The 100913-nt window shown below is 71.6% G+C and carries 82 protein-coding genes, 2 tRNA genes, 1 other RNA gene, 2 pseudogenes and 1 riboswitch (1 of these 88 only partly in view); of the genes and pseudogenes, 44 read left to right on the forward strand and 43 right to left on the reverse strand.

Translation table 11 applies throughout. From position 1 onward, the window contains the following. Together CC117_RS02815 and CC117_RS02820 are read right to left on the reverse strand one after the other, a co-directional pair. On the reverse strand, positions 1–902 hold the start of the coding sequence (locus tag CC117_RS02815; protein WP_071082164.1) for a pyruvate carboxylase. The gene continues 2488 nt to the left of window position 1, outside the view; 902 of the gene's 3390 nt are visible here — the first part of the coding sequence; the start codon lies at positions 900–902; its stop codon lies off the left edge, out of view. A 225-nt stretch (positions 903–1127) separates the two neighbouring features. Then, positions 1128–2582 carry a type I glutamate--ammonia ligase gene (locus tag CC117_RS02820; RefSeq protein ID WP_084131367.1) on the reverse strand — a complete coding sequence of 485 codons (1455 nt, stop codon included), beginning with the start codon at positions 2580–2582 and terminating at the stop codon, positions 1128–1130. Between the two features lie 299 nt (positions 2583–2881). On the opposite strand from CC117_RS02820, the gene CC117_RS02825 reads away from it, so the two are divergent. Further along, positions 2882–4144: an amidohydrolase family protein gene (locus CC117_RS02825; RefSeq protein ID WP_198541704.1), complete on the forward strand. Its 1263-nt coding sequence runs from the start codon at positions 2882–2884 to the stop codon at positions 4142–4144. 4 nt (positions 4145–4148) lie between these two features. On the opposite strand, the gene CC117_RS02830 is transcribed toward CC117_RS02825, so the two are convergent. Next, the gene (locus CC117_RS02830; protein ID WP_071082166.1) at positions 4149–6347 is read right to left on the reverse strand and encodes an NACHT domain-containing protein; all 2199 of its coding nucleotides are present in this window, start codon (positions 6345–6347) and stop codon (positions 4149–4151) included. Positions 6348–6916: 569 nt separating this feature from the next. On the opposite strand from CC117_RS02830, the gene CC117_RS02835 reads away from it, so the two are divergent. The 11 genes from CC117_RS02835 (at position 6917) to CC117_RS02885 (ending at position 18384) form a co-directional block, all read left to right on the forward strand. Then, positions 6917–7774, forward strand: a complete 858-nt coding sequence (locus CC117_RS02835) for a dTMP kinase (RefSeq protein WP_116287680.1) — start codon at positions 6917–6919, stop codon at positions 7772–7774. Positions 7775–7932: 158 nt separating this feature from the next. Beyond that, positions 7933–8895, forward strand: a complete 963-nt coding sequence (locus CC117_RS02840; RefSeq protein ID WP_071082168.1) for an acyl-ACP desaturase — start codon at positions 7933–7935, stop codon at positions 8893–8895. 220 nt (positions 8896–9115) lie between these two features. Further along, positions 9116–9610 (forward strand): hypothetical protein, encoded by a 495-nt coding sequence (locus tag CC117_RS02845; protein ID WP_131802998.1) that lies wholly within the window; start codon positions 9116–9118, stop codon positions 9608–9610. 272 nt (positions 9611–9882) lie between these two features. Beyond that, the gene (locus CC117_RS02850) at positions 9883–10752 is read left to right on the forward strand and encodes a hypothetical protein (protein ID WP_071082172.1); all 870 of its coding nucleotides are present in this window, start codon (positions 9883–9885) and stop codon (positions 10750–10752) included. 134 nt (positions 10753–10886) lie between these two features. After that, a complete protein-coding gene (locus CC117_RS02855; protein WP_071082173.1) occupies positions 10887–12497 on the forward strand; it encodes a sensor histidine kinase in 1611 nt (536 codons plus the stop codon). Next, the gene (locus CC117_RS02860; protein WP_071082175.1) at positions 12494–13144 is read left to right on the forward strand and encodes a response regulator; all 651 of its coding nucleotides are present in this window, start codon (positions 12494–12496) and stop codon (positions 13142–13144) included. Before CC117_RS02855 ends, CC117_RS02860 begins: the two co-directional genes overlap by 4 nt. A gap of 128 nt (positions 13145–13272) precedes the next feature. After that, complete coding sequence (locus tag CC117_RS02865) at positions 13273–14388, forward strand: ABC transporter ATP-binding protein (RefSeq protein ID WP_084131401.1); 1116 nt, start codon at positions 13273–13275, stop codon at positions 14386–14388. Next, positions 14385–15200: an ABC transporter gene (locus CC117_RS02870; RefSeq protein WP_071082177.1), complete on the forward strand. Its 816-nt coding sequence runs from the start codon at positions 14385–14387 to the stop codon at positions 15198–15200. The genes CC117_RS02865 and CC117_RS02870 overlap by 4 nt, the downstream gene beginning before the upstream one ends. Positions 15201–15340: 140 nt before the next feature. Beyond that, positions 15341–16000, forward strand: a complete 660-nt coding sequence (locus tag CC117_RS02875; RefSeq protein ID WP_071082281.1) for a molybdopterin-dependent oxidoreductase — start codon at positions 15341–15343, stop codon at positions 15998–16000. Beyond that, on the forward strand, positions 15987–16634 hold the full coding sequence (locus CC117_RS02880; RefSeq protein ID WP_071082179.1) for a cytochrome b/b6 domain-containing protein: 648 nt from the start codon (positions 15987–15989) through the stop codon (positions 16632–16634). Before CC117_RS02875 ends, CC117_RS02880 begins: the two co-directional genes overlap by 14 nt. Before the next feature lie 568 nt (positions 16635–17202). After that, a complete protein-coding gene (locus CC117_RS02885) occupies positions 17203–18384 on the forward strand; it encodes a glycoside hydrolase family 26 protein (protein WP_071082181.1) in 1182 nt (393 codons plus the stop codon). Positions 18385–18498: 114 nt separating this feature from the next. On the opposite strand, the gene CC117_RS02890 is transcribed toward CC117_RS02885, so the two are convergent. The 7 genes from CC117_RS02890 to CC117_RS02920 all read right to left on the reverse strand — a co-directional run bounded on the left by CC117_RS02890 (position 18499) and on the right by CC117_RS02920 (position 26444). After that, complete coding sequence (locus tag CC117_RS02890; protein ID WP_071082182.1) at positions 18499–18981, reverse strand: NUDIX hydrolase; 483 nt, start codon at positions 18979–18981, stop codon at positions 18499–18501. Between the two features lie 63 nt (positions 18982–19044). Continuing rightward, positions 19045–19854: a maleylpyruvate isomerase family mycothiol-dependent enzyme gene (locus CC117_RS02895; protein ID WP_241829777.1), complete on the reverse strand. Its 810-nt coding sequence runs from the start codon at positions 19852–19854 to the stop codon at positions 19045–19047. Positions 19855–20046: 192 nt separating this feature from the next. Then, entirely contained in the window at positions 20047–20487 is a 441-nt protein-coding gene (locus CC117_RS02900) for a response regulator (protein WP_071082186.1), read from the reverse strand. After that, positions 20484–22112: a sensor histidine kinase gene (locus tag CC117_RS02905; protein ID WP_071082282.1), complete on the reverse strand. Its 1629-nt coding sequence runs from the start codon at positions 22110–22112 to the stop codon at positions 20484–20486. The genes CC117_RS02900 and CC117_RS02905 overlap by 4 nt, the downstream gene beginning before the upstream one ends. A gap of 44 nt (positions 22113–22156) precedes the next feature. Next, a complete protein-coding gene (locus tag CC117_RS02910) occupies positions 22157–23356 on the reverse strand; it encodes a PP2C family protein-serine/threonine phosphatase (protein WP_071082283.1) in 1200 nt (399 codons plus the stop codon). 262 nt (positions 23357–23618) lie between these two features. Beyond that, positions 23619–24401, reverse strand: a complete 783-nt coding sequence (locus CC117_RS02915; RefSeq protein ID WP_241829778.1) for a hemerythrin domain-containing protein — start codon at positions 24399–24401, stop codon at positions 23619–23621. 108 nt (positions 24402–24509) lie between these two features. Beyond that, positions 24510–26444, reverse strand: a complete 1935-nt coding sequence (locus tag CC117_RS02920; RefSeq protein WP_071082188.1) for a DUF4139 domain-containing protein — start codon at positions 26442–26444, stop codon at positions 24510–24512. Between the two features lie 1036 nt (positions 26445–27480). Between CC117_RS02920 and CC117_RS02925 the strand changes: the two genes are divergently transcribed. Both CC117_RS02925 and CC117_RS02930 read left to right on the forward strand, forming a co-directional pair. After that, positions 27481–27873: a hypothetical protein gene (locus tag CC117_RS02925; protein WP_071082189.1), complete on the forward strand. Its 393-nt coding sequence runs from the start codon at positions 27481–27483 to the stop codon at positions 27871–27873. A 749-nt stretch (positions 27874–28622) separates the two neighbouring features. Continuing rightward, positions 28623–28799, forward strand: a riboswitch (cyclic di-AMP (ydaO/yuaA leader). 235 nt (positions 28800–29034) lie between these two features. Then, positions 29035–29910 carry a C40 family peptidase gene (locus tag CC117_RS02930; RefSeq protein WP_241829779.1) on the forward strand — a complete coding sequence of 292 codons (876 nt, stop codon included), beginning with the start codon at positions 29035–29037 and terminating at the stop codon, positions 29908–29910. Between the two features lie 1011 nt (positions 29911–30921). Here CC117_RS02930 and CC117_RS02935 read toward each other — a convergent pair. The 3 genes from CC117_RS02935 to CC117_RS02945 form a co-directional block, all read right to left on the reverse strand. Then, complete coding sequence (locus CC117_RS02935) at positions 30922–31593, reverse strand: plasmid partitioning protein (RefSeq protein ID WP_071082190.1); 672 nt, start codon at positions 31591–31593, stop codon at positions 30922–30924. 94 nt (positions 31594–31687) lie between these two features. Further along, positions 31688–32440 (reverse strand): type 1 glutamine amidotransferase, encoded by a 753-nt coding sequence (locus tag CC117_RS02940; protein WP_071082191.1) that lies wholly within the window; start codon positions 32438–32440, stop codon positions 31688–31690. Continuing rightward, positions 32437–33687: a MurT ligase domain-containing protein gene (locus CC117_RS02945; protein ID WP_071082193.1), complete on the reverse strand. Its 1251-nt coding sequence runs from the start codon at positions 33685–33687 to the stop codon at positions 32437–32439. Before CC117_RS02945 ends, CC117_RS02940 begins: the two co-directional genes overlap by 4 nt. Before the next feature lie 445 nt (positions 33688–34132). On the opposite strand from CC117_RS02945, the gene CC117_RS02950 reads away from it, so the two are divergent. From CC117_RS02950 to CC117_RS02965, 6 genes are all read left to right on the forward strand, one after another. Continuing rightward, positions 34133–34618: a tRNA adenosine deaminase-associated protein gene (locus CC117_RS02950; protein ID WP_071082194.1), complete on the forward strand. Its 486-nt coding sequence runs from the start codon at positions 34133–34135 to the stop codon at positions 34616–34618. Between the two features lie 169 nt (positions 34619–34787). Further along, entirely contained in the window at positions 34788–35282 is a 495-nt protein-coding gene (gene tadA, locus CC117_RS02955) for a tRNA adenosine(34) deaminase TadA (RefSeq protein ID WP_071082285.1), read from the forward strand. Positions 35283–35352: 70 nt separating this feature from the next. Then, positions 35353–35439, forward strand: a tRNA-Ser gene (locus CC117_RS02960). 468 nt (positions 35440–35907) lie between these two features. Further along, positions 35908–36303: a pyridoxamine 5'-phosphate oxidase family protein gene (locus CC117_RS40230; RefSeq protein WP_084131375.1), complete on the forward strand. Its 396-nt coding sequence runs from the start codon at positions 35908–35910 to the stop codon at positions 36301–36303. Beyond that, positions 36291–37175: a dCTP deaminase domain-containing protein gene (locus tag CC117_RS36970; protein ID WP_131802999.1), complete on the forward strand. Its 885-nt coding sequence runs from the start codon at positions 36291–36293 to the stop codon at positions 37173–37175. The genes CC117_RS40230 and CC117_RS36970 overlap by 13 nt, the downstream gene beginning before the upstream one ends. 458 nt (positions 37176–37633) lie before the next feature. Further along, the gene (locus CC117_RS02965) at positions 37634–38278 is read left to right on the forward strand and encodes an NAD(P)-dependent oxidoreductase (protein WP_071082196.1); all 645 of its coding nucleotides are present in this window, start codon (positions 37634–37636) and stop codon (positions 38276–38278) included. 284 nt (positions 38279–38562) lie between these two features. Here the strand turns inward: CC117_RS02965 and CC117_RS02970 are convergent, their stop codons facing one another. From CC117_RS02970 to CC117_RS02990, 6 genes are all read right to left on the reverse strand, one after another. Next, a complete protein-coding gene (locus CC117_RS02970; protein WP_241829780.1) occupies positions 38563–39921 on the reverse strand; it encodes a pyridoxal phosphate-dependent decarboxylase family protein in 1359 nt (452 codons plus the stop codon). Positions 39922–40088: 167 nt separating this feature from the next. Further along, positions 40089–40472, reverse strand: coding sequence for a hypothetical protein (locus tag CC117_RS36975; RefSeq protein ID WP_131803000.1), 384 nt, complete (start codon positions 40470–40472; stop codon positions 40089–40091). A 148-nt stretch (positions 40473–40620) separates the two neighbouring features. Then, on the reverse strand, positions 40621–41808 hold the full coding sequence (locus CC117_RS02975; RefSeq protein WP_071082200.1) for a cytochrome P450: 1188 nt from the start codon (positions 41806–41808) through the stop codon (positions 40621–40623). A gap of 346 nt (positions 41809–42154) precedes the next feature. Then, positions 42155–42769 (reverse strand): excalibur calcium-binding domain-containing protein, encoded by a 615-nt coding sequence (locus tag CC117_RS37825; RefSeq protein WP_241829781.1) that lies wholly within the window; start codon positions 42767–42769, stop codon positions 42155–42157. A gap of 300 nt (positions 42770–43069) precedes the next feature. Continuing rightward, positions 43070–43258 carry a ferredoxin gene (locus CC117_RS02985; protein WP_018639066.1) on the reverse strand — a complete coding sequence of 63 codons (189 nt, stop codon included), beginning with the start codon at positions 43256–43258 and terminating at the stop codon, positions 43070–43072. 25 nt (positions 43259–43283) lie between these two features. Then, positions 43284–43943, reverse strand: coding sequence for an enoyl-CoA hydratase-related protein (locus tag CC117_RS02990; protein ID WP_071082204.1), 660 nt, complete (start codon positions 43941–43943; stop codon positions 43284–43286). A gap of 354 nt (positions 43944–44297) precedes the next feature. Between CC117_RS02990 and CC117_RS02995 the strand changes: the two genes are divergently transcribed. Next, complete coding sequence (locus tag CC117_RS02995; protein WP_071082206.1) at positions 44298–45044, forward strand: CBS domain-containing protein; 747 nt, start codon at positions 44298–44300, stop codon at positions 45042–45044. Between the two features lie 441 nt (positions 45045–45485). Beyond that, positions 45486–46124, forward strand: coding sequence for a response regulator (locus CC117_RS03000; protein ID WP_407671460.1), 639 nt, complete (start codon positions 45486–45488; stop codon positions 46122–46124). A 101-nt stretch (positions 46125–46225) separates the two neighbouring features. Here the strand turns inward: CC117_RS03000 and CC117_RS03005 are convergent, their stop codons facing one another. The 4 genes from CC117_RS03005 to CC117_RS03020 all read right to left on the reverse strand — a co-directional run bounded on the left by CC117_RS03005 (position 46226) and on the right by CC117_RS03020 (position 50929). Continuing rightward, positions 46226–46873 (reverse strand): phosphatase PAP2 family protein, encoded by a 648-nt coding sequence (locus tag CC117_RS03005; protein WP_071082207.1) that lies wholly within the window; start codon positions 46871–46873, stop codon positions 46226–46228. Positions 46874–47114: 241 nt separating this feature from the next. Then, the gene (locus CC117_RS03010) at positions 47115–48359 is read right to left on the reverse strand and encodes a baeRF2 domain-containing protein (RefSeq protein ID WP_071082286.1); all 1245 of its coding nucleotides are present in this window, start codon (positions 48357–48359) and stop codon (positions 47115–47117) included. A 366-nt stretch (positions 48360–48725) separates the two neighbouring features. After that, the gene (locus tag CC117_RS03015) at positions 48726–49841 is read right to left on the reverse strand and encodes a fatty acid desaturase family protein (protein ID WP_071082209.1); all 1116 of its coding nucleotides are present in this window, start codon (positions 49839–49841) and stop codon (positions 48726–48728) included. 11 nt (positions 49842–49852) lie between these two features. Then, a complete protein-coding gene (locus CC117_RS03020) occupies positions 49853–50929 on the reverse strand; it encodes a ferredoxin reductase (protein ID WP_071082211.1) in 1077 nt (358 codons plus the stop codon). Between the two features lie 600 nt (positions 50930–51529). On the opposite strand from CC117_RS03020, the gene CC117_RS03025 reads away from it, so the two are divergent. Then, positions 51530–53140 (forward strand): Na+/H+ antiporter, encoded by a 1611-nt coding sequence (locus tag CC117_RS03025; RefSeq protein WP_071082212.1) that lies wholly within the window; start codon positions 51530–51532, stop codon positions 53138–53140. A gap of 102 nt (positions 53141–53242) precedes the next feature. Here the strand turns inward: CC117_RS03025 and CC117_RS03030 are convergent, their stop codons facing one another. Next, positions 53243–54529, reverse strand: a complete 1287-nt coding sequence (locus CC117_RS03030) for a PP2C family protein-serine/threonine phosphatase (RefSeq protein ID WP_071082213.1) — start codon at positions 54527–54529, stop codon at positions 53243–53245. 292 nt (positions 54530–54821) lie between these two features. Here CC117_RS03030 and CC117_RS03035 point away from each other — a divergent pair, with 292 nt between their 5' ends. Further along, positions 54822–55025 (forward strand): hypothetical protein, encoded by a 204-nt coding sequence (locus CC117_RS03035; RefSeq protein WP_071082215.1) that lies wholly within the window; start codon positions 54822–54824, stop codon positions 55023–55025. A 42-nt stretch (positions 55026–55067) separates the two neighbouring features. On the opposite strand, the gene CC117_RS03040 is transcribed toward CC117_RS03035, so the two are convergent. Both CC117_RS03040 and CC117_RS03045 read right to left on the reverse strand, forming a co-directional pair. Further along, positions 55068–55859 carry a sensor histidine kinase gene (locus CC117_RS03040; protein WP_198541705.1) on the reverse strand — a complete coding sequence of 264 codons (792 nt, stop codon included), beginning with the start codon at positions 55857–55859 and terminating at the stop codon, positions 55068–55070. Next, entirely contained in the window at positions 55778–56095 is a 318-nt protein-coding gene (locus CC117_RS03045; RefSeq protein ID WP_071082217.1) for a response regulator, read from the reverse strand. Before CC117_RS03045 ends, CC117_RS03040 begins: the two co-directional genes overlap by 82 nt. 125 nt (positions 56096–56220) lie before the next feature. Between CC117_RS03045 and CC117_RS03050 the strand changes: the two genes are divergently transcribed. Continuing rightward, positions 56221–57495, forward strand: coding sequence for an SMP-30/gluconolactonase/LRE family protein (locus CC117_RS03050; protein ID WP_071082219.1), 1275 nt, complete (start codon positions 56221–56223; stop codon positions 57493–57495). A gap of 22 nt (positions 57496–57517) precedes the next feature. Here the strand turns inward: CC117_RS03050 and CC117_RS03055 are convergent, their stop codons facing one another. The 3 genes from CC117_RS03055 to CC117_RS03065 all read right to left on the reverse strand — a co-directional run bounded on the left by CC117_RS03055 (position 57518) and on the right by CC117_RS03065 (position 59654). Continuing rightward, positions 57518–58495: a M56 family metallopeptidase gene (locus CC117_RS03055; RefSeq protein WP_071082221.1), complete on the reverse strand. Its 978-nt coding sequence runs from the start codon at positions 58493–58495 to the stop codon at positions 57518–57520. Beyond that, positions 58492–58896: a BlaI/MecI/CopY family transcriptional regulator gene (locus tag CC117_RS03060; RefSeq protein ID WP_071082222.1), complete on the reverse strand. Its 405-nt coding sequence runs from the start codon at positions 58894–58896 to the stop codon at positions 58492–58494. Before CC117_RS03060 ends, CC117_RS03055 begins: the two co-directional genes overlap by 4 nt. 146 nt (positions 58897–59042) lie before the next feature. After that, positions 59043–59654 (reverse strand): DUF305 domain-containing protein, encoded by a 612-nt coding sequence (locus CC117_RS03065; protein WP_071082224.1) that lies wholly within the window; start codon positions 59652–59654, stop codon positions 59043–59045. A gap of 1459 nt (positions 59655–61113) precedes the next feature. On the opposite strand from CC117_RS03065, the gene CC117_RS03075 reads away from it, so the two are divergent. The 7 genes from CC117_RS03075 to CC117_RS03105 all read left to right on the forward strand — a co-directional run bounded on the left by CC117_RS03075 (position 61114) and on the right by CC117_RS03105 (position 67852). After that, positions 61114–62244: an urease accessory protein UreH domain-containing protein gene (locus CC117_RS03075; protein WP_071082228.1), complete on the forward strand. Its 1131-nt coding sequence runs from the start codon at positions 61114–61116 to the stop codon at positions 62242–62244. A 67-nt stretch (positions 62245–62311) separates the two neighbouring features. Next, positions 62312–62533, forward strand: a complete 222-nt coding sequence (locus CC117_RS03080) for a heavy-metal-associated domain-containing protein (RefSeq protein WP_071082229.1) — start codon at positions 62312–62314, stop codon at positions 62531–62533. A gap of 284 nt (positions 62534–62817) precedes the next feature. Further along, positions 62818–63504, forward strand: a complete 687-nt coding sequence (locus CC117_RS03085) for a hypothetical protein (protein WP_071082231.1) — start codon at positions 62818–62820, stop codon at positions 63502–63504. A 136-nt stretch (positions 63505–63640) separates the two neighbouring features. After that, a complete protein-coding gene (locus tag CC117_RS03090; protein WP_071082233.1) occupies positions 63641–63847 on the forward strand; it encodes a heavy-metal-associated domain-containing protein in 207 nt (68 codons plus the stop codon). 56 nt (positions 63848–63903) lie between these two features. Continuing rightward, positions 63904–64872: a hypothetical protein gene (locus CC117_RS03095; protein WP_071082235.1), complete on the forward strand. Its 969-nt coding sequence runs from the start codon at positions 63904–63906 to the stop codon at positions 64870–64872. Between the two features lie 24 nt (positions 64873–64896). Continuing rightward, the gene (locus tag CC117_RS03100; protein ID WP_198541706.1) at positions 64897–67302 is read left to right on the forward strand and encodes a heavy metal translocating P-type ATPase; all 2406 of its coding nucleotides are present in this window, start codon (positions 64897–64899) and stop codon (positions 67300–67302) included. 238 nt (positions 67303–67540) lie between these two features. Next, positions 67541–67852, forward strand: coding sequence for an SHOCT domain-containing protein (locus CC117_RS03105; protein ID WP_084131386.1), 312 nt, complete (start codon positions 67541–67543; stop codon positions 67850–67852). A gap of 170 nt (positions 67853–68022) precedes the next feature. Here the strand turns inward: CC117_RS03105 and CC117_RS38535 are convergent. After that, positions 68023–68202 (reverse strand): annotated as a pseudogene (locus CC117_RS38535) (hypothetical protein); the annotation flags it as partial. Positions 68203–68311: 109 nt separating this feature from the next. On the opposite strand from CC117_RS38535, the gene CC117_RS38540 reads away from it, so the two are divergent. Then, positions 68312–68647, forward strand: coding sequence for a PIN domain-containing protein (locus CC117_RS38540; RefSeq protein WP_241829783.1), 336 nt, complete (start codon positions 68312–68314; stop codon positions 68645–68647). Between the two features lie 395 nt (positions 68648–69042). On the opposite strand, the gene CC117_RS03120 is transcribed toward CC117_RS38540, so the two are convergent. Both CC117_RS03120 and CC117_RS03125 read right to left on the reverse strand, forming a co-directional pair. After that, a complete protein-coding gene (locus tag CC117_RS03120) occupies positions 69043–70719 on the reverse strand; it encodes a GGDEF domain-containing protein (RefSeq protein ID WP_071082240.1) in 1677 nt (558 codons plus the stop codon). A gap of 367 nt (positions 70720–71086) precedes the next feature. Then, positions 71087–71171: transfer RNA gene (locus tag CC117_RS03125), tRNA-Ser, on the reverse strand. 116 nt (positions 71172–71287) lie between these two features. On the opposite strand from CC117_RS03125, the gene ffs reads away from it, so the two are divergent. The 4 genes from ffs to recR all read left to right on the forward strand — a co-directional run bounded on the left by ffs (position 71288) and on the right by recR (position 75382). Further along, an RNA gene (gene ffs / locus CC117_RS03130) (signal recognition particle sRNA small type) lies at positions 71288–71384 on the forward strand. Positions 71385–71420: 36 nt separating this feature from the next. Next, the gene (locus CC117_RS03135) at positions 71421–74267 is read left to right on the forward strand and encodes a DNA polymerase III subunit gamma and tau (RefSeq protein WP_071082241.1); all 2847 of its coding nucleotides are present in this window, start codon (positions 71421–71423) and stop codon (positions 74265–74267) included. Positions 74268–74328: 61 nt separating this feature from the next. Further along, the gene (locus CC117_RS03140; protein WP_071082242.1) at positions 74329–74769 is read left to right on the forward strand and encodes a YbaB/EbfC family nucleoid-associated protein; all 441 of its coding nucleotides are present in this window, start codon (positions 74329–74331) and stop codon (positions 74767–74769) included. A gap of 13 nt (positions 74770–74782) precedes the next feature. Continuing rightward, entirely contained in the window at positions 74783–75382 is a 600-nt protein-coding gene (recR, locus tag CC117_RS03145) for a recombination mediator RecR (RefSeq protein WP_071082243.1), read from the forward strand. A 74-nt stretch (positions 75383–75456) separates the two neighbouring features. On the opposite strand, the gene CC117_RS03150 is transcribed toward recR, so the two are convergent. After that, positions 75457–76044 (reverse strand): hypothetical protein, encoded by a 588-nt coding sequence (locus tag CC117_RS03150; protein ID WP_071082289.1) that lies wholly within the window; start codon positions 76042–76044, stop codon positions 75457–75459. A gap of 539 nt (positions 76045–76583) precedes the next feature. Here CC117_RS03150 and CC117_RS03155 point away from each other — a divergent pair. After that, positions 76584–77036, forward strand: coding sequence for a hypothetical protein (locus CC117_RS03155; protein ID WP_071082244.1), 453 nt, complete (start codon positions 76584–76586; stop codon positions 77034–77036). Here CC117_RS03155 and CC117_RS03160 read toward each other — a convergent pair. Continuing rightward, positions 77028–80126, reverse strand: a complete 3099-nt coding sequence (locus CC117_RS03160; RefSeq protein ID WP_407673459.1) for an AfsR/SARP family transcriptional regulator — start codon at positions 80124–80126, stop codon at positions 77028–77030. The genes CC117_RS03155 and CC117_RS03160 overlap by 9 nt on opposite strands. A gap of 289 nt (positions 80127–80415) precedes the next feature. Here CC117_RS03160 and CC117_RS03165 point away from each other — a divergent pair, with 289 nt between their 5' ends. Beyond that, the gene (locus CC117_RS03165; RefSeq protein WP_116287686.1) at positions 80416–81615 is read left to right on the forward strand and encodes a class I SAM-dependent methyltransferase; all 1200 of its coding nucleotides are present in this window, start codon (positions 80416–80418) and stop codon (positions 81613–81615) included. Positions 81616–81637: 22 nt separating this feature from the next. On the opposite strand, the gene CC117_RS03170 is transcribed toward CC117_RS03165, so the two are convergent. Both CC117_RS03170 and CC117_RS03175 read right to left on the reverse strand, forming a co-directional pair. Next, complete coding sequence (locus CC117_RS03170) at positions 81638–82723, reverse strand: zinc-dependent alcohol dehydrogenase family protein (RefSeq protein WP_071082245.1); 1086 nt, start codon at positions 82721–82723, stop codon at positions 81638–81640. Positions 82724–82923: 200 nt separating this feature from the next. After that, positions 82924–83508 carry a TerD family protein gene (locus tag CC117_RS03175; protein ID WP_071082247.1) on the reverse strand — a complete coding sequence of 195 codons (585 nt, stop codon included), beginning with the start codon at positions 83506–83508 and terminating at the stop codon, positions 82924–82926. Between the two features lie 268 nt (positions 83509–83776). On the opposite strand from CC117_RS03175, the gene CC117_RS03180 reads away from it, so the two are divergent. Both CC117_RS03180 and CC117_RS03185 read left to right on the forward strand, forming a co-directional pair. After that, complete coding sequence (locus CC117_RS03180; protein ID WP_071082248.1) at positions 83777–85045, forward strand: aspartate kinase; 1269 nt, start codon at positions 83777–83779, stop codon at positions 85043–85045. Between the two features lie 139 nt (positions 85046–85184). Continuing rightward, the gene (locus tag CC117_RS03185; RefSeq protein ID WP_071082249.1) at positions 85185–86246 is read left to right on the forward strand and encodes an aspartate-semialdehyde dehydrogenase; all 1062 of its coding nucleotides are present in this window, start codon (positions 85185–85187) and stop codon (positions 86244–86246) included. Positions 86247–86982: 736 nt separating this feature from the next. Here the strand turns inward: CC117_RS03185 and CC117_RS03190 are convergent. The 6 genes from CC117_RS03190 to CC117_RS03215 all read right to left on the reverse strand — a co-directional run bounded on the left by CC117_RS03190 (position 86983) and on the right by CC117_RS03215 (position 94109). Beyond that, on the reverse strand, positions 86983–87186 hold the full coding sequence (locus CC117_RS03190) for a cold-shock protein (protein ID WP_006540798.1): 204 nt from the start codon (positions 87184–87186) through the stop codon (positions 86983–86985). A 312-nt stretch (positions 87187–87498) separates the two neighbouring features. Then, positions 87499–88548, reverse strand: coding sequence for an aldo/keto reductase (locus CC117_RS03195; protein WP_071082250.1), 1050 nt, complete (start codon positions 88546–88548; stop codon positions 87499–87501). 275 nt (positions 88549–88823) lie between these two features. Continuing rightward, positions 88824–90356 (reverse strand): CYTH and CHAD domain-containing protein, encoded by a 1533-nt coding sequence (locus CC117_RS03200; protein WP_071082251.1) that lies wholly within the window; start codon positions 90354–90356, stop codon positions 88824–88826. Positions 90357–90500: 144 nt separating this feature from the next. After that, entirely contained in the window at positions 90501–91307 is an 807-nt protein-coding gene (locus tag CC117_RS03205; RefSeq protein ID WP_071082291.1) for a CPBP family intramembrane glutamic endopeptidase, read from the reverse strand. A 247-nt stretch (positions 91308–91554) separates the two neighbouring features. Next, complete coding sequence (locus CC117_RS03210) at positions 91555–92565, reverse strand: cytochrome d ubiquinol oxidase subunit II (protein WP_071082252.1); 1011 nt, start codon at positions 92563–92565, stop codon at positions 91555–91557. After that, positions 92562–94109, reverse strand: a complete 1548-nt coding sequence (locus CC117_RS03215; protein ID WP_241829785.1) for a cytochrome ubiquinol oxidase subunit I — start codon at positions 94107–94109, stop codon at positions 92562–92564. The genes CC117_RS03210 and CC117_RS03215 overlap by 4 nt, the downstream gene beginning before the upstream one ends. Positions 94110–94284: 175 nt before the next feature. Between CC117_RS03215 and CC117_RS03220 the strand changes: the two genes are divergently transcribed. The 3 genes from CC117_RS03220 (at position 94285) to ppc (ending at position 99058) form a co-directional block, all read left to right on the forward strand. Next, on the forward strand, positions 94285–94794 hold the full coding sequence (locus CC117_RS03220) for a BlaI/MecI/CopY family transcriptional regulator (RefSeq protein ID WP_071082256.1): 510 nt from the start codon (positions 94285–94287) through the stop codon (positions 94792–94794). A 168-nt stretch (positions 94795–94962) separates the two neighbouring features. Next, entirely contained in the window at positions 94963–96228 is a 1266-nt protein-coding gene (locus CC117_RS03225; protein ID WP_071082258.1) for a M56 family metallopeptidase, read from the forward strand. Positions 96229–96238: 10 nt separating this feature from the next. Beyond that, positions 96239–99058 carry a phosphoenolpyruvate carboxylase gene (gene ppc, locus CC117_RS03230; protein WP_241829786.1) on the forward strand — a complete coding sequence of 940 codons (2820 nt, stop codon included), beginning with the start codon at positions 96239–96241 and terminating at the stop codon, positions 99056–99058. A gap of 48 nt (positions 99059–99106) precedes the next feature. On the opposite strand, the pseudogene CC117_RS03235 reads toward ppc, so the two are convergent. Then, positions 99107–100495, reverse strand: a pseudogene (locus tag CC117_RS03235) (MFS transporter); the annotation flags it as partial. Positions 100496–100913: the final 418 nt, after the last annotated feature.

Here is a 100913-nt window from a genome sequence, read left to right on the forward strand (position 1 = left end):
TCCTCGGTCACCGTGTGCTCCACCTGGATGCGCGGGTTCATCTCCATGAAGGTGAACGCCCCGTCCGGGCCGACGAGGAACTCGACGGTGCCGGCGTTGACATACCCGACATGGCGGGCGAACCGCACCGCCGCGTCACACAGCGCGTCGCGGACGCTCTCCTCCAGGGCGGGGGCGGGCGCGATCTCGACGACCTTCTGGTGGCGGCGCTGCACCGAGCAGTCCCGCTCGAACAGGTGGATCACGTTGCCGTAGGAATCGGCCAGGACCTGCACCTCGACGTGCCGCGGCCGGTCCACCGCCTGCTCCAGGAACACCGTGCCGTCGCCGAACGCCGCCGCCGCCTCGCGCGACGCGCTCGCGACGGCGTCCGCCAGGTCCTCCGCGCGTAGCACGCGACGCAGCCCGCGACCGCCGCCGCCGCCGGACGCCTTGACGAACAGCGGGAACCCGACCTCCGCGGCCGCCTCGGTGAACCCCTCGCCGTCCGGCAGCGGGTCGGACGCCCGCAGCACCGGCAGCCCCGCCGCGATCGCCGCGTTGCGTGCCGCGACCTTGTCCCCGGTGAGACGGAGAACAGCAGGCGGTGGGCCGACGAACGTCACGCCAGCCGCCGCACATGCCTCCGCCAGCACCGCCGACTCCGACAGGAAGCCGTACCCGGGGTGCAGCGTGTCCGCGTCCGCGGTCTTCGCGACCCGCAGCAGCGCCTCGATGTCGAGGTAGCCGCGCACCGGATGCCCCGGCTCGCACAGCTCGTAGGCCTCGGACGCCTTCGTCCGGTGCAGCGCGGACACGTCCTCGGGGGTGTAGACGGCGACCGTGCGCAGTCCCAGCTCCTGGGCGGCCCGGAAAACCCGGACCGCGATCTCACTGCGGTTTGCCACAAGCACCTTGCGCACGCGCAGCTCCTCACGCCAGTGGCCCCGGAACGTCCCGCACGGACCAGGGAGTCCGCCAAGTTTCGACGGTTTCGTCGCCGTGCGCCAAGATTGGTGACACATATTGCGTTGCAGTGCCCGGAATGCCGCCACCCCCGGTCCCGGTGTGTTACCCCGAGCGAGCACGAAGACGCCACAACCCAACAACAACGACGGTGCCGCGTCCGCACGGCGCTCCGGGCCCGGTCAGTAACGCCACCTGACCCGATCGACGACCACACCCGGGTCCAGGCCGGCGAACAGCTCGATCTCGCCCCGGCGTACCGCGCCGATCGTGTCGTGCAGTTCGACACCGAGGGCGGCGCGCAGGACCTCGTCGGCCCCGAAGGCGGCCACGGCCTCCCCGAGGTCGGCCGGAAGACGGCGGACGCCCAGGCGGGCCAGCTCCGCACTGGTGCAGGAGGCCGGATCAGCGTCGAACGGCTCCGGCAGGGCCGCCGCCGCGCTGAGGCCGTCGATACCGGCGGCGAGCACCCCGCCGACCAGCAGGTACGGATTGGCAGCGAGATCGAAGCACTTCACCTCGACGTTCGCCGCGCCCGGCTCGCCCGCCGCGCCTGTGATCATCCGGATCGCCGCCTCCCGGTTCTCCAGCCCCCAACAGGCGTACGCCCCCGCCCAGTTCGAGGGCACGAGCCGCAGGTAGGAGGTGACACTCGGCGCGCCGAGCGCCATCAGCGCCGGGAGATGCCGCAGCACCCCGGCGACGAAGGCCTCCCCACCGGCCGTCAGGCCGAACGGCCCCGACCCGCCCGCCATCAGCGGCCCGCCGCCGGGCACGCTGCCGTGCAGGCTGAGGTGCAGGTGGCCGCCGTTGCCCACGCTGCCGGCGAGGACCTGGGGGGCGAACGAGACCCGCAGCCCGTGCCGCGCCGCGACACCGCGCACCGTCTGCCGGACCAGGACGGACGTGTCCGCCGCACCGACCGGGTCCTCCGGCGCGACCGACACCTCGAACTGCCCGGCCGCGTACTCGGGATGGATCTGCAGCAGCTCGACTTCCTGGGCGGTCAGCGCCTCCACCAGGTCACGCAGGTAGTCGGACAGTTCGACGACCCTGGTCATCCCGTACGCGGGCCCCGAGCAGGCGGCGGTGAAGTCGTCGCTCCCGGCCGGCGACACCGTCCACTCGATCTCGAACCCGGCGAGGGCGTGCAGGCCGCGGCGCCCCAGCCGCTCGGCCTGGGCACGGGCGAAGGCACGGGCGTCCTGGGGATGCGGACGGCCGGTGAGCGCGTAGCGGTCGACCGGGGCCCAGGCCCAGCCCGGCTGGGCGCACAGCCGGGTGAGACGGCGCAGGTCGGGCCGTAGGCGCAGGTCCCCGACCGGTCCGCCCGCGTACCGGGCGACGACCGAGCTGTCGTCGATCAGGAACGTGTCGAACGAGGGCGAGGCGCCGACCCCGTGGATCACCGCGCGAGGCAGACGTCCCAGTGGCACGCCTTTCACCCGGGTCAGCCCGGCGTTGTCGACCCAGGTGAGGGCGACCGCGACGACTCCGCGTGCCGCCAGCCCGGCAACGGCGTCAGCTGCCCCGACCGCCCCTTCCGTCCCGACGTCCTCGCTCTCGGCGTCCTCGCGGACATCCTCGGCCCCGGCGTCCCCAGCCCCGGCGCCCTCGGTCAGCATGCCCTCGATCATGACAGCACCTTCCGTCACCTGTCTGCTACAGAAAGCCGAGGCTGGCGGGATTCCCCGCTGCCGGCGCCGGAACTCGGAACGCCGCCCTTCCTCGCGAGCCGTCTGGAGCACGGCGTGTTCGTCCACAGGGGGATGCGCCACAAAGCCGCGATGAGCAGGGCCATACCGGGACCACGGCGACCGTTGTCCCCAGGAATGCCCTCGCCATCCACAAGTTATCCACAGGCTGGGAGTGCGGCGCGACGCACGGCAGACGTCCAACCCTGGTCACGGAAAGTGATGGAGGTACGACGACAGGCATGYCGACGTCGTGGAGCGGGCACGATCATGTGGTGCTGCCCTGTGTGGAGAGCCTCCGCCTCGTGGACCATCACTGCCATGGGCTGCTCACCCGCGACCTCGACCGGGCGGGCTTCGAGCGGATGCTCACCGAGTCCGACGCACCGACACCGGCGGGGACGACCCTGTTCGACAGCAACATCGGGTTCGCGGTGCGGCGCTGGTGCGCTCCCGTCCTCGACCTGCCACCGTTCAGCGGACCCGAGGAGTACCTGGCCCGACGCCGGGAGATCGGCGTCGACGAGGTCAACCGACGGTTCCTGCGCGCGGCCGGCATCAGCGCGTTCTGCGTCGACGCCGGCTACCTGCCCGAACCGCTCATGTCCGCGAGCGAACTCGGCACCACCTGCGGCGGGACGGGCCACGACATCCTGCGCCTCGAAAGGCTCGCCGAGTCCCTCGCCGTCGACATCGTGACCGGCCAGCTCGGGGTCACCCACTTCGCGGACACCATCCGCGAACGGCTGGCCGGGGCGGGCCCGACGACCGTGGGCCTCAAGTCCGTCGCCGCCTATCGCGTCGGCCTCGCGCTACCCGCCACCCGACCGACCGACCGCGAGGTCACCGCCGCGGCCCGCGAATGGCTCGCCATGATCCGCCGCGGCGCGCCCATCCGGCTGGCCAGCCCGCTGCTGCACGCCTTCCTCATCTGGACCGGCGCGGACGCCGGCCTGCCCATCCAGATCCACGTCGGCTACGGCGACGCGGACCTCGACCTCCAGCGGTGCAATCCACTGCTGCTCACCGGCCTGCTGCGTGCCCTCGCGCCGACGGGCGTGCCCGTACTGCTCCTGCACTGCTACCCCTACCACCGCGAGGCCGGCTACCTCGCGCAGCTCCTCCCCACCGTGCACATGGACGTCGGGCTGGCTGTACAGAATGTCGGCCGCCGGGCGTCGGCGGTGCTAGGCGAGGCACTGGAACTGGTCCCTTTCAGCAGGTTCCTCTTCTCGTCCGACGCCTTCGGGCTCGGTGAGCTGTACCTGCTCGGTGCACTGTTGTTCCGGCGCGCGCTGTCCGCCGTGCTCAGCGAGGGCATCGCGGACGGCGACTGGACGGAGTCCGACGCCGCCCGGGTCGCGGATCTCATCGGTGCCGGCAACGCCCGGCGGATCTACCGCCTGGGTGAACCCGGGCGCGAAACAACGGCCGTCACGAGCTCACGCGCCCGGGATTCCCTCTACTGCGCGGCCGAGGACAGCCGGACCGGGCCGAGCAGCTGACCAGTCACCTGTCCGGATTGGTGGGAAGAGCCGACAGGCACTCCTCGAGCTCAGAGATCTCAGCCTGGTAGTCCGTCTTCGTCGGGTCGGCCCGGATGGCCTGAAGTGCACGGCTGAGCCTGTCGCGCTGCAGCCCGATCTCAGCGGCGAAGGATGCCACCGAGATTTCTCGATGACGCGCCAGGTAGGTGAGGTTGAACACGATCACCCGCCAGCTGGCAACGTCATTTCCGAGTTCACCGACTGATCTGCTCACCAGACGACGACAGCTGTCGCCGCCCCGGTCGGCCGAGGGGTCCAGCGGGTCGAACTCCTGGTCGCCGTAGAAACCGAGATCCACCGCGATGTACTTTCTCGCCATCGTCAGATTTCCCGACCTTATCCCGGCACGTGTCTCGTCGATTATCTCGTTGAGGCAGTCAGGCGCGCCACCGAAGGCCAGCCCGATGGCTCCCGACCTCCGCACCCAGAGGTCGCCTTCCCGTCGCACCACGTCCGCCAGCCAGGTGGACACGTTTCCGTCCCCCAGCGCGCCGAGATAATAGGAGATCCGCCCCGCGGCGAAGTTGCTCACCCGGGCGGATCGCTCGTCGGATGATCGTTCCCGGTTTTCGAGTGCCTTCAGCAGCAGGGCCCTGAGTCGCTGCGCGGCCAGAGTTCGCGACTGGGGGTCGCGCGACAGACGGTGGACCGACTCCCTGACGAAGAGGGCGACCCCGGGCCCGTCTATTCGTTCAAAGAAGTCGCTTCCCCGGTCGCTGACACCACGAATCCAGTCCTCGACCCGCCGGGCGACAAAATACTCCTCGAATGACTTGTGATAGAAGAACACATCGTATTCGTCACCAGGCATCTCGGGCTCGAACCGCGGGGTCAGCAGAGGACAGCTTTTAAGGGCGTCGACCGCCTTGCCACGTAGACCCTCGGGTATGTCGGCCAGGCGAACAGCCGCGTTGAGTGCGCTCCTGCCCGCCACCACTCTCGCCGACCGGAAGCGAAGCCAGGCAAGCTCACAGAGCGCGGAGGTCAGCATCTCCGCCGGTATCGAGATTCTTTCCGCCCGACTTTCCCGGTCCAGGGTGTGYCGGACGAACTGACGGAAAACGCTGGAAACGTCGATAGGACCGTAGACTCCGTGGTAGCCACGAGTGGAAACCAACATGATGAGAAGCAGCGGATTCCTCGCCAGCGCGCGGATCGCCGGCTCCCGAACCCAGAGGTCCTTTACGTAGTTGGCGTGCGAGGCCGCACTGGCCGGATCGAAGAGCCGGCGCGACAGCGTTTCGATGTAGCTCAGTATCCATGGCTCGTCGGGGGGCCGGGAGAACATGGCGTGGAAGGACCTGACGATGCCAGGCCTCCCTAGCAGAACCGACTCATGATATGTGTTGCGTACCGTGACGAGCACAGCCCGCCCGAAGCACCATGATTCAAGAAACCGTTCGGCCGCGGYGTCGCCCAGCAGAGAGGCTATCTCGTCGAGTCCGTCGATCACCAGCGCGAGCGAGACACTGACACAAYCGTRCAGTATGYGGCGTTCAAAACCGGATGATCCGAGGTCCTGGATCTTCCGCATGAGAAGATCCAGTAGCCACTCCCGACTTCCCGCGTAGGACGACGACGCAGCCTGGTCGCCGACGAAGTCGGTCGCGTCGACCGTGAGCCACAAGGTCGACGGAGCCTCATCCATCAGCCAGAGGTACTCCAGCCCACGACAGAGTGCCGATTTTCCCGTGCCAGCTGGCCCGATGACGAGAAAGCGACCCAGGGGCGCCGCAGGGATCGGCCCCTGCGCCGGAATCTTAATTCTTTCATCGATATCGACGAATGCCGTCTCCAGCAGCAGGTCCGGTGACGAGAAGAGGTCGTTGTACGTCAGACCGACCGTGCCGGATGCCGGCCGGCCGAGCCGTTCCCGGACAAGTACCCCCAGACCCGCACGCAGTGTCTCAAGGAGGTCCTCCCGAACACGCCCGATGCGCCGCGTGAGACTGCCGGTCTGGTCCGCCGGCYCGAAGTTCTCGGCCAGCCGTGACCAGACCGCGAACTCCCGCTCCCCCAGGCTGCGTCGATCAGCACGTCGCGCGGCCTGGTTTCTGATCCAGGCCGTCGCCCGGTAGACACCCACCATAAGCGTTGGGACACTCACGGCCAGCGCCAGGACGTCGGCGTTCCCCGCGATCCACTGCCCGACGTCCGTCATCGTTGACTCCGCCAGCGACATGGCGGCCCTGCATCGCGTCGGACGAAGCGGTGAACACGCTCGATGCGCCATGCGCGGCGTGATTCCGAGTTCTGACCACGGCCCCGGGGCGACGGCCACACAGCTACGTGCTCGCTCACGACCCTCCCCTGACGTGAAGAAAATTCGCCGGGGCTACCGCGACGCTGTCAGCACGCCCGGCGCGCTGACCCGCGGAACGCCTGCCTCGGAGCAGCTGCGGCGACCGTGCCGGGTACCCGGCCTTCGCTCACCTGGCTCATTCCAGGTATTCACGGGGCCATTATGGGGGCCATCCGCTGCACCCGCGGCCCGGTTTCAATATCAGCTCGAAAACCCCGACAGGCGGCGGAGTCCCGCACCAGCGGTTTCTGTCCTGGCAGCAACGGAACCGCCTTTCTCAGCGGTCGCGGGGCGACTCTGCCCGCTGACGTGGCCGGTGAGCCTTCCCTTTCAGGCCGCAGGCCGGCGTGACGACTGGACTTCGTCGCCCGCTCACTGATCGCCCACGACCGCTGAACATCCCGGACGGGCTCGTCTAGGCTGCTGCCGTGTCAGCCGTCGCCCGCAGCAACCACCATCAGCAGCACCGCGCGATCCTCGTTGCCGTCGAGGGTGTCGACGGTGCTGGGAAGCACACCCTGACGTCGCGTCTCGTCCAGGATCTCACCGCCCAGGGACGATCGGTGGGCACGTTCTCGTTCCCCCGCTACGCCTCCGGGCCGCTGGGCACCGCCATCCGAGCGATGCTCGACGGGGACGAGCGGCTCGCCGGGCTGGCCGGCTCGGCCCGCGCCACCGCGCTGCTGTTCGCGCTCGACCGGACGAACGCGCTGCCCGAGCTGGCCGCGCGCACCGCCGGGCACGACATCCTCATCGTCGACCGGTACCTGGCCTCGAACGCCGCCTACGGAGCAGCCCGGCTCCCGCCCGACGAGCGGGCCGGGTTCCTGTCCTGGATCGCCGAGGTGGAACTCGCCGAGCTGGGGCTACCCAGACCTGACCTACAGGTTCTCCTGGATGTCCCGGTGGAGACGGCGCGGGCCGGCGCGCGCACCCGGGCCGCGGCCGACATGTCCCGCGCGCTGGACACCTTCGAGAGTGACGACGGCCTGCAGGCGCGCTGCGCCGAGGTGTACCGGACACTCGCAGGGTCCGRCTGGGTCGCCCCGTGGCTGGTCGTCGACCGCACGGCCGGCCCGGCGACGGTCCTCGGAGCGCTGCGTGACCTGCGCGTCGGGCTCCTGGCGGAGCCACCCGGCCCGGCGGAGCCACCCGGCCTCGTAGAGACGCCCGACCTCGTAGAGACGCCCGGCCTCGTAGAGACGCCCGGCCTCGTAGAGACGCCCGGCCTCGTGGAGACACCGCGGGCCCCTCGCGGCGTCGCACGGCCCGCGGTGGCCGGCTGAAGCGCAGCCGGGCCGCGGGAGTTGTCCCGTAGCGTTGAGATGGTCCCTGACCGAGCAGAAGGTTGGGCACAGAACTGTTCCCTCGGAACAGTATTGCGCTCGGATTCCACACCGCACGGCCATGGCCACCAATCAGGGTGCGATGCAAGAGTTCACCCATGGGATCACCTACGGACATCGACCTGTTGCGCGAGCTTGAACCCGTCGCCGAGGCGAACGTGAACCGACACCTCAGCCTTGCCGCGGAGTGGATGCCGCACGAGTACGTCCCCTGGAGCCAGGGGCGCGACTTCGACGCGACTCCCTGGGAACCGGAGCAGTCCGCGCTGTCCGAAGTGGCCCAGATGGCTTTCGAGGTCAACCTGCTCACCGAGGACAACCTGCCCAGCTACCACCGAGAGATCGCCGTCGCCTTCGGCCGTGACGGCGCGTGGGGCACCTGGGTCGGCCGGTGGACCGCCGAGGAGGGCCGCCACGCGATGGCGATGCGCGACTACCTCCTGGTCACCCGCTCGGTCGACCCGGTGACACTCGAGCGTGACCGGATGCTCCAGATGCAGCGCGGCTACGACTCCGGGGCGAAGACACCGCTCGAGGCGATGGCCTACGTGTCGTTCCAGGAGCTGGCGACCCGGATCAGCCACCGCAACACCGGCCGCTTCACCGGCGAGCCGTTCGCGGAGAAGCTGCTCACCCGGGTGGCTGCCGACGAGAACCTGCACATGATCTTCTACCGGAACCTGGTCGCGGCGGCGCTGGAACTGGCTCCGGACCGCATGGTCCCGGTCATCCGGGACGAGCTGGTCAAGTTCGAGATGCCCGGCACCGGCATCCGCGACTTCGGCCGCAAGGCCCGTTACATCGCGCAGGCCGGCATCTACAACCTGCGGACCCACCATGACGACGTCGTCGCCCCCATCCTCCGGCACTGGAAGATCGCCGAGATGGAAGGGCTGACCGACGAGGCCGCCAGGGCCCAGGGGGAGATCATCTCGTTCGTGGCGGGGCTCGACGCRCTCGCCACCCGTCAGGAGGAGAAGCAGCAGGCTACCGAGGCCCGCCGGGCGGCCCGCAGGGAGGCGAGCCGGCCGGAGCAGGCCGCCACCGTGCCCGTCGGCTGACCACACCTGGGCTGGAACCGCTCCCGGCCCCCCGCACCCCGCCCGGAGTTTCGCCGGAGATGCACGGCGGCCGGCGCGACGGAGACCGAGGGTCGCCGGGGCTGGTGTCGTAACTGTTGCACGATGTCCGTAGTGTCCGTGGTACGTCGGTCGGGTTCCCGGTGTGAGCACCGGGAACAGCCGGCGCTCAGGCCCCCACGCACGGAACGGACGGAGCGGATTGAGTACACATCGCGGCTCCGCGCGACCAGTCCCCAGAGTTCAGCTCGCACTCGGCGCTCTGGCCGTGATCGCGCTGCTGGTAGCGGTTCTGCTCGGGCAGAAGGGCTCCGGCGGGGCATCACCGGTCGCCGAGGTCTGCGGGCCCGGCGGCAGCGGAGCCGAGGCGGACTGCCGCCCGTCCGCGACATCGTCCACCCCGGCGGCCGGCGGGGGCGTCCCCCCGACCGTCAGCGCCGAGCCCGGCAGCAAGCGCACCACCCCGCGGCCGTCCACTGCCGGCGAGACCGGCGGCACCGCCGCCCTCGGCGTCACCGGGGCGACCGGCAGCGGCTCGGGTGGCAGCGAACCCGGCACGACCGGATCGAGGGACGGGCGGCCGGGCGGGACGCACCCGCAGACTCGACCCACCCGCCCGCGCGGCGGCCAGGAGCCCGCTCTGGACCTGCGGCTGCCGCACGTACCGGTGCCCACCTGCATCGTCGGCTGCCGCTGACCTCCGGGCGCCGGAGCGCCCCACCACGCCGCCGGTGTCCCGTTCGGGGAATGCCAGGCGGAGGATGCCCGGGGGAGCACCTGTCGGCGTGAGGTTTCGCACGGTTCCGCGACGTACCAGGGGTGCACAGGTAGCTCACCGTCGTCTCGTATCCAGCTCACAGGCGGATGGCATGCGGTCAGCAGTGGTGGCCGCCGCCGGTACCGCCGGGGTGGGCGCGATCAGACGGACGCGAGCGCCTGGCTGCCGCCACGGAACCTCGAGGAGCTGCCATGCCGCCGCCAGCCAGCAGGCCACCGCGCCCGTCCGCTGTCCTTCCCGCACCAGAGGTCGGCCGTGACCCGGACACCCCCCGCGGACCGGTCGGCCGGCTCAGGGCGGCCACCCGTCGGTGGACGACGGAACGGCCGGCTGCCCGCAGGTCACCGGCGGCGGCGCTCGCCGTGATCGGCGGCGCACTCGCCGGCACCGCGGTGGACCGGCTTGCCGCCAGCCTTACCGCCAACCTCACCGCCGCCCGCACGAGCCGCCCGGTGAGCGGACCGCTCGGAACGCTGCGCACAACCCTGCGGGTCCGTCCGCCGGGCTTCCCCTCGCTACTGCACGCGGCGACCGGGCGGCAGGCGCCGCCGGATGTCAGCGCCACCGCGTCCTACGGCGAGCTGTGCCGGCTCCGGCGCGGCTGCGACGCACTCGGCAACACCTGGGACGACCCCGCCTACGCGCTGATGTCGTTGTTCGGGGGCTATGCCGGGGTGTTCGGAGACTCCTGCGGCCCGGTCTTCGAAACCGGTTCGGACACCGCGCCCTCGCTCCGGACCCGGTGGACGGAGATCACCTACGGCGGGGGTGAGCGGCTGTCCGTCGGCACCGAGATCGGTCTGGGGAACCGGTCGTTGCCGATCCGGATCATCGGCATCCCCCTGGTGCGGGACGGCCGGCTCGCGCTGCTGCCCGACGAGATCGTCCTGGGGAACCAGCGCCTGCCCGGGGAGCTGATGACACCTGCGGACACCGCGGTCTTCGCCGAGCCGGTGGTCATCCTGCCGGCCTTCCCCCGCGGGACCCGCCTCGCCGACGCGGTCGCAACCCCCGAGGGGCTACGACTGCGGTTCGAACGGTGCGCCCCGGCAGGCCGTTAGCCGCCCGTCGCGCCGGCCGCGTGCCAACGGGACTACCTCAGAGCGATACGTCAGAGCGATACGTCGGGGCGAGTAGTAACGGATACGCGCCTCGACGGATGGTTTCGCCGGTCCCGGCGTCTACCGTGAGGGCGGTGAAGGGGACCTGGCCGGCCAGCTTCGGCGCCAGGATCAGTGGTCTGCTGGGCCGGCTCGTCGGTGCGCACGGCCGGTGGAGCGGCGTCGACGGGGTCGCGGCGGTCGCTGTGCCCCGGCGGTCCGCGGTGACCATGCTGATCGACCGCATCCCGTCAGCGCGGGCGCGCCGGGTGGCAATGGTGGTCGTGGCCGACATCGTGCCGACGGCGGCGGTCGGCGCGATCATGCTCGGCGCGTCGGGCCACGCGGCGCGGGAGCAGGTCCCACCCAGCCGGCCGCTGGACGGCGCGGCCTACATGCTGCTCGGCCTCGCCACGTTCCTGTTTCCGCTGCGCAGGCGCTTCTCTCTCCTGCTGTTCGCCGCCGAGGCGCTGCTCCTCGGCACCTACATCGCGACCGGCTACCCCCACGGCCCGCCGGGGGCTGCGCTGATCGTGGTGGCCTTCACGGTCGGCCTGCGCGCCCCGGAGTGCAGGGCGGCGGGTGCCGCCAAAGCGGGCGCGGTCCTGCTGGTGCTGGCCACCGTGGTCGCGTACGCCCGCGGCTATGTCGCCGGCGGCTGGGGCCTGGCGTCCGCGGTTGTCAGCGTCCTGTGCGTGGTGGTCGTCCCGACGGTCCTCGGCACCCTGCTACGCGTGCGCCGGCTGGCGTCGGCCCGCGCGAAGGAGGACGAGACCCGGCGCCGCATCGACCAGGAACGCCTGCGGATGGCCCGCGAGGTGCATGACGTCGTCGGCCACGGCCTGTCGATCATTTCTCTGCAGGCGGCGGTCGCCCTGCACGTCCTGGACCGCCGGCCGGAACAGGCCCAGGTGGCCCTGGAGGCGATCCGCCGGACCAGCGTGGATGCACTGGACGAGCTGCGGGCCACCCTCGCGCTCACCCGCGCCGGCAGCGGGCGGCGTATCTCCAACACCGCCGGAGCTGACACCGCCAGGGCTGACGCCGCCGAGGCCGGGCGGGGCACGCGGTCCGCGGCCGCTCCCGGCGCCGGGAGCGGCACACGGCCCCCCGACGCGCCTGCCGGCGGCCCTGCGGGCACCAGTGCAGGAGAGGCACCGCGCACCCCGCTGACCGGCCTGCGCCGGCTGCCCGGGCTGATCGCCGAGGTGCGGCTGTGCGGCACCACGGTCGAACTGGTCACCACAGGCGACCTGGGCGCCGTGCCGGCCGAGGTCGACCTCGCCGCGTACCGGGTCGTGCAGGAATCCCTCACCAACGTGCTGCGCCACGCGGGCCCGGCCGAGGTCCGGGTCGCGCTGCACTCGGCCGGCGGCCAGCTGCGGATCGAGGTCCGTGACCGGCCCACGCAGGCGCCGGCCGGCTCGCACGGCGCCACGCTCGTCACCCCGGTCGGCCATGGCCTGCGCGGCCTGCGCGAACGCGTCGAGGAACTGGGCGGGTCCCTCACCGCGGGCCCGTCGGCAGCGGGAGGATGGCGCGTGCACACCGAGCTGCCACTCGGACCGGGCCCCACCGCCCGCCGGACCACCGGTGGCGCTGCCGCCGGGTCCGCAGGTGCGCCGGTCGTTGCGGGCGCCGCGGTCAGCACTGCCGGCGGCGCGTCGGGCGCGGCACGAACCGCCGGGGTCGAGTCGCCCTCATGATCCGGGTGGTCATCGCGGACGACCAGCCGCTCGTCCGGCTGGGTCTGAAGGTCCTGATCGAGACCGAGGACGACCTCGATCTCGCCGGTGAGGCCGACAACGGCCGAGCCGCCATCGACCTGGTGCGCCGCACCCGCCCGGACGTTCTCCTGCTCGACATCAGGATGCCCGGTCTGGACGGGCTCGCCGCCCTGCGCGAGATCACCGCCGACCCGGTCCTCGTGGCCACGCGGGTGGTCATGGTCACCACCTTCGAGCTGGACGAGTACGTCTTCGAAGCGTTGCGCAACGGGGCGTCCGGATTCGTTCTCAAGGACGCCGAGCCCGCGGACCTGCTACGGGCGATCCGGGTCGTCGCGGCTGGCGAGTCGCTCCTCTCTCCCACCATCACACGGCGGGTCATCGAGGAGTTCGCCCGCCGGCCGGCCAACCCTGCGCTGAACGTGGATCTGGGCAGCCTGACCGTCCGGGAACGGGAGGTCATGGGCCTGGTGGGGCTGGGCCTGTCCAACGAGGAGATCGCCGCTCGGCTCGTCATCAGTCCGGCGACGGCCCGTACCCACGTCAGTCGCGTGATGGTGAAGCTCGCTGCCCGTGACCGGGCCCAGCTCGCCGTCCTCGCCAACCAGGCCGGGCTGGTCGGGTGACCGCCCGCCCTACGCAGCGCGGGGCGGGTGTGCGCTCGGGTGCGTAGGCCGGCACACGCGTCAGGACGCAGCCGAATGACGATCCACGGCCGACGACGCGACGTCCCGCGACGATCATCGTGGAGGTCATGACCAGGACAGCGAAGGCGCCGGCCCACTCCACGCCCCGCCCACCCGACGGCGATCCGCCAGCCCGACCTGTGCCCGCCCACCGCCTTCCCGCAGCAGGCGCCGCGGCGGGAGAGCTCGCCTTCGAGAAGGCCCTCGCGATCGACGTACGCGGGCTGACGAAGAGGTACGGCCGCCGCATGGTGGTCCAGAGCCTCGACCTCGCCGTCCCGGCCGGGGTCGTCGCGGGGTTCGTCGGCCCGAACGGCGCCGGCAAGACAACCACCCTGCGGATGCTGCTCGGCCTCGTCCGCCCGAGCGCCGGCACCGGCACCGTGCTCGACGAACCGCTGGGTGCACCCGCACGTTACCTCCCACGGGTCGGCGCGCTGATCGAAGGCCCGGCGCTGTACCCGACACTGTCCGGGCGCCGCAACCTCGCCTCGCTGGCGGTGCTCGCCGGACAGGACCCGGCCGGCACCGACGAGATCCTGGATCAGGTCGGGCTCACCGGGCGGGGCGACGACGACGTCCGCACCTACTCGCTCGGAATGCGGCAGCGGCTGGCCATCGGCGCGGCGCTGCTGTCCGACCCCGACCTGCTCATCCTGGACGAGCCCACGAACGGCCTCGACCCGGCGGGCATCCGGCAGATGCGCGACCTGATCCGCTCCCTGGCCCAGGCGTCTCCCGGCGGCCAGGAACGCTCGCGCACGGTGCTGGTGTCCTCCCACCTGCTCGCCGAGGTCGAACAGATCTGCGACTGGATCATCGTGCTCGACCGGGGCCGGCTCGCCTACCAGGGCCCGACCCACGGGTTCATGGCCGCGGCGACCAGCCAGGTCGAGCTCCGCCCGGAGCATCCCGCCGCCCTGGGCATGCTGGCTGATCTGGTCGCCGGCCTGGGGCTGCCCGTCGACCGGCTGGACGACCGGCTCCTCGTCGAGGTCGGCCGGCCCGACCAGAGCGACCAGGCAGTCAGCAACCTCGCCGTCCTGAGCCGTGCGGCACACGCCCGCGACATCACGCTGATCGAGATCACCTGGCGGCGCGCCAGCCTGGAAGAGCGGTACCAGGGCCTGGTCGACAGCTTCCGTGCGGGCGCCGCGCCGAGCACCGTCGGAGGGGCCCGATGAACGCGCTGCACTGTGTCGTCCGCGCGTACCGCGCCGAGCTGATCAAGCTGCGGCGGCCGGCCACAGCACTGGCCATGGCCGCGCTCGGCCTGCTGACCGTCCTGTCGACGGTGCTGGCGATCACGCTGGCTGATCCGACATCCTCGCCCCCCGGTCCGGGAACGGTCGGCTTCGACATCTCGCTCGACCAGCTTGCGACCTCGCAGGGGCTGATCCTGGGGTTCCGCGGCGGCACGACCTTCATCGGCCTGCTCGTCTTCGTGCTCTTCGCGGTCAGCATCACCGCCGAGTACGGCCAGGGCACGCTCCGCACCCTGTTCCTGAAGGAGCCCCGGCGGCTCGGCTGGCTGGCCGGCCGACTCGGGGTCCTGCTCAGCGCCGTCGCGGTGGCACTGCTCGCGGCTCTCGGCCTGAGCGTGGCCGCCGCCGCCGTGTTGGCCGCGGCCAGAGGCGTGGAGACCGAAGCCTGGTGGACGTCCAGCGCGCTCGGCGACGCCGCCGGCGCCTATCTGAACGCGCTGCTTGCCGCCGTCTTCTTCGCTGTCATCGGCACCGCGCTGGGTATCGCGCTGCGCTCGACGACGGCCGCCCTCCTGGTCGGAATCGCGTGGATGTTCCCGATCGAACACATCGTCCAGGAATCCTGGGGGACCGCGACCTCCGTCCTACCTGGCCTTGTCTTCGACGCCGTGGGCCGCGGCGGACTGCCCGACGCGTCCTACACGCCGGCGCTGCTCACCGCGCTGGGCTACACGCTGGTCGCCGGCGCGTTCGGGGCGGTGAGCCTGAGCCGCCGCGACGTCACCGCCTGACGCACGCACCTGGTTCGCAGCGGGCCCTGCACCGACCGGGCACAGAGGCGGGCAGACACGGATGGAGCAGCCACAGCTGGGAGGTGTTCACTAGCTGTGTGACCGAGGGGGCTCCGGTAGGGCGACGGGTGGTCTTCGCCATGCTCGGGCTCGGGGCGCTCGGCGTCGTCGTCGGCGCGGACCTGCAGCGCAGCACCGAACGGTTCGTCGCACCGCTGCGGGAGAACGACCCGACCGGGCTGACCGACCTGCTCCCCTCCGGCGGGTTCCGCTACTACTCGGTGGTCGGCCACGTCCCGACCCGGACACCCGCGGACTACGTGCTCCGCGTTCACGGGCTGGTCGACCGCCCCCTCGACCTGACCATGGGCGATCTCGCCCGGATGCCGCAGACCGAACTCGTCCGCGACTTCCAGTGCGTCACCGGGTGGCGGGTGGCCGACGTCCGCTGGACGGGCGTGCGCCTTGCGGCGGTGCTGGACGCGGCCGGCCTCCGCGCGGGTGCGGCAGCGCTGACCTTCCGTTCCTTCGACGGCGTCTACGACGAGAGCCTGACGGTCGAGCAGGCCCGCCGGCCGGACGTTCTCGTCGCRCTCACCATGCTTGATGGCCCGATCACCCACGACCACGGCGGCCCTGTCCGGCTCTACGTGGCACCGATGTACGGCTACAAGTCGATCAAGTGGCTCGCCGAGATCGAGGCGGTTGCCGCAGTCGCCCCCGGTTTCTGGGAGCGGGAGGGCTACGACGTCGACGGCTGGATCGGCCGGTCGAACGGCCGGGACGATGAACCTGTCTGATCGTCCCGCCGCCGGCCCGCTCCAGCCGGCGCCGCGGGTCGTCGAGCGGTTCGGGCTGGCGGCCCGGTGGGCGCACTGGTGCACGGCCGCGTTGACGGCCGTCTGCCTGGCCACGGCCGCCGTGCTCTACCTCGGGCCGCTGGCGACCCTGGTGGGCCGGCGGCCGCTGGTGGCGGCGGTGCACCTGTACGCGGGGCTCGCCCTGCCGGTACCGATGCTGGCGGCGGCGGCCTCCGCGGCCTACCGGCGTGACCTCGCCGAGCTCGACCGGTTCACCACCGCCGACTGGGCCTGGCTACGGACCCGGCCGCGCCGTCGGGACACCACGGCGGTCGGGAAGTTCAACGCCGGCCAGAAGCTGTATGCGGCGTTCGTCGCGGGCTCCGTCCTGGTCATGCTCGGGACCGGGGCACTCATGGAGTTCGGTGGTCCGTTTCCGGTCAGCTACCGCACCGGCGCCACGTTCGTCCACGACCTGCTGGCCCTTGGCCTGTTCCTCGGAGTCTGCGGCCATCTGTGGATGGCCGCACGCGACCCGGTCGCCCGGCTTGGCATGCGCACCGGCCTGGTTCCGCTGCCCTGGGCGCGGCGCGAACACCCCGCCTGGCACCCGGGCCCGGACTCCACCGACTAGAGCCGGTCACGGCACTGGTCGCGGCCCGCCGCATCGCCCACATCCTTCGCGGGGAGTGACCAGGACGTCCCCGGGTGAGGGCGCACGACCCCGAAGAGCGAATGACCCTGAGTGACCATTCGCATGGACCGAGTAACGCCGGGTGACTGCTCCTCGTCAAGAGGAGCGGTATGACGTCAATGTCACCGCACCTTGTCGTCCAGACGACAAGGTGCGGCCCGAAACAACCATCGGACACGCAGCACCACAGTCCGTAAGGGATCCCTCCCCCCGCCGACCTGGCCATCCACCTCCGTGTAGGCTCCCGTCACAACTGTCTAGTCACGTCAGGGTGGCCAGAACGAGTTTCTCCAGCCAAGGCTGTGGAGGGTCGTCCGCTCAGGAGTCAGCGGGTGGGACCGGGGGGTCCACAACGACACCGTCCGGCACGTCAGATGCCGGGCACGGAGGGATGTCCGCGGTGAGACATCGTGCGGAGGGCCAGCCCAGCTCTCCGAATTCGCGCAACGGCGCGCGCAGGCGGCGCCGTTCCGCCCATAGCCCCGCCTGGATCGCGTCACTCAGTGTTATGGCTTTTGTCGCAGTCGCCGTCGGTTGGACGCTGGCGCCGGAAGGCGGCGACGGCGACTCGTCGGCCGTGGTCGAGGCCTCGGCCATCGATCCCAGTGACCTGCGCAGGGCCTCGCCGGGAACCACGTCGACCGGCGGTCCGGACGCGTCGCCCTCACCAGTTGTGAGCCTGAGCCCCTCCCCCGTTCCGGCGACGGCCACGACGCAGGCGCCTCCCCCGCCGACCACCGCCGCGCCGCCACCACCCGCGCCGCGCACGGCGCTCGGCGCGGCCGGCAGCGACCGGCCCGCCGGCGGCGGCGGCGGGCGCGTCCCGGGCGGCATGAGCGGCGTCTACGCGAACTCGATGGCGACGGTGCGCAGCTGGGAAGCGCTGCGCGGCTCGCCGGTGAACGTCGTCCTGACCTTCGCCGACCGTGGCAGCTGGGAGACCATCACCCATCCGTGGGTGGGCGGCAGCCCGGAGAAGTTCTCCACCTTCCCGGGCACCTGGGTCATCTCCCAGCCGTTCTACCCGACCGGTCAGGGAAGCCTGGCGGCGTGCGCGTCCGGTGCCTACAACAGCCACTGGGCCGAGTTCGGTCGCTGGCTGGTCAGCAAGGGCCGACCGGCGACGATCGTCCGCCTGGCCTGGGAGTTCAACGGGAACTGGTTCGAGTGGTCGGTGCGCGGCAATCCCAGCGCGTACGCGAGCTGCTTCCGCCAGGTGGTGTCCGCAGTGCGGTCCACGGACCCGCAGGCTCGGTTCGACTGGGCGATGAACGCGCACAGCACCAGCCCGTGGGAGGCCTACCCGGGCGACGAGTACGTGGACATCATCGGCATTGACACCTACGACCAGTGGCCCGCCAGCACCAACCCGGCCGAGTTCGACAAGCAGTGCGGCAAGCCGGTCGGCCTGTGCTCGGCGATCAGGTTCGCGCGCGACCACGGCAAGCAGTTCTCCGTGCCCGAGTGGGGCCTGGTCGGGCGGTCGGACACCGAGGCGGGCCGGGCCGGGCAGGCCGGTGGGGACAACCCGGTCTACATCCAGAAGATGTACGAGACCCTCCGTGCGAACGCCGACGTCCTGGCCTACGAGACGTACTTCAACGACTCCCGGGCCGGGAACGTCCACTCGTCCCTGGTCAGCCCGAACGAGAACCCGAACTCCGCGGGGGTCTACGCCTCCCTCTGGTAATACGGCAGGTCCAGCAGCACGGCAGGTCCAGCAGTCGAGCGGGTCCCGGCACCGGAACACGGCGCCGGGACCCGTTCGCCGTGTCAGGGGTCCTCGTGTCAGGGGCTACGGGCGTCAGGGCTCCAGGCGGTGGGGCTGGTCGGGCGTCCCGGCCTCCAGCCAGGAGCTGATCAGGGCCGGCAGGGTCCCGGGGTAGACGATCTCGTCCGTCATCCGCAGGGCCGGCAGCGACCACCAGCGCCAGCCGAGGGTCGAACGGCGCTCGACATCGCTCCAGCCCGCGTCGCTGACCTCGACCCGGCCCGGCAGGCGGGCGACGTAGTACCACTCCTCCTGCTCGTAATCCGTGCCGAGGAAGGTGAAGTGGGTCGTCCGGGTGGCGATGCAGAGGCCCACATCGGCGATGCGCAGGCCGATCTCCTCCGCGACCTCGCGGGCCGCGGCGTCCGCGGGTGCCTCGCCGGGGTCGAGACCACCACCCGGCACATGCCACCAGGCCGGGCCGTCGGCACGGTCCGGGTCATGGGATCGGATCAGCAGGACGGCGTCGTGCGGATCAAGCAGGATGACGCGCGCGGCGCGGCGGTGGACAGGCACCCGTCAAGCTTCGCAAGCCGCGGGCGACGGCCGTGACCAGGCGCCGGAACCAGACCCCCGGACTCACACCCCGTGCGGAGCCCCGACCAGCGTCCCGACGGCCTCCGGATCGCCGCGTAGCTCGACCCGGGCGGCGGCCCGCCGCCCGAAGGCGTAGAGCAGGAGTTCCTCGGGCGGCCCCACGATCTCCACCGCCGGCTCGCGGCGACGCAGAGTGAGCCGGCCCGGGGCATCGGTGCGCTCGGCGACCACCCCGATCGCGCTCTGGCGGAAGCCCGCGAGGCCGATCAGGCGCAGCGAGGCCCACATGGCGTTCCGGTCGGGGGCGGCGTCGCTCTCCGCCGCGTTCCAGCCAGTCCTGGCGCCACCACCGGCGAGGCCCCCGCTACCGCTGCCGCCCCCGCTACCGACTCCAACAGCCTGGGCGGCGCGTGACGCGCCCTCGCCCGGCCCGCCTGACGTGAGCGGCCCGCCGGAGCCGAACTCGCGACCGGCCACGGACGGGTCGTCGGCCCCGGAAGGGCCGGCTACGTCATAACCGGGCGCGGCTCTGCGCAGGTCCTCGGTGTGGACGTAGAACTCGATCAGGTTGGCTGCGTCGTCGACGGCGGCGAACCGGGTCGGATGCCACCGCGGCGGGCCCGTCCGGAACATCTCCACCAGCTCGGGATAGGTGTGGGCACGCATCGTGGCACGCTCGGCGCGTTCAGTGATCCCGTGCAGGGCTCCCACGACCAGACCAGGCCCGGCCCACAGCACCCGCTCGCGGGTGACGAGGTGAGCAGCGAGGTCGTGCGCCGTCCACCCCGTACACAGGGTGGGGCTCGCCGGCCCGAGTTCGCGGAGAAGATCCGCGAGTATCTCCCGCCTCACTCTTGCGCGCCCAGCAGCCATGGAGTGACTGTAGGCCATGCCTCCGGGAGTGGCGGCTTTTTCGGATCTCCGCCGGGCGCGGTGCGCCGCCTGACCGGGTCACCCCGCTACCACAGCGTTCCAGGTCCGCTACGGGGCGTCCGGTCCGCACGCGGGGGCCGAATCGTGACCGCGCGGGCAGCAGCCTGCGGACTACTGGGCGGGGAGCCGGGCGACCGTGATGAAGAAGTCGTCGATCTGGCGGACGACCGCCACGAACCGCTCGAAGTCCACGGGCTTGGTGATGTAGGCGTTGGCGTGCAGGTCGTAGCTGCGCAGCACGTCCTCCTCCGCCTCGGAGGTGGTGAGGACGACGATCGGGATCCGCCGCAGCTGCTCGTCCGCCTTGACCTCCGCGAGCACCTCCCGGCCGTCACGGCGCGGGAGGTTGAGGTCGAGCAGAATGAGATCGGGCCGGGCCGCGCCGACGTAGGGATCCTCGCCCCGCAGGTAGGCGAGCGCCTCCACGCCGTCGCTGACCACGTTCAGGTTGTTCTTGAGCTTGTGGTCCTCGAACGCCTCACGCGTCATCAGGACGTCACCGGGATCGTCCTCGACCAGCAGGACCTCGACCGGGACTACGGGGCGGGTCACGTCGGACCTCCTGATTTCGACGGTGCGGTGGGCGAGCCGCTGCGCGCACCGGGCTGGGCCGGCGCCGGGATCGCCGGCGGGCCGTGGTGCAGGCCCAGGTCGGACGGCAGTGCCACGGCACGCTGCTTGGGCAACGTCCAGCGGAAGGTGGTTCCGGACTGCACCGTACCGTCGAGCCAGATGCGGCCCCCGTGGAACTCGACGATTTTGCGGCACAGTGCGAGGCCGATGCCGGTTCCCTCGTAGACGTCCCGGCCGTGCAGGCGCTGGAAGATGACGAAGATCTTGTCGGCGTACTCCGGCTCGATGCCGATGCCGTTGTCCGCGCAGGACAGCTCCCACTCGGTGTCGCGCTCCACCGCCTCGATCCGGACCCGCGGGGGCTGCTCGCCGTGGAACTTCACCGCGTTCCCGATCAGGTTCTGGAACAGCTGGGTGAGCAGCACCGGGTCGCCGGGGACCGTAGGCAGCTCCGCGGCGACCACCTCACCGCCACTGTTCTCCAGCGCGATCGACAGCGTCGTCTCGGCCCGCTGGACGACCTCCGCGAGGTCGACGTCCACGAACGTCTCGGTGGTGCGGCCGACGCGGGAGAACGTGAGCAGGTCGTTGATGAGCTTCTGCATGCGCTTCGCGCCGTCGACCGCGAAGTGGATGTACTGGGTGCCGCGCTCGTCCAGCTGGTTGCCGTAGCGCCGCTCCAGCAGCTGACAGAAGCTCGCGACCTTGCGCAGCGGTTCCTGCAGGTCGTGCGACGCGACGTAGGCGAACTGCTCCAGGTCGCGGTTGGAGCGGCGCAGGATCTCCGCCTGCGACTCGATCGACGCCCGCGCACTGCGGGCCACGCCGAGCTCACCGAGCAGCTGCAGCCGCATCAGCTCGACGTCCGACACCAGTGCCTCGATATCCGGCGGGCCGGTGTTGGCGATCACGTGTTCCAGGTCGCCGCCAGCCACCCGGCGCACGTCGCTCCCGACCGCGCCGAGCGGGCGGGTCACCCACACCCGCAGCGCCCGGAAGATCAGGACCAGCAGCACGATGAGCGCCACCGCCGCCACCACGAGCGAGATGACCAGGGCGCGCACCGCGCCGGCCACGTTGTCCCGGGCCCGCAGGGCGGCGACGCGGACGGCGCCGTCGAGGTCGGTGCCGGCGAGGCGCACCGCGTCGAAGCGTTCCTTGCCCAGGACGGGGTCGCGCAGGGCCGACGCGTCGGTGCCGCCGGCACGGACCGCGGCGATGGCCGGGTCGGCGTAGTCGCGGTGCCACTCGTCGATGTGCTGCTGCAGGACGTCAAGCCGGCGCTGCAGGTCCGGCCGCCCGGCGACCCGGGTGGCGAGGCTGGCGCGCAGCTCCGTCTCCGCCGCGCGCCCCACCTCGTACGGCTCGAGGAACGAGTCGTCCCCCCGCAGGAGGTAGCCGCGCATCCCCGTCTCCTGGTCGACGAGGCTGGCGACAAGACGGACCGTGCTGACCTGGATGGGCGCCAGGACGTCGCTGCGGACGTGGATGGCGTCGTCCAGCCGCACCATGGACCAGGCGATCACTCCCGAGGCCAGCAGCAGGACCACCGACAGCACGGAGTAGACCGCCGCGAGGCGCCGTCGCAGCCGCCAGCCGCGCATCGCCGCGAGCACGGAGCGGTCGTCCCGGCGCTCGGCGGCGTCGCTCACATCTGCCGCCCACGCAGCACCAGCAGCAGGGCCACGTCGTCGGTGAGCGGGCCGCCGTTGCGCTCCTCGACCCGGTCGATGAGCGCGTCGAGCAGCCCGTCCGGGCCGCAGGCAGGCCACAGATCAGCCACCTCGGGCAGCACCCCCTCCCAGCCCAGGGGCTCGCCGCCCGGACCGTCCCGGCCCTCGAGCAGGCCGTCCGTCGCCAGCAGCAGGGCCCAGTTCTCACCGAGCTCCACCGTCACCTCGTCACTCACCACATCGTCGAGGATGCCCAGCGCGGGACCGACCACATCACCACGCAGGGCCATGGTGCTCGGCGAGAGCAGCGCGGGCGGCGGGTGGCCGGCCAGAATCATGCGCAGGCTACGGCGGTCCGGCGCGATCGCCAGCTCGCAGACGGTGGCGAAGATCTCGTCGTGCTCCCGCTCGCTCACCAGCACCTGCTGCAGGAAGCCGAGCCGGGCGGGGTCCGGCACCCCGGCCAGGACCAGTGTCCGCCACGCGATGCGCAGACTGACCCCGAGCGCGGCCTCGTCCGGCCCGTGCCCGCAGACGTCCCCGAGCAGCACGCGGACCGTCCCGTCCGCAGTGGACACCATGTCGTAGAAGTCGCCGCCGAGCAGGGCCTGGCGGTGCCCGGGCCGGTAACGGGTCCGGTGGTCCATCGTCGGGTCGTCCATCAGCGGGCGGGGAAGCAGACCCCGCTCCAGCCGAGCCTTCTCCTCCGCCCGCAGCTCGGACTCGCGCAGCGCCCGGGCCGCGGTGTCGGCCCGCTCGCGCTCGATCGCGTACCGCACGGCACGGACCAGATCGCGGCCGTCGACCTGACCTTTGACCAGATAGTCCTGGGCACCCGCGGCGACGGCTTCGGCGCCGCGGTACTCGTCCACCAGACCGGTCAGGACGACGACGGGTGCACCGCCGTCGATGGACAGCAGCCGGCGCAACGCCGACAGACCCGCGCTGTCGGGCAGGCCGAGGTCCAGCAGGATGCAGGAAGCGTGCCGCGCCTGCAGAACGGCCTCCGCGACCGTCCGCACGCGCGTCAGATCAACGGGGGCGGACACCTCGTCGAGCAGCTCCGACACCAGATAGGCGTCGGCGTCGTCATCCTCGACCAGCAGGAGGGGCCACCGAACACCCTCCGCACCATCCACACCTGCCACCGCACCCGCACTGTCCGTAGCTGCCATCGACAGCCGCATGGCGGGAATCTCGCTTCCGGTCACATCTCCTCGGCAGGGGGTTACAGCGACGGGGCACAGAGCGCCGGATCACGCGCAAGCCGGCGCCACCGCTCACGGGCGGGCCACCAGTCCGTCCAGAGACTTCGCAGCATGGCACGAAAGAGGCGGCCCGCGAACGCCGGAGCATCGAAATGCCCCGTCAGAGGCCATGCGGACCGCAGGATCTTAGGTCAACTTTGTCACAGTATGATGGTAATCACCTCGGTAATCACCTCGCCGGATGGTCCTGACCGGGCGCAATCTCGTCGCTGGTCGGCCGGCCCAGCAGATACCAGCCCCACAGACCGGCCGGTGCCGGTGCGGGGACCGGGCGGCCCGCCACCACACGGGCGTCCACGATGTCCARCACATGATCCCATCGCCCGGCCAGCCGGGCGGCGAGCCGGCTGCGCCGGCCGGCGCCGTGGCCGAGGTGCGGGTGCGGCCGGGTCGGCGCCCGCCGCATCCCCCGCTCGACGTTCTCGCGGAGCCGGCGCAGCCGCGCCGCATCCAGCCGTGCCTCCAGGTCGCGCAGCAGTCGATCCTCCACCAGGGAATGCGCCCGGGCCAGCTCGGCAAGCTCGTCCCGCAGCCCGGACGGGCCGCGCCGCGGGTGGTACCGATCGCCCTGCACGTACTGCTGGAGGCCGCGCATCACCGCCGCCGCCTCTCGGGCCGTGCCGCGCAGTGCCGCGGTGCGGGCGCGTCCGTCCGGGACGACCACGGCCGCGGCCGGATAGACCACGTCCTCCATGACACTGAGGTGCGCGCTGAACGCGGCGACCGCGGCATCACTCGCGTGCAGGGTCAGCCGCGGGTCCGCCGCCCGGGCCTCCCATCGGCGACCACGCCCATCGCGCCGGCCGACGCCATCGAGGCCAGCGACGCCGGCAAGGTCATCGACGCCAGCGAAGTCACCGCCGGCGAGATCGAACAGACCACCGATGTCGCGGTGCGCGGCGTGCACCAGACTGGCGAGAGAAGAGCTGGTCGTTGTCTCCACACCGGTCATGACCGCCTCCCGCAACCCAAGTTACGCCGGCCCGTACCCGCCCGCATCCACACCGTGCGGACACCCCGCACACCCGGGCAGACCTCGGAACCACGCCCCACGGGCGGATCAGTCGCCCCAGCCGGTGAGTTCGGCGCCACGCGGGTGCTCGAGCCGGTAGGACAGCCCGATCTCACGGCTGGCGCCCGGTTCAAGTTCCACCTGCCAGGTCAGCAGCCCCAGGTCGGTGTGCTCGTCCGCTGCCGGCTCGGTAACCACGTCGCGGACCACGATGCTCTCGTGCCGGGACACCGGCACCTGGTCGCGCACCGTCACCCGGGCCCGCAGCGGCGCCCGGTTCGTGACCGCGATGCGGTAGCCGACATCCGTCCGCCGGGTGTTGCCGACCATGCGCCGGCCGGTCACCCGGCGGACCAGCTCGCGCTCGACCTGAACCCGGTCGTCGACGCCGAGCCGCAGCTCCATCTCCCCGCCGGGCGGGACGATGTCGAGCCGGGCGGTGCCGACGAACTCCTGGCCGTGGAACACCGACACCTTCCCCGCCGGCAGCGTGTGCGGGGACGTGTTCACGACCGCGGCCCGCAGATGCGCTTCGGCGGCGAGCTTCGGGGCCGTGACATGGTCAAGGACCGCGTCGAGCTCCAGCACGGCGACCGTCGCGCGGTGCGGGTCGCCATCTGCGGGCACCGCCACCGGGCGGGGCGGGCGGTACGTCGACGCAGCCCCCGCGGACTCCAGCGTCGCCTGTACTGCGGAGATGGGCGCGGCCAGCGCCAACGGGCGGGCCGCCATCGGCGCGGCGGGCATGCCCGCCGCTGCCTCGGCGGCGTCCCAGCCGGCGGGCTCCGGCGCGCCGCCCGGTGCCGCGCCCCTCGCCCGCGGGTAGTGATCCGGCTTCGGGCGGCGGAGATCGACGAACTGCGGGACCAGCTCGGGCAGATCGGCCCCGCCGGCGGGGCGCGCGGTGGACAGCCGCAGGTCGGCGGCCGGCCAGTCCTCCCCCGTCCGCTGACTGATCATCGCGAACCAGGTGAGGGTCACCCGCTCGCCCTCCAGACGGGCGTCATAGCCCGACGTCCAGGAGGCCGACCTGACCAGGTAGGAGACCTCCAGCTCCCCCGCCTCCGCCGCCGTGACCGCCATCGCGTCGCCCACGGCCGCAGGCTCTCCTCCGGACGACGGATGCGCCCGCCCCGCGGTTGTCGTGACGCCGGGCAGTTCCAGGTCGACGACGATCGTGCGGGTGTCGGGAGCCGGCTGCGCCCGGCGGGCCTCGATCATCCTGCCGATCGCCGAGAGCTCCTTCTCCGCGCGGTCGCGCTGCTCGGAGAGAGCCCGGCGGCGCGTGTACACCGCGGCGATCTGCGCGGCGAGGGCATCGCCCACCAGAAGGAGCTGTGCCGCCGCATCGGCGCCCCCCGCCCCGGCACCGGCCCGGGCGTCACCGGCCGCCCCGGCGCTACCGGCGGCCCAGCCGCGGGCGAGTGCGCCGGCGCCCACCCTCGCCGCCACATCCAGAAAGGAGCGGCGGGCGCGCTCGGTCTCGTCGCCGTCGGCGATCTCCACCAGGAGAGCGCGCAGCTCGTCCTGTCGGGCCCGCAGATCAGCCAGCGCACCGGCATCAGGCACCGCCCGCGCCTGCGACACCACCCGGACCCCCAGCACCCGGGCCGGACCCGTACCGCCGACCCGCACCGAGTCCTCGTCGAGACCGAGAGGCAGTCCGTGGACGGCCACTTCCACCCGGGCCACCGCCGGGCCCGCGTCTGGCGAGCGAGCTACCGAGGCTGCTGCTGGACGCGCGGCGTGCGCAGCGGCGTCGAGCCGGCCGCGCCGCGTCACCCGGGCGGCGGTGGGGTACACGACCACGGCAGTGATCGGCGCGTCGAGCTCCACCACGGCCGGCGGGCCCGCGGTCTCCCGACCGCCGGCGCCGGACCCGGGTCCTGGCGATCCGTTGTCCGTACGGCCACCATCCGGCGCACCCGCGCCCGCGCCCGCCGAGCCTGGGACGTCCGGCGCGTCGTCCGCGGTGGCCACCATGCGATCACCATACGGCGCAGAACGATCGACGATCCCTCGCCCCGCGAGCCGCGGGACGGGTCGCCGCTCCGAGCCGCCCGGCGCCGGTGGCCCATCGACCTGGACGGACCGAGGGAGCACTCATGGTCACCGTTGGTCACCGTGCGAGACCGGCGCCCCGGGCAGGAGGCTCGGCGCGGACGACCCGGCAGGGCGAGATCGCCGCCCACTCCGGACTGTTCCGTGCCGGCGCGGTCGGACAGGTGCCGCCGCAGTGCGATCAAAGGCGGCGCGGGCCCACCGGGCCATTGCGGCCAGCCGGTCGGCCCGGCCCGGCCCGTCTTCCGGAAACGAAGCGGGCGTAGCACGGAGATTCCTCCTGGCGGTCCTCGATCAGCGCCGTACACGCGGGTGGAGCCGACCGTGGCCCGACTGCGGATATACCGGCAGATGCTCTGCGGCGGTCATCCGGACCGAATTACGGAATACGATTCACGCGATCTCCGCGATCCCACTCCCCTTTTTCGGCGCCCCGCCCGATCCACACTCCGACCGGCACGGCGCCATCACCGCTGGTGGCCGATCGAGCACATCGCAGCTCGCGGAAAACATGACACCGCGCCCGGCCGGGACAAGATTCGGACCATCGGCGATCGTCACCCAGCGTAGTTCTCAGGCCGAAGTGAATCCGCGCGCATCAGCGATGACCGTCACCGACCCGGTACCCGTCATCAGGTAATCCAAGATCGGTTGTTGTGGACCGAGAGTTCGGCAGTCGTCCGTACCCATGCCGATCCGGGCCGATCCGACTCGCACGGGGGCATCCGTTGGTCGACACCCGCCAGGCGGTACCCGTTCCGGTCGCCTTCCGTTGACCGTCGGCCGGATCCGGCCGAGAACATGCCGAAAGGCCTGTGCGTCGACTAACGTAACCAACCGTGTCGGAACTTCGGCGACGGTCGCGAGCGGCGCGGTGGTGCTCCTCCCAGCTCCCCTACGCCGGCAGCGCGGCGCCTGCCGGCCGGTCCGGCACGGTCACCAGCATCCGGAGCCGAGCATGACGCAGCAGCCGTACCCCAGGCACCACGAGATCTCCATCCTTCCCGGCCGCGGCGACCTGATGGCCGAGCTCGCCAGTCGGCTGGAGGCGCTGGACGCGCTGCTGAACCGCCTGGAGGACGCCGAGCGCCAGGCCGCTGACGCCGGAGAGCACATCCTCCGCACGCGGCAGTGGCAGGAGGACACCGTCCGGACACTGCAGGAGGAGCGCGCCCGCATGCGCCAGCGCCAGCAGGCGTTGGATGACCTGGCCGAACATGCCCGGGCGGCCGTCGAGGCCCTGCACGGCAGCCACCGGACGCTGCTACCCGAGGTGCGCCAGCTCGAGGTCGAGCTGCAGGTCCTCGACAACTCCGGTTTCCTGAGCCGCCGTCAGAGCCGGCCGCACTGACCGGCCCGCGCTGACAGGCGGCGCCAACAAGTTGCGCCAACAACATTGCGCTGACCGGTTACGCTGACGAGATTGCGATGGCCGACGCCGTGGACCGGATGTGTCCGGCGTCGGCGTCCGGGACCGGTCTGAAGCCGTGTCACTCTCCGCAGCCTTTTGACAGATGACATTCGTCGGCCCTTCGCGTGCAGCGACTCCGGGGCTGTCCGTGACCTCCGTGTGGCCCGCGTGAAGCAGCCATCCGTGTCTCGGGCTCCGGCCCAGCCAGGGCGATGAACAGGCCCAGCCGGCATCAGGCGGAACTGGCATGACCATGACACAGGCACCGACGTGCCAGTGAGCGCCGGGCGACGGCGGGCCGCGGATTCACGATCCGGCCGGGACGGATCAGTGGCTCCGGYGGATCTCCCGATGACCTCCGACAGTCTGGCGAGCCGGCCGGAGCAGCTTCGTGCAGCCCCTCGCGGAGGCCTGAAGGGCGCTTGCCGAGTGCCTCACCGCGGTCCGCGAGCCGGGAAAACCTCGTCACCTAACGTGTTCGTCCGTGATCCTCGTGTGGCCGCCCGAAAACGTGACGGGAAGCTCAGCACCCCCTCTGACCTGGGCTTATGCGGCTCCGCAAGGGGAACTTCCTTGCACACTCGACGTAGTTGGGGGGGACTAGTGTTTACCCACACCATCCGTGTGGACTAGTCTCGCTTGCGACGTCACGACAACACCGGGCCGAACGCCGAATCCTGCCCGCGGCCCCGGTGTCCCCTCCGAGTCGTCACCTCGGGCAGGAGCGGGGGACCCACCTCCACCGACCGGCACCAAGAAGTGGTGCGGGTCTAGGGGTGAAGTCCATCGCGTGAAGGTCGCGCGACGGACCGGGCAGCCCAGCCCGAACCCGACAGCTCACCTCGCAGGCGTACGGGAAGGAACGCAACGTTGTCTGCGCAAAGCGTGCAGCTTGATACCGAGAGACGCCGGCAGCAGGAAGGCCGCRGTCGCCACCGTGCGCCGTCCGCCCCCTCGGCGTCGAGTCGAGCCAGGGCCAGAGCCCGAACGGTTGCAGCCGTCACCACGGGAACCGTCGCGGTCTCCGGCGTAGCGCTCGCCGGGTGCGCTACGGACATCAACGCGGATGCCGCGTTCGACGAGGGCACGAACACCGCCCCGATGACCCTCGCGACCCAGATCGGCTCGCGGCTGGCAGTCGACGGGGCCATCCAGGCAGCGACCACGACCGGCGGCAGCACGGGTACCGTCCTCGACGCGACCACCGACATCTCCGCTCCGACGCTCTCCTCGAAGATCGATGTCGGCCTGCGGGTGACCACCCCCGAGGTCACGGTCAACGCGAACGAGCCGGTCAACATCGGTTTCTCGCTGTACAACGAGCAGAACGACGCTCCGCTGGCCGACCAGCTCATCAAGGTTCAGGTCAAGCTCCCCACCGGGTGGGCGACCTTCCTGCACCTGACCACGGACGACCGCGGCTTCGCCTCGTACACCGCCCGGGTGCTGACCACCACGAACGTCACCGCGGTCTTCGACGGTTCGGACGCTCTGCAGTCCGCCCACTCCGAGAACGACGCGACGCTGACCGTCCGGCCGACGCCGCCGCCGCAGGCCTCCCGCCGCGCGGACCGCCCGGCCGTGAGCGTGGACACTCCCACGGTCAACGTCAACCTGCCGGCCAGCTCCATCGGTGAGAAGGCCGTCTACCTGGCCTCGCTGCACGCCGGCAAGCCCTACGTCTACGGCGCCGAGGGCCCCAGTTCCTTCGACTGTTCCGGGCTCGTGCAGTACGTCTACCGGCAGCTCGGCAAGAACCTGCCGCGCACGACAGACCAGCAGTACGCGGCCACCACGCGCATCTCCCAGTACAACAAGGCGCCCGGCGACCTGATCTTCTTCGGCAGCCCGGGTAACATCTACCACGTCGGCATCTACGCCGGCGATGGCAAGATGTGGGTCGCGCCCCGCAGCGGTGATGTTGTCAAGCTGCAGACGATCTACACGACCTCGTACCTGGTCGGTCGCATCCCCTGACGGGGACGTGAGCCGCGGTCCACGGCGCAGCCTTGGGGCCCCGTCGCTCTTCCTCTGAGAGCCCGTACRAACCGTTGGCGGGGTGGCCAGCAGCACTGGCAACCCTGTCCCCGGAACGAGCCGCCGCGCGATCTCCCCCTCCGGTCGCGCACGGCTCCGCCGCCGGGTCGGGGTTGTCGGGATCGACTCCGACCCGGCGGGCACCAGACCACCACGCGCGGCGCCAACCAGACCCCGTCGACAGGTCCCCTGTACCGGACCGGCGCAGCCCCGCGATCGCTCCGCCATGCCCTGAGCTCGTCACAACGCCTGTGACCTTGGGAAACGCCCGCCTCAGGCGAGCTGCGGATCCCAGGCCGGTAGGCCGTTGCGACATCATTCTACTTCGGCATAAGCGGTGTAGATGGGGCGGAAACCGTCCAGAATGCGACCATCGGGCATCAACGAACGCCCTACAGCTCGAAGACGGAAACAGCAGCACCGCACCGGAGCACCACCGAGATCCTTCCGGCCGGACGGACGTCAGATCCCCCCCCCATCTGACGTCCGTCCGGCCGGAAGGCCCCGGACTCCGCTGGTCGCTCGTCCCGATCCCCCCCCCATCGGACCGGGCGGCCAGCGGACTCTCCGGCCAGCCATCCGGCCACCTCCGGGTCTGTCGGGGCCGTTAACCCCCTCCCGGCGACGCCGACAGACCGCACCGGCCCCGGCCGCAGCCTGTGCAAGAGGCTGCGGCCGGGGCACGGAACCCCACCGCCCTGCTGACAGGAGCTCGGATCTCCTGCGAACGGGGCGGCGGATCTGCCGGCAGCAGTGGGCGCAAGAGCCGAACGGACTACTGGAGGCCCGCGCCGACACGCGTTCGGCGGCCCGAGGACGAAGATGACTAGTTCTTTGCAACTAACGCAAATCGTCTAGTTCCTGCCGCCGCGCCAGCTCCGCCCGCCTGGGGCGGCACCGGGCCTGGTCACACCGGAAGCTGGCGCCGCGCACGCCGCCACGCCCGGGCCGTCACGCCGAACGCCGCCGCTTGTCATGGGAGAACTCCCAGAGAGCATCCGTCACGTCATCGTCCCACGCGGTCTCCGCGACCCGGCCATGCGGGGTCACCGCATCACAGGTCGGACCGGGTTCCGTCTCGAACTGCCCCACGACCCCGACCCCGGCGTACACCGGATCACCCGGTCCGCAGGCAGCGAGCAACGCGAGCCGGGCGCCCTCGCCGATGCCCCAGATGTACACCCGGTCCAGGTCGACATCCGTGCGTTCCTCGTCCATGAAACGTACGACGTCACGCAGGTACTGCAGATCCGGGCCATTCGGGTCGTCCAGTCGCCAGGTTCCCGCGACCGCCTCCGGGAAGGCGAGCGCGAAATCCCGGCGACTGGCCAGCGAGGACGCGTCGCTCGCCCCTTCCAGCGACTTCGCATCCGCATTGTCGTCGTGCAGGATGATGACCAGGGGCAGCGGCTCATCGGGGTCGGACGGCGCCTGAACGCGTAGTTCCCGGCCGGCCGACGGATAGTCGTCCGGGATGTCGACCTGCTCGACCTCGGGTCGACCTCGGCCCGCCACCAGCCACCACACGGCAACCAGTGCGACTCCGACAATGATCACATTCTTCTTGTTCTTGCCCCACCAACCGGCAAGGGGATTCGACGCCACGATCCAACCGAACCACACCGCGCCTCCGGAAATCGCCGGATTCCGCTCAGCGCGTCCCGGCAGACCCGGTCAGGACGACGCCGAGCGGCGCGGCATCAGGTCCCGTCGCCGGTCACGTGGCCGCGAGCGCGCGGGCCCTGGCCGCACGGAGAACTCCGACCTCACGCGGGCCGTCCAGCGGCGCCAGCGGGCCGTGTACCCAGCTCAGCAGCAGGTCGGCCAGGGCCGGATTCTGGGCCAGCACCGGCCCGTGCAGGTAGGTACCGATGACCTTGCGGTCGACCACACCATCGGTGCGGGCAGGGGTGCCGTCCCCGACGCCGAGGCGCACCGTCCCGAGCGGGATCCCGCGGAAGCCGGGCAGCGGGCGGGTCCGCCCGCCGTGGTTCTCGTACCCGTACAGCGTCGGCAGCCCGAGCTCCGGACCCGGCTCCACCACGATGTCGCCGACCGCCCGGGGCGGCAGCGGGGCGTCCGGCGGCTCGAAGGACCGGCGGGTCTCGACGTCGATCAGGTGAACACCCTCGTGGATCCGCCCGTCACCGGCCGGGAAGGTGRCACCGATCACCTGGTACCCGGCACACACCGCCAGCACGGCCGCACCGCCCGAGACAGCCCGTGYCAGAGACCGGTTGCGGCGCATGCCGTCCGCGGCGAGCACCTGCGGCTCGTCCTCACCGCCGCCCAGCAGGTAGATGTCGCATTCGGCCGGCACCACCTCGCCGGCCGGCACCTCCACGATCTCGGCGTGCAGGCCACGCCAGCGCAGCCGCTGGGCCAGGACGGTCGCGTTCCCGCCGTCGCCGTAGGTGCCGAGCAGCTCCGGGTAGATCAGGGCGATCCGGGTCGCCGACTGGCGGATCACCGGGTGGTCCGGACGAGCAGGTCACGGAACGCGGTGTAGTTCGCCACGACGTCCACACCCTTGTCGTTCGCCGCGGCGGCGGCGGCCTCGGCGTCGGCGTGGACGGTGTGGGGTACCTCGGCATAGGCCAGGCGCACGCTCATGTCCTCCTTACGACCCCCGGTGACCAGCACCTGGCGGCCGGCGAGCCGCTCGAAGGGCACGTCCCAGATCCAGGACGGGTCACGGCCGTCCGCCGTCTGCGAGTTGAAGTCGATCACGACCGGCCGCGGGGGGCTGGAGTTCAGCAGCTCCATCATCTCCACCCAGCCGGCCGGGTTCTTCGCCAGCAGCAGGCGGGCCCGCTTCCCGTCCGGGCCGAGCGGCACCTCCTGGTAACGCCCCTGGACGTCGCCGATGCCCCGCATGGCGGCGAGCGCGTCCTCCACCTCGACCCCGAACTCGCGGGCGGCCGCGGCGGCCATCGCCGCGTTGGCCAGGTTGACCCGCCCGGGAAGGTCGATGCGCGCCGGGATGCGACGGCCGAACCACAGCAGCTCGTCGAGCCCGGCCACCGACACGATCGGCTCCGGCCGGGCCAGGCCGCACTCGCACCACCAGCCCGAGGCGTTGCGGTGCAGCAGCCGGGCGCACTGCGGGCAGACCATCGCGTCGGCGGTCCAGTTCTGGCCGGCGGCGACCCAGACCTGGCGCGACCAGGTCATGGCCGCCCAGGCCACGAGCGGATCGTCCACGTTCGCCACGACGACCGTGTCGTGGAGGTCCTCGCCCAGCTCGCGCCAGAGCGCAGCGATGCGGCGGGTCTCATTCGACCGGTCGAGCTGGTCGCGCGAGATGTTGAGCAGGAGCACCACCCGCGGCACGATCGCCCTGGCCACCCGGGGCAGCCAGATCTCGTCGACCTCCAGGGCGGCGGGGCTGTCATACGGCGGCCTGGACATGGCCGCCAGAACGCCCGGCGCCATGTTCGCGCCGCCGCTGTTCGACTTCACCGGGCCCAGGGTGCCGAGCGCGCGGGCCAGCAGCCGGGTCGTCGTCGTCTTGCYGTTGGTGGCCGAGACGCAGGCGGTGGGGCGGTTCGTACCGACCTCGGCCAGTGCGTCCGGAGAGATCCGCAGGGCGATCTTTCCGCCGATCATCTCACCCGAGCCGCGGCCCAGGCGGCGGGATGTCTCCGAGGCCAGCCGCTCGGCGGCGAGCGCGAACCGCGTGCGGGCGGAGATCCGGCGTGGCAGGCGTGTCATCATCGCGTCTCAGAGTGCCATGAGCCCGCACGGGTGTGATGCGTGCCCCGCGCTGTGTGCCGGTTCACGCCGATCGCTCCCGCCGCCGCCGACCGCCGCAGCCTGCCGCCGCGCCCCGCCGCGCCCTTCTCGTGCCCCACTGTGCTCTTCTCGTGCCCCACTGTGTCTTTCTCGTGTTCTGTCAGGCCGCCCCCTGCCCCACGGTGTCCCGGCCGCGCCGACACGGGAGCGCTGCCGCAGGCGGGACGGTGCCGAAGGGTGCGCCCCCCCGGGCGCCCGCCGGTGGGGCGGAGCACTCTCGAGTAGGCATGCCCGGCCCCTGATGGATGAGTAGGACGCTCGAAGGTGAGAATCACAGAAGGGACACGGCAGCACCCCGGGTCGGCAGGAGCGCAGATCGCCTGAGGAACCGACGCAGACCCGGCGGGAAGGGACGTGAGGACGAACTGTGACCACCAAGGGGATAGCGATCGCCCAGAACGCCGGGCGATGGACGGCCCACGACCTCGACATCGCCGACATGGAGGATCTCGACTCGCTCGTCGACGCGATGCACGACCTCTCCTCGGGGACGGTCATCGCGTTCGTCGAGGAGGACGACGAGTACCTCGCCATCGTGCGGATCACGGCGCGTGATCCCGACCCGAAGGTCTTCCTTTCGGATCGGCGCGTGCTGCTCACCTCCGACCATGCCGAGCGGCTGTTCGCCGACGCCCTGCCGTCGATGGCCGGGCTCGATGACGACTCGGACGACGATGCACCGGTCGGGCAGGCCTCACCGGTCGGCGATCTGGACCTCCTCGCAGATCTGGGGACGCCCACGGAGGCGCTGCTCGAGCTGATCGCCGAGGAGGGCATGCTGCCCGCCGACGTGATCAGCGCGGTCAGTGAACGGGCCGGCGCCGGGGAGATCTTCGACGACGTCCGTGGCTGACGTTCCGGTCGAGAGCTTCGCGGTACGGCGCGGCGCGGCGCGGGACAGCGCGGCGCGGGACAGCACAGCGCGGGACGGCGCGGTCGAGGGCGTTTCCGCCGGGCCCGTCGCGGTCGCGATCGGCCGGGACGGGCCGGTGCCGCTGGCGGCGGACGGGTACCGCGAGGCCATGGGTCTCGCGCTGGCCGAGGCCGCGCTGGCCGAGGCCGCCGGCGACGTGCCGGTCGGCGCCGTCGTCGTGACCGCTGACGGCCGGGTACTGGGCCGCGGGCACAACGCCCGGGAGGCCGGTGGCGATCCGACCGCACACGCGGAGGTGATCGCGCTGCGGGCTGCGGCGGGCATGCTGGGCTCCTGGCGCCTGGACGGGACGACGCTCGTCGTCACCCTGGAACCGTGCACGATGTGCGCGGGGGCGCTGGTGCTCGCCCGGATCGACCGGCTCGTGTACGGCGCCGTCGACGAGAAGGCCGGCGCCGTGGGCTCGTTGTGGGACGTCGTCCGCGACCGGCGGCTGAACCACCGTCCCGAGGTGATCTCCGGTGTCCGCGGGCAGGAGTGCTCGGAGCAGCTGGCCGGCTTCTTCGGCGCCCGGCGTTCCCGTCCCGCCCGCGGCGACAGCGGGCGCGGCCGGCCCGCCGTCGCGGGGTCGACGGACGGCTGACCGGCCCCGCGAACCGGACACCGACCCCCCGGTCGACCGGACCGGGACGGCGTCGCGTAAGCTAGCCCGCGGTGGAGTCGCCTAGTGGCCGAGGGCRCACGCCTCGAAAGCGTGTGAGGGGGCAACCCCTCCGTGGGTTCAAATCCCACCTCCACCGCGCTGTGATGTCTCGGGACATCACACATAGCCCTGAACCTACGATCTTGGGTTCGGGGCTATGTGCTTTTCGGGGCTGGTCCGTGGGGTCTTCCGGTGGGCCGGGAGCCGCGGGGTGGACGACCTGCCTGCGAAGACGCCCACCGCAGAGCGGTGAAAAGGACCGAACTGGCGACCCGTTGTGCGGTCAGGTGCTGGGCCCGGTTCGGCGACAGAGATCCGTGATGCCGAATGAGACAAAGCCGCCAATAACGCCGCCCGCGACACAAGTGAGATCGCCTTTGGCGGGCGGGTTCCGAAAATTACAGACAGTAGACCATGCGGTCACCGGACCACACTGTCGACCGCCTTGTCGAGGGTCATCCACGAGCTCTCGTCCGACTGGGCAAGTGCGTGTTCTATCATGAACTCACTTGCAGTCACGCAACGTATGAAGCGGCGGCTACAAGTAGCGCCCGTAGGAGCCTGAATGTCGACAGATGTCGTACCCGAACATGTAGTCGCACTGTTGCGCTCTGCCACGATCGGTCATCTCGCAACGTCGCGAGGATCTCGACCCCATGTAACACCGGTATGGCTTGACTTTGATGAGCACGCAGGCTGCGTGGTAGTCAACCTGGGGGCCGAAACCAGGAAGATACGGGATCTGCGACTGAATCCTCATGTCGCCATCAGCCTTGTCTCAGCATCTAACTCGGCGATGTGGACAGTAATTGAGGGCACGGCCGTCGAGATGACGGCCGATGGTGGCGGCAGGCACCTCCAGCGTCTGGCCCGCCGATACCTGGGCCGCGATAAGAGAAAATTTGCCGAGCGCATAGTGGTGCGGATCAAGCCAGAGCGGGTGATGTCGTGGCAGGAGTAATCGGTCGGGACAATCCGAGTGACGACGCCGAACCGCAGCCGGGACCCGGGCAGCGAAGGCGGGTTGGCGGCGGCAGTTTCATGCTCACCGATGAGCAGATTCGGCACGCAGCCGAGGACTTCGGGCTGATTACCGGCGCCTACGATTCGGATTCGGCAAAGTACGCTTCGTACGAAGTCCACGCCTCAGCAGTCGTGGAGAAACTGATCTACGACGGGGAGTACACCGGGCACGTCGAATACGGCGTTTCGGACAATGAAATCGTCATCGAACCAGGCGCCACACTGAAGATCTACACGGCAGAGCACCTTAACCTACCGCCGTATCTCTATGCCGAAGTAATCGTGCTCGGCCAGCTGTTTTCTTCCGGAATCGCAGCCGGAAACACCTACGTCGATCCAGGCTCCACCGGGCCAATCTATCTGAGCATGACAAATGTGAGCCCTCGTGCGCTCAGAATTCCGATTGGCGAACCAATCGGTCGCGCCCAGTTCTATACGCTGCAGAGACCCGTCCTGCGGGCCCATCCAGGCCCGCAGGCACGGCGCGAGTTACGTCTGCGTGTAAATCGACGTCGCACCAGGCGACCGGACGAAAACGAGAACGAAGCGCTCGAACGACTTGCAAGCAGTTTACTCCTGCACAAAATCGCAATGTACCTGGCCTCGGCGACATTTCTCGGCCTCTGGTGGGCAAGTCAAAGCAGAGACACCAGTAACGCCATTCTCGACGCACTTATCGGCGACAGCCTCCCTCGACTGGCGCGCCTGATAATTCCACTTATCGTCGGATCCGCAATCGCATTTGCGTTTCACGATTTTAGAACCGCGCTGTGGACACTCGTCATGCGTGGACGTCGCCGCGACGAATAGAGCGACACAAGCGGCTAACTGGCCGAAGTTTCCGCCCACTCGTCACCAGGCAGTCTGGCCGGGCGGACGAAAACGGCCGACGAGAGGAAGACCTCCCGGCACCGGGTCCTGGTGGCCAGTTTCCGTTGGGCGACACCTCCACTATCGGAAGCCACCACACCCGCATCTACGGACCGTTCCGACATTCCGGTCCTGCCCGCTGGAGCTGGCCGGTCGACGTAGGTCACCCAGGCGAGCTTCCTCTGACCGAGGACCTGCGGCGACGACACCGCACCGTGTGCGATCTCGCATTCCGGATCTCATTCTTCGATCGATCGTAGACAGACTCGGGTTGCAGTGACTCCGGAGCGTGTCATAGTCGATGCGCAAGGTAAACGACCGTGACCATGCCGCTGTTACGCCACATCCAGCGGATCGATTTCCACGGTGGCTCAGTCAACGCAATCCGGAGGTCAGTAATGGCAAGGATCGTTGTTCTCGGTGCCGGTGGTCAGGTAGGTCGGTCCATCGTCGCCGAGGCCGTCAAGCGCGGTCACGAGGTCACGGCGGTCGACCAGGACCAGAACCAGATGAAGTCGCTTCCTCGGAAGGCCAACGCGATGACCGGGGATGTCACGTCCCGCGACGTCGTCGCCCAGCAGGCGCAGGGCGCCGACGTGGTCGTGATCGCGCTGGCCGGGTGTGCCCGCCCCGAGCACGCGAACGTCGCCCGCGTGATGGTCGACGTCGCGAGCAAGCTCGGGAACAAGGCTCCCTCGGTCATTCACGTCGGAAACGGTGGGCTGCTGGAGAACACCGACGGCGAGCGGATCGTCGACACGCAGGAGTTCCCCGCAGGCGAGCGCAAGGAGGCCCTCGACCAGGCTGACGCGCTTGATGTGCTCCGCGCCGCCAAGGGCAGCGTGAAGTGGTCGTTCATCACCCCGCCGCCGCGCAACTTCGGCCCGGGGCGTCGCCGGGAGGCCTACCGCACCGCCGGCGACCGCCCGGTGATGGACTCCCAGGGCAACATGGGAATCTCGCACGAGGATTTCGCCATCGCCGTCCTGGACGAGGCGGAGAAGCCGAAGTTCCGCAACAAGCGCTACACGGTGGGGTACTGACCCTCGTTCCTCGGCGCGACGCGGCCAGCAGCGGCCACAGCCGCCACAGCCGCCTGTCAGTCATTTCCTGATTCCCTGCGGTCCGACTGTTCGCCGATCCTGTGATGTGACCGGTCTGATCCCGGTCAGCTTCGATCGTGTTCAGAGGCAGGGAAAGGCCGGGCCCGGACGCACCCAGTCCGGGCCCGGCCGTCCGCCTTTCCGGCCCAGCCGCATCCCCGGTTACATCCCTCGGGTCTGCCCTGCGGAGAGACTGGCCCGCGGCACGTCGGGCGGTGGCGCCGTCAGTGGGTGAGAAGGGCGCCGTCCGCCATGGTGGCGAGAATGCGCTGGACGTCGTCGGGGGTCGTCCGCGGGTTCACGATGGCGAAGCGGGTCACCGTCTCGCCGTTGTGCACGGTCGGGGTGACGAAGGCCAGCCCGCTGCGCAGCAGGCACTCGGACCACCGGTGGTAGTCCGACGGCGACCACCCGAGCCGGCGCAGGACGACGATCGACAGCTCCGGCTCGCGGACCAGCTCCGCGTAGGGCAGCTCCCGCACGAGGTCCGCCGCGGCGCGGGCCGTCGCGAGGCAGCGCTCCACCGCCCGTCCGTAGGCCTGCGTCCCGTAGGTGGCGAGGGAGAACCAGAACGGCAGGCCGCGCACCCGCCGGGACAGCCCGATCTGGTAGTCGGACGGGTTCCAGGCGCTGTCCCGATCGAGGACCTCCAGGTAGCCCGCCTGCTGGGCGTGCGCCAGCCGGGCCGTCGCGGGATCGCGGTAGACCAGCGCGCAGGCGTCGAACGGCGCGAACAGCCACTTGTGGGGATCGACGATGAAGGAGTCGGCAGCACCGACCCCGGCGAAGAGGTGGCGGACGGACGGCGCGGCGATGCCGGCAAGACCGTAGGCGCCGTCGACATGCACCCAGACGTCCCGGGCGTGCGCGGCATCGACGATCCCGCGGATGTCGTCGACGATCCCGAACTGGGTGCTCCCCGCCGTCGCGACGACCGCGAACACTTCGGTACCCGGCGCGTTCCGGCCGGTGGCATCGCCCTCGACCGGGTCCAGGCTGTGGGCGTCCAGCGCGGCAGCCACCGCGGCCCCGGTCAGCCGGCCGCCGCCGTCGGCGGGGACGAAGACGAGATCGACATCCATCACCTCGGCGGCCTGCCGCAGCGACGAATGGGCCTCGGCCCCACACAGGAAGCACCAGCGGGCTGGCAGCGGCAGCCCAAGGGCCACTCGGCGGGCACGCGCAGCGTGCCGCGCCGCGACCAGCGCTGAGRGGTTCCCGACCGTGCCGCCCTGCACGAACGCGCCACCGGCTCTGGGCGGGAAGCCGACCAGATCGGACAGCCAACGCAGCGCCTCGTTCTCGGCGTGGACGGCACCGCTGCCCTCGAGCCAGCTCCCGCCGTAGATCGACGAGGCACCGACGACGAGGTCGAACAGGATCGACGCCCGTGTCGGCGCAGCCGGGATGAAAGCCAGATTGCGCGGGTGGTCGGCCGATATGCACGCCCGTGAAAGAACCTCGTCGAAGACCCGCAGGGCCGCGAGCCCGCCGACACCATCCGGGGTGATCGTGCGCCCCGCCTGTCGCGCGAGTTCGGCCGGCGCGGCCGTTCCGTCCAGCGGGGCGGGATCGAGATTCATCCTCGACCGTGCGTAGTCGACGACCGCCTCTTCAAGGCCGGGGCCGAGTACATCGAAGATCGCAGCGTCGGGTCGGTGCACCCGCCGAAGTCTAGGTTGACCCCGACCGCGCCGCCGAGGCGATCAACGGGCGATTTCGCGGGCGGCGACCGCCGCCCGCAAGGCCCCTACTGGCCGCGCTGACGCCGTACGAGGAAACCACCGCCGACGAGAGCGAGGAACATGACGACAAGCCCGGCACGCTTCATGCGAAACCTCCACGATGAGGACTGGTGGTGACTGACTTCGCCGGCCACCACCACGTTCGTTGGAACACGATACCGGCCGGGGAAGCCCTGATCGGCCTGCCGCGCGGAAGTGAAGAAGCGTTGTCCGGGAGCAGATTTCTGTTGGGTCCTGGCGCGCCGGACCACCACGGGAACTCTTCCCGGACGATCCAGGTCACTCACAGCCGTACCCGAGGCCGGGAACACCTCGACCAGCACCCCGCAGAACGCCCGAATTACCATGCGGCCCGGTATGAAGAAGGTTGCCGGTTTTTGCGCATTCACGCTTCGCCACCGGCCGCCCGCGCTGGTCCCGCCTGCGCCGCTCCCGCCCGGGCAGTGGTGCCTGGCAGGGGCGGCCGGGCTCGCGGCGGAAGCTGTGCCGCCGCGAGCCACCGGCGACGAGGCCCGAGCACGTGCCCTCGGGGTGAGGTCAGACGATGACCGGCAGCTTCTCGTAGCCGCGCACGGTACTGGTGTGCAGGCGCACGGCGCGGTCCCGGTCGACCTCCCAGTTCGGGAAGCGGCGCAGTGCCTCCTCCAGGGCGATGCGGCCCTCCATCCGGGCCAGCGCCGCGCCCAGGCAGAAGTGCGGGCCGCGCCCGAACGAGACGTGGCTGTCGAACCTGCGCCTGATGTCGTACGTGTCGGCGTCGGGGTACGCCCGCTCGTCACGGCCGGCCGAGGCGGTCAGCAGCAGCACCCGCGACCCCGCCGGGATCGTCGTGCCGTGCAGCTCGACGTCCCGCGTGGTGGTGCGGCCCTGCACCGGCGACGGTGCCTCGTAGCGCAGCGTCTCCTCGATGGTGTTCGGCAGCAGCGACGAGTCGGCGGCCAGGTCGGCACGCTGGTCGGGGTGCGAGTCGAGCAGGTCGCAGGCCCAGCCGAGCAGCCGGGCGACGGTCTCCGTCCCGGCGGCGACGAGGAGGTTGGTGAAGTCGGCCGCCTCGGAGGTGGTCAGGCTGCGCGACCCCTCGTCGGTGGTGATCTCGGCCTGGGCGAGGCCGGTCATCATGTCGTCGCGCGGTTCGCGGCGCCGGATGTCGATCTGCTCGGAGAAGTAGGTGTGCATCTTGATCTGGGCGGCGAAGGAGACGTCGTTGATCATCCCCTTGCCTTCCTCGATGTGGAAGGTCTGGTCGATCGTCTGGCGGATCTCCTCGCGGTCCTCCGGGTTGACCCCGATCAGCTGCGAGATCACCAGCGAGGGCAGCTGGGCCGCGAAGTCCTGGACGAAGTCGAAGCCGCCGGCGCCGATCTGCGGGTCGAGCAGGTCGGCGCAGATCTGCCGGATGTGCGCCTCGAGCGCGCTGACCCGGCGCGGAGTGAACGCGCGGGAGACGAGCACCCGCAGCAGGGTGTGCGTCGGCGGGTCCATGAAGATGATCTGCCCGGTGTGCAGCGGCTCCGGGCCCATGAGTTCCAGGACCGTGCCGTGTGCGGAGCTGAAGGTCGCCGGGTCGATGTGCGCGTCGTCGACGTCCTTGTGCCGGGAGAGCGCGTAGAAGTCGAGCTTGTCGTTCCGGTAGACCGGCACCTCGTCCCGCATCCGGCGCCACACGGGGTACGGGTTGACATCGACGATCTTGTCGAAGGGGTCCCAGTACAGGTCGTCCGTCACAGTTCGAGCCCTTTCCCATGCCATTTGCCCGCGCCGATCGGCACCACGGACAGTCCGTCTCCGCGACGTCAGCCGCGTCCCACACCCCGGGCAGGTGCACGGCACCGGGCGGGCGCCGCTCGGATCGTCAACGCCTATGAGCAGATTGACGTGCTTCGCACCCCACGAGCAAGGAACTCCCCGCGCCGGCGCGGGGCGTGGCCGCCCCCTGCGACGCCGGGGGCATGCCCCCGGACCCGCCTCGGATGGCCCAACCGACCCGAACCGCCACCCCAGGAAACCGGACGAATACATTCCGCTTGCCTCGTGACTCGACGGCAGCCACCAGAACACGGAGAGTTACCCGTCAGGACGATCCCAGCCCCGAGATCCAGCAACCAAAACGGGTCAAAAAGGGGACCTCTCGCGAGCCCTCGGTCGAGCACCACGCCGCTGGTCCGACACGCCCACAGGCCACCCCGTCCCCGTCCGGGTCGAGGCCGGCCCGGTAGCCCGGCTGCCCGGCAGCCAGCGGGGCGGCGCCCGCCGCGCGCGCCTCACCRCACGACCGGTAGTAGGCGGACGCAGGCCCCCCCGCGGCCGTCGAGGGCATCGACGGGCCCGGCTTCGTCCGGTGGCGCGACGTGGACGGCGACCCGGGAGCACCGGAGCGCGGGGCGGTGGACGCCAGCCCGGCCGCGGCCTCGCCGGCGCCCGGAGCGCCAGGCTCAGCGACGACGACCGGGGAGGCCGGACCTGCCGCAGCGCGGACGGGCGGCACCGAGGAATCCGTCCGCGCGGTCGAGGCAGGCGGCAACGGGACGGGTGTCGGTGCCCGATCCGCGGTGCCGGCGATCACCCCACCCGGATAGCCGGCGGACTCGGCCGCGGAGCCGCTCCGCTCCGCGGCCGACCGCGGAGCCGGCAGCAGGGCAACGCCGACGAGCAGTAGCAGGAAGATCCCACCAGCTCCGGCGCTCACCCGCGGATGCCGGCTGGTCCAGCCGCCGATCCGGTGCCTCAGTTTCGCTGACCCGTGCCACATCTCATGCCTCCCTCTGTCGACGGATAGTTTCGACAGAAATGGGACATTTATGGCGCTACACGGACAGATTTACACTTTTTGGCGACAATCGATCTCCCACGGCGCCCGACGCGAGGCGGCGGGTACCGGGTTGCCGTGCCCCTCACGGGGGACGAACGTCGCAGCCGCGGCAGGATCGACCGAGGCACTGAGGCCCTTGCACCCCGATGCCTGATGCCCCGCCGCGGCGGACGCGCCTCAGTCGATCGTGATTGCTCGTTCCGGGCAGTTCTCCGCCGCCTCACGCGCCCTGGCCTCGTGGATGGGCGGGACTTCCGGAAGGGCCACTAATCCGTAACCCTGTTCGTCGACCTCGAATACCTCGGGGCAGATGTCCCAGCACCGGGCGTGCCCCTGGCAGAGGTCGGAATCGATCGAGACCTTCATCGCTGCTCTCCTTCGTGGCTCTCCGTCAACCCTGGCCGCGGAGCACGGTCAGCACGGCAGCGTACATGCGCTCCTTGATCGCACCGAGGGTTTCGCCTGCCCTCCYGGTGTGCGCGACAGCCGTCTCGACGGCGCTCGGGCGAACGGCGTCCTCGGCGACCGCCCGGTCGACGATGCCGGCAGCCGCGGCGTCCGTCCCGCCGTAGCGGCGGCCGGTGAGCATCGCCTCGTGCGCGGTCTGCGGGGCGAGCCGGGCCTGGATGAGCGCAGCCATCCCCGCGGTGAACGGGATCCGGATGTCGATCTCGGGAAGACACCAGTAGCCACGGTCGGCACGCATGACCCGGAAGTCGTGGGCCAGGGCGAACATCGCGCCGGCGGCGAACGCGTGTCCCTGCACCGCGGCGACTGTGACCACCGGCAGCGCGAGCATCCGGGCGAGGAGCTCGTGTACCGAGTCGACGTACTCCCGGTGCCRCTCGGGGTTGGCGGACAGCCAGGTCAGGTCGAGCCCGTTCGAGTAGATCCGGCCCGTCGCGGCAGTCACCAGTGCGCGGGCACCGTCGGCCTTCTCGACCTCGTCGAGGGCCGCGTTGACGGCGGCGATCCAGTCGGGATGGAACCGGTTCTCCCCGTCCCCGAGATCGAGGACGAAGACGTCGCTGTGGCGGTCAAGGGCGGGCATACACGGTCCTCGGGCTTCCATCCGGCGGACAGGTCGACGTCGGCATACGGGTCAGGCAGATTGCGTCAGGCAGATCGGCCGCCAGGCCACCACCGGCCGCCTGGCCCAGGCCCGCGCCGCTGTCACAGGATCCGCCGCACCGATCGGCTGCGGCAAGGGACACGACAAGGGACACGACAAGGGCCGAGCGGCGGGGCTCGCAGGACGAGCCCACGACCGCCACCGCCGTCGCGGCCGTCGCGCGGTTCACAGATCCGGACCTGGGTAGCTACCTGTACACAGAGGAACACGAAATGCTGCCGTGGTATCCGCTCGGGCCCGGGAAGCAGGCGCGACCAGAGACGGGAAGCAGGCATGACGGAGATTCGTAACTTGATCACCAAGGAGCCGGCCACGGTCGACCGGACCGCCAGCGTCCAGCACGCGGCTCAGGAGATGGAACGTCGCGGTGTGGGCGCGCTTCTCGTCATGGACGACGGCCGTCTCGTCGGGATCGTCACCGATCGGGACATCGTGCTACGGGGCGTCGCCCGCGCCGTCCCCACCAACGGCCGGATCGACACTCTGATGACCACCGAGGTGATCACAGTGCCCGCCGGGATGGACGTCGAGCACGCCCACGAGCTGTTCCGCGACCATGCCTTCCGCCGCCTCCCCGTCGTCGAGGGCCGCCAGGTCGTCGGGCTCCTCTCCGTCGACGACCTGCTGATCCGCAGCGAACGCGCGATCGCGGACCTCGTTCACCCGCTTGCCGACGAGGCGTGCGCGCCGCACCACGAGGCCAGCCCACCCGCGATCGTGGCCGACAGCGCGCCCGCGGGGGCGCGCCACGGCGCCGGGTCCGGCGGCGCCGGGCTCGAACCGCCCGTGCGGCGGTGGGCGGTGCGGGCTCGGCCCGGTGACACGCTCGTCGTCCATCACCACAACACCGGGCAGCCGGACCGGACCGGAGAGATCTTCGAGGTCCGTTCCACCGCCGGCTACCCGCCCTTCGCCGTGCGCTGGTCCGACAACGGCCACGTGAGCTTCATCTACCCGGGTCCCGACGCGGAGATCCGCCGCGGGCGGCAGTCGGCTCGCCCCGGCGCCGCCGCCCGCTGAGGGCACACGGGCATCCGGGGGTCCATCCCGTCGCCCGGCCGGCGGGGCCCAGGACTGCGGGGTGCCGGGGAGCACCCCGGTGCGCCGGCGACCGTGCACCAGCAGAGTCTCCAGGACGTCCAGCCCCGCGGCGGTCGGGATGGTGGTGTAGCCGCGGCTGGCGAAGGCATGGCGTGTCGCTGGTGGACGGTCCAGGCGCAGGTCGCCCCGGGCGCAGGTCGCCCCGGGCGGAGAAGGGTGACTCCGGGCCCCACTGGGCAGCCCCAGCCGCCCGCCTGGCGACTGCACTGCCCGTCCGAGCGGGGGCGGGAAGCCGGGGTGGRCACTCCCCGTCGTGTTCCCGCTCGCTCGCGCGTTATCTGGGTTACAAAGCTTTCCGACGGGCGCCAGGCAGTGCCGGTGGAATTGGCGATACGTTCCGGAGTCCGTATCGTCACTGTCGTGGAGAAGATCCGGGTGTTCGTTCTCGATGACCATGAGATCGTGCGGAATGGTCTGCGTCAGACGCTCGCCCGGCATGACGATATCGAGGTCGTCGGAGAGGCCGGGCTGGCGGCGGAGGCGCTGCGGCGCATTCCCGCACTGCAACCGCATGTGGCGGTGCTGGACGGGCGGCTGCCCGACGGCAGCGGCATCGACGTCTGCCGGGAGATCCGGTCGAACCTGCCGGGCGTGGTCTGCCTGATCCTGACGTCCTACGACGACGACGAGGCGCTGTTCTCGGCGATCATGGCTGGTGCGGCGGGGTATGTGCTGAAGGAGATCCGCGGCAACGACCTGGTGGGGGCGATCCGGACCGTGGCGTCCGGTCAGTCGCTGCTCGCCCCGTCGGTGACGCGCCGCGTGCTGGAGCGGCTGCGGGACGGGCCGAACGAGGACCCGGCCATGGCCACGCTGAACCAGCGGGAGCGCGAAATTCTCCAACTGATCGCGGACGGACTCACCAACCGGCAGATCGGCACCCGGCTGGGGTTGTCGGAGAAGACGGTGAAGAACTACGTGTCCAGCATTCTGGAGAAGCTCGGGCTGGCCAGCCGCACCCAGGCCGCCGTTTATCTCATGAAGCAGTCCAGCGACTGAATCGGCGCCAGTTCCTGAGGCCCTGGTGCCGAAGCAACAGGCGTGCCGGGGAGGGCCTTCGGCATCGGGCCCGGGGCCGATACCCGGGTCCGATGCTGTGATCATGGCGGGTCGGGGCTGCGCGGCAGGAGCCTCCCGAGGAGCGGCAGCGCCGCGCAGATGATCACGATGCTCAGCAACCAGCCGGCGACGACGTCGCTGGGCCAGTGCATCCCGAGGTAGATCCGGCTGGTGCCGACCGCGCAGGCCCAGAGCACCGGCGTCACCACGGCCAGGATCCGGGCCGAACGCCGCCGGACATGCCGCAGCAGCGCGGCGGCAAGGCCTGCCGCCACCAGCGCGGACGTGGTGGTGTGACCGGACGGGAGAGCCGGCCCGGCTGCCTGCCAGGCCCAGTCCGGCACAGGCGGGCGCGCCCGGTCCACCGCATGGGCCAGTCCCAGGCGCACCAGCTGCCCTGCGGCGAGTGCGGCGACCGCGAGCGCGGCGGCCCACCACCGGGCCCGAGGTGCCGCCATCATCCCCGCCAGCACGCCCAGGAGGTAGGCAGGCGGCCCGCTGGCGGTCACCGTCACCGCGACCGCCGCGTCCGTGACGACGGCGGCGCGCTGGGCGAGCGCCCACCGGTGCACAGTGTCATCCACAGCGAACGGGACGCCCTGCCGGCCGAGGACGGCGATCACCAGCACCGTGAGCAGGGTCGCCGCGACCGTGCCGGCGAGGACCCCCCCTCGCCGCCCGTGGCCCATGAATCCTCCGCGGTCGTGACACGCCCCGCGGCGGAAAGTGGGAGGAGCTGCGACACCTCTTCGGCGACTCCCGGCGACTCCCGACGACTCCCGGCGCAGCGGCCTACCCGAACGCTGAGAGTACCCACCCGAACGAGCTGTGAACGTCCGCAGTCGCCGGGTCGGTGGTCACCCGAGACAGACAGCCGGGCCGGCCGGCCACCGTCAGTCCGGAGCCACCGTCAGTCCGCCGGAGCCACCGTCAGTCCGGGATCGACGGACGCGCGGCCGAGTACCGGAGGAGGGCGCCGACCCCGTCGGTCGGCGACCCGGGTGCGCCGCTCGCGACGGTGTGGACGGCGGCGCCCGTTCCCAGCGCCGCACGGACCAGTGCATCCACCCGCGACGCACGCACCGGGTGCCGCAGACCGTCAGCCCCGGACGGGTCGACGGCGATCTCGGTGACGTCGTCGCCGACCCAGGCGGGACCGTCCCCCGCCCCGTCCTCGGCCAGCAGGAGGTGGCTCACCTGGCTCAGGCTCAGGGCGTAGGCCGTCGCCGCGGGACCGTCGGCGGCAGCCAGCATCGGCCGGCCCCCTGCGGGGGCATCCGTGGCAGAGCGTTCTCCACCAGCACCAGCACCGGCCGCAGGACCACGGCCGGCGCCGGTGCCTCTTCCCGCGCCGACGAGGGACCTGGCCCGGGAGCGATACTGCTGGAACTCGTCCAGGAGTCCGGCCCGGCGCCGTTCCACCTCCGCCGCGAGAACGCCCATGACCCGGTCCGCCAGGTGGTCGACCGAGCCGTCCCGGGCGCGGCTGCCCTGGACGACCACGACTCTCGCGGCCACATCACGGGGCAGCTCGTCGCGGACCAGGCTGAGCGCCTTCGTATCGCCCGCGACAATCACGACCTCGGCGGCCGTCTCGTGGGCGGCTCCCGCGATCAGCTCCGCGTCGCCCTTCGCACCGTGCTTCCAGTGTTCCTCGACGTGGCTTTCGAAGCGGCGCTGCGCCCAGCCGCCCTGGCGCGCCTTGTGCCACGGCGGCCGGGTCGTGTTCTGGGAGACCGCCGCGACCGGGAGCGCACCGTCCACATAGCCGAGGACGTCGACGCCGAGCCGGTCCACGATGGCGACCACATGGGGCAGCCGCGAGTCCATCCAGTTCAGCACGGGGCGCAGATGCGGCAGGGTGCCGACGTCGACGAGGTCGACGTCGGACCGTCCCGGTAGCCAGTGCGCGAACGGCACGTGCGCCTGCTTCCCCTCGCCGGACACGACCACCACCCGGGTGCCCCCCTCGCGCTGGTGCGGGTCTCCTCGCTGGGCGAGAAGCAGCTCGCGGGCCTCGCGCCCGGCGCCTCGCCGTTCCAGCTCCGCGGCGAGGTCGCGCCACCGCAGGTCGTACTGGTGCGCCGCGTTCTCCAGCACCGGGTCGATACTCGCGTAGGCGGTCACGAACCGGCCAGGCGAGGTGTAGAGAGAACGCAGTGCGCTGATATCCATGTGAACCCCTCCGTGAGCTCCTCCGTCGGCTCCCTGCAGTCGGCTCCCGGCTTCGGGTTGCCCCCGTGCGCCGGTGCCAACCTCCCAGGTCACGGCAGGGGTGACGGGACGGCGCTGAAGCGGTGCCGATGCGGTGCCGAGACGAAACCGGTGGTTACTCGGGCGAGGGACCCGTTTCGGCCCGACGCCGAGGCTGCCGACGAGCTCGAGGCGCCCGCCGAGCAGCTCGCAGACGCGGCGCGCGTAGGGCAGGCCCAGCCCGGTGCCGCGGACCTTGGCGTACAGATGGGTTCGCACCTGGTAAAACTCGTCGAACACCCGAGTGAGCCGCGGCCGTCGACACGGTCATCTCAGTCGACCGGCGGCTCATGCGGCGCGGGCGGTGAGCACCCGCTCGGGCGAGGTCTCGGCTGTCATCCGCCGGCTGGACCCGGGAAGAGCCAGCCGGCAGATGCGCTTCCAGACCCGGGCGGTCTRCCGAGGCAGCGAGCCCGTCGTGTACGGGAGCTCGAACCGCTCGCAGAGGGCGCGGACCCGCGGGGCGATCTGCGCGTAACGGTTGCTGGGCAGGTCGGGAAAGAGGTGGTGCTCGATCTGGTGGCTGAGGTTGCCGCTGAGGAGGTGGAGCACCCCCGGGCCGCTGATGTTCGCCGAGCCAAGCAGCTGCCRCAGATACCATTCACCCCGGCTCTCGCCCTCGATCTCCTCCTCGGTGAACGTGGAGGTCCCGTCGGGGAAATGGCCACAGAAAATAATGGCATGTGCCCATATGTTTCTGGTGATGTTCGCGGCGAGGTTTCCCAGCAGAACAGGGAGAAACGCCGGTCCAGCAAGCAGCGGAAACACGACGTAGTCCTTCAGGCCCTGCCGGCCGGCCTTCCTGACCGCTTCACCGAGTTGGCTCAGGGTGTCGCTCCACGCCTTCTCACCGCGAAAAGCCCTATCGATCTCCACATCAAAGAGCGCGATTCCCCACTCGAAGGTGACCGCGAGCCCCATATTATAGAGCGGCTGTGCCAGGTAGACCGGATTCCACGGCTGCTCGGGAGTCACCCGAAGGATGCTGTACCCGAGGTCACGGTCTCGGCCGAGCACGTTCGTGTAGGTGTGGTGCACGAAGTTGTGCGAGTACTTCCACTGACTCGCGGGAGCCGCGGAATCCCATTCCCAGGTGGTCGAGTGGATGTCGGGGTCGCGCATCCAGTCCCACTGCCCGTGCAGGACGTTGTGACCGATCTCCATGTTCTCGAGAATCTTGGCGAGCGAGAGCATCGCCGTGCCGGCCAGCCACGCCGGCGGCAACGCGGCGGCGAACATCACCGCACGCCCGCCGACCTCGAGTCCCCGTTGGAGCGCGATCACCCGCCGGATGTACCGGGCGTCGCTCTCTCCTCGACTCGCGAGGACATCCGCCCGGATGCGGTCAAGCTCCCGGCCGAGCTCCTCGATGTCACCGGCGCTGAGATGGGTCGGTGCTGGCATCAGCCTGTTCCTCACAGATCGATATCGACGTCGCCGCCGGCAGCGGACACGCAGGTCTGGATGAGATCGCCCGGAGCTCCGTGTTCCTCGCCGGTACGCAGGTCGCGGACCCGACCGTCGGCAAGGGGTACGAGGCAGCTGTGGCAGACGCCCACCCGGCAGCCGCTCGGCATGAGGACGCCTGCATCCTCGCCTGCGACCAGCAGCGGGGTTTCCCCTGTCACGGTGATCTCCCGCCCGCTCCTCACGAAGCGCACCCGTCCGCCCCGCCCGTCGCTGGCGCGCACGACCGGTTGGAATCGTTCCGTCAGCAGGCGGTCGACGATACCGCCCTCCCGCCAGTACGACTCGGCGTCGTCGAGCAGCCCGGGAGGCCCACAGACCCAGGCCATCCGCTCCGGCAGGTCGGTACAGACCGCGGAAAGGGCGGCCATCGTCAGCCGTGGCGCGCGTCGGCCGCCGGGGCGGGTGTGGTGCTCGTACAGGCGCAGAGTGGGGAACCGGACAGCCATGCGGCGCAGTTCTTCACCGAAGATGACATCCGACGCGTTCCGCGCGGAGTGYGCGAGGAAGACATCCGGCATCCGCCGGCTCTCGGCCAGGTGTCGCAGCATCGACATCACCGGAGTGATCCCGCTGCCGGCGGTCACGAAAAGAAGCCGGGCCGGCAGCTCTTCCGGCAGCACGAAGCCTYCCGAAGGATGACCGAGCCGGATGGTCCGGCCCGGCCGCAGTGCGTGCACGATGTTCCTGGACACCAGCCCGTCCGGCCCGGCTTTCACCGTGATGGCGATGAGGCCGTCCGGGCGATGGGGAGGAGACGACAGCGAGAACGTCCGCCGATGCCACACCCCTTCGATTTCCACGCCGACTTCGATGTGCTGACCCGCCAGGCCTCCTCGCCAGCCAAGGCCGGGGCGGACAACGACTGTCGAGGTGTCGGACGTCTCCGGAGAAACCATCTTGACGCGCCCGGACAATCGGCGCCGCGACCACAGCGGATCAACCATCGCCCAGTATTCATCCGGTTTTCGTGGGCTTGCCATGGAGGCCGCGACAGCGCCGAGGAGCGCTCTGGTACCCAGCATGAATCTCCTTCATCAAAGGCGGGCCCGCAGAGTAGGCCGTCCAGACGTTTCCTCGGGCGATCCGGGCCTTCATAGACCGCATACTCGACCCTGTCATACCTCAGAGTACACCGCCGCCCCCACTCCTTACCTGCACCCACCGGCAGCGCATCAGTCCAGGACTTTCCGGACTGTCTCCGGAAAAGAGAAACACACGGACCCTCGGCGGCGATCACGACTCCGGACAAAATCCGGGAGATGTCCATCCGATGGATCACACAGCACACCAGGTATCAACAGTCGCGGTGCGGGGCGGTTTCCCGGAAACACTCTGACCTGGACCGCTCACCCGATGGCGCCRCCGGACGGCCGGGTCCCGCACTCGGCGGCAGTTGCGCCATGCCCCCACTACGGGCACCGCCCTTCGGTTGGYTGTTTCGCCGGAACGAGCCAGGCAGCTCTGTTTCCGTACCGRCATTCCCGGGACCATCCAACCTGCACCTTCGATCTGTGGCGAGCATGCGACGCCGAAGCCCGGCTGCTCGACGGTCGCCGGACCGTTGACCGCGCGGCTTCCGCCGCCGGTCGGCGACCGGATCCGCGTCCCGTCAGACTCAACACGTGCTGGGTGGAGTGGCGTTCGGCCTGCTCGCGGTGGCTCTCGTCGCCGGAGCGGCCCTGACCGCGCGCCGCTTCGGTCTTCCCGCACCGGTACTTCTCGTCGGCGCGAGCGCCGTCTACACCCTGCTACCCGGCCCGGACATGACGCTCGAGCCCGACATCGTCCTTGTCCTGGTCGTCCCGCCGTTGCTGTTCTCCGCCGCCCTGGGCTCGAGCCTGCTCGAGATCCGGGCGAATCTGCGGGCGGTGGTTTCCCTCTCCGTGCTGCTCGTCGTCGCCACCGCACTGCTCGTCGGCAGTCTGCTGGTCACGGCTGTGCCAGGCCTGCCCTTCGCCGCCGCCTGCGCCCTCGGCGCCGCGCTGGCCCCACCGGACGCCGTGTCGRCTCTGTCCATCGGACGGCGCGTCGGGCTGCCGAATCGGCTACGCACCGTCATCGAGGGCGAAAGCCTGCTCAACGACGCGACGGCGCTGACCCTCTACACGGTCGCGGTCGCCGCGGTCGTCGGCGGACGTTTCGACGTCCCCTTCGTCGTCGGACGGTTCCTGTTCGCGGCCATCGGTGGGATCGCCACCGGGCTCGCCGTCGCCTGGTTCATCGGGCTGCTGCGGCGCCGGATCGAGGAGCCGGTGACCGAGACGGCCGTCTCCCTGGCGACCCCTTTCGCCGCCTACGTGCCGGCCGAGGCACTGCATGCTTCCGGTGTGCTCGCGGTCGTCACCGCCGGACTCGTCCTGGGTCACCAGTCGCGGCAACTGCTCTCCGGAGCCGCCCGGCTGCACGCCCTCGCGGTGTGGCGCCTGGTGGACCTCCTGCTCGAAGGATTCGTCTTCCTCCTCATCGGCCAGCAGTTCGCCGCCGTCCTTCCCGCCATCGCGGACTATCCGCCGGGTACGGTGCTGGCCGCGACCGCGGTAACGATCGGTGGCGTCGTCCTCACCCGAGTGGTGTGGCTGCTGGTGCCCGCGCTGCTGCCCAGGCGGCTGCGCTTCCTGTCCCCACATCCCTATCTGTCCAGGCGGGAGCTCGTGGCGCTGTCGTGGTCCGGGATGCGTGGGGTGATCTCACTGGCGGCCGTGTTCGCGCTGCCGCTGTCCACCGACGCGGTCGGGTTCCCGCACCGCGACCTGCTGCTGTTCTGCGCCTACAGCACCGTTCTGGTCACACTCGTCGGACAGGGCCTGACCTTCGGGCCCCTGCTGCGCCGGCTGGGGGTGACGGCCGACGCCGACGAGGCCCGGCGCCAGCGCGACCGGGCCCGTGTCGCCGCTGCCGAGGCCGGCCTGCGCATGCTGCAGTCCCTCCGCGAGCGGGAACCGATCCCCGTACCCCTCGCCGAACGGCTCAGCAGAGTCGCCGAGGACCGGAAGCGGCGCAGCGAGGACAGCCTGAAGATGCTCAGCACCCCTGCCGACGAGCGCCTTCCCCCGGAGAGCCCGACAGACGCCTTCGGCCGGGTACGACGCGTCATGATCGAAGCCGAACGCGACGAGTTGCAGCTCTGGCGAGACGTCGGCGAGCTCTCCGCTGCCTCGCTCCGCCTTCTCGAGAGCGAGCTCGATCACGAGGAAGGAGCCCTGGCGCTTCCCGACCTGCCGATCGAGGAGTGAGCGGAACTCGGGCCGGAGCGGACCGGAACGGCGAGGGACGGCCGTGGCACCAGTCCGGACGCGGACCGACAGCACAGCTGACGTCTCGGAAACGTGCGGCGATCAGCGGATGCCGGGCTCGTGGGGCAGGCCGAGCGCGAGGATGGCGATGTCGTCCTGAGGAGGGCCGGCCGTGAAGGTGAGCACGTCGGCTTCGACGGCCGCCGTGAGGTCGGCGGCGCTGGCCGGGCCGAGCGCCGCGACAAGCCCGCGGAGACGCTCGTCTCCGTACTGCTCGTCACCGCGTCGCGCCTCGGTGACACCGTCGGTGTAGAGCAGGAGCATCTCGCCGCGGCGCAGCCGCACCTCCGTGTTGACGAGCTGAGCGTCGCCGAAGACACCCAGGACGAGTCCGTGCACGCCGACGGGACGCACGGCGTAGTCGGCGCCGCGGAGCAGAACCGGGGTGTGACCCGCCGAGCAGATCGTCACCCGCAGCAGACCTCGCCGGAAACGCCGGAAACGCCGGACGCTGAGGTACACGGCGGTGAGGAAACGCTCGCTGTCCGGACGCTGGGTCAGCAGCGCGGTGTTCAGCTCACCCAGCACACCGGCGGGATCGGTCCGGTGGCTCGCGGCCGCCCTGATCGTGTAGTGCGCGAGCGCCGTCACGCGCGCCGCCTCGACGCCCTTTCCGGCGACATCGCCGAGGACGACGCCCAACGCGCCGGGCCCGGTGCGAAAAGCGTCGAAGAAGTCCCCGATCACCTCGGCGCCGTCCCCGGCGGGGCGGTAGCGGGCCGAGATGTCCAGACCGGGCAGGTCGGGAAGTGTGGGCGGGAGCAGGCTCTGCTGAAGGGTCCGGGCGAGATCCGTCGCCCGGCCCAGGGCCCCCCGCAACGTGATCGTTCCGGTCGCGATCTCGGACAGTGCTTCGAGAACAGTGAGATCGCGTGAGCTCCAGGCCCGCGGGAGGACATCCGCGACGCTGAGCACACCCACGATCTGCCGATCCGGGCCGTGGACGGGATAACCGACCCACGACGCGATGCCGAGTGCCAGCGCCAGCGGATCTCCGCGCGTGCGGCTGTCCAGCGCGACGTCCGGCACCACCACCGGCGCGCCGGATTCGACAACCAGCGCGCCGAGAGTTTCGGTGACCGGCTGCTGTTGACCGATCCCCTCGGCCTCGTCCGCCCCCACCTGCGACTTCCAGAACGAACGCCGGTCGTCGATCACAGTGATGAACGCGAGCGGCACCCCCAACGTGGTCGAGGCCATCCGGGTCAGCCGGTCGAACGACTCCTCCGGCCCGGTGTCCAGCAGGTCGCAGGCACGCACCGCCGCCAGCCGCACCGAGTCTGCGATCCGCCCAGCGTCGCCGCCCCGCCGCGGTTCCCTTTCTCCCACCGGTGCGCGCTCCAYCCCGCCCTGCCTTTTCCCGCCAGGCTCGGCGCGCTGTGATCCGCCGCCCCACAATGCGACAGGTTCTGGTCCGTGTCCGATCCTTCCCGGCCTACGAATGATCCACCTCGCAGCCCGCATCTGTCGGGGCGGAATTCGCCCCGTTGCCAGGCGAGCGACAGGCCAGGTCTCGCAGGTGTGGAAGGCGCAGGTGTGGGAGGCAGCTGACCGGGTAGGTAGGCAAAAGGCTGCGGATCCTGTTTTCGTGGCACGAAGACAGGACAATGAGGAGCATCGCATGACTCTGCTTGCCAGCCTGCTACGAGATTTCGGCGATGTCGACCGTGGCCGCCTGCTCGCGCTGATCAACAAGAGCATTGTGGACGAGCGGGCTGCCGTGGCCGCCGGCGCCACCCCTCGCCGCGGGTACGACGTYGGCCCCCGCCTACGTCGTACCCGCCTGCGCCCCGCAGCGCCCAGGGCCGACATCCGCCTCGTCTGAGCCCTCCCAACCGCGCCTGACCGCCTGCCCCGCTGGGGCCGATCACGGCCGTCTGGGTGGGGCGCCGGGCGCGGGAAGCACGATCCGGACGGTGAGCCCGCCGTCGGGGGCACGGGCTGCTTCGGCAGCGCCGCCATGCGCCGAGACGACGGCGGCGACGATGGAAAGGCCAAGCCCGCTGCCACCCGAGGCGCGCGATCGGGACGGGTCGTGGCGCCAGAACCGGTCGAAGACCCGTTCGAGGTCGCCGGCGGGAAGCCCGGGCCCGTCGTCGGACACCTCGATGACGATGGATCCATCCCCCGGGCTCGCCCGCGCGGTGGTGACGGTGGCGGGTGGCGTGTGGACACGCACGTTGACCAGCAGGTTGGTCACGACCTGGCGGAGCTGGTGGGCGTCGCCGGCCACGACGAGCGGTTGCGCCGACAGGTCCAGGGTCCAGGTCCGCGTCGGATCCAGCGCGCGCATGTCGTGCACGGCGTCGCGCAGCAGCGGGTTGATGTCCACCTCGACGGCCGTGGGTAGGGGGTTCTCGTCGAGCTCGGTGAGCAGCTGGAGGTCGGTGACGATGCGTCGCATCCGGCTGGCCTCGTCCAGAGCGCGTCGCATCGAGCGCTGGTGATGCTCGCCGTCGGCGAAGGCACCATCGAGGTCGAGCTGCAGGTAGCCGCTCACGCCCGTGAGCGGAGTGCGCAGCTCGTGGGACGCGTTGGCGATGAACTCCCGAAGCCGGCCCTCCGACCGCGTCTGTGCTACCAGTGACTGGTCGATGCTGGTGACCATGGCGTCGAGGGCGTGGCTGAGCTGGCGAAGCTCGGTGGTCGTGGCGGCCACGGCGTGATCGGCGTCGTCTCACCCCGCCCGCGCAGACGCCGGCACACCTCAAGACCGTCCAGTCCCGGCATCAGCACGTCGAGGACGATCAGGTCCGGTGTCATCTCCGCGAGCCTGGCCAGCGCATCGCGGCCGTCCACCGCCACGGTCGTCTCGAAGCCCGCGGACCGCAGCGCCGTCCCGACCATGTCGCGGATGGCATCGTCGTCGTCGACCAGGAGCAGTCGGGGCGGCATACCGGACAGTCAAACATCCCGACCTCAGGACGGGCTCAGGACGAAGGCGCCTCGTCCACGCATCCTGAGGGGGTCCTGAGGTTGCGCGGAGCGTCGGCTGAGGCCGAACTGTTCTGCTCTCGCCCATGAGGAACCTCCGCCGCTCCCTCGCGGCCTCCCTTCTCGTCACGGGCCTGCTCGCCGCTGCCGCCTGCTCCAGCGGTGACTCCGGCTCCGCTTCCGCCGCGAGCGACGCAGCTTCCGGCGCTTCCGGCGCATCCACCGCTTCGGGCGCCGTCGGGCCCGATGGGCGGCCCGAGCTTCCCCGCCGGGAACCGTCGGGCCCGGCGGTGGACCGTCACGTCGAGGTGCTGCCACCCGACTTCGAGCCCGTGGTGTGGACGGACCTCCCACCCCGACCCGCGTTGGACGGACCACTGGCGGCGAACCAGCTGATCGAGAACGCGCAGATCGTCGGCGAGGAGGAACTCGAGGGTGCCGAGGACGTCGCCGTCGGCCTCGACGGCCACCTCTACCCCGCCACCGCCGACGGTGGCATCTGGCGCATCACCCAGGACGCCGGCGGCGGCATCGGGACCATCGACCGCGTCGCCACCCTGGACGGCCGGGCGCTCGGCCTCGCCGCCTACTCGCGAGACGTCCTGATCGCCGCCGTCGTCGAACAGGGCATCATGGCGGTGAACGTCACCACCGGGGRCTCCTGGGTCCTCACCGACCGGATCGACGGCAACCTGATCTTCTTCGCCGACGAGGTCACGGTCGCCGCCGACGGCACGATCTACTTCACCGAGGCCAGCACCGTCTACCTCCCCGGGTTCCCGAACGACTTCCTCGACGGTCGACCCAGCGGCCGGCTGCTGCGCTACGAGCCGGCGACCGGCGTCACCGACGTCGTGGCCGACGGCCTGTACTTCGCGAACGGCGTGGACGTCGCCACCGACGAGAGCCACGTTCTCGTCGCCGAGTCGTTCCGCTTCCGTCTCACCCGGGTGTGGCTCGACGACAGCCGAGAAGGCACGACGGAGCAGTTCGGGCCGTCGCTCGTCAACGGCCCCGACAACATCGTCATCGACGACCGGGGCCGGGTGTGGGTCGGCGGCAGCGACCTTCGCTCGGACGCCGTCGACGCGCTCGCCACCAGCGCCGACCTGCGCCGGCAGATCGCCGACCTGCGCCGGCAGATCGCCGCGCTGCCCCCGGGGGAGGGAGAGGGCCTGCGCGCTCCGTACGGCTTCGCCCAGGTACTCAGCCCCGAAGGCGAACCGGTCTTCAGCTTCCACGACACCACCGGCCGCTTCTCCGCGGTCAGCTCCGCCCTGCCCCACGACGGCCACGTCACCTTCGGCTMCCTCGCGGACCGCGGCCTCGCCCGCCTCCCCCTGCCCGCCGAACTCAGCTGACGCACTGCAACCTCGACGTCGTCTACCGGCGGTCGACCTCGGCAGGAGGACGTGAAGTGGTGATCTCAGTGCAGTGGGAGGCGAGGTCGGTAACGGCCGGCAGGGCGACGGCCGCCAGCGGTGTGGCCGCGAACGAGACGGCGACCAACAGCCTGGAGAGCATGGCGAGCCGTGCGCGGCGGGGCCGTGGAGTGACGAGGCGGAGGACTCGTTCGGTGGTTGCGGTGCCGGTCGCGTGGAACATGCCCGTAGCCGGGTGCTGGGCCGAGGCGGGTGCGGCGAGGCGGAGAACGGCTTGCACAAGGGTTGCCGGAGTGGCGCGGCGCAGCGCCTTGTCGTCGGCTGCGAGCTCCACGAGCCGACGGACCTCGCTCAGCGCGAGGGTGAAGAGCGGCATGCGCGGGAATGCGGTGGCGAGGATGGCGGGGAGAAGGACGATGACGTGGTGACGGCCGCTCAGGTGAGCTCGTTCGTGAGCGAGGACGGCTACCAGTTCCGCGGGTGAGAGGACATCCAGGGCGCCGCGCGTCAGCACGATGTGTCCGCCGTCGCCGGGAACACAGAACACGCTCGGCTGCGGATGGTCGAGGACGACCACGCCGGTCCCGGCCGGCTCGCCCAGCAGGTGGAGGTCGCAGCGATGTCGACGGCGTTCGCGCCGCGCTGCCCGGCAGACCACGTAGCCCGAGGAGACAGTGCTGCCCACCATCCAGCTGATGATGGCGAGGCCGGCGTACTCGCTCGGTCCGGACGGCGCACGCAGTTGCGGTGGCCACCCGCAGCCCTGCAGGAGGAGGACGAAGGCGTCACCGAGGGTGTGCAGCGGAGTCACGAGGACTGCCGCGGCCAGCAACGCGACGCTCAGGACGGAGACAGCCGTGACGAGCCAGGTGCCTGCGGCCAGTCGGGGTGCGTGCGAGGTCCATGCGGCCCGGGCGAGCCGGCGAGGGAACAGGACTCCGACGGCGGTGACATAGGCGGCCAGCAGGGCGAGACTCACGAGGTCTCGCCCTCGACGCACGGTGGTTCGGCCGCCCGAGGGGGACGGCTTCGGTGCCAGCGCAGGGCTTCCTGGAGTGCCTCGTACTCGGCGGGGGCCATGGTGTCGACGAAGTGCAGCAGAGCCAGCCCTCTGTCGTCGGTCGTGGACAGCACGTCGCGCATCATTCTGGCGGTGTACTCGCCCCTGCTGAGCGCAGGGCGGTACTGGTAGGAGCGGCCGACACGATCTCGGACGAGCCACCCCTTGTGGAACAGCCGGTCCATGACGGTCATGACGGTGGTGTAGGCGAGCGGCCTCGTGGACTGCAGGGCGTCTCGTACGCCGCGCACGGAGACCGGGCCGCGGGCCGCCCACAACTGGTCCATGACCTCGGCTTCGAGGTCTCCCAGCCGTTCCACCGTTCCGCCCTTCCGGTTGTCAGCTGTCTCGTCGTCAGGTCCTTCGCCGCGACCGACATTCGCGTTCGTCGTGCCGAGTGTCGCACCTGGACCCGAGGTGCCCTGGGGCGCCGGCCGTGCGCCGGCGCCCCAGGGCCCTGCATCGGCTATCCGGTACCGAGCAGACCCTTCATGGTTTCGACTTCTGCGGCCTGCGTGGACTCGATCGTCCTTGCCAGGGCGACGGCGTCGGGGAACCGCCCGTCCCGCTGTTCGGTGCGTGCCATCGCAATCGCACCCCCGTGGTGCCGGATCATCATCTCCAGGAACATGCGGTCGAAGTCCTGACCGGACGCTCTCTGGAGAGCGGTCATGTCGTCCTCCGACATCATTCCCATGTCGTCGGTGCCGTGGCCGCCGCCGTGACCCCCGGCACCGGGCATGGCGGTGGGTTGACCCCACGTCGCAAGCCAGCCGGTCATCGTCTCGATCTCCGGTGTCTGCGCGGTCCCGATCTGCTGGGCCAGCGTGAGCACCGCCGGGTCGGCAGCACGTCCGGGTGCCAGCTCCGCCATCCTCACGGCCTGCTGGTGGTGCGGGATCATCATCTGGGCGAACATCACGTCCGCGTTGTTGTGGTCGTCGGCGTTGACGTCGCTGCTGCTTCCTGCCGTCGCGGACGAAGGCGCCGTCGGGGTGCCGTCGCCCCCGCACGCCGTGAGCGTGGCTGTCAGAGCCAGTGTCACGGCGGCGAGTCCAAGGTGGTGTCTTCTTCGCACGAGTCGTCCTCGGTGTCGGGTTGCCAACGGAGCTGAGGCCGGAGCCGTCGAGCGCGCCGACAGGCGTGCGCGACGTCCGACGCCGGTCCGCTCACAGCCGCCACACGCAATGGACAGACAGGTCGGTCACGTGCCGAGGCGGCGGCGTCTGCGGTGGGTCGCCACGCGCCCTGGTGAAGGCGGAAGCACCGAAGGAGGTGGACGTGGCCGCCAGGCCACGCTGTTCGCCGTCGTGAGGATCCGGTTCGGGGTCGTCACGGAACACCGCCGAACAGAGCGCGCCCTGGTGGCCATGGTGTTCGGCCCCAGGCTCGTGCGAGTGGGACCAGTGTGGGTGAACGTCGCGATCGGTTCCCTCGACGCAGGGCGGCGAAGCGAGCGCGTGCGCCGGCGCGGCCAGGCCGGCGTGCATCGCCAGCAGCCCGAGCAGGACGGCTGACACGAGCATGAGTCGAGCCCAGAGCCCGTCGTGTCGTGCCGGTGCTTCGCAGCGCGTCACGTCACCTCTCCCGCGGYCGTCGCCCGGAGACTACTACTGCGGCTAGTTGTCGACGCCGCGACCGTTCACCCGTGGGTGCGTGCGAGGTGCCCTCGAGGAGGAGCCATCAACCCTTCTTCCCTGGTGAGAATGCCCAAGGCTCTTTGGTCGCGGGGGCACGACAAGGCCACCGCGCAGCSACATTCCGGAGGACGACTACTACGCCGCGTAGTGGATGTTCCGTTCGAGGGCTCGTCGGCCGCCCGCCCTCGGATCAGGCGAGATCGGCCGCTGCAACACCTTGMCGCCCGCCCAACGTCCTCGGCGACGACCACCCCTGGGTACCGRCCCAGCACGACCTCCACGCGCGCCTTCTCCGTCGCCCACCGCAGCCCGGAGAGCTCCAGAACCACGGTCGACATCCGACCGTCGTCCACCCGTGAAGACATGACCGGCTCCCCCCGCGAACGACCGCACCTGGCCCGCGGCCTGGCCCGGAACATATATCTATACCCCTGGGGGGTACAGGTATATATGCGCGTAGAGCGCAGGTCGACGCAGTACGCGCCAGGCCGGCACCGAGATCGACAACCGGCGGGGAACGCCTCGCGGCGCAGGACCGGATACGGACCGAGAGCGAYGAACCGCCGACCTTCATCACCTACTAGCTTCCGTAGTAGATGGTCCGAGCCACTCACCCTCCTCGGGTCGTTGGACCGTACCTGCCCGCGCAACAAAGGTCCGCCGGATAGTGGCCGTGAACCAAACGGAACAAGTGTTCCGGTCGCCGCCCCCACCTCCCCGCCGACAGCGGCACAGGGCACCGTCTCCGGTCACCGTCGGCCCGTTTGTCTACTACGTGCAGTAGTGGTTTAGCGTGACCTTTGGCCACTCACGCCGGACCGCGTGCCGATCCTGCCCCCGGTCCCGGCGCTCCCTTCAACATGCAGTCGGGCCCACGTCCGCCGTCGCGGAGGTTCGGTGAATCTCGCAACTGTTCTCGTGACCGGCCTGTTCGCGGGCGGGGTGTCCTGTGCCGCGGTACAGGGCGGACTGCTGACCGGCCTGATCACCCGACAACGTGCCGCGGCGGCGGGATCAGCGCGGCCACCCGGTCGCGTGCCCGTCCGGGGGCGCCACTCGGCCCGTGTCCAACGCGCGCGGTCCCGTCCGGGGACGCGCTCGCCACAGGCGGGGAGGGAACCGGACTGGCGCACGCGGCTCGGCGACGACCTCGCGCCGGTCGGCGGGTTCCTGGCCGGCAAGCTGGTCTCGCACGTGCTGCTCGGGGCGCTGCTGGGAGCGGCTGGCAGCGCGGTGGAGCTCTCGGTCGACGCGCGCACCTGGCTGCAGATCGGCGCCGGCCTGCTGATCGTGCTGTTCGGTCTCGCCCAGCTGGGCGTACCCGGATTCCGCCGCGTCGTCGTCGAACCGCCCGCGTCGTGGACGAGGATCGTCCGCAGGCGCGYCCGTTCGCAGACCGCTCTGGCACCGGCGTTGCTCGGCCTGGCCACCGTGCTCATCCCGTGCGGCGTGACGCTGTCGGTGGAGGCGCTGGCACTCGCGTCCGGGTCCGCGCCGGCGGGCGCGGCCACGATGGGCGTGTTCGTCCTCGGCACCGGCCCGCTGTTCGCCGTCCTCGGCTACGCCGCCCGCAGGGCCGCGACCGCGTGGCGCAGCCGACTGGCCACGGTCACCGGGCTGGTCGTGCTGGCGATGGGGCTCTACACCCTCAACGGCGGCCTGCAACTCGCCGGCTCGCCCCTGGCCGCCGGCCGACTCGCCGAATCCCTCGGTCTCGCCCGGCCGCCGGCGGCCGACACGGCAGCAGCCTCGACCACCGAGGGCCGCCAGACCGTGGAGATCACCGCGAGCGCCGACTCCTACAGCCCGGGCAACGTCCAGGTGCAGGCCGGCGTGCCCACCACGCTGATCGTGCACTCGGACGACGTGCAGGGCTGCATCAAGTCCTTCGTCATCCCCGACCGCGACGTCGAGGAGATCCTGCCGGCCCAGGGTGACACGACGATCGACCTGGGCGTCCTGGAGCCCGGCCGGCTGCGCTACGCGTGCGGCATGGGCATGTACACCGGCCTCATCACCGTCGTCTGACCACGTCCGCGTCGCCGTCGTCCGACCACGTCCGCTTCGATCGAACAAGGAGAACGGAGTACCTACAGTGCCCGTCACCACGCACACGTTCCGCGTCGAGGGAATGCACTGCGGCAGCTGCTCGCTGCTCATCGACGACGCGCTGGAGGACCTGCCAGGCGTGCGCAGCACCCAGACCGCCCTCAGGCAGGGGCGCACCACCGTCGAGCTCGACCTCAGCCAGAGCAGGCCGCAGGACGTGGTCAAGGTGATCGAGGATCTCGGCTACCGGGCCGCGCCGCTGCCGTGACGGACCTGACGGACCCGGGCAGCGGACACACGAGCCGGCGGCGCGCCACGGCGGACGAAGCTCCGGGTGGACGACACCGCGGGCATTCAGCCAGGGAGTGGCCCATCGATACGGCACCTCCCACCGGCCCGTACGACTACCGCGCCGGCCCGCCTGACCACGTGAGGCGAACCGTGGACGGTCCACCTACCGCACCACTTGTGATCCGCCGGACGGGGCGCCACGCCGCCCGCGACGCGACCCCGGCCAGGATGTCGCCCCGGCGGCGGGCCGAGCCTCGGATCATGACCGACATCGGGGCAGGCAGGATCATGGCGGCGTTCGCCTCGCTCGGCGCCGCCGCCACCCATCTCGCTGTCGCGCCGAGCCACTTCGGTGACTGGCCGTTGTCAGGGGTGTTCTTCTTCGCGACCGCGATCTTCCAGGTGGGCTGGGCCCTCGCCGTGATGCGGACGGCAGGCCTGCCGACGATGGCGGCGGGCCTGCTGGTCAACACCGGGTCGATCCTCCTGTGGGCGGTCAGCCGGACCTCCGGGCTACCCGTCGGCCCCCACTCCGGCATGCCCGAGCAGGTCGACAGAGTCGACCTCACCACGGTCGCGTTCGAGGCAGCGGTCTGCGTCCTCGTGCTGTGGGGCCTGTGGTCCCGGCACACGCGCGGGTTCCGCTCCTCGTTCAGCGCGGCCGTCGTGATCGGTGCCGCCGGCGCCGGGGCTGCCGGCCTCGCGCTGCCCGCTGTGGAACTCGCCGGTTCGCACAGCCACGGCCACGGCCACGAGGTGGCCGAGGAATCCGTCCCGCACCCCCACGGTCAGGGCGAGGAGCATCCGACGACGCCCCACGGCGGCGAGGGCGGGACGACCCCCACGCCGCCGCCGCCGGTGGCGGGCGAGAGCGGCGAACCGGAGCAGCCGCCTCAGCCCACCTCGGGCCACGCCCATTCCCCCGGCACCGCACCTCACGACGACTGAGTCCGGGTTTCCCGCGCTTCTGCCGGCCTCTCACGCCCTTCCCATGGGTACCCCCCGGGGGTATGGTTCGAGTGCGTCGGGTTCCGGCGCGTCGCCCCAGCCCCTGAGACGCCCAGCCCCTGGGAGAGGACCTCTGATGAACGAGATCACTTACACGGTCACGGGCATGACCTGCGCCCACTGCGTCGCCTCGGTCACCGAGGAACTCGGCGAGATCGCCGGCGTCACCAACGTGGCCGTGGACCTGGGCTCCGGCGCGGTCACCGTGACCAGCGACCAGGAGCTCGATCCGACCAAGGTGCGCACCGCGGTCGAGGAGGCCGGCTACCARCTCGTCGGCTGAGGCCGGCGCCCCTGCGGGACGCGGCCACGGCCAGGCCCCGCGAGAAGGGAGTGCGAATGAACACGATCGCGAAACTGTCCGCCTTCGGCGCAGCGCTCGCCCTGGTCATCGGCGGTGCCTACGGCGTCGGCGCGGCGGTCGGTCCGCTGGACGCGGCCACCGCCAGCCCGGAGCACAGCGCCGACGCCGACGCCGACGGCACCGGCCACGGGGACGGCCACCGCGGCTCCGCCCCGGATGACCTTTCGGACAACGCCTCGGACCTGCCGGGCGGGTTGGCGTCGAGCCTGAGCGGCTACACCTTCACACCCACCGTGTCGACCTTGGCCCTGGATGACACGGACGACTTCACGTTCCGGATCACCGGGCCCGGCGGGGAAGCCGTCACCGCCTTCGACATCGAGCACGACAGGCGGATGCACCTGATCGTGGTGCGCCGCGACGGCAGCGCGTTCCAGCACCTCCATCCGACGATGGCACCCGACGGGACCTGGTCGGTTCCCCTGCCGGTGCGCACGGCCGGTTCCTACCGGGCGTTCGCGGACTTCACCCCAACCGGCGCCGCGGCCACCACCCTGGGCGTCGACCTCACCGCCCCGGGCCTGTTCGAGCCGATCACCCATCTGCCGACACGCACCGCTTCGGTGGACGGCTACGAGGTGACTCTCGCCGGCGACCTGGTCGGCGGGCAGGCATCGCCGCTCACCCTGACGGTTCACAGGGACGGGCAGCCGGTGACGGACCTGGAGCCCTACCTCGGCGCCTACGGGCACCTGGTGGCGCTGCGTGAGGGCGACCTGGCCTACCTGCACGTACATCCCGACGGCGAGGACACCTCAGCCGGCCCGGACATCCCGTTCGTGGCCGACGTGCCGACCGAAGGCCGTTATCGGCTGTTCCTCGACTTCCGGCACGACGGAGTCGTCCGCACAGCGGAGTTCACGGTTCCCACCGGACCGGCCGTGCCGGACGCCGCCACGACATCGCCCACGGCGGGGCACGCCGACGACAGCCATGGGCACTGATCGCGAGAGGAGACATCTGCCGGCATGAGCACCACCACCCCCACCACAACCACGACCGCCGCCACCGCCACGACCACGGCCACGGCCACGGCCACGGCGCACGCCACCGACGCCCCGGTCACCGAGATCGAGCTCGCGATCGGCGGGATGACCTGCGCGTCCTGCGCCAACCGGATCGAACGCAGGCTGAACAAACTCGACGGCGTCACCGCCACCGTCAACTACGCCACCGAGAAAGCCCGGGTGAGCGCCCCCGAGGGCGTCGACCCGGCCGTGCTGGTCGCCCAGGTGGAGGCAGCCGGCTACACCGCCGAACTGCCCCGGCCTCCGGCCGCGGGCCTGGAACCGGCCGCAGGTGTGGCCGGCACCGAACCCGATCCGATCCGACCACTGCGCCACCGCCTGATCACCAGCATCGTGCTCGCGGTTCCCGTCATCGTGATGGCGATGGCCCCAGCGCTGCAGTTCACGAACTGGCAGTGGTTCTCGCTCGTCCTGGCGAGCCCCGTCGTGACCTGGGCCGCCTGGCCCTTCCACCGCGCCGCCTGGACGAACCTGCGACACGGCGCCGCGACAATGGACACGCTGATCTCGATCGGCGTCGGTGCGGCGTTCGGCTGGTCGTTGTACGCGTTGCAGTTCGGCACAGCCGGGACGCCGGGGATGACGCACCCGTTCGAGCTGACGATCGCCCGCGGCGACGGCACCGGCAACATCTACCTGGAAGTCGCGGCCGGAGTCACCACCTTCATCCTCGCCGGCCGGTACTTCGAGGCGCGTGCCAGGCGACAGGCCGGCGCCGCGCTGCGCGCGCTGCTCGAACTCGGCGCCAAGGACGTGGCGGTCCTGCGGGACGGCACGGAGGTCCGGGTCCCGATCGGGCAGCTGACCGTCGGCGAGCGGTTCGTCGTCCGGCCCGGCGAGCGGATCGCCACCGACGGCGAGGTCGACGAAGGCTCCTCGGCCGTCGACGCCTCGATGCTGACCGGCGAGTCCGTCCCCGTGGAGGTCGCTCCGGGCGACTCCGTCACCGGAGCGACGGTGAACGCCGGCGGGCGACTGGTCGTGCGCGCCACCCGGGTCGGCGCCGACACCCAGCTGGCCCAGATGGCCAGGCTCGTCGAGGACGCCCAGAACGGCAAGGCCGCCGCGCAGCGGCTCGCCGACCGCATCTCCGGCGTGTTCGTGCCGGTCGTCATCACCCTGGCCGCGGCCACCCTGGCCTTCTGGCTCGGCGCGGGCGCCGGCCCGGCCGCCGCGTTCACCGCCGCGGTCGCCGTGCTGATCATCGCCTGCCCGTGTGCCCTCGGGCTGGCCACCCCGACGGCACTGCTGGTCGGAACGGGCCGGGGAGCGCAGCTCGGCATCCTCATCAAGGGCCCCGAAGTACTCGAATCCACCCGACGTGTCGACACGATCGTGCTCGACAAGACCGGCACCGTCACCACGGGACGCATGAACCTGGTCGAGATCCACGTCGCCGCCGGCGTGGATGAGACCGAGATGCTCCGGCTCGCCGGAGCGTTGGAGAACGCGTCCGAACACCCGATCGCCGCCGCGGTCGCACGCGGCGCCCGCGAGCGGGTCGGCGACCTGCCCGACGTCGAGCAGTTCAGCAACCTCGAAGGACTCGGCGTCCAGGGGGTCGTCGACGGGCACGCCGTCCTCATCGGGCGGGCGGCCCTCCTGGAGAAGTGGAGCCAACCGCTGCCGCCCGACCTCGCCACGGCCAGGACCACCGCCGAGGCAGCTGGCCGCACCGCCGTCGGCGTCGCCTGGGACGGGAAGGCCCGCGCCGTCCTCGTCGTCGCGGACGTCGTGAAACCCACCTCGGCACAGGCCGTTGCCCAGCTCCGCCGGCTGGGACTCACCCCCGTGCTGCTCACCGGCGACAACGCGGCCGTCGCACGCACGGTCGCGACAGAGGTCGGCATCGAGACCAGCCCGGCCACCCTCATCGCGGAGGTGYTGCCAGCCGACAAGGTCGACGTGATCAGGCGCCTGCAGGCCGAGGGCAAGGTCGTCGCGATGGTCGGTGACGGCGTCAACGACGCCCCCGCCCTCGCCCAGGCCGACCTCGGCCTCGCCATGGGCACCGGCACCGACGTCGCCATCGAGGCCAGCGATCTCACCCTCGTCCGCGGCGACCTGCGGGCCGCCGTCGACGCGATCCGGCTTTCCCGCCGCACCCTGGCAACCATCAGGGGCAACCTGTTCTGGGCGTTCGCCTACAACCTCGCGGCGCTGCCCCTGGCCGCGGCAGGCCTGCTCAACCCGATGATCGCCGGTGCGTCCATGGCGTTCAGCTCGGTGTTCGTCGTCGCCAACAGCCTGCGGCTGCGCCGTTTCACCGCACAGGTCGACGCCCCGGCCACCACGGCAGCGCCCATCTCCCAATCCCGCCGAGACACCCCAAAGATATCCAGCTGAGGCTGTCGACCGAACTCGTGCAGACAGGTTCCGCGCACGACCGTCCGCCGGAACACGAACCGGCCCATCGCCATCAACCCACCCGAAGCCCCCACGGTCCGGGTCCGGACCGCCCGGTGGCCTCGGGTCGTCCAGCACCTGCGCTCCTGCGCGAGTCGCCGCACCCTGGAGGTAGGAGGGAGTGCGGAGCGGGATCCGATTCGGGCCGTCCGTCCACTCACTCCGGAAGGTGGCAGTGATGATGTACTGGCACGACGGCCACGGCATGAACGGCTGGGGCTGGTTCGCCATGTCCCTGGGCATGCTGCTGTTCTGGGCTGTGCTCATCATCGGGGCGGTGCTGGTAGTACGGGCGCTGACCCACGCCGGCGATCGCGCTCGTCCCCCGATGCGGCCACCCGCCGGGCCTACGGACACCGGGGGGCCCACCGGGCCGTTCCCCGAGCAGGTCCTGGCCGACCGCTTCGCCCGCGGTGAGATCGACGAACAGGAGTACCGCGCCCGCCTCGCCACCCTCCGCGAGACGGCCGACCACCCCGTCAAACGCTGACGACCGACCGAGGCGCTGACCGGCTGCGGCACGCCCACCCACTTCCAACGCGGCCACGGCCACTCCTCCGTTCCCGAGCATCGCCACCGAGATGAGCACAGCCATGGCCCGGACCGCGCCACCGCTGTCGGACGCCTTAATGATCGGCCGCTGAGACCACCGTGGGCCGGTCACACCTTCCTGACGACGATCGTGTCCGGGACCAGCTTCTCCAGGTCGTCGACGTCCGACGTAAAGACGGTGGCCTGCCCCCTCTGCTGTCGCGCGATGACGGCGAGCACGGCATCGATCGCGTGCTTGTGGCCGTGCAACTCGGCGTCGGCCAGGAGTCGGCGCGCCTGGCGGGCATGTGGCTCTGCGGTCTCCCCGTCGCCGAGGCGCCCCGAAACCACCGCGACGAAGGTGTGTCAGTTCCTCGCCGAACGGCTCCGTCCCGGGCTGCGACTCCGCCGAGCCATGGTGTCCGACTACGAGCCACTGATCGAGGGTCTCAAGCTCCTCGACCCGAAAGATCGGCATGTGCTGGCCGCTGCGGTCAAGGCCGGTGCGCAGGCCATCGTCACTCGAAACCTGAAGGACTTTCCTGCCACCGACCTGGAACCATGGGGCGTCGAGGCCAAGTCACCCGATGCGTTCGTCCTGGACCAGGTCGGCATCCGGGTACAGAGGGCTGCCGCAGCCATCCGGCAGATCACCGGCTCTCGAACGAACCCGCCGGGGTCCGTCGACGACATCCTGCGGCAGCTCGAACACGACGGACTCGTCGAGTCGGTCACCGCACTCCGTGCACCATAACCGCGTGAAGGTCGATCAGGCGGCGGCAGAGAAGGCGCGCGCACCGGTCAGTTCCATGACGGTGTGACACTCCGTGGCCTGCCCCCGGTCGGGCCGGCCGACGGGATGGTGTTCATCGGCGGCTACGGAGGCCGGGCTACTCGACCTGCGTTCAGCGCGCGACCGTCGAGCATCGGACCGCCGGTCCCGGGGTAGGACGTGCCAGGGCCGGCGGCCGGTCAGGGCGCCGCAAGCCACGCCGACATACCCATGCAGTAGGCCAGCCAGCGCTCCAACCCACTTTCTGCCCGGGGTGAGCCGGTCAAACCCCCGCCCACGCTGGTCCACCCCGGCCGGTTACCCGAACAGCGCTCTGCGCCCCACTCAGGGCGCTGTCTATGGCTGTCTACGGCTGTCTACGGCTGTCCAGGGCGGCCGGGGTGGTGGGTGGGGGTGGGTATCTCGGGTTCGTAGATGACGAGTCCGCCGGCTTGTTCCCGTTTGGCGACGTACATGGCCAGGTCGGCCTGGTGGATCAGGATGTCGGGAGTGGCGGGTCGGTGGGCAGCGCTGTCGAGGGTGACCAGGCCGAGGCTGGCGTGGGGGGKGTAGGGCCGCCCCGCCAGCAGGCAGGGGGCCTGGATGGCGGTGGCGAGCCGTTCGCCGATGCGGCGGGGGTCGTCGGGGCCGCCGCCGTCGAGGATGACGCCGAACTCGTCGCCGCCGAGGCGGGCGACGGTGTCGATGGCACGGGTTTCCGCGCGTAGCCGGTCGGCGCTGATCTGGAGGAGTTCGTCGCCGATGGCGTGGCCGAAGGCGTCGTTGACCCGTTTGAAGCCGTCGAGGTCCAGGAACAGGACAGACACCGTGCCGTCGGCGGGGGCGTGGGTGGCGTCRCTGTCGGTGCCCTGGGTGAGGGCTCGTTGCAGCCGGCGGGTGAACAGTGCCCGGTTCGCCAGGCCGGTCAGCGGGTCGTGGAACGCCTGGTGGTGCAGTTGCCGTTCGCGTTCCCGGATCTCGGCGAGTAGCCGGGTGTTCTCGGCGAGGGTGACCATCTGCCGTAGCAGGGCGAGCACCAGCAGTGTGATCATCCCGTAGGTCTCGAACCAGTCGAGGCGGGCACCGGTGGCCAGCTTGCTCAGGATCAGCAGGCCCGCGGCGGTGAGCGCGGCGTAGGGCAGCGCGGCGTGTGCCCACATCGCCCGCGGGCTGGGCGGGGCGGGGCCCTCGGAGGGCGTGCGGGTCGGGACCGGGACGAACGCGGCGAGGAAGATCAGCAGGAAGGCGAAAGCGAACCCGATCAGGCCCCAGGGCGGCAGGTGGAACCCGTGCTCCGCGGCGACGTAGGAGATGATGTTGGTGGTGAGTCCGTAGGCCAGCAGGCCGGTGCCCAGCAGTGCCAGTGTCGCGGGGGCGCGGGGTCGGCGGAAGCTGGCGATCAGCACGACGGCGGTGGCGAGGATCAGACCGGCACCCTGGTGGGTCAGGGCGAGCCGGAATGGTCTGATGTCGGGGCCCGTCTGGACGACCGCGGAGAGCACCGTCCCCCATTGCAACAGGACGAGCGAGCCTGCGATCAGCAGGCAGTCCAGCAGGGTGATCGCATGCCAGCGGTGGACGCCGCGTCGCCGCCTGCCAGCGCTCCCGCCCCGGTCATCCACCGGGTCGGTGGGCACGGACAGCAGCCCGACGAGGGCCACCCCGTAGAGGGAGAGGAAGACGGCATACCCCGGGGACATGCCTTGCCTGTGGGGCAGGTCTCCGGCCAGCAACGTCGGTACGATCGCGAGGCTGGCGAGCATCGCTCCGGTGGCAGTGAGACCGACGAGCACCCGCCAGCGGCGCTCCGCCCCGCGTACCCACCGGGCGGTCCAGAAACAGGCGGCCGCGGCGGCGAACTGGGCGGCGACGGAGACGAGGTCCGTGGCGACACGGGCGGAGCGCAGGTCCAGCAGCACCGCGAAAGCAACATCCAGCCCCARCAGCGTCAGGGCGACGGCGACGGCACACCCAAAAGCCCGTGGCTGGTGACCCGCACCGCCCGGACGCCACAGGCCGTGTACAGCGACGGCACCCCTACGGAGTCCGGACATCGCTCACATCCCCCCGATGGAAGCGTATCGCAATCATTCGGATTCGGATAGCGACGACCCGGTGGGGGTATCCGAGCAGAGGGGCTCCGTCGGAAGGCCGATCTGGATGCCGAGGGCGCAGACATCACCTTGGTGTCCAAACGGCTCGGTCACTCTTCGACAGYGATCGCGGGGACGCTCTACACGCATCTGCTGCGCTCGGCAGGCCAGAAGGCGGCCGAGACGGTCGCGGCTGCGGTACCGCGTGCGACGCGACGTCCGCTCCATGTCCTCATCAGGACGGGAGAGACGTCGGGAGAGAACGGGGCCGGTCGCGTTGTGCCTGGTCAGAAGCCTGAGCAGGCCGACGGACCCGGAAAGATCACGGCGGAGGATGAGAGATTCGAACTCTCGAGGGGTTGCCCCCAACACGCTTTCCAAGCGTGCGCCCTAGGCCACTAGGCGAATCCTCCGTGGGGGAGCCTATCCGACGGCGGCGCGGAGTGGGGTGCCGGGGGGCGCGAACGGGGTCACAGGCGGCCACCGGACCCCCGCCGCCATGATCGCGGGCGGACCGCTAGACTGCCCAGCAGACCCCTCGTGCGGCGCTACCCTCGTGAACTCCCCCAGGGCCGGAAGGCAGCAAGGGTAAGCGGGCTCTGGCGGGTGTGCGGGGGGTCCTCCTCGTTCGGGCGAGCATTGCGAGCATCCGGAGCAGACGAGTGAGCACTGCGCTGTACAACAGGTACCGGCCCGCCACCTTCGCCCAGGTGGTCGGCCAGGAGCACGTCACCGACGCACTCGGGCACGCACTGCGGAGCGGGCGGCTGCACCACGCCTACCTGTTCAGCGGCCCCCGCGGCTGTGGGAAGACCTCCTCGGCCCGGATTCTGGCGGCGTCGCTGAACTGTGAGAAGGGCCCGACGCCGGAGCCCTGCGGGGTGTGTGACCAGTGCGTCTCGATCCGCACCGGTTCGTCGATGGACGTCACCGAGATCGACGCCGCCTCGCACGGTCTCGTCGATGATGCGCGTGACCTGCGGGAACGCGCCTTCTTCGCGCCGGCGTCGGCACGCTTCAAGGTCTTCGTGGTCGACGAGGCACACATGGTCACGGCGGCGGCGTTCAACGCGCTGCTGAAGGTGGTCGAGGAGCCACCGCCGTACCTGAAGTTCGTCTTCGCCACCACCGAGCCGGACAAGGTGATCGCCACCATCCGGTCCCGGACACATCACTACGCCTTCCGGCTGGTGCCTCCCGGTGTCCTCCGCAAGCACCTGGAGTCGATCTGCGAGCAGGAGGGTGTCGTCGTCGACCCGGCGGTGCTCCCGCTGGTGGTGCGGGCGGGAGCGGGCTCCGTCCGGGATTCGCTGTCCGTCCTCGACCAGCTGCTGGCCGGCGCCGGAGAGGGCGGGCTCAGCTACGAGCGCGCGGTGGCGCTGCTGGGAATGACCGACGGGATCCTGCTCGACGAGACCGTGGACGCCCTGGCCGAGCGCGACGGCGCCGCACTGTTCACCGTGGTCGACCGTGTGGTCTCGTCCGGTCATGATCCGCGACGGTTCGCGACGGACCTGCTCGACCGGCTCCGTGATCTCATCGTGGTCGCCGCGGTGCCCGACGCCGCCGAGCGCGGCCTGCTGGAGTCGTTCTCCAGCGACCAGGTCGACCGGATGCGCGCCCAGGCGGGCCGCATCGGGCCGGTGGAACTCTCCCGCACGGCAGACGTCCTGCACACCGGCCTCGTCGAGATGCGCGGAACGGCGAGCCCCCGGCTGCTGCTCGAACTGATCCTGGCCCGTGCGCTGCTCCCCGGCGCCGCGGCGGATCCAGCTGCGCTTGCCGTCCGGCTCGAACGGCTCGAGCGTCGCCCCGTGCCCGCCCCCGCCCTCGCCGGTGCGGCGCCGCCGGCAGCCCCGGCGGACGTCGACGGCGCCCGGGAGTACGCAGGCGGCCCCCACTCCCCTGGTGCCCCCGGCGGTGGCCGGTTCGCGGCAGGCGGCAACGCGGCAGCAGGCCACGGGGCCGCCGCACAGTCCGCTCCCCAGGCGCCACCGCCGCCGTCCGCGCCTGGCCGGCCGGGCCCGGCCGGTGCTGCCGACGGAGCGGGGCCGGTGCCCGCGCGGGCCGCCCACGTACCGCAGGGCCAGCCCTCCGCGTCCGCGCACCTGCCGGCCGGGCCGCCCCCCCAACCGGCGACGGCCATGGCTCCACGGGGTCGCGGGCCGGCGCCCGCGGCGGGTGTCGGCGGTCTCGACGCAGCGGGACTCACCGCGGTGTGGGACGAGGTGCTCGCGTTCGCCGGCCGGCGCAGCCGCCGCACCCACGCGATCCTCAAGGACTACGCGTCGGTCACCGAAGTCCGCGGCGACGAGGTCATCATCGCGTTCTCCGCGCCGGCGATGGCCAAGATGTTCGGTCAGGGAAACAACATCGAGATCCTGGCCGCCGCGATCGCGGACAGGTTCGGTGGGTCGTGGCGGATCACGATCGGTGGTGGCGGTCCCGGGCCGTCGGGAGGGCGTCCTCAGCCGCCTCCCGGTGGGGCCGGCGGCACCGGGAGGCCGGCCGCCGGCGGGCCCGGCCGCAACGCCGGGCCGGACTTCCACGGCGGCCCCGGCGGGCAGGGCGCACCTGTGCCGGCCGAGTACGGCGCCCCGGCCGGCTACAGCCCGCCCGGCGGGCACGGTGTGCCCACCGGACCCGGCGCACCGCCCGCCCACGGCGCACCGCCCGCCCACGGCGCACCGCCCTCGCACAGCGCTCCGGCCGAGTACGGGAACGGGTCGGACCCGGGCTACACGCCGCAGATGGCCGCGGTCGGGCAGCCCGGCGGCCCCTACAGCGCGACGTCCAGCCCTGCTGTCCCCGTTCCAGGGAACGGAGCCGGCCCGGGTGGGCCGACGAACGGCATCGGCTCCGCGAGCGGATGGTCCGGGCCCGTCACCGACCAGGCCGGTGGCGGGGGCGGGCCGCGGGCGCACACGACGATGTCCCCCGCGCCCACCGCGTCCCCTGTACCCACCGCTGCTGACGCCTCCGCCGTGGCGGCAGGGGCACCCGGCACCGGTGGTGTGTCTGGTGGTCCGTTCCCCGGGGGTGTCCAGGCAGCCGGGCCACGCACTGTCGTGAGAGCCGGCGCCGTGGTGACCGCGGGTGGCCCGCCGGCACCGCCGGCACCAGGCCCCGGGATGGGCCAGGTGCCAGGGCAGGGCGCGACGCCGGGAGCCGGGCCAGGGCCGATGCAGGGGGCCGGGGTCCGCCCAGGTGGCGGTGGCGGTGGTGCCGCGGCGGCCCGGGCGGCGGTGATGACCGCAAGGGCCGGGCAGGGCGCACCTGGCCGCGGGCCTGGCTCCGCGACGGCGAGCGCGGCGACCGGCGTGGGTCACCGGGTGGCGGGCGGGGCGGTGGTGGCCGGAGCCGYCGGCGACACCCCGGTGGTGGATGAGGTCTCCCTCGACGACGAGGACGCGCCCACCCACCTGGGTGKTGCCCGAGGCGGCGAGGAGGCCGCGATGGCCCTGCTCCGCACGAGCCTCGGCGCCACGGTGATCGAGCAGTCGGGCTGACCGGCCGATCCGGCATCGGTTGCCCTCGGATCTCCATCCGGGGGCACGTAGGCTCACGGTCATGTCGAACCCACAGATCCCCGCCGGGGGCGGGGCCAACCTGGGGCACATTCTCGAGCAGGCGCAGCGGATGCAGGCCGCGCTGTTCAACGCCCAGCAGGAACTGGCCGAAACCCGGGTCACCGGCTCAGCCGGCGGTGAGCTCGTCGTCGCGACCGTGAACGGCGGCGGCGAGCTGGTCGATCTCGTGATCGAGCCGGCGGCGGTGGATCCGGACGACACCGAGACCCTCGCCGACCTCGTCCTCGCCGCGGTGCGGGACGCCACCACCAACGCGCACCGGCTCGCGGCCGAGAAGATGAGCGCCGCCACCGGCGGCCTCGGCGGCGCGCTCGGCGGGCTGGGAGGGCTCGGCGGCGGTCTCGGTGCCGGAGCGCCGGCGCCCGGTGCCCTGCCCGGTGGGGGCACGCTGGGCGGCCTGGGTATTCCCGGGCTCGGCTGAGTCAGCCGCCGCCGTGTACGAAGGCGTCGTCCAGGACGTGATCGACGAGCTGGGCCAGCTTCCAGGCATCGGGCCGAAGAGCGCGCAGCGCATTGCGTTCCATCTGCTCGCGGCGGACCCGGCCGACGTCCGCCGGCTGGTCCACGCGCTGACCGAGCTCAAGGAGAAGGTCCGGTTCTGCCGGACCTGCTTCAACGTGGCCCAGTCGGAGCTGTGCCGGATCTGTACGGATCCGCGTCGTGATCCGGCGGCCATCTGTGTCGTCGAGGAGTCGAAGGACGTCGTCGCGATCGAGCGGACCCGCGAGTTCCGCGGCAGGTACCACGTGCTCGGCGGAGCGATCAACCCGATCGGTGGCGTGGGGCCGGATGACCTTCACATCCGCGAGCTGGTGGCTCGGCTCGCGGACGGGGTCGTCACCGAGATCATCCTCGCTACGGACCCGAACACGGAGGGTGAGGTCACGGCGTCCTACCTGGCCCGCCAGATCGCGCCGATGGGTCTCACGGTCACCCGGCTCGCGAGCGGGCTGCCCATGGGCGGCGACCTCGAGTGGGCCGACGAGGTGACGCTCGGTCGCGCCTTCGAGGGCCGCCGGGTCGTCAGCGCCTGACCGCCGGGCTCTCCAGCCGCCCCACCACCTGACTGTCTGGCCGGCTGGCCGCGGCGGCCCGCGGGCCGCCGCGGTCAGAAGCCCAGGATGGGCGCGTAGGCGGAGCTCGGGATGGACGCGAGCGTCAGCAGCACGATGCTCACGTCCAGCGGGTCGGCAGCCGAGCCGAACTCCGCATGCAGACCTCGTGTCGTGTAGACCACGGTGTCAGCGTCCCGCATCACCCGCACGCCGAACATGTGCGTCGCCCGCACCCACCAGACCCGGCCGCCCGCACGGATCCGGATCTGCCGCGCGTCGCGACGCAGCCCGGTCGTGATCCGGGCCAGCCGCCCGGGCGGAAGCCTCGGCTGGTCCAGGTAGCCGACGATGTCGCCGCCCGGCCCATGGACGACTATCCGCGCCGGGCTGCCGGGGGGGCCGGGCTCGACCAGGCTGGCCTCGGCGGAGATCTCCTGGTCCCAGGGATGCAGATCAGCGGCCCATACCCGCTCGCCGCGCAGGATCCGCTTGCCCAGTGTGCCGCCGTCGGGATGCCCGCGCGGCAGCAGGCCGCCGATCACCGGGCCGGCGCCCTCCAGACGCCAGGCCACCGAGACGATCGCACCCGCCGGCGTGCCCGGGAAATCCGCTGGTGTGACAACCGAGGCGTTCACCTTCATGTTCGACACCCGCCTAGCCATCCCGACCAGGCGCGACTGGACGAGCGGGCAGTGCCGCGCAGGCCGGACCATAGAATGGAGTGCAGACGCCGGTGCACGTACTCCTGCTGCTGCACGTGCCGGTGCCAGTGAACACGCGTCCGCGAGGGACGGCCGTCACGCTTCACCTTCCAACCCCCAGGGCCTGGCATCTGCCCAGGTAGTCAGCTTATTCAGGTCGATGTGTCACACCCCGTCGACGGAGGCGAGCCGGCGCCGTCCACAGGTTCGGCCTCCGGCACTGCACCACTGCGCTATGCATGCAGATGCTACGTGGTGCGCGGACTGTCCGGAGTCCTATGGGCACACATTCCCCGGCCGAGGTCCTGCCGGAGAACAACGGATCGACATCCAGCCACGAACGGACATCGGCGACCTCCCACCCCCCGAGCGGGGGATACCCCCGGTGCGGCTGACAGCCGGGCGGAGGACAAGGTGGAACCATGCCTGGTAGTCCAGGCCAGGACCGATCTCGATCACCTGAGCAGGAGCCGTCCGCCATGATCATCAGTTCCCATGTCGGTGCCGGGGCGTTTGTCGGCATGGCCACACGGAAACCGGGACCGGCACTGGCCCTCGGCTTCCTGTCCCACCTCGTCATGGACGCGATGCCGCACTGGGGCACCGGGCCCGGCACCGAGCCCGAATGGCTGCCGATCGCCCGCAAGGACGGCGTCGCCGGCCTCGCGGAGATGGCGCTGCTCACCGCGATGGCCCCGGCTGACCGCCGGGTAGGCGTGTTCGCCGGGATGGTCGGCGCCTGCCTGCCGGACACCGACAAGGTCGGCCGCTACTTCGTCGGGTCGAGTCCCTGGCCGGCCCGCTTCGACCGGTTCCACGAGGCGATCCAGAACGAGGCCCGGCACCGTCTGCCACGGGAGGTCGCGACCGCGGCGGCGCTCACGGTCGCGGGCACGCTCACCCTGCGCCTGCTGGCCGCGCGTTCACACTGAGCGGCTCTCCGGGCGGCCCGGGCCAGTTGGCTCACCACCCGGCTGGACGGTGTCTGCCACGCGGTCGGGGCAGCCCGGACCGGCCGGTCGCGAGGCGCTGGCGACCTCCGCGAGGTCGTCCAGGGCCATTGCGGCGGCCGCATCCGGACTCAGGCCCGTCCCGTGCGCCCGCTCCCGCGCGGCGGCCTCGAATCCGAGAACATCGTCGACCCAGTTGCCCACGGCCGACAGCATCGCCGCCTCCGCACCGAAGCTGGGCTTGCTTGCCCGTGCCGTCACGGCGCCGAGCAGCCGGGCCGCCGCCCGCGGCCGGTCCAGGCGTTGGAAGAGCACAACGAGGTTGCGTAACGTGGTCAACAGGTGGGTGAGGGCGTGCTGTTCGCGCCAGTCCTGCAGCACCTGCGCGAACGCCTCGACCGCCTCGACCGGATCCGCGCACCGCGCCCGGACGGACACCGCCGAGACCCGGGCGACCCCACCCAGGAAGGCGTTGCCGGCCCCGTCGGCCAGGGCGATCGCACGGTCCAGCAGCCCCAGACAGCGGGCCGGATCGCGGTCGAGGATGAGCTCGGCCTCGCCGTAGGCCAGCCAGCCGAGATCGGACGGGGCCAGCGGTCCCTCCGGAGTCTGGGTGCTCACGGCGCGGCCGGCCTCGGCGTTCCCGGCATACGCGTGGGCGAGCATGATGTTGAGCAGTCCGGCGACCTCGGTGTGGCAGTCGCCGCAGGACCGGGATGCCGCTATCAGCTCCCAGCCGTGGTCCACCGCCTCACCGATCCGGCCGCGGTACGAGGCGATGTCGCTGAGCAGTTCGAGGGCGAACCGGCGTTCCGGGGCGTCGCCGGCGATCAGCCGGCCGCGCTGGGCGCACGCCTCGGCTGTCTCCAGATCGCCGGCACTGACGTACCAGGCCGCGGCGGTCGCCAGCACGGTCGACAGCGCACCGGCGGCGACCCCCGGGGCCAGTCCCGCCGTCAGGTCGGCGACCAGGCCCGCCAGGCTGTGCACCTCCGCGCCGGTCGGCGGGTGCAGCCCGAACACCCGGACCAGCTCGACCGCGGCGGCCAGCGGCTCGATCCGCAGCCGCGACATCGCGAACACGTGCAGGGCTGCCGCGATCTCGACCGCCAGCGGCGGGTCGTTCGCCAGCGCCCAGCTCTGGGCCGCCCGTGCCTCGGCGAGCAGGGCGGCCATCCTCTGGTGGCCCTCGGCCTCCTGCGGCGTCCGCAGGAGCAGGTCGGCGGCGCGCAGCTCGGCGAGGATGTGCCGCGCGTGCGCCGTGAACAGCTCGTCGTCCGCCCCCCCGAGCTGGCGCCGCGCATAGTCGCGGATGATGTCCAGTAACGAGTAGCGGGTCGGGCTGGTGGACGGATCCGCGGCCACCAGCGAGCGCGCGACCAGCGCGTCGAGCAGGTCCAGGGCCGCTGTCTCGCTCAGCCCGGCGAGCCCGGCGACGTCCGTGGCGACAACCGGGCCGGCGAACACGCCCATGGTCCGCAGCATTGCCCGGTGCGGCCGGTCCAGCATCGAGGCCGACCAGCCCACGACGTCGGCGAGGGTGCGGTGCCGAGCCGCGCCGCCACGGCGGCTGTCCCGGAGCAGGCCGAGATGGCTGTCGAGACGATCAGCGAGGTCGGGCAGCGACATCGCGGCGCTGCGCGCCGCCGCCATCTCGATGCCGAGCGGCAGGCCGTCCAATCGACGGACGATGCGCTCAGCCGCCGCCCGGTCCGCCTCCCGCGCCGCTGCCGCCCACCCCGCTGCCGGCCGCACCGCTGCGGGTCGCGCCGCGTTGACCCGGTCCCAGAACAGGGCGAGCGCGGGTGCCTCGGGCCCGTCGACCCGCAGCGGGCGCACCGGCCAGCAGTGCTCACCGTCGACGCCGAGCAACTCACGGCTCGTGGCCAGGACCCGCACACCGCTGCCGCCCTCGACCAGCGCGGCCGCGACGGCCGCCGCCTCGGCGACGACATGCTCACAGTTGTCCAGGATCACCAGCGCGTCGAGGTCCGCTACGGCCTCGAGCGCGGCGGCGACGTCGCTGTCCGTCCCGCGTACCCCGAACCCGTCGGCGACCACGGCGGCGACGGCGCCCGGATCACCGACGGTCGCCAGCTCGATCAGGCGGACGCCGTGCGCGAACCGCTCGGCGAGGCCGTCAGCGAGATGCAGCGCCAGCCGGGTCTTACCGACCCCGCCCGGCCCGAACAGCGTGACGAGGCGTGCCGAACCGAGCAGGTCGCTCACCGCGGCCAGATCGGCGGCCCTCCCCCACAGGGACGTGACGGGCCGGCGGAACCGCCGCGCCCGCGGCGGCGCCGCCGGGGACTCGGACGGCGCCGGGGCCGCCCCCGGCGGCGCCGGGCTGCTGCCGCTCCCCGCGGCGAGCGCCGTGGCCTGCGCGGCGCGCAGCGCGGGGCCCGGTTCCAGGCCCGCGCCGGCCAGGGCCTCGTGCGCCCGGCGGTAGGCGGCGGCCGCGTCGGCCGCACGCCCCGTCCGGCACAGCGCCTCGACCAGCGTCACCCAGGCCGACTCGCGCCACGGGAGTTCGGCGAGCACTTCCTCCGCGGCGCCCACCGCGTCGGCGGGATACCCGGCGTGCAGCAGCAGCGCGGCCCGGGACTCACGCGCCGCGTCCCGGGCCTCGGCGAGGCGCACCGCGACGGGCCGCAGCACCGGGTCGTCGGTCAGCTCGCCGAAGGCGGGGCCCCGCCAGAGGGCGAGGGCATCGTCCAGGACGGCGAGCCGCTCCGCGGCGTCGGGCAGCTCGCGGGAGAGCCTGACCAGTCGGTCGAACACCGCGATGTCGATCTGCTCCGGGGCAAGATGCAACGACCAGCCGCCGGGACGGGTCGGCAGCGCGTCCCCGAGAATGCGCCGCAGCCGCGAGATGTACGAACGCAGCGTCGCATCGGCGGACGGCGGCGGGCACTCCCCCCACACCGCGTCGACCAGCCGCGACGGGGGGACCACGTCCCCCGGGCGGGAGCCCAGCACGGCAAGCAGCAGCCGCTGCGTCGGGCTGCCGATGACGATCGTTCTCCCGGCTCCGTCCACGACGTCCACCGGGCCCAGCAGGCGCACGCGCACGCAACCGATCATAGGAGGCACACGCGGCAACAACTCGTCACACGCCGGACACACACCCCAGGCGCCATGCGCGCGATGCACGCCGCGCACGCCGCRCACGGCGCCGCCGGCGCGCGATCCCCGCGCAACCGGATGGGCATGGAGCCTGCAAGCCGACCGCAGCGCTGCTGCAACCTCCGTCCGCACTCTGGTTGACAGGACGAGAGCGACAGGACGAGAGCACGCGAGAGCACACAGATGGCGCTCAGCGACAGCAGCGGATCTCGCGGATCAAGGGAGACGAGTGACCATGACAGTCAGCACCGGCCCGGCGGCGGGCAGCCCCGCCACAGGCACCGGCACAGGCACAGGCATGACCGTCGCGGACTTCGCACAGCGGGTCTTCGACGCCGTGCTCGGAGCGCAGGAGATCCAGGCGCTCTACCTCGGCGACAGGCTCGGCTACTACACCGCCCTCGCCGCCGGCGGACCGCTCACCTCCACCGAGCTGGCGGCGGCGACCGGCAGCGCGGAGCGGTACGCCCGCGAGTGGCTCGAGCACCAGGCCGTCTGCGGCTATCTCACGGTGCAGGCGCCGGTGACCGACCAGGCCAGCGACTCCGACTCGGACTCGGACTCCGGCACCGGCACCGGCACCGGCGACGCGGACGCTCTGTCCCGCCGCTACCTGCTCCCCAGCGGCCACGCGGAGGTACTCACCGACGTCGACAGCCTGAACTACCTGGCACCGTTCGCGCGGTTCGTCGCCGGCGCGGGCCGGCAGCTCGGCGAGATCGTCACGGCCTACCGGACAGGCGGCGGAGTCAGCTGGGAGCACTTCGGCGCGGATGCCCGGGAGGCCCAGGCCGCGATGAACCGCCCGATGTTCCTCTCCGCGCTGTGCCAGGAGCTGCTGCCAAGCGCCCCCGAGGTGCACGCCGTGCTGACCGCCGGGGCCCGGGTCGCGGACATCGGCTGCGGCGCGGGCTGGTCCGCTGTCGCCATCGCCCGCGCCTACCCGGGCGTGACGGTGGACGGGTTCGACCCGGACACCGTCGCGATCCGTCTCGCCGAGCGCAACGCCGCCGGCTTCGGTGTGGCTGACCGGGTGACCTTCGCCGACATCGACGCCGCCGACCTCGCGGACGGCGACGGCGCGGGCAGCTACGACCTCGTCTTCGCCTTCGAGTGCGTCCACGACATGCCGGACCCGGTCGCGGTACTCGACGCGGCCCGCCGCCTGCTCACCGACGGCGGCAGCATGATCGTCATGGACGAGCGGTGCGCCGAGACCTTCCAGGCGCCCGGCAGCGAGCTGGAGCGGCTGCTCTACGGCTACTCGCTGACCGGGTGCCTGCCGGACGGCATGTCCCGGCAGCCGTCGGTCGGAACCGGCACGGTGATGCGCCCGGCAACCCTGGCCGGGTACGCCGAGCTGGCCGGGTTCAGCGCCACCTCGACGCTGCCGGTCGAGCACGACTTCTTCCGCTTCTACCGCCTCGTCCCCTGACCGACCCGCCGGCCAGGGGAGCTCAGCCGCCGTCTGGGAACAGGACGGCGGCGCCGTCGACGCGGTCCCGGGCCAGATCGCCGAGGGCCTGGTCCGCCGCGGCCAGCGGGTACGGGGTCACGGTGACCGCCAGCCGGTGCCGGGCGGCGACGGCCAGGAACTCCTGGCCGTCGGCCCGGGTGTTGGCTGTCGTGCTGCGCACCGTCCGCTCCTGGAACAGGTGACGCTGGTAGTTCAGGGGCGGGATGTCGGTCAGGTGGATCCCGGCGATCGACAGCGTCCCGCCGCGGTCCAGCGCCGCCAGCGCGGCCGGGACGAGATCGCCGACGGGAGCGAACAGGACGGCGGCGTCGAGCGGCTCGGGCGGGCTGCCATAGGCGCCGGTCACCGAGGCGGCGCCGAGCTCGAGGGCGAGCTGCCGGGCCCGCTCGGAGCGGGTCATGACGTGGACGGTCGCGCCCTGGGCGAGCGCCACCTGGGCCGCGAGGTGGGCGGACGCGCCGAACCCGTAGATACCGAGCCGGCCGCCGGGCGGCAGATCCGCCCGTAGCAGCGCCCGGTAGCCGACGATCCCCGCGCACAGCAGCGGGGCGAGCTCACCGTCGCTGTACCCGGCCGGCAGCGGGTAGGCGTAGGCGGCGTCCACGACGGCGTACTGCGCGTAGCCTCCGTCGACGTCCCAGCCGGTGTAGACCGATGCGGGGCAGAGGTTCTCGGCCCCGCGACGGCAGAAGGCACATGTCCCGTCGGTGCCGGCGAGCCAGGCGATGCCGAGCCGGTCACCCAGCCGGACCGCGGGCTGCACCCCACCTGCCACCCCGGCCGCGCCGGCCCCTCCTGACCCGCTGGGCGGGCCAGGCGTACCGGCCTCGTCGGCGAGGACCGGGCCGATCGCGTCGACGTAGCCGACGACCTCATGGCCGGGCACAGTGTGAGGGCGGCGCGGGGCGAGATCGCCCTCGGCGAGGTGCAGATCCGTCCGGCACACGCCGCACGCGGCCACCTTCAGCCGGACCTGGCCGGGCCCGGGTTCGGGCACCGGGCGATCCACCGCTCGCAGCGGGCCCGAGGCCATCGGCCCCGGGGTGGCCACCTGCCAGGCCAACATCGATCACTCACCCCCGTGCGCCGGGCCCCGGGCAGGGACCACGGCAGCGCCAGGCCGGCCCGGTCGTCCCCGACCGGACGCCCGAGCGCCCAGCGACCCGTACGGGCGCCCAGGGCATCCGGGCGCCCCGAGGCCGGACGATCCGCAGAGCCCGCAGGCCCGGGGGGATCAGGGGGATCAGGAAGGTGCGGAACCGGCTGTCAGACGTTCACGCCGTGGTCACGAGCGAGGCCGCCGAGGTCGTTGTGCCCCTGGCCGACGGCGCGGAACTTCCAGTCCGCCCCGTTGCGGTACACCTCGCCGAAGATCACGACCGTCTCGACGGAGTAGTCCTCGGAGAGGTCGTAGCGGACGAGCTCGGCGCCGGCCTGGTCCACCACGCGGATGTAGGCGTTGCGCACCTGGCCGAAGTTCTGGGCCCGGTTCGCCGCGTCGTAGATCGACACCGGAACGACGATCTTGTCGATCTCGGCCGGGACCAGCCCCAGGTCGATGTTGATGGACTCGTCGTCGCCCTCGCCGGCGCCGGTGGTGTTGTCACCGGTGAGCGAGATGGCACCCTCCGGGCTCTTCATGTTGTTGAAGAAGATGAAATGCCCGTCGGACAGCACCTTCCCGTCACTCTTGACGCCGATGGCGGAGGCGTCGAGGTCGAAGTCGGTGCCGGTCGTGGTCCGGGCGTCCCACCCGAGCCCGACGGTGAGCGCGGTCAGCGCTCCGGTTCCCGCCTCGGCGGCCTGCTTCGTGAGGCTGACGTTGCCGCCCTTGGCAAGGCTGATCGCCATGACGAATGTCCTTCCTGAAGGATCCCTCTACACCGACGATCCTCCACGGTGAGGACCATCGGGCCAACACGGTCACTTCTCGTGCCACCCTTGCACACGAACGTGAACCCGACGGGCAGGCGGTCGGTCGGATGACACACGTGCCACCCGGGGTACGGCGCGAGATGGCCCGCGGTCCGGGCAGCAGGTGGCCCGGGGGACGACCAGGGACCGCTGTCACGGTTCGCAACCGCGCGGAAGTGTCGTCGGTCTCGGTAATCTGGCACCCATGGCGCTCCTGGTCGCGAAGTTCGGCGGATCCTCGGTCGCGGACGCTGATCGCATCAAGCGGGTGGCCGAACGGATGGTGGAGACACGCCGGGCCGGCAACGACGTGGTGGTCGTCGTCAGCGCGATGGGTGACACCACCGACGATCTGCTCGACCTCGCCGAGCAGGTGAGCCCGCTCCCGCCGGCCCGCGAGCTGGACATGCTGCTCACCGCCGGCGAGCGGATCTCGATGGCCCTGCTCGCGATGGCGATCACCAAGCTGGGCGCCGAGGCGCGCTCCTTCACCGGCTCCCAGGCCGGTGTGATCACCGACTCGGTGCACGGCAGGGCCCGCATCATCGACGTCACCCCGGGCCGCATCCGCACCGCGCTGGACGAGGGTGCCATCGCCATCGTCGCCGGGTTCCAGGGCGTCAGCCAGGACACGAAGGACATCACCACGCTGGGGCGGGGCGGTTCCGACACCACCGCCGTGGCGCTCRCCGCCGCGCTGGAGGCCGACGTCTGCGAGATCTACACCGACGTGGACGGCGTGTACAGCGCCGATCCGCGCATCGTCCCGGATGCCCGCCGCATCGACCGGATCTCCTACGAGGAGATGCTGGAGATGGCGGCCTGCGGGGCGAAGGTCCTCATGCTGCGGTGCGTCGAGTACGCCCGCCGGTACAGCGTCCCCGTGCACGTCCGGTCCTCGTTCTCGTCGAAGCCGGGCACGTGGGTCATCGAGACTCCGGAGGCACAGCTCGTGGAACAGGCCATCATCCGCGGTGTCGCGCACGACCTGAGCGAGGCGAWGGTGACCGTCGTGGGCTGCCCGGACAAGCCGGGCGTGGCCGCCGCGGTGTTCCGTGCCGTCGCCGACGCCGACGTCAACCTCGACATGATCGTCCAGGTCGGCTCGGTGGCCGGTTCCGGGCGGACGGACATCTCCTTCACCCTGCCGAAGACCCAGGGGAAGACCGCGCTCGCCGCGCTGGAGAAGGTCCACAGCCAGATCGGCTTCGACCGCACCCTCTACGACGACCACATCGGCAAGCTGTCGCTGATCGGCGCCGGGATGAAGTCGCATCCAGGCGTGTCCGCCCGGTTCTTCGGGTCCCTCGCCGACGCCGGCGTCAACGTAGAGATCATCTCGACGTCCGAGATCCGGATCTCGGTGGTCGTGCGTGACACGGACCTGCCGGTGGCGGTCCGCGCCGTCCATGCCGCCTTCGAACTGGGCGACCCGGACGAGAGCGCCGTCGTGTACGCCGGCACGGGCCGCTGAGCGGGTCCGCACCGCAGGGCGGCGGCACCGGCCGGGTTCGCCCCGGCGGGGGGCGAACCCGACAGCACGGGCGAGCACAGCAGGACGAGCAGGCACGCAGAACGAGCAGGGCACGCAGGACGAGTACCGGAGGCAGGACATGAGCGACATCCCCCAGCGCCCCACGCTGGCCGTGGTGGGAGCGACCGGGGCGGTGGGCACGGTGATGCTCGCGCTGCTGACCGAACGCCCGGACGTGTGGGGCGAGATCCGGCTGGTGGCCTCCGCCCGTTCGGCCGGCCGCACGCTGCGCGTGCGCGGCGAGGACGTGCCGGTCCAGGCGCTGGCCCCGGAGGTGTTCGACGGTGTCGACATCGCCGTCTTCGACGTCCCGGACGAGGTGTCCGCGCAGTGGGCTCCGGTCGCCGCCGCGCGGGGCGCGGTCGCGGTGGACAACTCCGGCGCCTTCCGCATGGACCCGGACGTGCCCCTCGTCGTCCCGGAAGTGAACGCCGACGCGGTCGCGGACCGGCCGCGTGGCATCATCGCGAACCCGAACTGCACGACGCTGTCGATGATCGTCGCGGTCGGCGCGCTGCACCGGGCCTTCGGCCTGGAGTCGCTCGTCGCCACGTCCTACCAGGCGGCGAGCGGCGCCGGGCAGTCCGGCATCGACACTCTCTACGCCCAGCTGGAGCTGGTCGGCGGCACCCGGGAGCTGGGGCAGACCGCCGGCGACGTGCGCAAGGCCGTCGGGGAGGAAGGCCTCGGGCCGTTCCCGGCCCCGTTGGCGCTGAACGTGGTGCCGTGGGCCGGCTCGCTGAAGGACGGCGGCTGGTCCTCCGAGGAGCTCAAGATCCGCAACGAGTCCCGGAAGATCCTCGGGCTGCCCGGGCTGCGGGTCTCCGCGACCTGCGTGCGGGTTCCGGTGGTCACCACACACGCGGTGGCGGTGCACGCGCGGTTCAGCCAGCCGGTCACCGCCGGGCAGGCGCGGGACGTGCTGGCGTCGGCGCCGGGCGTGGCGGTGCTGGATGATCCGTCCGCGGGCGAGTTCCCGACCCCGGCGGATGTGGTGGGCACGGACCCGACCTGGGTCGGGCGTATCCGGCAGTCGCCGGACGATCCGTACGAGGTCGCTCTGTTCGTCTGCGGGGACAACCTGCGCAAGGGCGCGGCCCTCAACACCCTGCAGATCGCCGAGTTTCTCGCCGGCGGCTGAGTCCGGGGTGGGGCAGGCGCAGGGACAGGGCAGCTGGCTGCCCTGTCCCGCACGACGCGGTCCCGACGGTCACGGCGCCGGCCTCGGTACGAGGCGAACCAGAGCGCGTGATTGCCGCCGGCCAGCCAGGCGATAGCCAGCCACTAACCGGACTATGAACAGCCGTTAACCACATGCGGCACAGGCGCAGCCGGGCCACGGTGTTGGCCGGGCCGACCGTGCAGGGTCACTCTCCGGGCGCACGCGCCGATGCCACCGACCGCGCGGACCCGGCCGTGCTTCTGCCGCGGAACACGACCTGACACAGCACGGAACACAGCCGGCGCGACATGAGCGGCGCGGTATTTCCGCCCGGACACATTCCAGGCATCAGCTTTTACGGATCCGGGTAATCAGAGAGATACTTGGAGCGGATCAACAAAAGCACGCACCTACCCGGGAACGAAGCCCACCCGCCATTCGTTGGCGGGCAGGTCGCATCCAAATCCTGTGACCAGATCAGCCCGGATCGTGTTAGCGGAACATGCTCGTTCCGCCGACACGATCACCGCGACAGATCGCGCGCCGGCCACGTTCCGGTGAATGCCCGACCCGCCACACAGAAGGCACAGGCAGGGCAGCACCGGACAGATCCAGACAGACCGCGGGCGCACAGCCCGTGAAAAGCGGACAGCCCGCTCCCCGGGGTGATCCGACGAACGGGCTGCCCAACTCTGGTTCTACTGCTACTCGTGGCTCAGACGACGCGGACGGCGTCGGCCTGCGGGCCCTTCTGGCCCTGGGTCACCTGGAACTCGACCCGCTGGCCCTCCTCGAGTGCCTTGTAGCCGTCCATCACGATTGCGCTGTAGTGGACGAAGACGTCAGACCCGCCGCCGTCCACGGAGATGAAGCCGAAGCCCTTCTCCGAGTTGAACCATTTCACCGTGCCCTGAGCCACGTGCCGTTCTCCCTGCTGGTGCAGTCAGGACCCGCACCGCGCGGGCCCCGGGCCTAACCGCGTCGGCGATGCGATTCGCCGCCGCGTTGTTCCGCTGTGTCTCGGTTGAGCCACGAACCGACGAACACCGGCCACGCCTGACGCTACACGGATGCGGCCCCGGACGGGAGTCCTCCAGCAGAAGAAGTCCACTTCACGGCTCGGCATTGCGAACATCCACTGCGTCGCCCCGGTGTCTCACAGTCCACCGCACCGAAGCCGAGCGGCCAGTTGAACGCTACTTCGGGCTGCCGAAGTAACACCCCCCGCGTCTCACACAAGGGCACTACCGGGCAGGGCCGGGCTCTGCCGCGCGGGCCCCTCCCCCGCGCCGAAACGCTCGATCGCAGCCGCAATCTCGTCAAGATCGACGGCGGTGAGGGTAACCCCACCGGCCGCGGGCAGCCAGGCGTCGATCTGGTCGGGGCGACGAGCCCCGACGATGGCGGCGGTCACTCCGTCGAAGGACAATGTCCAGGCCACGGCGACCGTGGCGACGGTCGTGTCGTGCCGGTCCGCGACCGGGCGGAGCGCCTCGACCAGGGCCAGGTTCCGGTCCAGCGCGGGCGGGTTGAACTCGGCGGCTTCCCGGCGCCAGTCGCCCGCCGGCAGCGAGGCGGTCCGCTCGGGCGTCCACCGGCCACTCAGCAGCCCCGACTGCATCGGGCTGTAGACGATCACCCCGATGTCGCGCAGCGCGCAGTACGGCAGCAGGTCGGCCGCGGCCTGCCGGTTGACGAGCGAGAACGGCGGCTGCAGGACGTCGGTGCCGCCCACCGTGGCCGCCTCCTCCAGCTGGCTCACCGAAAGGTTCGACACACCCACCGCCCGGATCTTGCCGGCGACCCGGAGCTCGTGGAGGGTGCCCACCGCGTCCGCGACCGACGCGCCGTCCTCCGGCGGCCAGTGGAGCTGGTAGAGGTCGATGCGCTCGACCCGCAGCCGTCGCAGCGAGGCGTCCGCCTCGGCACGGATCGAGTCCGGTGCACCGACCCGGGCCGGTCGGCGAGTGGGGTCGTTCACATCCCAGGCGAGGCCGCACTTCGTGAAGACATACGGGCGCTCGTCCTCAGGGAGGTCCGCCAGCGCCCGGCCGACCAGCTCCTCGGAGTGGCCGAGGCCGTAGACCGCGGCGGTGTCGATCCAGTTGACCCCGGCCCGCACCGCCGCCCGGATCGCCTCGACGGCCTCGGCGTCGTCCTGGGGGCCCCAGCCGAACGCCCAGTCAGCCCCGCCGATGGCCCAGGCACCGAAGCCGACCCGGGTGACGTCCATGTCAGTCCGGCCGAGCCGGGTGGTGGGAAGAGCTTCGGGAGCGGTCATCGGGCATCTCCTCGTCGACGAGGGCACCGCGCACTGGACGACACGGCGCTCATGACACGGGCACGCACAGGCACGCACGGCCGAGGACGCTCGCGCGCCGAGGGCCTTCCCGGCGCGGTTCGCACACGACCCCGCTGACACCGCATGCCCGACGCCCCGTGCACGACACCGCGTGCACGGGGTGATGCGATCGGYAGTTTCAGCAGCTCAGCCGTCCGGACCGGGGGGCTCGGCCGTCCGGACCAGCCGCTCGGTCGGCCGAACCAACCTCTCGGTCAGCCGAACCAGCGGCGGTGGTGGCGCGCGGAGGCGGCCGGCCACAGGTCGAAGAAGTCCCGTTCCGCGGTGCGCGCCCGGTGCTCCTCCAGCCCGTACAGCACACCGAGGGTGAAGGCCGACGACTCGCCCGCCACCTGGGCCCGCACACCCCAGTCCTGCAGCAGGTCCCGGGCGATCGTCGCGTCCTGATGGGTGCCGAGCAGCTCCTGCATCTCCTCCGCCAGCCGGGCGAACGCGGCCGCCGACGCGCCGTAGACCGGGCCGACCGCCTCGGCCGCGTAGCGCAGCCGCTTCGCCTGCTTGCGGGCGGAGTGCAGCAGCTCGTCCCGCTCGGTGCCGACGGGCAGCGCGGCGGCCCGGGACACCTTTCGGCTCAGCCGGCGGTCGGCCTCGCGCAGCAGGCCGGGCAGGGCCTTCTCCGCGGGCTTGCGCGCCTTCCCCACCAACGGGCTGTTGACGAGCGCGAGCAGGTCCCGCACGAGCGTCAGGTACCGCTCGCTGCGCAGCATCGCGAGGGCCTGCTCCCGCGCGGCGGTCTGGTCGGCGGCGAGATGCCCGCTGATCGCCGTCGTGACGTCCCCGCGGACCAGGTCGGCGGGGACCGCGTCGAGCCGCTCGGCGAAGTAGGCGATCTGGACCTCGGCGTCGCGCGCGGCGGACAGTGCGCCGGCCAGGTCCCGCAGCTCCCCGTCGAGGTGGCTGACGAGATCGGCCGGGAAGAAGGGGGCGAAGGTCCGCAGCGTGCTGCGGGTGCGGCGGCAGGCGACCCGCATGCGGTGAACGGCGTCCGGGGCGTCCAGGCGGACCCGCGGGTCGGTAGCCAGCAGCGCCTCGACCTGCGCGATGAGATAGGCACGGATGACGGTGCCGGCCGGGGTGCCCCGGCGCAGCTTCCGGGGGGGCGCCGGGACGTCCGGACCGGCCGCCGCGTCGAGGGCGGGGCCGAGCACCTGCGCCAGTTTGGACGACGAGGCCGACCGGTCCGCGCCGGCGGACAGCAGCACCTGTTCGACGTCGTCGAGCAGGCCGGGGGCGCCGCTGCCGAGCTCGACCTCGATCTCGCGCCATTTCTGGGCGACCATCGTGGAGCCCATCGTGGTGGCGGAGACCTGGTCGTCGACGACCTCGGCCAGGTCGGCGCCGGCGGCGTCGCGCAGGCGACGGGCCGTGCGCAGCGTGACCAGGCGGGCGACGGGGCGCAGCTCGGCGCCGCGCAGGTGCACGGTGACGAGGTCGGCGAGCTCCTCCGGCACCGGGCCGGCGCCGCCCAGCGGCCGCTGGATCTCGTCGCGGGTGCCGGGGGCGACCGGCAGTTTGAGGTGCCAGCCGGCGTCGGCCCCGCCGGTGCGCCGGCGCAGCGTGATGCGGTTGCGGGCCAGCCGCAGGTCGTCGGTGTCGTAGTAGACGGCTTCGAGCGTGACGGCCCGGCGGGTGCGCGCCGTGGCTACTCCGGGCACGTCCGCCAGCCGGGGAAGAACGAACCCCGGGTCCACTGAGTACTTGCGCTCGATCTCGCGAACTGAACCCATGCCAGCCCCTTCCCCATACGGGACACGCCCTCGTTCGCCGGTCGCCAGGCAGGCCCGGGGGCTGGGGGCACGACGGAGGGACACCGCCAGCACACGACAGAACGATCGTTGTTTGCCTATTGTTAACCTAGTGCCGGCAGCACATTACCGCGGAACCGGAATCCACGAGACCTTTCCGGCCAGTGTCACATATCCGACGAACGCTACCGTGTCGATAAGTGTGTGGGCGATCACCAGCGGTAGCACCCGGCCGGTGCGCTGAAAGATCCGCCCGAACAGCAGGCCCATCGCGACGTTGCCGGCGAACCCGCCGAGCCCCTGGTACAGGTGGTAGGAGCCGCGCAGCAGCGCGCTGGCGAGCAGGGCCCGGTTGGCGCCCCATCCCAGCTCGCGCAGGCGCACCAGCAGGTAGCCGGCGACCACCACCTCCTCCGCCAGGCCGTTCTCGGCCGCCGAGGCGATCAGCACCGGGATCCGCCACCAGACGTCCGGCAGGTTCGACGGGGCGACCGTGAGGTTCGCGCCGCTGTGCCAGGCGACCAGATAGAAGGCCAGCCCGGTCCCGCCGACGGCCGCGGCCAGCGCCGCACCCCAGGCGGTGTCCGCACGCGGGCGGCGCCGGTCCAGCCCGATGGCACCCGCGCCGCCGCCATGCCTGCCCAGCAGGTGGACGACGAGGAACACCGGCACGAGCGCGGTGACGATCGAGGCGACCTGCAGGGCGAGGTCCAGCCAGGGGCGACCGGGCGCGGCGGACGAGTTCAGCCGCGCGACCTGTGACCGCACCGACTGGTCGGCGGTGAGCACGCCGACATAGCGGATCAGCGCGAACAGGCCGGACGCCCCGAACGAGACGCCCAGAACCAGCAGCACCTCGTTGCGCAGCAACCGGCGACCGGGCGCCCCGGCAGGCAGCCCTCCCGGCAATCCGCCCGGCAATCCGCCCGACAGTTCGCCCGGCGGGCGGCCGCGGGCATCGGACGGCGACTCACGCCCGTCCGCCGCCGGCACGGCGGTGCTGTCCGCCTGGCTGTTCCCAGAACCGGCCCTCGTCACCCGTCGAAGGTAGTCGTGCCAGGACGGGTCGCACCGGACACAGGCGGAGGCCCGGGAGACCGCCCTGGCAGTACGGGCGGCTCCCGGGCCGGTATGGCTCGGCCCTCGGCGGGCCCGCGGGTCGGCGGGCGGGCCGGCGGGGTCAGGACCTGGCTTCGGCTTCCGCCTCGGGCTCCGGGTTCGCGAACAGCCGGAACAGCATCCACAGCGACGGCACCAACACGACCAGCCCGCAGCAGACCGCGATCAGCATCGCGACGATGTTGGCTTCCGGCGCGGCGGCCGAGTCGACCGTGGCCCGGCCCACGACAAGGTCGGGGTACTGCGCGGCAGCCCATCCCCACAGCACTCCGGCGACGGCGATGCCCGCCGTCACCCGCGCGGCAGTGAAGCGGTGCTGCCACAGCGCCACCAGCGAGGTCACCCCGCCGATGGCCGAGAGGACGACGAACGGCACCGAGCGGTCCGCGAACCGATCGGCGACCACCGGCGCCTCGGACCACAGCAGCGGCAGCAGCACCGCGGCCAGCAGCCCGCAGGCCACGGCGCTGCCGAGCGCACGCCGGCGCAGGCCCGGCACCAGGTGCTCCGTCTCCGGGCTGGCGGCCGCGTCGCGGCACAGGTAGACGGCGGCGAGGAACGCCGTTGCGGCGAGCGCGAAGACACCGCAGACGAGTCCGAACGCGCTGGTCACCGGGGTCAGCGGCGCGCCCTCGGCGACGTCGCCGGTGACCAGCGCGGCGCCGGCGACCCCCAGCGCGACCGGTGTGATCGCGGACGAGACGGCGAAGACGTGGCCCCACCAGTGGTCCGGCCCGGCGGCGCCGGAACCGTAGGACCGGTAGACGTAGGCGGCCCCGCGCAGCACGATCCCGGCGAGCGCGCAGATCAGCGGGATCTCCAGCGTGGAGCCGACGATTCCGAAGGCCTCCGGGAAGCCGCTGAACATCATCACCACAACGAAGATCAGCCAGACGTGGTTCGCCTCCCAGATCGGCCCGAGCGCGGCGGAGACCAGCCGGCGCTGGTCGGCGGCGTCCCGGCCCCGGGCCAGCAGGTCCCAGACGCCGCCGCCGAAGTCCGCACCCCCGGTGAGGGCGTAGGCGGTGAGTCCGAGCACCATCACGACGGCGAGCAGGTCGGCGGCGGTCATCGGGTGTCCTCCTCGCGTCCGGACGGGTCGGTCCCGGTGCCGTTCCCGCTCCCGTCACCCGCGGAGGCGGAGGCGGGCAGGTTCGGGGCCGGCTGGTCGGGTGCGGGGCGGGCGTCCGGGATGTCCGGCGCCTGCGTGGCCTCGCCGACGGACCCGCCGAGCTCCGGTCCGCCGGTCGCCATCCGGCGCAGGATGAGGATCAGGGCGGTCGCGAGGCCCAGGTAGAGCAGCACCGTGCCGGCGAAGATCGCCGGCATGCCCGAGCTGGTCGTCACCGCCTCGTCCACCCGCATCCGGCCGTAGACGATCCAGGGCTGGCGGCCGCCCTCGGTGACCTCCCAGCCGGCCATCATCGCCAGCACGGACGCCGGTCCCGACGCGGCGGCGGCCCACAGCCACGGTCTCCCGGTGGGCACCAGCGGTCGTTGCCCGCGGCGGCGGCGGAGCAGGACGACGAACCCGACGGCGGCCGACAGCGCGATCAGGGCCATGCCGAGCCCGACCATCACGTTGAAGGCCAGGTGCACCAGCAGCGCGTTCGGCCGTTCCTCCGGTGGGACGGCGGCCAGGCCGATGATCTCCTTGTCGGCACTGAAGCCCTGCATCAACGACAGCAGGTTGGGGATCTCGATGCCGTGCCGGACCTCGCCGGTCTGCTCGTCGTAGATCCCGCCGAGGGTCAGTGGGGCGTGGGTCGTGGTGTGACCGAGGCCCTCCATCGCCGCGAGCTTGATCGGCTGCTCGTTGCCGACCACGCGGGCGGCCCAGTCACCGACGATCAGCTGCAGAGGGGCACAGACGAGCAGGACGGTCAGACCGATGCGCAGTCCGCGCTGGTGATACGCGTCGCGCCGGCCACGCAGCATGCCGACCGCGTACACACCCGCGACGAGGCCGCCGGTGCACATCATCGCAGCCAGCAGCATGTGGATGAGCTGATGCGGCGCGGTCGCGGCCAGGAACGGGGCGAACGGCTCTGCCGAAACGACCTTGCCATCGACCTCTGTGACGTGACCGGGGGTGTTCATCCAGGCGTTGGCCGTGATGATGAAGAGAGTCGAGAACGTGCCGGCGATGGCGATCGGCCACAGCGTGAGCCAGTGCRCACGTGGCGAGAGGCGCTTCCAGCCGTAGAGGTACATGCCGATGAAGATCGCCTCGGTGAAGAACGCGAAGCCCTCCAGCGTGAACGACAGTCCCAGCACACCGCCGTACCGGGCCATGAAGGCCGGCCACAGCAGCCCGAACTCGAAGGACAGGGCCGTCCCGGAGACGGCGCCGACGGCGAACAGGACCGCGAAGGCCCTGGACCACTTGCGGGTCAGCGCCAGCCAGACCGGGTCCCGGGTGCGCACCCACCGCCCCTCGACGTACAGGAGCAGCCACGGCATCCCGACACCGAACACCGCGAAGCAGATGTGGAACGCCAGGGAGATGGCGGTCTGCCCACGGGCCAGGYCGGTGGACGTCGCGCTGGCCGGGTTCAGGTCTCCGGTCTGCGCGAGCGCCGCGACGTGGGAGAGCACTTCGGCGGCTTGGACCATCTGGACCTCCTCCACCGTGGGCGGCAGCACGCCCGTCGCGTTCTTCTACATTACGTAGAACATTCTACGTTGAGTAGAAGATTTTTCCTTGTGAGATCGAACGACCGCACCACGAGATCGATCGACCTCACCGAACTTGCGGGCAAGAACTTCTACGCGGCGTAGGATCGGTGTCATGGCACGCCTGGGTGACCTGGAACGGTCTGTCATGGACGTCCTGTGGTCCGCGGACGACTGGCTGACCGCGCGCGACGTGGCGGCCCGGCTCGACCATGAGCGCGACCTCGCCTACACCACCGTTCTGACAGTGCTGGAGCGCTTGGAGCGCAAGGGCTTCGTCCGGCGCCAGCGGGCCGCACGCGCCCACCGCTACGCCGCCGCGGACAGCCGCGAGACCGTCGTCGCCGAGGCGATGCTGGAAGCGCTCGGCACCGCCGACGACCGGGGCTCCGCACTGGTCCGTTTCGTCGGCTCGGTGTCCGCCGAGGAGGCCGAGATCCTGCGCCGTGCGCTGGAGCCGGCCGGGGCGGACTCCACCGGCCCGCAGTCCACCGGCGGCGACACCGCCGAGGCCGGCACTCCGGGCACCGATACCTCGGGCACCGCAGCCCACGACGGCTCGGCCGCGGCAGCCGCTGACGACAGCACCGGCGCCCCGGGCGACGACCCCGCCACCGCACCGTGACCTTCGGCCCCGGCCACACGACCACCGTCAGGGGGCTACCGGACGTCACCGACGTCACCCTGCGCGGGGTCCGAAAGACCCGGGCCAGCAGGTTCGGTCTTCCGGCCTCCGCGCGCCGTCCGCCAGCACCGCCGCTGCGGGCGCCCGAGCGGTAGCGTCTGGCGGGACATGACGACCGCGGTCCTTCTCGCCCTGTTCGCGTGTGCTCTGGCCTGGCCAGTCCCACGCATACTGGCCTCCGCCCGATGGCCGTACCGGTGCCCGCGGGCCGCCATCGTGCTATGGCAGGCGATCGGGCTCGCCGGCGGGGTGTCCGCTCTTCTCGCCGCGGTCGCGTTCACCGTGGCGCCGCTGTCCCAGGGCATCCCGTCCGCGGTCGCCGACCATGCCGCCAACCTCGCGGCCGGTGAGCCCCTCGTCGGGCTGGGCCGGACGAACCTCCTCGGCCTCGCCATCGCCGCCGCGCTGGCAGCCCGCCTGTTCGGCGTGCTGTGCGTCTCGACCGCCGCCACCCTGCGCGACCGGCACCGGCACCGGCACCTCGTCGACCTCGCCGGCCACCGCCACCGCCGTCACAGCACCAGGTCCACTCCCCGAGACCGCGGTGCCCCGTCCAACCTCGCCACCCAGTCCAACCCCGCCACCCGGCCAGACCACGGCGGCCGGGCTGACGGTGCCGGCCCGGCCGGTGAGGGCGACCGCGCCGGCGAGGGCGACCAGCCGGTCGAAGGATGCCGGCTGTGCGAGCACCGGGAGCGGACCGGCGCCCGGCTGCGGATCCTGGACCACCCGCTCGCCGTCGCCTACTGCGTGCCCGGCGTGCGCCACGCGCGGGTCGTCGTCTCCGAGGGACTGCTGCGGACACTGACCCCGGAGGAGCTGGACGCCGTCCTCGCCCATGAGGAGGCGCATGTGAACGGGCGTCATGACCTGGTCATCCAGCCGTTCGTCGCCTGGGAGCGCACCTTCCCCTTCCTGCGTCCGGCCCGGGAGGCGACGGCCGCGGTGTCACTGCTCGTCGAGATGCTCGCGGACGACGCCGCCGCCCGGCGCACCAGCGGGCGGACGCTGGCCCGCGCACTCGCCCGGCTCGGGGTCACCCGCGCCCCCGTCCCGTCCGGTGCCCTCGGGGTGACCGGACCACGCCCCGTCCCCGACTCGCCGGCGACACTGGGGGTGATCGGAGGCGCCAGTCGCATCGTCGCCACGATGATCGCCATCGCGGGCGACCGGCCCGGCGCGGCGCGTTCCGGCGGTGCGAAACCCGGCGGAACGCGACCCGACACGGCCCGGCCCGAGCCGGTGCGGACGCCGGTCGTCGCGCGGATCTCCCGTCTCCTCGACCCGCCCGAGGTACCGATCTGGCTGCCCGGCGCCGCCTACCTCGGCGCCGCGGCGGTCTTCCTCACCCCTGCCGTGCTCCTCCTCGTCTGAGAGGATCACCTTGACGCCCCCACCAGGCACGTCCCAGGATCCTGGCGGTTTCTCCGGCGGCGTCGCCTCGGGCGCCCGGCACGCGGCGGTCCGCGCCGGTGTGCGGCGGCTGGGCATTCTGCTCGGCGAGTCACTCACCCGCTACGAGGGCGAAGACCTGTTCACCCTGGTCGAACGGGTGCGGATGCTGGCCCGTAGCGAGGACGGCGGCGCCGAGCTCGCCGCCGTCCTCGACGAGGTTGACGCGCCGCAGGCGATCCTGCTGGCCCGGGCGTTCGCCGCCTACTTCCAGCTCGCCAACATCACCGAGCAGCTGCACCGCGCCCGGGAGATCTCCGACCGGCCGCGCGGCCGGCTGCACACCCTCGCCGACCGGATCGCCGCCGCGGTCGCCGACGGCACGCTGAACCCGGGCCTGCCCGGCGAGGTGATGGGGCGCCTGCAGCTGCGCCCGGTGTTCACCGCGCATCCCACCGAGGCCAGCCGCCGGTCCGTCCTGGACACGCTGCGCGGCATCGCCGACCTGCTGGACGCGTCCGACGACCCGCGCCGCCCCGCCGCCGACGACGAGCGCCTCGCCCGGCGGCTCGCCGAACTGGTGGACGTCCTCTGGCAGACCGACGAGCTTCGGATCGAGCGGCCCGAGCCGACGGACGAGGCACGGGCAGCCACCTACTACCTGGAGTCGATCGCCACCGAGGTCGTGGGGGACCTGCTGGAGGACCTCGACACCGCGCTCGCCCGCATCGGCGTCGACCTGCCCGCCACCGCCCGGCCGCTGGCCTTCGGGACCTGGGCCGGCGGTGACCGCGACGGGAACCCCAACGTCACGCCCGCGGTGACCCTGGAGGTGCTCAACCTCCAGCACGAGTTCGGCATCCGTGTCCTCACCGCCACCGTCGACCGGCTGATCCGGGAGCTGACCGCCTCCACCCGGGTGGTCGGGGAGATCAACGCGGACCTGCGCGCCGCGCTCGCAGCCGACCGGGCAGCGCTGCCCGAGGTGTACGACCGGTTCATCCGGCTCAACGCGGAGGAGCCCTACCGGCTGCGGTGCAGCTACATCCTGGCCCGGCTGGCCGGCACCCGGGCACGGCTCGCCGCCGGCACCCCGCACGTCCCCGGGCGGGACTACCTACGGATCACCGAGCTGGTGGACGAGCTGGAGCTCATGCGGGTCTCTCTGGCGGCCGGCAACGGCGGGCTGGTCGCCGACGGGCCGCTGCTGCGCGCGATCCGGACCGCGAACACCGTCGGGCTGTCGCTGGCGACGCTGGACATCCGCGAGCACGCCGACGCCCACCACGCGGCCCTCAGCGCGATCTACGATCACCTCGGCGAGCTCGACGTCCGCTACCGGGACCTGGACCGCGCGGCCCGCCTCACCCTGCTCTCCACCGAGCTCGCCGGGCGCCGGCCGCTGCTCGGCGCCGTACCGCCGCCGCTGCCGGAGCGGGCCGCGCGGACGTTCGAGCTGCTCACCACCGTCCGCCAGGCACTCGACCGCTACGGCGACGGGGTCATCGAAAGCTACATCGTGTCGATGACGCGCGGGGTCGACGACATCCTGGCCGTCGTGGTGCTCGCCCGCGAGGCGGGCCTCGTCGGCCTGGGCGCCCCCGGCGGAACCAGCGGAACCGGCGGGGCCTGGGCACGGATCGGGTTCGTGCCGCTGTTCGAGACCGTCACCGAGCTGCGGGCGGCGGGCGCCCTGCTCGACCGGCTGCTCGCCGATCCGTCCTACCGTGCGCTCGTCGCGGCGCGCGGCGACGTGCAGGAGGTCATGCTCGGCTACTCGGACTCGTCCAAGGACGCCGGCATCACCGCCTCCCAGTGGGAGATCCACAAGGCGCAGCGCGAGCTGCGGGACACCGCCCGCGCCCACGGGGTCGTGCTGCGGCTGTTCCACGGCCGCGGCGGGTCGGTCGGCCGCGGCGGCGGGCCGTCCGGCGAGGCGATCCTCGCCCAGCCGTACGGCACCCTGGACGGACCGATCAAGGTCACCGAGCAGGGCGAGGTGATCTCGGACAAGTACATCCTGCCGCGCCTCGCCCGGCAGAACCTGGAGATCGCGCTGTCGGCGGTGGTCGAGGCCTCCATCCTGCACCGGACGTCGCGGCAGTCCGAACGGGTCCTCCTCGGCTGGGACGGGACGATGACCGCCGTGGCGGACGCCGCCCGCGACACCTACCGGTCGCTGGTGGCAGAGCCGGAGCTCGTACCGTTCTTCCTGGCCGCGACCCCGGTCGAGGAGCTGGGCAACCTCAACATCGGCTCCCGCCCGGCCCGCCGGCCCGGCGGCACCGGCGGGCTCGCCGACCTGCGGGCCATCCCCTGGGTGTTCGGCTGGACGCAGTCGCGGATCCTGCTGCCCGGCTGGTTCGGGGTCGGCTCCGGCCTGGCCGCGGCCCGCGCCGCCGGCGCCGGGGACGAGCTGGCCGAGATGTACCGGTCGTGGCACTTCTTCCGGACGTTCCTCGGCAACGTCCAGATGACCCTGGCGAAGTCGGATCTGGCGATCGCGCGGCGCTACGTGTCAACGCTCGTCGACCCGGCACGTGCCGGCCTGTTCGACGTCATCCGGGCCGAGCACGAGCGCACCGTGCGCGAGGTGCTCACCGTCACCGGTCAGGACGAGCTACTGCAGACCGCGCCGGTGCTGCGCCACACCCTGCAGGTCCGGGATGCCTACCTCGCCCCGCTGCACGCCCTGCAGGTCTCCCTGCTGGCCCGCACCCGCGCCGCCGGCGACGGCGCCGACCCCCGGCTGCGCCGTGGCCTGCTCCTCACCATCAACGGCATCGCGGCCGGCCTGCGCAACACCGGCTGACGCAGCACCGGCGGCGGAAGCAGCGGCGGCGGCACCGCCCCGCCCGGAGCGAGGCGCCGTCGTGAGGCCCAGGATGAGGGCGGCCGCACAGGCGGCGACGACCACCCACCGACCCGCCGCGCCGGTGGAATCGATCATGATCACCGGCCCTCCCCCGGCCGCGCCCGCCGTCGCCGCAGCCGTCACGGCGGCGACCGAACCGATCAGCGCGACACCCAGCGACTGGCCCACCTGACGGCTGGTCGAGGCCACCGCCGCGGCGACCCCTGCCTGCTCCACCGGCATCCCGGACACCGCCGTGTTCGTGATCGGCGCGTTCACCAGCCCGAAGCCCGTCCCGAACAGGACGTAGGCGACGACGAGCACACCGGTCGAGGTTCCGGCGTCGAACACAGTCATCACCAGGCTGCCGGCGGTGAGCCCGACCCCGGCGGCGAGCAGGGACGGCCGCGGGCCGAACCGCGCCACCGCCCGTCCGGACAGGGGCGCGCCGATGATGATGGCCACGGCCATCGGCAGGGTCACAAGGCCGGCGTGCAACGGCGAGTAACCGCGGACATCCTGCAGGTAGATCGTGTTRAGGAGYAGCGCCCCGCCGAGGGCACCGAACACGCAGACCGCCGTGGCCGTCGCACCCGAGAACGACGGGACGCGGAAGAGGTGGACGTCCAGCAACGGCTCGGCCCGGCGGGACTCATAGCGCACCAGCAGCACCGTCGCGATACCGGCGACCGAGAACAGAACCAGGGTGCGGGCCGACGTCCAGCCCGCCTCGGGAGCCGCGATGAGCGAGTAGGTCAGCGTGGCGAGCGCCGTGATCACCAGCAGCTGGCCGACAGGGTCGAGCCGACGCGGTCGCGCGGCCCGCGACTCGGGGACGAACAGCCGCGCCAGCACCAGCGCGAGYAGGCCGAACGGGATGTTGATCCAGAAGATCGCGCGCCAGTTCACCCACTCGACCAGAACCCCGCCCAGCACCGGGCCCAACGCCATGCTGATGCCCACCACCGCGCCCCACACGCCGATGGCCCGCGCGCGCTCGCGAGGATCGGTGAACGTGTTGGTGATGATCGACATCGCCACCGGATTGAGCATCGAGCCGCCGACGGCCTGGACCATGCGGAAGGCCACCAGCCAGCCGAGCCCGGGCGCGAGGCTGCACAGCAGGGAGCCCAGCGTGAACAGCACCAGCCCGGTCTGGAACACCTTCCGGCGGCCAAGCCTGTCCCCTGCGGAACCGGCGAGCATGAGCAGGCTGGCCAGGACGATGGTGTAGCTGTCGATGCTCCACTGGAGCCCGGCCGGCGACGCGTCGAAGTCACGCTGCAGCGAGGGCAGCGCGATGTTCACGATCGTGATGTCGAGCCCGACGATGAGCAGGCTCATCGAGCAGATCGCCAGCACGGCGAACTTGCGGCGCATGGTCAGTTCGGCCATCCGGACCACCTCCCGGGCTGACTGCAGCTGTGCGCCCCTGCGCCGCCGACCTGACAGCCGGCCCGCGGACGACCAAGGCCAGGACCAGATCCGAAGCCCCCAACTATTTAGCGTAGAGCAACTAACCGCTTTATGCGTAGATCGCCGGCCTCGGCCCTTCGACCCATTCGACCACTCGGCCCGAGGCCGGCCGCCGCCGCGCGCACCAGGTGGCTCGGCAAGGTCCAGAACAGCCGGCCCGGCTACGAGCCGGGGGCGATGCTCCGGGCGGGCCCGCCGATGCGAATCCAGTCCGTGCCGGACCCGGAGTACAGGTACACGCCCTGCTGGTCGGGCGTAAGGGAGTACAAACGGTCCGCCGTCACCACGAACTGCGCACCAGGACCACCCACCAGCTCCCAGTTCGTCGACGTCCCCG

The sequence above is a fragment of the Parafrankia colletiae genome (assembly GCF_001854655.1).
GTDB classification, from domain to species: Bacteria; Actinomycetota; Actinomycetes; order Frankiales; family Frankiaceae; genus Parafrankia; species Parafrankia colletiae.

Coding starts and splice junctions, on each gene's coding strand:
- CC117_RS03105 (WP_084131386.1), top strand. CDS start 67,541: ATGATGTACTGGCACGACGGCCACGGCATGAACGGCTGGGGCTGGTTC.
- CC117_RS02870 (WP_071082177.1), top strand. CDS start 14,385: ATGAACGCGCTGCACTGTGTCGTCCGCGCGTACCGCGCCGAGCTGATC.
- CC117_RS03155 (WP_071082244.1), top strand. CDS start 76,584: ATGATCATCAGTTCCCATGTCGGTGCCGGGGCGTTTGTCGGCATGGCC.
- CC117_RS03170 (WP_071082245.1), bottom strand. CDS start 82,723: ATGTTGGCCTGGCAGGTGGCCACCCCGGGGCCGATGGCCTCGGGCCCG.
- CC117_RS03140 (WP_071082242.1), top strand. CDS start 74,329: ATGTCGAACCCACAGATCCCCGCCGGGGGCGGGGCCAACCTGGGGCAC.
- CC117_RS03175 (WP_071082247.1), bottom strand. CDS start 83,508: ATGGCGATCAGCCTTGCCAAGGGCGGCAACGTCAGCCTCACGAAGCAG.
- CC117_RS02850 (WP_071082172.1), top strand. CDS start 9,883: ATGCCGCCGCCAGCCAGCAGGCCACCGCGCCCGTCCGCTGTCCTTCCC.
- CC117_RS03220 (WP_071082256.1), top strand. CDS start 94,285: ATGGCACGCCTGGGTGACCTGGAACGGTCTGTCATGGACGTCCTGTGG.
- CC117_RS03195 (WP_071082250.1), bottom strand. CDS start 88,548: ATGACCGCTCCCGAAGCTCTTCCCACCACCCGGCTCGGCCGGACTGAC.
- CC117_RS02930 (WP_241829779.1), top strand. CDS start 29,035: ATGACCCTCGCGACCCAGATCGGCTCGCGGCTGGCAGTCGACGGGGCC.
- CC117_RS02905 (WP_071082282.1), bottom strand. CDS start 22,112: ATGCGCGGCTGGCGGCTGCGACGGCGCCTCGCGGCGGTCTACTCCGTG.
- tadA (WP_071082285.1), top strand. CDS start 34,788: ATGGGTCTCGCGCTGGCCGAGGCCGCGCTGGCCGAGGCCGCCGGCGAC.
- CC117_RS02860 (WP_071082175.1), top strand. CDS start 12,494: ATGATCCGGGTGGTCATCGCGGACGACCAGCCGCTCGTCCGGCTGGGT.
- CC117_RS02865 (WP_084131401.1), top strand. CDS start 13,273: ATGACCAGGACAGCGAAGGCGCCGGCCCACTCCACGCCCCGCCCACCC.
- CC117_RS03005 (WP_071082207.1), bottom strand. CDS start 46,873: ATGGGCCACGGGCGGCGAGGGGGGGTCCTCGCCGGCACGGTCGCGGCG.
- CC117_RS03150 (WP_071082289.1), bottom strand. CDS start 76,044: ATGAAGGTGAACGCCTCGGTTGTCACACCAGCGGATTTCCCGGGCACG.
- CC117_RS02820 (WP_084131367.1), bottom strand. CDS start 2,582: ATGATCGAGGGCATGCTGACCGAGGGCGCCGGGGCTGGGGACGCCGGG.
- CC117_RS03210 (WP_071082252.1), bottom strand. CDS start 92,565: ATGACCGCCGCCGACCTGCTCGCCGTCGTGATGGTGCTCGGACTCACC.
- CC117_RS40230 (WP_084131375.1), top strand. CDS start 35,908: ATGTCGACAGATGTCGTACCCGAACATGTAGTCGCACTGTTGCGCTCT.
- CC117_RS02910 (WP_071082283.1), bottom strand. CDS start 23,356: ATGGCAGCTACGGACAGTGCGGGTGCGGTGGCAGGTGTGGATGGTGCG.
- CC117_RS02920 (WP_071082188.1), bottom strand. CDS start 26,444: ATGGTGGCCACCGCGGACGACGCGCCGGACGTCCCAGGCTCGGCGGGC.
- CC117_RS03225 (WP_071082258.1), top strand. CDS start 94,963: ATGACGACCGCGGTCCTTCTCGCCCTGTTCGCGTGTGCTCTGGCCTGG.
- CC117_RS02880 (WP_071082179.1), top strand. CDS start 15,987: ATGAACCTGTCTGATCGTCCCGCCGCCGGCCCGCTCCAGCCGGCGCCG.
- CC117_RS02925 (WP_071082189.1), top strand. CDS start 27,481: ATGACGCAGCAGCCGTACCCCAGGCACCACGAGATCTCCATCCTTCCC.
- CC117_RS03045 (WP_071082217.1), bottom strand. CDS start 56,095: ATGCCGCCCCGACTGCTCCTGGTCGACGACGACGATGCCATCCGCGAC.
- CC117_RS03085 (WP_071082231.1), top strand. CDS start 62,818: ATGACCGACATCGGGGCAGGCAGGATCATGGCGGCGTTCGCCTCGCTC.
- CC117_RS03095 (WP_071082235.1), top strand. CDS start 63,904: ATGAACACGATCGCGAAACTGTCCGCCTTCGGCGCAGCGCTCGCCCTG.
- CC117_RS03200 (WP_071082251.1), bottom strand. CDS start 90,356: ATGGGTTCAGTTCGCGAGATCGAGCGCAAGTACTCAGTGGACCCGGGG.
- CC117_RS03165 (WP_116287686.1), top strand. CDS start 80,416: ATGACAGTCAGCACCGGCCCGGCGGCGGGCAGCCCCGCCACAGGCACC.
- CC117_RS03010 (WP_071082286.1), bottom strand. CDS start 48,359: ATGGATATCAGCGCACTGCGTTCTCTCTACACCTCGCCTGGCCGGTTC.
- CC117_RS02985 (WP_018639066.1), bottom strand. CDS start 43,258: ATGAAGGTCTCGATCGATTCCGACCTCTGCCAGGGGCACGCCCGGTGC.
- CC117_RS02965 (WP_071082196.1), top strand. CDS start 37,634: ATGGCAAGGATCGTTGTTCTCGGTGCCGGTGGTCAGGTAGGTCGGTCC.
- CC117_RS02885 (WP_071082181.1), top strand. CDS start 17,203: ATGGCTTTTGTCGCAGTCGCCGTCGGTTGGACGCTGGCGCCGGAAGGC.
- CC117_RS02995 (WP_071082206.1), top strand. CDS start 44,298: ATGACGGAGATTCGTAACTTGATCACCAAGGAGCCGGCCACGGTCGAC.
- CC117_RS03185 (WP_071082249.1), top strand. CDS start 85,185: ATGAGCGACATCCCCCAGCGCCCCACGCTGGCCGTGGTGGGAGCGACC.